Genomic DNA, 115,343 nt, shown 5'->3' on the forward strand with positions numbered 1-115,343 from the left:
CTTGCACTTTTTGCTATTGAAAAACAACTACGGTTCATTTTACCACCAAGTGGTAGCTTAATCAAGCAAATTACTTAACTTCTTTTTAAGAATGTGAAACTATGATAAGTTGCTTCTGCTTTTCTACGACTAACCCGAGTTATTATAAGAAATGCTATAACAGCTTGCAAGCGATTAATGGTTAACATTAATGAAGTAGTATTTAATAGAAATGAAATAAAATTCATGTACTTTGTATTTTTAAAACTAGGGCAAAACATTATGACAGCTAGTATAGAATTCAAGAATAGTACAAATGCGCCGATATCTTTTCTAAGCGAGATTCAAACTATCACATTGAGTGATGGTAGTGGTAATAGGTATAGTCTAGATACATCAGAAGGCGAGCTAAAGTTGAAATATGCACAACATAATCAATTTGAATCAGAGTACAAGGTAAGCGGTTTAGTCGAAGCGTTAGGAAGTTTATTAAGCATGAAAAGTGGTCGTTATGATGATAGTGGCAATGAAGTGACAGTGCTTGCAGAAAAAGTAATAGAAAAGCCAATAGTTGAAGCAATACTTTATGCAAAAGGTGATGATAATAATAGGATATCTGACACTGTGCTTGCTCACACATTTGCCAGAAGAGATGATATCTCTAGCTATTTAAAGTCAGCACTAGAGGAAAAAGCCAACAAATCTGAGCTAGATAAAAAAGCTGATGCAAATAGTGTGTATAGCATGAAGGAAATAGATGGAAAGTTAGAAGCCAAAGTAGGTACTTGCAATGTGTATTTCAAGGAAGATATAGAAAAAAAATTGGGGACTAAAGCTAATATTGATAATGTTTATAATAAGGAGGAAGTAGATAATCAATTATTAATGAAAGCTAATACTTTTGAAGTATATAAAAAGCCAGAAGCAAATGAAAAATTTTTTCCTCTTGCAGAACATAGAGCACTAGCAAAGGATATACTCAATAAACGCATTGATGGAGGATCAATATTAGTTGAAACACTGGGAAAGTTTCTTGATGAGGAATATCCGTGGTATGGTTATGATAGAAATCAAACAGCAAGGGATTTCTTGGCCGATAAAGGCAAATTTGCCAAGATTGATGATCCGAATATAAAAACACCAGATCTTACAAATGAAATACTTAGTGTAAAAGAAGAAGAGGAAGAAAGGTCCACTCCGGTAGAAAAATTAGTAGGATATCTTGATCAAGTTTGTGATAAGGAAAAAACATATGACTCTGAAGTGGAAAGGAATTTTTTGGAAGAGTTAGTAATACAAAGTCCAAAAGATACAGATAAAGTTCGAGAGCCGGAGGATAGAAATGTAATCGAATTAGCACCTGATTTGATAGATCAAAAATTAATTTCTGATGAAGTAAATCGACTAAAAAGAGTGATTTTAGATTCAGTAGATAACCTCAATAATGTTAAGGTTGCAATGCAGAAATGTCTTGAGGATAATATGGATTATCAAGGGTTAATAGCTGGTGATCTGGCTTTGCAAACAACTGTGTTTGCTGGTGAAAATAAAATAGAATCAGTAAATAAAACTATAGATTATCATGACATAATTGATAGAATACCCAATGCAATCGAGGATACCAAAACCGTTCAAGGCAATGTAGAAGATTATTCTGCTCAGGATGAAATAGATCTATCAGATAATACCACTATAACTACCAAGGTACTTGCCGATAAAAATCAGGTATCTGTTAATGAATCTGGAAATGCTAGCGTGAAAGTATTAGAGATACCAGATGTAAAGGAAAGTACAATAGAAAAAGGTAAAGAATCGATTTTTAAGGAAAAATCGGAAATATTTTCTGGCTCTAGCAATCATGATATGAAAAGAAAAGAAGATGGAAATTTTACAGAGGATTTCACAAATATGGTTATCTCGGACAATCTGATATCTGATACAGGAGCGAGAGAAGCAGTTTCACAACAGACTCTTAATACTCTAGATGACTATAATATTCTACCTTCACCTGATTTGTGTTGACTTAAAGATTTCTGGCTTGGCTATAACCTTCTACTGGCAGCCGGAAGACATACAAGCTCCTATAACATGAGTAGATCTACTTCTTACTGTGTCATGTGCTCGTTGTATCCGTTCAGCGGAGTGGTCGAGAATGCTTAAACAAGCAAAATCATTAGAATGAAACTGGCTAAATACGGTATAATATGGTTGATTTTTTAATACTTTATACAGTCCAAAGCAAAAAATGGATCTTTTGCTTAACTCTCAACTGTTTTCTACCGCTCCGCTGAACAGACATCACACAGGTATGAATGCAGATTTAAAATATTACAAAAAACCTCACAGCCACATGTAACTGCACAGAACACCATCGGAAGAACTAAGGTGAAGCAACAAAACTGCAAACTTTCCACATACTCCCCATGGCAATCCAAAGAACAAGCCCCCAAGCGAGAGGTAGGCTCTAATTACTTTACATCAACTTTCTTGATGTGTTTCTCCGACTTAGGTATGGTTACATGCAATACTCCATATGAAAAATTAGCAGATACTTTATCTTGCTCTACATTTACTGGAAGTTGAATAGACCTATAGAAAGAGCCATAGTATCTTTCTCGATGATAAAACTGCTTATCTTTTGACTCATTATCACACGTCTTTTCACCCTTCACTACTAAGTTATCGCCAGACATGCTGATATCTATGTTTTCTTTGGAAATACCTGGTAGCTCTAGCGAGAGACAATAGCTTTCTTTTGTTTCATAAAAGTCGCAAGCTGGTAATAGACTACTACCCCTTCTAGAAAGCTCTGAGCCCCACCCTGTGAAGAAGCTATCAAATATTTCATCAACAGCTCTTTGCAATCCTCTTACACTAAAATTATCACGATTATTGTTTTTATTTGAATGAACTATATTACTCATGTTGCACCTCCTTTTATTATACAAGCCCTATATAGTCATTCCACTTACTAATTTCAACTCTAAATTTAGAATTAGAACTTTTATTAGATGTGAAAAGTTGTTCCAATTGACTATAACTTGATTGTGATAGAAAATCTTATTTAGATTGCCGTGGGTAGTAATGAATCTCAATTGAATACTTTCTACCTAGCAATTTCTTCCCTAGAATCAAAAATCTTTCTTAACTCTTCACGTTCTGCCCATGAAACTTTCTTGTTATCAGACTCGCTTACTACTTCATGATGTATTAATCCACCGGATCTAGCGAAAACACCTTGTTCTATGGCTTGAATAACTGATAAACCTCCTAAGAACCTGTTTAAAATCTTCGTAATAGGAGAGAAACGAAGGAGAGAACAATCATCTGTAGGCTAGTATTAAGTTTACGCTCGCAATTTTTCCACAATCGTCTAAATTTTTCTAACCAAGCAAAAGAGCGTTCGACAACCCATCTCTTTGGCAGCACAACAAAAGAATGTAACTCACTGCGCTTTATAACCTCAACCGTTGCACCGATAATATCTTTTATTTGAGTTGCAAATTTTTCTCCCGTGTAACCTGCATCAACAAGTACATTTTTAACCTCAGAGAGATTTTCTCGTGCACTTTCAACCATTTTCATAGCACTGCTACGATCAGTCGTATCTACTGTTGTTACATAAACTGCATGTGGTAAACCCTGCGTATCAACTGCAATATGGCGTTTTATGCCTGAAATCTTTTTACCAGCATCATAGCCTTTACTTTCAGCGGTATCTGTATTTTTAACACTTTGAGCATCAATTATACAGAAACTGGTTTTCTCTTTTCGACCATTGTTGATACGGACCTCTCCAACTAATTTTTTTTAAAGACCAATTCTAGCAAACTTGATTCTTCTCCATTCTTTTTATTCCAAGTTTGAAAATAGTAATATATGTTTTCCCACTTTGGAAAGTTCTTTGGCAACATTCTCCACTGACAGCCACTTTTTAGGACGTATAGCACTCCACAAAACACATCATATAAGTCAACCTTTCTTGGTTTTGTTCTTTTTCTACTATTTTCTAAAATTGTTCTGATTTTTTCAAATTGCTTTCGACTTATATCACTTGGATAACTTTTTTGCATAGATATACCTCTTTCTTAAATCTATTCCTACTTTACCTCATCTTTCCAAGATTCTTAACAGGTTCTAAGAAGCAATTTTTCCCACTTCTTCTTCACAATTCTTTGACTTTTTCCACTTGTCTTGATCCTTTACTTCTACCTTTATTAGACCTTGCATATCAGGATATAATCTAACTTCTAATTCTCCTAAACTAGTATGGAAAGCTAATACTACATTTCTACCATCTGCAAGGTCTGTATAATTTCTCACTTCTTCCTACACTGCTACCTCCCCCCAGCACGAAAATTCTTAACCCCAGCTTCTCTACTTCACACTTGTTCATAACCTCTGCAGGTTGAATAACACTACCCTGTGGATACTTCACGTATAAAGACACATTATCCATTTCCACTTCTAACTCTTTCTTAATCCTTCCACCCGCATTTAAAATGCTCTCATGCGCTATACTTTCCATTTGCTCCTTAGTTTCTTTACAAAGGTTAGAGATGTACTCATCAAAACGCTCAGCAGAATTATCTATAAACCCCTCAGTAGAGAGTGCTATCCTATCGTAACGGAAAAGACGTCTCTTGACTTTGCCACCTCTTAGGAGCAAATTGCTAACAATGTTTTGTATATTCTTATGTTTTCTTCTTTTGTTTCTTCATTCTCATCGTCACCATAGCCTAGATACTCTGAAGCGCTAAACCTGCACGCAACACCACCAGAAGCTGTGGTCGTAGTGGACTGAAGGACTCCTATTATTTCTTCAAATACTAAATCTACCACTCTTTCTCTCTTGTCATTATAACGTGAATTTAATCTTATTCCCTTTTACAAGTATCGATCAACTAGACATTTAATGCGCTCCAAGGAACTTCTTGTCCAATCTACATTTGATTCGTTCAAAGTCTTTTGAAACTCTTTGCTGCTCTCTTTCTGTATATCCTGCATTTCTTTGTGAAACTCATCAAACAGCCTCCTCTCGTCTTCAGTAGTTAGCATTGGCACCTCTACGAAGCAATATCCTTGCTCTAAAAGGAAAGGGAAAGAGTCATCTAAGCCACGATCACCTTCCTTATGCTCTAAAACCGAGCATGTCGAAGTATGGTTCTGCTTTAAAATTGTTCCATCAGTCATATCGTATAACAACCACTGCACTAGCTATTTAATAAAGCATTATACCACAGCATATAAGTTAACAAATTATACCTCATACTTTGCTAATGTAAATTGCCTCTGATATATAGGAGACAGCAAAGTTGCCCATACAAATCAGAGTGAAGAAAAAGGCTATCCGCTCTCTCTGCCTACATCACCCTCTAGTAGAGATATATCTAATTAAAGTTGAAACTTCTAGACAGATCAAGATTATGAAGCACTTTAAGAGAAATATTTACATGCAAGAAAAAATGTCATACAATTCAGCATGCTTACATGAAATGGGGGTATGTAATCTATGAATGAACAAGAAAAAGGATTTATAAATTCAGTTCCGGAAAGTGATCCAGATTATGCTGCAAAGCGCTTTCAGATTAAGGAATGGTATAAACCATTTGGGACAAAGATTCTGACGAGTTCGGGTCTCTCTTATGTTGCTCACAAGCTAAATAATTTCTCAGATGAAAAGTATTGGACAAAGAGAGAATATGGAGGCCCCATTCTTAATAGGGCATCTGTTTTAAAAGAATTGCTTTGTATAAAAAAACCAGACGATGAGGATCTATTAGATGACTACGATAGATATATAGTTGCTTGTTGGCTTTGCTCAGAGGAAATTATACGTAGCACTTTTCCATCACTAGATGAATATAAGAGTGATTCAGAGTCAGAGGAGGAGTTTGTGATAAACACACTTAGTGATTATTCTAGACTCGTGGAGTTTTGGTCACATTATGTTTATGTTGTAAATGAGGATGGTAAATACAAAATCAATCCTAATATAGAAGTTCTGGATAACCTAAAAGAATTAATAGAAAAATATAATAAGAATTATCATAAAAACTTAAGCTATGGAAGCCAAGTTGATTTATGGAAGTACGGTTTTGAGTGCGCGAAAGAAGAAGGATGTATAGAAGCTCTTGAGTTCTTTTGTAATAAGTTAGAAGAAATAAAAGAAAGCGAACTTGATCAAATCTTAATTGACACAGCGCTTTATGCTACTTCATCCAGTAGTTTCAGCCTCAAGCATAGCAATGCTAATGTCATAGATTTTTGTCTTGCTAGTCTAGGTGCTGATAAGTATAAGATGCTCTTGCAGAGAGATTTTGAGGTTCGTGGCTGTTATTCTATAGTATATCAGTTAAAGGCAAGTTATTTATTTGGACATGTGAGGGAATTAATTGATCATTTGAAGACAAAAAATATTTCACTGACTAGCTTTATTTATGGTGTGGTAGGACAGACCGGAGCTGCACCCAACAAAGGGTTGATGGAAGTAGGGAAAGATTTCTTAGTTTGGTTATGGGAGGAGCCAAGGTTTGCAGAGCATAAGAAGTGTTATCTTAGTGATTTAGATGGTGGTGATCCTGGGTCAATTCGTGTATTATTGGATCTTACTATGGTTGGTGCATTTCAACTTTTGGAGAAGATATTGGATTCTGCAAGTGAAGTAGGGTGTAAAGGGAAGATAGCTGAATCATTCCGTAATTCAAGCAAAGCGTGTTGTGCTTTGTATATTCAAGGTGGAAAAGAACTGTTGAGTAAGGTTCTTGGTGATACTAAGTACAGTAGCAATTTTGTAAGAGCTATAGAGGAGATTTTAGAGAACAATCCTTCCTACAAAGAGAAATGGAATGAAGCATCTAAGCTACACAAGGAATTTAAGATAAGGGAATCGATGATGAAAATTTCTGAATTATTGTCAGATGATGGTTTGCGTGATGATATAAAGTCTAAAATAAATCAGTTTCAGCAGTATGGTCGTGCTAAGCCTAGAGCTAGGTCCAAGTCACTTTCTGAAATTGTAGCTCCTATTAGAGAAGACCGACCTGGAACCAGAGCTTATGATGATTGTGCATTACCTTCCTTGAGTATTGAGCGGTCTCCTGTCCAAAAACCTAGATCCAGAGCTATCGGGGATTATGGTGGGTGTATACAATCGTCTCTAAGTGGCGTGAGTCATCTTACCAAGAAAGATGGAACTGAGATTATTAGTAAGGCTGCTGGTGATTTTGTACCATCATCTTTGAGTGATATACAGTCTACTCGCTCTATTGAGAAAGAAGTATCTAAATAGGATCTGATATGAAAAAAGAATTAATACAGTATCTGTTCGATGCAAGCAGTGGTGATGAAAGTTTTCAAGAAAGATTTCATTCGTTCTTAGATCAAATACCAAAACCGAGTGGGGCTTCTGCTGCGCCAGAAAAGGAAGGGTTTTTTATAAATTTCTTTGGTGGTATGTTTGCTAGTTTAAGAAGTACAGAACTTGCTGAAAAGCTTGGACTAAAAGATTTATACTTTTGCTTAGTCGAAAAAAAGTTACATATCATTGCAGAGACTGGAAAAGAAAAGAAAAAACATCTGTTTATTTTTTCAGAAAGTAAAGATGGAAAGTCTAATGGTGAATTGGAAGCAGAAATAAAGAATATAGGTAAGGGTTTAAGTGCAACTAAGGTTTTAATAGGTAGAGAGATACTTGAAGAAGAAGGTCAAAAATGGAAGTTTAAAGTTTTAGTAGCAAATCAAAAAGGAAATGATCCTGAAATTAACGGAAGTTTTAAAAAAGTGGATTGCAAAGCAGATAAAAATTTAGAAGAAAGTGTAGTTGAGTTGGCCAAAGAAGACAATAATGAAAATATTGATGGTGCAAAAAAAGCTGTTGGAAAGACAATTCAAGAAGCTGAAAAACTTTACTCTGATCTCAAGGGAAAAAATCTTGTACAAAATATTGGTAAAGAAGCAGCACAGCATGGGTTTATCAGTGGTATGTTGATGAACTTTCGTTATCGCTATAACTTGAGGCTATACTTGGAACTATTAACAGGAAGAGGTTATAGCGACATTGTGTTGCTTGTGAGAGGAGAAGGTCGCTCTTGGAAGGCTATTCCGGTAATAATGGAATTAAAAGCAAAGGGTAGTGTAGAAAATGCATTAGTAGAAGCAGAGAGTTACGCTAAGGGATTACGTCGTAATAAAATCCGCATATTAACAAATGCTGGTAGGGCTATTTGTATAGGTGTTAATCTTAATGAGCAAGAAGATACATATATAATTTCTGATGCACCATTTAAGATAGAAAGAAATAAAGAACCTGTTATGCAGTCCTTACTTGATATAGTTTGTGGTTATGGGACTGATAAGGATAAGAAAAGTAAGGTAAAAAGTCTGTTAGGAGAATTATACTATACATTTCCTCCAGAGCAATATACACAAGATTATTTAAGTCGTTTTTTACTTGGGCAATTGCTTTTATTAAAAAAGCCTCAGAAAGCAAAAGATATTGATATGTACTTATTCAACCACTCAGGAAAAGATATATTAGGAGGGAATATAAAGAACAATCTTACTACATATATGGTTGTTGTTAAGGGAATAAAAAATCAAAATAGGGTGGTGATTTTTCATATGCAGGAAGCTGGTAGTAAGAAATTTGAGTATAACAAATATTCATTTTATGAAGAAGTATTAGATGAAATTGGCTTAAAAGTAGTTAATAATCCGGATTTAATTGAGGTATATGTAAACGGCTACAAAAAAACTGGACCTAGCCAATCAGCACTTTCACCTGGCTCTTTTTATCTAGATCAGGATTTAGTAGAAATTAAAAATAAAAAACGTTTCGACTACTTTAGAGACTCGTCTTCTATAGGAAGGGAAATGCGGTCTAAGACCGAACAAAATAAGTTCATAGGAAAAGTGGAAAAAATTCTACTTTGGATAAAAGGAACTCTACGTAAGAAACTGATTGAAAAATTTAAAGAAGCAATAGATTATCAACAGGAAGAGTTAAGAAAAAGATTTGAAGAAGAAGAGAAAAAGTTAAGGAGGGGTGTGAATAAATTCGAGCTAGGTGAGTATAAGAACTTTTTTGATATGATTAAAGAATTAATGTGTGATAGAGATGGGAAACCAAAGAAAGCCTTTGTGTCAATGATTAGTAATGAAAACAGGTTAAAGGCTTTTTTAGATGGGCTGTTTACTGGGTTAAGTGATTTAGATAGAGATAGGATAATTGCTGTACTTACAGAGTTTCAAGTGGGAGAAGGGCTGAGAGCTGATATGATGATGCAAGTTGTAGATATCAACAATCCTAATAAAAAGAAAAAAGTAGAAGAGCTAAAACAATCTGTATCTATGGGGTTTGAAGTGAAGTATTCAACGACAAAGAAGGAAGCTGATAGAAAGCTGCAGAATGCGGATGGTCAGATAGAAGGGTATGCAAGATGTAAAAATATCAAATCAATAACAGAGGGTGATGATGTGGCATTTATTGGTGTCTCTTTCAATCAAGGCGCTGGTAGTAAAGATGAGTTGATACTATTAAGTGAAAATCTCATTGTTGCTGGTGTTCCACATAGCTCAACAGATGTAAGCCTTAGAAGTCAGATGTCTGAATTATCATTACCATCAGCATCAATGCAAAATCCCCAGCCAAGTACATCTAAGAGAGAAAGGAGTTACCATCGAGGGTAAGGGGTGTTGAAAGTGTACACCGTAACTGTGATAAAATGATGGAGATGTACTTCTTTGGCCATAAGCTGCTGTAGATTCGCAATGATTTTGAAAATTGTGTTGATGGTAAGCCCATGAAATGGAAGGTATCTAAGATGTTTTTAGTGGAAGTATCACACCAATCAACGTCACAAAAAATTTGTTTATTGACTATTTCCAGGGTTGTGAAAATAGTACATACGTTTGTGAGAACAAGCTGAGTAAAATAGGGTTGTGAAAATAAAAACATAAAGTTATTGAAACAAAGTTAGGCACATTGTTTCGTATATAGATGTGGATAAAATTGGCTAATATGAATGGTTTTAGCTTATAGCAAAATCGATATATAAAAAAGTTCGAATGTATCACTTGGTAGTCCAATCCATCCCAAAACAAACTCTTCTCACGACCCTTGGTTTTGAATGCTGGAAATGGTTGTGTTATTTGAGTTAGTGGTAATTAATGTTAAAGAGTGAAAATTAGTTTATTTGGAAATAAAAGGAAAATTCATTGCAATTCTATATTTAAAATAGAATAAAGCTCTTTTTGCATCGTGTATTAATAAAAAAATATATTTTTTTTGCGTATCCTTTCGTTTTAATTAATATGAAGTGATATGACACCTAATGTAGAGTTTAAAGATAATCACGGCACATCAATATCAAATTTGGAAAATGTTAAAATTATAACCTTGAGCGATGAGAAAGGTAATAAGTATACTTTAGATGCAAGCAATGGTAGTCTGGAATTAAAATATAAACAAGATGGTCAAGGTGAAATAAGCTATAAAGTAGGAGGTTTAGCGGCAGCTTTTAAAAGTCTACTTGATATGAAAAGTACTAACAATGATGAACATACAGTACTTGAAGAGAAGTTAGCAGAAAAGTCCATAGTGGAGGCGATATTTTATGCAAAAGATTTTGATAAGGGTGATAGAATCTCTAACTTGATACTAGATAGTACATTTTCTAGGCGAGATGTTCTGCTTGCTTACCTAAATAAAAAGGCTGATGTTGAAAATGTATATACTAAGGAAGAAGTAGATGAAGGATTAAATAAAAAGGTTGATGTTGAAAATGTATATACTAAGGAAGAAGTAGATGAAGGATTAAATAAAAAGGTTGATGTTGAAAATGTATATACTAAGGAAGATACAGATAGAGGATTTATTTCTCGTGACAGTGACGGAATCAATAGATTAGCAAGGGAATTATTTTATAAACATGATCCCAATGCAACTTCAATTTTAGTTAATACATTAGGGAAGCTTCTTGATGAAAAATATGAAATATATGGTGATAATAAAACAGCAAAAGATTTTTTGGCAGAAAAGGGTAATTTTGCTAAAGCTGATGGCTCTAATATAAAAATTTTAGAATTCACGAAAAAAATACTTGATGCAACAGAGGATATAGGAGATGGGAAAAAGAAATCAATTTTAGTGGAGAAATTAGGCAGATTTCTTGATCAAACTGCTGATAACGAAAATGCTTATGATGGTAAGATAGCAAAAGCTTTTTTAGGAGACAAGGGGGTGCAGGGATCAAAAGGTGCAGATGGTCCTCAAGGTCCGGCAGGTAGAGATGGAAAAAGCCCATCAATTGAGGAAGTCGCTGTACAGCTACTTACTGATGAAAATAAAGATATATTGGGAAAAACAGTACTTGATATAACTGATAGCACTGGTCAAAATCTTGCTACTCATGTTGCTAATAAAATAAATCTTAATTCGCAGGATTTTATAAATAAAGCTGATCCAATAAAACTCGCTGAGTTGTTTTTTAATAAAAGTAACTTAGATCAACTTGCAGCCAAAAAGATTGCCGAAGATAAAGTTAGCTCGTATAAGATTTCTGAACTAGTATTTAACGATGCTAAGAATGCACTAGCAGAGAATTATCAGTGGGATCAAAAGAGCTTTATTGAAGATATAATAAAAAATGTCGGCACTTCTAGGTTAGCTGAGTTGTTATTTAATGCTGGCAGTATAGAGAAAGGTGAAGCAAAAAGAATTACTGAAGGGAAGGTTAGCCCTGAAAAATTAGCTGAATATTTGTTTAATGCAAGTGGCTTAGGCGATAATATAGATGAGTCGAAGACGTTAGTCAATAACGTAACTCAGCACCTTTTGAATACCAAGGTAGATGAAATAGGGAAAGCGGTTGTGAAGGATAATGAAAATAGAGAGATCTTAGCAGGTAGTCGTATTTTGCAGGAAGGAGTGGCAGAAAAATTAATTAGTAGCAACACAAATAAATTGGGACAAGCTATTCTGAATGTGAAAAACAAATTTGGTAATGACGCAAAACCTGTGCTGGAAACTCATCTTGCCAATAACAGCAGCTTTCAGGAAGCTGTGGCAGGAAATCAAGATTTAAGGACTGCAGTAACAGCTAATTTTGGGAGCAATAGAGATTTTTGCAATATTGTAACAAGAGATCTTAGTAGAGATGAAGAAAGTCTGTTAATTGATAGGCTGCCTTTTTATGAAATTCCAGATGATCCAAATGCTCCGCTTTCTTGGAATTAGTAATGTAATTTTTGCTAGACCAACCGATTCCAAGAAAAATTGTTCTCACGCTTGCTGGTTTTGGGTGCTGGAAATGGTTATATTGTTTAGGTTTTTAACAGTATATATTGCTAAATTAGTAGCAATATATTAAAGACTTTCATCAAAAATTATTCCATAAAAAATTTCTAAATAGGGGTTGATAAGTTTTAAAAATGGAGTATTGTACTGAGTAGGAAAATAGTTTTTTTTATATAGTTTATGAAAGATCAAACGAGCCTTACAACGGATTTTACGCATGCTATAGAAAATGACGACTTTAAACGGTTGGAGGAATATATTGATCAACATATTGATAAATATAATGTTAATCGTGAACTTTTAGATAAGTTGCCTTTGCTGTCCTGGGCTGCCTGTAAAAATAGTGTAAATGTAGCTCAACTTCTTCTTAGTATTGGTGCTGATATTGACATTAGATGTGACCAAAATTGGACACCTCTACACTATGCTGTTAGTGCAGGTCAATACGATATGGTTAGATTTCTTGTTGATCAAGGTGCCAGCATTTTAGCTAAGGATAATAATGTTAAGACACCTTTACGCATAGTAAATGAGCTTGGTAACACAGAAGTAGCAAACTTTTTGAGAGCAAAGTTAGATAAATATTTATTTTCTGCTATAGAAAGAAAAGATATTAGAAAGGTTAGTGATTTTCTTGATGGAGGTGCTAATATTGAGGCTAAAGGTATAAACAATCAAACGCCTTTGTGTGTAGCTTCTTGTAAGGGTAATTTGTATGTCCTTAAACTTCTTCTCAGTAGAAATGCTAAGGTTAACGTTCAAGATGATAGTAGAAAAACACCTTTACATTATGCTGCTAGGGAAGGTCATTCAGATGTAGCTGAACTTCTTCTTGGCCGTGGTACTATGATTGATGCTGAAGACTGTTTTGGTATGGCTCCTCTACACTATGCTGCTTACCACAATAGAAAAAATATGGTTAGCTTTCTTATAAAACAAGATGCCAAAATTGAGGCCGTGGATAAAGAAGCTAAAACACCTTTACATTATGCTGCTGGGAAAGGTCATTTAGATGCAGCTAAACTTCTTCTTGACCATGATTCTATAATTAATGCTAAAGACCGTTTGGGTATAGCTCCTCTACACTATGCTGCTTACTACAATAGAGAGGGTATGGTTAGCTTTCTTATAAGCCAAGGTGCTAAAGTTGAGGCCATGGATGAAAAAGCTAGAACACCTTTACATTATGCTGCTAGGGAAGGTCATTTAGATGTAGCTAAACTTCTTCTTGAATGTGATGCTATAATTGATGCTAAGGACTGTTATGATCGGGATCCTTTATATTATGCTGATTCGTATAATAAATTAGATGTAGTTAGACTGCTTGAAGGTAGGAATGGTGTGAACACTTGTAACCCTCTTACTAATTTTTTAAGTGCATGTATCCATTCCCCTATTGCTCGTTACTTCGGAAGTGTTTGCGTAGAAGGAGCGCCAATTTTATACAGAAGGCAACGTGCCTCTGCAATTGATCACAATGCTTTGGAAGGTAGTTTACGACTCTTCAGTATCTGTAAAGGAGGAAGAGAAGGTATAGATAAAACACGTTTCAATAAAGAGATTAGTTATCTACATGAAAATGCTTATTTGTATGATGTTTTACTGTTACAAGATGAGGAAAATCAAAACACACTTTTGCATGTGGTTATTAAAGAAAATCAGGTTGATCTTGTAAAAGAACTTTTGTGTATTCTTAAGGAGCCATATCGTTCGAATAAGGTGTATAAGTGCAAGTATTTTGAAGATAAGCAAGAAAATGAAAAGCCGCTTTCTAAAGTTATTAATTCTAAGGATAAAGACGGAAAAGATGCAATTACTCTGGCTATTGAAGGTAATGACCCAGAATGTATTTCGGCTCTTTTCAAGTATTTAACTTATGAAAATATTAACAGAAGGAAAGATGTTAAAAGCGATTACACACCTCTACATGAAGCTGTGCGTTCTAGAAGTAGTAACGCAATTAGTGCGCTTCTAAAATCAGAGCATGTAAACGTTGAGCTCATAGATGGAAGATCTTACAGAGCATGGAAATATGTTAATAATGAAGAAACAAAACAATTGTTTATTAGGTATTATAGTGATAAAATTAATGATTTGCGTAAAGAATTAGCACATTGCAATGAAAAATTAGCGCAAGTCGAGTATTTCCTGTGCAGAACAAAACTTGCTTTTGTATGCTCTGCAGCTTTTGGCTCTTGTCTTAATATGTATAAAAATTTTCATGATGCAAGAAGTGGAGATATGCCAGGTGTTACCATTCATCCTCTCTTGTTGTTATTTTCTAGTGCTACAGGTCTAATAGTGTTGTGTAATCATTTTATCGATTTAACACTTTCAAAGTATAAAGAAGAAAGTGTTAGCTTGCAAAAAAAATTGGACAGTTTTAGAGAAGCAAGAGATAAGTTGGAAAATAAATTACTTCATTTTCAAGAAGGTACATCTCAGGGTATTAGGACGAATTCAATTTCTACGCAACTATCTGATTATGATGACGTACCTGGAACATTAGAATCACCTACCTCTATAAAGAGCTTTGAAAGCTCAGCAAAGGTATCCGTTTATAACCTGCCTAAGGAATTTAAGTAGCCTAATTTAGTAAGTACATAGAAGTAATCATATTAAAGAAGATATTGGTTTTTGAAGTAAGAGGAGAAAGCTCACAATCTTTGCTCATGTGTCTAAATTGGAGAACCAAGAGAAAGTTTGTTCCACAATAGAGATGTTCAAAAAAGTGTGTCAAATCAAAAAGAAAGTAATAAATTGATATAAAAAGGTGAAATAGAAAACCACTTATTGGCTGAAAGTGAAGAAAATAATAGAAAAAATGGGAGAAATGCAAAGGCTTTACGTACAAGTGCAGATTCATTTGAACTTTTAACACCAAGAGATAGAGAAGGAACCCCAAATAGTCAAAAAAAGGCAAATAAATTTACATCCAGGGCTTGAAACGAAGATTTTAAGCACATTTGCAAGACCAATCGATTTCCAAAAAAATCTTCTCATGCTAGCTGGTTTTTATTGCTGAAAGTGGTTGTATTATTTAGGTTCTTAGTAATATTTAATATTAAATTAATAGTAATTCATTAAAAATTTTCATCAAAAATTATTTCAAAAAAATTTTAAATTAGGGGTTGACAAGTTTTAAAAGTGGAGTACTATTCCTGAAATACATTAGATTACTAATTTTTTATGGTATGTAAGTGTGTGATGGCTAAGGTAATTTTACTTTTGTGAGCGGGCTATGTTATGTGAGGGCATTCCAGAATTCTTGTTTGAGGGAAGATGGTCCTTTCTGTGTTGCTTGAGGAAAGAAAAAAGCTCAGGGTAAGAGTGGCTTGTTATAGTGTGATTGCTTAGTTAAGTTAGGTAAGTTTTTATAAATGTGGAGGGACAAATGACTTTAAACAATGATGATTTATTAGTTAGTGCTGCAGGAGCAGGACGCCTTAGTGACGTTAGAGAACTTCTTGAGAAAGGGGCTAATATTGAAGCTAGAGATAGTGATGGTTACACATCTTTGCATAGGGCTGCTGAAGGAGGTCATTTAGAGATAATTAGATTTCTTATAGATAAGGGGGCTAACATTGGAGCTAAAAATAAGGATGGTGGAAAACCTTTAGATGTAGCAAATACCTCTCGTCAGTCAGAAGTAGTAAACTTTTTAGGACCAAAGCAAAGTGAGTATGATAGACTTTTATTTGCTGCTGTAGAAAGTGGGAATGTTAGAGGTTGTCCGGAAACTAGTAAATTCAAGCATATTCCCTCTTTAACATAACCCTACTCATAGCTAGGTATATGAAATTCTCAGTGGATGTTGTGAGTAAATCATACTCCTTCGATAGCCTTCTATTCCTATTAACCCAAGCAAAAGTCCTTTCTACAACCCATCTTCTTGGCTGTACTTTAAACCCTTGTTCTCTTGTTGGTAGTAGCTCAGGTGGCGTATCTTTGTGCACCCAAAATCTACATGGAGGCCTTTTAACAATTTCAATATCTATGTCATATTCTTCCTTTATGTGATTCTTTAAATTTCTTCCTTGGTATCCCATGTCAGCCCACATTTTTTTAACTTTAGTATATTTTGTTCTCATATTGTTTAATGCTATTTTAATACCATCTCTATCATTTTCGTTAGCAGCGCCTACGTAACAACCTAGTATAAAACCCTGAGTGTCTGTAATTATATGCCTTTTTCTACTCTTTACTTTTTTACTTCCATCATAGCCTTTGATCCCCCCTTTTCTGTAGTCTTTACAGATTGACTATCTACTATACAGGCACTCGGCTGCTCATTCCTTCCTATTTTTCTTCTACTATATTTTGTAATTTCATAATTCATTTTCTCAAAAATTCCCTGCTTCTTCCATTGCCTGAACTGCTCATACACAGTCTTCCATAGCGGAAAATCATTTGGTAAATACCGCCATTGACACCCTGTACGCAATACATAGAAAATTGCTTCTAATATTTCTCTTTTGCTATACTTTGGCGGCCTTCCTCCTTTCTTGTATGATACTCTGAAGTGTTTTTCTATTCTTGCCCATTCCCTTTCGCTTAGATCTGTTGGATACTTTTTTCTCATCTTTACCCCGTACTAAAATTTCAGATATTATAGCCTTTTACTTGTTTCCGGACAACCTCTTAGTGAAGTTACAAATCTTCTCAATATTGGAGCTAGTATTGAAGTTAAAGGTGTGGAAAATGCGGAGTTTAGGTTAGCCCGTTATGTAAAAAGAATTATGGAGATGAGTAATTACCATAATGTTCATTCGGAAAAAAAATCTGAGCTTGAAAGGATAAAAGGAGAATTACCAGAGTCAGTAAAGAATGCAGTATTTTCATCGGAGGTATGTATTAAAAGTGTTTACTATAGTAATGAGTATTTATATCCTGCTAGTGATTATCTTAGCCATGATAGGGATAGAAGGAGAGTATTTACTTGGAGGCCAGGGGGCAAAGATAGTTCATGTCAATGGAAATTTGAACCTGAAGGTAACAACATATATATAAAAAGCACTTATTTTAATGAGTATTTATATCCTGCTAGTGATTATCTTAGCCATGATAGGGATAGAAGGAGAGTATTTACTTGGAGGCCAGGGGCAAAGATAGTCCATGTCAATGGAAAATTGAGGATTGTGGATCTACTCGCAAGAAGCGTGATGTACAATATAGTATTACAAAAGAAGCTAAGTGTGATCTATCTTATGATAATGCATCAGACAATTCATCGCAAAGTGACGAAATAGGCTATAACAAAATAGGAGCTACAAGCGGAGCAAGTAAGCCGTCTTCATGGATAGATGCTGTTAAAGGTGTTTTTCAGTTTATCTCTTCCCCTTTAAGGGCTGCGTTGCCTTCATTTTCAGAAAATAGCTCTAGCCGTTCTGGTACAGCAGGAAGTAGCTCCAATCATTCTGATACAGTAAGAAACCCAAATATCCAATATACTAGCCAATTTAGTCGTGAAGTTTGTGCGAGTAATAATGCTAGCTTGATGTTTTTCTTGTTACAAGCTTTTCTAGATAAAAAGTGTCCTCTTCCTAAGTTTTCTGATGTTAATCCTGTAAAGGCTCTTTTTTACACATCGGATATTATAAAGTCGTTCAAGGAAGTATTAGAGAAGCAAGCTGAATCGAAAGGTGGTATAAAAATGCACCGCTTAGATATTAATTTTGAGAAATTATTTGAGAAGATTAATGAAAAAATTAGGAGTGGTGAATTTAATGAAATTTCAGGGATTTTAAAATCATACGCAGAGGAAGCATTGCCTGGTAGAGAACCCGGAGATCCCGGTAGATTAAGTCCGAAAAAGTTTGATAAGTTTATGGCTGAATTTAATAGAAGAATAGACCCAGTAATAAATCAATTAATGCAACAAATGTTAAGCAGATTAGAAGTGAGTGACGTAAAAGAACAACAAATAAGCTTGGAGCCTAAAAGTTACCTAAATAATACTTCTGTTCAATGTCATTTAACTCAAGCTAGAGGTCAAGGTAAAGTATTAATTCCTTAATTTTTGAATTTCATCTATCGAAAGGCCGGTAATTTGAGCGATAACATCAATAGAGACACCGGCCTTAAGTGAGTTCTTTGCCACTTCGATTTTCTCTGCTTTTCTGCCTTTTTCATGTCCGATTTGGATGCCTTCTTCTTTACCTTCTTCTCTACCTTTTTCAGTAGCATCATCAAGTTTTTGAGCGAGGACAGCCTGTTCATCAAGAATACGTTTTATTTCCTGTTCATAGGCAATAAATTCTTTTTCTGACCAGTTGAATCTATTTAGCTCTTCATAGGCCTTTTTAATTATTACATCACTACCTATTATTTTTTCCAGCTCTTCTTCACTAGTCTCATCTGCATATCGAAAAAAATAAACCCATTTTTCAACTATATTTTCCAACTGATCTTCCTTATTCTTTGGAAATTTTGGCAACTCAATAAATATAAAATAGAAATCTTTTAGATCATGCTCATTAGTGTCTTCATCTCGAATAGTATGCTTTGATTTGTACTCAGATTTATTAGGAAACAGTACACAATCTGCTATAGCAATGAAGATAATTTCCTTAAGGTTATGATACTGGTCACCTTTATCAGCTTGCCTTGAGTAAGCTTTAGCAGCATAGTATTGGGCACGTTTTTCAAAGCCTTTAGTTTTAGCGACCTGCATTTCGCAAATGTATTGAGCACCTGTAGAATCTCTACAGAGAACATCAACAATACTTTGCTTTTTAGCGGCGATATCGGGGTCTTGAATAGTACTTAAAAACTCTATATCCTTTATTTCATTTTTACCAGTAAAGCCAAGAATATCATTGAGGAAGTGAATAAGGATATCTCTATTTTTTTCAGTACCGAAGATACGCTTAAACGATACATCATTTTTGGGATCAAGAAACTTAGAAAAAGTCATAAGAAAGAACCTTAAAAAGCATTAATAATTATACATAATTCTGAAGAAATGTTCAAGTTTTTTATTTTTTTAAGTTTTGAATGCGTTGATGAAAAAAATGTCTCCCATAGATGGCTTTAGAATGCTACTACGCACCTTAGACGTCCTTTGTACATCTTTTATTAACCCTTCTATAAAGCGCCTTAAAAGGCCGGCAAATGGATGCTATGAGTTTGGAGCTGTAGGAGACATCAAAGATACCCTTTTTGGTGTATAAAAATACGAATCTACGACAACATCGTTTAAAGAAATTAGCAGCTATTAATATCTTCTACCTTTTCATAAAAAAATAAACAAAAAAAAATTGAAAATTTGATTTGACTTCACCCAAAAGCTATGGCTTTATGCCAATACTGCTAAGAAAATAACAGTAAACATTTAAAAATAATTTATTATTAGTGAAGGGTATATTATATGAACAATAAGAATAAAAGTAAAGATCGTAAAAAAGAAATAGAGTTCCGAATTGACCTTACCCAGAAAAAGTGGAGAGAAAGAAAGGAGTTTTTTCGGGTAAAATAAAATTTTGGAGGATTAGAAATGGCAAGAGAATATACGGCAGAATTCAAATTGGAAGCTGTTAAACTGGCAAATGAACAAAGAAAGACAGGTCAAACAATTACAAAAATAGCAAAGGATTTAGGAATAAAGGGTGGTTTATTAGGAAAATGGATAAAGAAACACAACGAAAAAAAGTCGGCAGCAGATGCATTTCCAGGTAGAGGTAACATGGCTCCTTACGACAAAGAGAGGTTTGATTTACAAAGAGAGTTAGCAAGAGTAACAAGGGAAAGAGACATTTAAAAAAAAGCCCTGGCCAGTCAAAAAGAGTAAAATATTTTTTTATATAGTAACTGCTATAAAGTACAGGAATTATGTAGGATTTTCTGCTAGTGGCTACTATAAGTGGACCACAAGAAAAATAAGCAGTAGAGAATCAGCAAATAAAGAGCTACTCGCAGCTATTCAAAAAATATATCAAGTTTCTAAATGTAGATATGGAGCTCCTAAAATTCATGCTGAATTGAAGGCTTTGGGTAAAAGTTGCAACTTAAAAACAGTGCAAAGTATTATGCAGAAAAATGGTATTCAGGCTATATTGAGAAGAAAATTTAAAATTAAGAAACAACAAACGGACAGTAGCTCCCAATATATTAGACCAAAACTTTATTGTCGATCAACCAAATAAAGTATGGGATTACTTATATAAAAACCAAAGAAGGATGGCTATATTTGGCAACAATAATCGATCTATATTCACGCATGGTAGTTAATGAGCAGTTCAATAAATAAACAATTGGTTATGGACTCTTTATTAATGGCCGTTAACAAGCGTAAACCTGCCAAAAATCTACTATTACATAGTGATCAAGGTTCACAATATACTTCGCAAGGTTATCAATATCTCTTATCCATAAAAAACATAGATGAGTCATAAAGGTTGTTGTTACGACAATTCTGTTGTGGAAAGCTTCTTTAGCTCATTGAAAAGAGAAATACTTATTGATACTTCACAACACTCTGCTCAACAAACTAGAACTGCAATATTTGAATACATAGAAATTTTTTATAACAAACAACGTCACTATTAACTATTGCATTCCTGAGCATTTTGATTCATCATTCTCTTTGTGAAAAACATTCCAAACTTTCTCTCCACTTTTTCTGGGTAAGGTCAAAAAAAACGCCGATATTTTAGTACATAGTAAATAGCCAACCACCACGGGGCTTCTTTTGCCTTTTTTTTATTTGGTAAATTTCTTAATGTTTATGGCTAAACGACAATCGTCATCCCGCTACTTGTTAGCGGGATCTATGCTTTGAGATACTGCGAATGAATCGCGGTATGACGGTTAAGTAAGGGATCTATGCTAAGAGATGCCAAAGACCTTCATGAAACTTTGCCCATTTGGCTTCTCTAAAGATTTCGTTTACAGAATCTAGTAACTCAGCTATGCAGAATGAAAAAAGTTTGTATGGTATATAAATAGTGTGTTTTTTTTGTAATTATTTTCTATAATACGCAAACCTTTGGTTCAGTAAATGCTACCATAGGCATTAAAAGTTAATTAACAAACTGCAATGTATAATGAAATAAAGACACTTGCAAGATTTTGATCTTGCAAATCATAAACTTATCATAAAGTTTAATAGTGTCTGTTACTGCTTTTAGGTGTGAGGCTAGAGGGTTATTAGCAGTAACAGACACTATTAAACTTATTATAGAATTTACTTAAAGTAAATACTTAATTTAAGATATTATAATATTTTTACTTACAATAGATTTATGTAAATGCTTTTTTCCTCAAATTAGTATTGTACTATTATACTTGTTGAATGCTAAAAAATTATTAACCATCACTAATCTCTATTTGCATAGTAAGTTTATATATACTATTATACAGTATATCACTTAGTTTTATAGCAAACAAACAAAAGATATGGTGAAGTTATTTGCACTATTGATAATATTTTACTCAAATATATCTGTTGCCTCTGCTCCTACTTCCTGGCAATTTGGATTTCCTGCTCCTGCGACTGAAGTAATGGAGGCTGTAGTTAGGTCACATTCGTTTGTGATGCTTGTGATGGTTACAATAATGCTTTTTGTGTGGGCGCTGCTTGCTTATATAGCGTTTCGCTTTCGTAAAAGCAAAGTAACAAACATAAGTAAAACTACCCATAGTGTTCCTTTAGAAATTATTTGGTTTGTTATACCAACTATCATTGTTGGAATATTAGCCTTTGAAAACGCTAAATTACTGAAGCTACAGGAAGAAATACCGAAAGCTGACATAACACTAAAAGTTATTGGCCATCAATGGTATTGGAGCTACCAATATCCAGAATATCAAGGTGTGTCATTTGATAGTTATATTAAGGGAAAAGAAGACTTTATCGAAGGAGATTTAAAGCTATTCTCTGTTGATAACAACATCATTTTACCCGTTAATACTAACGTTCGTTTACAAGTTACAGCAGGAGATGTGATACACAGTTGGGGAGTACCGGCTTTTGGTGTAAAAATTGATGCGATACCAGGTAGGCTGAATGAGGCGTGGTTTAATATCAAAAAGCCTGGTGTTTATTATGGGCAGTGCTACGAATTGTGTGGTCAAGGCCATGGATTTATGCCAATTGTTGTTGAAGCAGTAAGCAAAGAAGATTTTAATAAGTGGATTGAAAATAGAAAATTAGTGAGTTAAATTTGGAGTATAGATATGAGTGACGTACCAAAGGGCATAAAGCGTTGGTTGTTTTCCACCAATCATAAAGATATAGGGACACTGTACATTATTTTTTCCATATTAGCTGGAATTATTGGTGGATTATTATCGGTGATTATTCGCACTCAGCTAATGCACATTAATATACTTAACAATAACTATCAATTATATAACGTAATGGTTACAGGGCATGCGTTGATAATGGTGTTTTTCATGATAATGCCAGCCCTCATGGGAGGATTTGGTAACTGGTTTGTACCTCTCATGATTGGCGCACCAGATATGGCATTTCCTCGTATGAATAATTTAAGTTTTTGGTTATTAGTGTCATCTTTTATTTTGCTCATTCTCTCAGTGTTTATTGGTGAAGGTCCAGGTACAGGTTGGACTTTATATCCACCTTTATCACAGGTAATGTCCCATCCAAGTGCAGGAGTTGACATTGCTATACTTGCACTTCATGTTGCTGGTATGTCGTCAATTGTTGGGGCGATCAACTTTATAGTTACTATATTTAACATGCGTGCGAAAGGCATGTCGTTGACTAAGATGCCACTATTTGTTTGGTCTGTCTTGCTAACAGCATTTATGTTGATTGTTGCCTTACCGGTGCTTGCCGGTGCTATAACTATGCTTCTTACTGATCGCAATATTGGTACTTCCTTTTTTGATCCTGCAGGTGGTGGTGACCCTGTGTTATTTCAACATTTATTTTGGTTTTTTGGTCATCCAGAAGTTTACGTAATTATTTTTCCTGCATTTGGCATCATAAGTCAGGTTGTATCAACTTTTTCTCACAGACCTGTATTTGGTTACATAGGGATGGTTTATGCAATGATAGGTATAGCAGTATTTGGCTTTATGGTTTGGGCTCATCATATGTTCACTGTTGGGCTTAGTGCTGACGCTGCTGCATTTTTTAGCACTACCACAATTTTTATCGGTGTTATAACTGGTGTAAAAGTCTTTAGTTGGATTGCAACTATGTGGGGCGGAGCAATTGAGTTTAAGACCCCTATGCTATTTGCACTAGGTTTTATTTTTATGTTTGTTGGCGGTGGCATAACGGGAATAATTCTTTCTCATGGTGGAATAGATAAGCTCCTGCACGACACCTATTATGTTGTTGCTCACTTCCATTATGTCATGTCACTTGCTGCATTATTTGGAGCTTTTGCTGGCTTTTATTATTGGATTGGTAAAATGTCGGGTAAACAATATAATGAGCGCTTAGGTCAAATCCACTTTTGGCTTACTTTTATTAGCACCAATATCACTTTTTTACCTCAACATTTCTTAGGATTAGCTGGTATGCCAAGGCGTATACCTGATTATCCTGATGCGTTTATCCCTTGGAATTATATATCCTCAATTGGTTCGTATATGTCCTTTGTTTCAGTTATGTTTTTTGTGTTTATAGTTATACATCTCTTTAAATGGGGCAAGAAAGCTGGAGATAATCCTTGGGAAGGTGACACCTTGGAATGGACGGTATCTTCACCACCGCCTTTTCATACTTTCGAAAAGCCACCAGTGGTAAAATAGAATGTACACAAGTGTTTTGCTAAATGTTGAATCAACAATACTGGATTTTTGGCGTTTGCTGAAGCCAAGGATAATGTATCTTGTGGTATTTACTGCAGTTGCTGGTATGGTTACTGCACCAGGTAGTATGCACCCTTTTCTAGCACTAATATCTCTTATATGTGTTGCTCTTGGCTCAGGATCTGCAGGTGCTATAAATATGTGGTATGACAAAGACATAGATCTGCTCATGGAAAGGACAAAAAACCGCCCTATACCTTCAGGTAGAGTTTCTGCAGAAAGCGCGCTTGAATTTGGTATAACTCTTGGAATATTGTCAGTATTTATCATGGCAATAGCAGTAAACTATATTTCTGCTGCTTTACTTGCAATCAGCATATTGTTTTACGTTTTTGTATATACGATCTGGCTCAAAAGACGCACTCCGCAGAATATCGTTATCGGTGGTGCAGCAGGTGCTTTCCCTCCAATGATTGGCTGGGCAGCTGTGACTAATTCTGTCAGTTGGGAAAGTTTCATTTTATTTTTAGTAATTTTTATGTGGACTCCACCACACTTTTGGGCCCTATCTTTAAATAAGTCTGAAGACTATGCAAAGGCATCGATTCCAATGTTCAATATTGTTTATGGTCCGGAAAAAACAAGAAAATATATATTAATTTATAGTGTTTTGCTGGTGCTAACTAGCTTGCTTCCGGCTCTATTTTTGAAAAAGGCTTTACTTTATCTAAGCATGGCAACCTTTGAAGGTTGCGTTTTTATTTGGTACGCTGTATCTGTTATGAAGTTCAAGAATCACAGCTCACAGAAAAAAATGTTTTCTTATTCAATTTCTTATCTATTTTCCCTATTCGCCAGTATTATTTTTTGTTCTATTGATTTATTTTAGTTATGAAAGAACGGCAGAAGCATAAAAACTATTTTTTACTTTTCCTTTTGGTAATGCTCGTTGTCACACTTTTTTTTGTTTCTATAATAAAATTTAAAGGTGCAGCTTAAACTACCTTTAGAAATTGTGCTTTCATAAAAGCAACTATATACTTTGTTAACCGATATAAACAAAGATGAGTAAAAAAGAAGTGATAATATATACGGATGGGGCGTGTTCTGGTAATCCTGGAGCGGGAGGATGGGCAGCTATCATATTATTTCAAGATTACAGAAAAGACATTTATGGTAGAGAAGAAAATACCACAAACAATAAAATGGAGTTAACAGCGGTGATCAATGGGCTGAAAGTATTGAAATTTTCTTGTAATATTAATTTATATACGGATAGTCTTTATGTTAAGCATGGCATAACAGAATGGATAAATAAGTGGAAAATGAATGGCTGGAAAACAAGTAATAAAAAATCAGTAAAAAATATGGAATTGTGGAAAGAGCTAGACAACGTTGCTTCACAACACGAAATTGATTGGAAGTGGGTTAAAGCACACAGTGGCGATAAGTATAATGAGGAGGCTGATAGTTTAGCAAGAAAAGCAATAATCGATGCTTAAAAAAATTACTATATTATTTTCCGTAGCTTTATTATTCATATTGTGCTTCTTTATTTTTTTTAAGCCTTTAGAAATCAATATTAATTATATTGATTTTTATGTTAAACATAAAATATCAAAAATATTTGTTGGCTCAAGCGTTAATATGGAGAATACCTCAGTTGTTTGGCAGAAAGATGGCAAAGATCCGTATTTAGTCATTACGGATTTGGCAATAGCAAACCCTAATTTTACTATAAAAGTTCCTGAGCTTTTTGTACATTTTAAGTTAAGTTCCTTATTTAAAGCTAGCACAAATCTCTCTCAGGTTTCAGCTGATAATGTGCATGTATGTATCAAGAGAGAAGAAACTAATGTTAATCCGCAAAACTCATTAGACCTTTTGGATAATCATTATTTAAGTAGTAACCGCCTTCCTTCGGTGTCATTCCAGCGCGTGACGCTGGAATCTAGAAAAAAAGAAACAAGTAGTCAAGCTACTTGGATGACAAGGACGAGTGCTGGGATGACAGGGAAGAATTTCAAGATGACAGAAAGTAGTGCAAAAAATCTATTAAAAACAATAAGGGAATTTTTTTTTGACTTAAATGCGGATTCAAAAATTGAATTTACTAACATCGCTATTGATAAAAGCACAGAAGATGAATTTTTTATTGATAAATTATATATAGGGAAGGGGGAAGATTTTAATGTTTTAGATATTCATGTGAATACAAAAGATGGAAAGGGATTTTTGGATGATTTATCAATTACGATAAAAAATCGCAACAATTTGCTAAATGTGTACGGGACATTTTATGATCTAAAATTGGGACTATTGAGCAAGTTTTCTACATTAGTTAAAAGCTACAATTTGGACAAAAATATAGGATTCAAAGGAAGCTTCTCAGTGAAAATTAATAAAAAGGATGAAATTGTAGATGGAAATATATACGTATTAAATACAGAAAATTATTTGAACAAAAATTTGGCCTTAACTAATGTAAATATAAATTTAACATATAGTAATGGAATTATTAGTGTAAAAAACTTCCATTTTAAGTTAAATGACACGTATCTCTCTTTAATAGGCAAAATGAACTTTGGTACAAGTCATGCTTTGCTTAGAATTAATATTAGTAAGTTTGCTGCAAAGGATTTATGTACTTATATACCAGATAGTGTAGTAAATAGTAAATTTAAAAGCTGGTATTGTGATAATATTGATGGGGATGTTTTAAATACCATTGTAAGTTTCAATGGCAAAATTAACAATTTGGTTGATGACGATCTGTCAGACATTGTAATTGTTGCTGATATAGAAAACGGTAGCGTAAAATTTGATGAAGATTTTGAGCAAGTAAAGGAATTAAAGGGTGATTTGATCATCAAGAATAACGATCTTGAAATTACTGTAAATAGCGCTAAGTTTCAGAATTTCACTGTTAATGGTGGTGATATTGAAATGAAATCTCTAAATAAGGAAGATTCAGTTCTAACCATTAATGGCAAAGCTGTAAGTGATGCTTATGGTTTATATGAGCCTATAAGATTTAAGCTGGATGATGTGGTGAAGGTTGAAAGGGATAAAGTAAGTGGAATGGCAAAATCCGTATTTAATTTTCGCATTTTTAATCTAAATGCTGATGACAAAAAAGTAGACTTCTCAGCAAATTTTCATTCTGAAATTGACAATTTGGCCGTCTATAATGCAAGTCTTGGTAAATATGATATTAAGCTTAGTTTTGGCAGTGACTTTATAGATTTAAATGGTAGTGGTATGGTGAATAACACACAGCTATTATTTGACCTGAAAAGTAGCAATAGGAATGAAAGTTTCGCCTGGAATTTGACCGGAGATTTACCCGCTCAAATATTTAATTTTGATAGTGGCTATGTCAGTGCAAATTTAGAGTCAGTGATAAATCAAGATAAGACGGGGTATGTTAATGGTGATATAGATTTATCAGAATTTGAATCACATTCAAGCTACTTAGGGTGGAAAAATCGCTTTGAAGATCACAATAAAATTTTGTTTTCTACAAGGTTAAAAGGAGCAGGTGAATTGTTAGTAGATAAATTAGACATTGTAGGAAATGACCTAGATATAAAATTCAGCGGAAGAGTAGAAAATGGAAATTTATATTTAAATTCTAGTAGCTTTAAATTGCCTGATAATGATTTTAGTATAGAAATTGAATCAGGTAAGGAGAAAAATGCCATAACTATTTATGGTGAGGAAATTAACTTAAGTGATATTTTAGGCTTGCTTGGCAAAAACAGTAATGGATTAAATAAAGATATAGAGATTAGTATGAATGTTGACAATGTAATTATGAAAGAAGGCATCGTTATCAAAAATGCTAAGCTGAATGTAACCTGTACTAAAGGTAATTGCAATGGAAGTCAATTTACAGGGCAGTTTCTGGAAAATAGCAGCAACATACTAGCAGAATACAGTGGAATAGGGCTCGAAATATATGCGGATAATTCAGGTATGCTTTTGCGTTCCTTAGGCATTAGTAAATCAATTAAAAACGGCAAATTGTCTTTTTATCTCTCTCCTCAGAGAGAAAGTGGAGAACATTATGGTACGTTATCCATTAGCAATTTCTACATCAAAGATGCTCCACTACTTACTACTTTATTGTCGATGTCTTCATTGCCTGGCATTGTAAATGCCATAAAAAATGAAGGTGTATACTTTTACAAATGTAATGCACCTTTTTCATACAAAGATGGCACTATTGAAATTGAAGAATCTTGGCTTGAAGGGGCGGAGTTAGGTATTAGCACTGGTGGTAAGCTCGATATTAGAAATTATAAATTCCAGGTTGCAGGACAAGTAATACCAGCATATTCAATTAATAAATCTTTGTTAAAAATTCCTATAATTGGAAAACTTTTTACTGGTGGGAAAAGTAGGGGAATCGTTTCAATAGACTATAAAGCAAGTGGTGATGACAAAAACAATAACGTATCTGTTGATCTTATCTCTTCGCTAACTCCAAACCTATTAAAGAGGTTATTGGGAGTGTTTGATCGCATTATGACAAAAACTAACGAAAGTGGCTTAAAAGGTGGTGTGAAAAAGAAATTTGGTTCGATATGACCAAAAGGGAAGTTATTTAACAAAATTATGGACAAAAATGCAAGAATTTCAGAATGATCTACCTGGTTTTTTATTTAGTTGTTTAAGTAATACCACTCCCTTTAACCTCTCTATATTTGCTGAACAACTAAAAAGGGTAGGGGGGTGGTTGTAAATTGTATCTGTTCAGCAGAGTGGCAAAATAAGGTAGACGAGAAAAGACAACTATAGGAACAAATGGGTGTCATGCCAGTGCGTGACACTGGTTTCCATCCAAAAGGGTGTCATTCCAGTGTCAGCTACTTTCATGACATCGTTTACTATGTGCCATATTGTAATGTTCGTACAGTTGTGGAATGAATCGCGGTATGACGTGTTGCTTGGGTCAGCTATAGTATAAATATACTAGGGGTTATAGTTTTCTTATGCTGCCTTTTTGTTATTAGACAACCACAATATAAAGGAGTGAAACGGATGCAAACAGTAGTGCATTTCTGCACCAAACGTATTACCTTTAACGAATAGTAAAATGTGAGATTTTTTGGAACTACCGTGGAGCAATTGCTCCACGGTTTCATTCTACTTAGAATCCACCCATGCCACTCATTTCTCCTGCACCCATAGGAGATGAAGCATTTTCTTTGCTTGGTACATCAACTATCATAGATTCAGTAGTTATCAGCACACTCGCAACAGATACCGCTGTTTCAAAAGCAATACGCACCACTTTTGCTGGATCAATCACACCAGCTGTAAACGCATTAGCATAATTCATAGCCTCAACGTTGTATATAAGCTCTTTATCATTCTGCTTAATCAAATAGTCAATTATAACAGCAGATTCAAGACCAGCATTTTTGACTAACCTTCTAATTGGAGCACTGAGAACTTTCTTGATAATGTTTATGCCTATTTGTTCCTCGTCACTTGCACCTTTTAATTTGTCGAGAACAGATGAAGCATAAAGAAGCGCAACCCCACCACCTGGAACTATACCTTCTTCAATTGCAGCTCTTGTTGCATGCAGCGCATCTTCGACTCTATCTCTACGTTCTTTAACTTCCACTTCAGTTGCTCCACCAACTTTGAGCACAGCAACGCCACCTGATAATTTCGCTAAACGTTCTCTTAGCTTTTCTTTATCATAATCAGAAGTTGAAGTTTCAATTTGAGATTTAATCTGCTCGATTCTAGCTTTCACACTGTCAGAATCGCTATTTTCGCTGACAACTGTGGTATTATCTTTAGTAATTTTAACATTTTTAGCCGTACCAAGATCATCAAGCGTGAGATCTTCCATCTTGATTCCAAGTTCATCTTTTATGACGTACTTAGCACCAGTTAAAGTTGCTATGTCTTCGAGCATCTCCTTTCTTCTGTCACCAAAACCTGGAGCTTTTACTGCAGCAACTTTTAAACCACCACGCAATTTATTGATAACTAAAGTGCTTAATGCTTCACCTTCGATATCCTCTGCAATAATAACCAAAGGTTTACCAGATTTAACAATAGCTTCAAGAATAGGAAGTAAAGGTTGAATAATATTTAATTTTTTCTCTGTAATTAATAGATAAGGATTATCAAGCTCCACGATCATTTTTTCATTATTTGTAATAAAATACGGAGAGAGATAACCGCGATCAAATTGCATGCCAGTAGTCAGCTCAACTTCTAACTCTTTTGAACCTTTACTCTCTTCAACAGTTATTACACCCTCTTTTCCAACTTTTTTCACGGAATCAGCGATACTGTTACCTATATCCTTATCACCATTTGCAGAGATTATTGCAACTTGTGCCACTTCGTCTATTTTCTCTAGAGAAATTGTACGAGACATTGACGCAATTTCCTTTAATATTACATCTTTTGCCTTCTGTATTCCGTTTTTAATACCAACACGATCGTTTCCAGCAGCAATTGATTTTGAAGCTTCCATTATCATGTTGCTAGTTAGTATTGAGCACGTTGTTGTACCATCACCAACTTTGTCGTTACATTGAGAACAACTTTGTGCAAAGATGCTTGCTATCGCAGCGTTTAATGGTTTTTCAGGCTTGATACCCTTCATCACCTTATAACCATCTTTTGTAATTTCTGGTGCTCCATAGGGCTTATTAATCCCTACTGTTTTTCCTCTAGGTCCTGCAGTTATTGCTACCGTTGAATCCACTATTGCTGCAACTTCACGAAAGGCTTCTTGCAACTGCTCACCTGATACTACTACATTAGTCATTTTTATCACCTCTTGTTAATAAAAAATTTAGAAAACTATAATAAAATCATTTACAATGCGCTATGTTGCGCTTTGTTTCAGTTTAGTAAAATAAAGACCGCTACTTAATGACAGCAAGTATATCGGACTCTTTCATCACGATAAGCTTCTCATTATTATGTTCTATTTCTGTACCAGCCCATTGGCGATAGAACACTTTATCACCAGCTTTCACAGTTAAAGTTACGCGTTCGCCACTTGAATTGCGTGAACCTTCACCAATTGCTATAACTTCACCTTTAGTAGGTTTCTTTTCAGCACTTGATGGAAGCACAATTCCACCTTGCTTTTCTTCGCTAATAGGCTTGATCAGCACGCTATCATCTAATACATTTAAACTTATACTTGACATTTGTTTTTCCTCATCAACAAATTAACTTATAAGTTTATATATATATACTCGTAAGTTAGATTTCAAGGGCTGGAGCTTGTAAAATATGCACGCCAAAAGCAGTTTCTAAAAGAGCCTAATGTTATATAATAAAATTTAGATTTATTTATAGAGATTTCATGAGTTATATACCATTTTTAAGTCGTGGTGTGATAGTGCTATATGGGCCTGACACTAGAGATTTTCTGCAGGGTATTATAACCAATGATATTAATAAGTTGGATAGCCAAAAAGCCATTTACTCTTTATTGCTTAGCCCTCAGGGAAAATATCTATATGATTTTTTTCTTATTGAATATGGTAAATACACCCTCTTAGAGTGCGAAAACATGCACTTGCAGCAAATAATCGAGAAACTGGATTTGCTTAAAACTTACTTGAGAGTGAAGATTAAAGACGTTAGCGCACTATATAAGGTTGGAGTTTTGTTTAATACTAAGTTGGCGGAGTGTAGTGGTAAGTCACAAGTTATTTTTCAAGATCCAAGGCACAAGCTGCTAGGAATGAGGATCATACATAAAGATGAAATAAAAGAGCCGGTTGGGGATTTTACTCAGTATGAAAAAGTCAGAATTCAAAATCTCGTTCCAGATGGAGCGAAAGATATGGTGCAGAATTCATCGTTTCCGCTGCAATTTTTAATCGATAAAGTAAACGGTATAAGCTTTAATAAGGGGTGTTATATAGGTCAGGAAGTTGTAAATCGAATGAGCAGACAAGAAATATTCAGAAGAAAACTTTACCTTGTTGAGGGGGATAACGCACTTCCAGATATTGGCACTAAAGTGACAAATGAAAACAATGAGGAAATAGGGGAACTGCGCTCTAGTGTAGACAACATTGGATTTGCATTGCTTAATACTGGAAAGAGCCATGCAAATTTATATGCAGATGGAGTTAGGTGCGTTAAGACGTTGAAGTCTTAAGGTAGCGCATATAGAAACGAAAAACTTGCTTGACACCCTTCGCCAGCGCCCTTATCATGGTATTGAAGGTATTCAGTTATCTTCATCTGTGCAGATTAAACAGCAAGAAAACAACGTAGTTGGCGTCTTATTTTTAATTTTTTGCACTATGTGCACCTTATGTCTTCACAACATTTCTGGGTTTTTACCTATATAAGCTGAAACGCGCTTATAAGTCGTTTAAGACAGTATAGTACGCCAATTTGCAGGATTAGAGAGTGACAACTAGCTAACACGGGGTTTCTTTTGCCTTTTTTTCTGCTTAGTAAATTTCTTAAACATTTGCAGCGTAGGTTAGTTGCATTCAAAAGCAGCTAAATTGCAGTGTTTAAGACTTAAAAACGCCAATACTGAAAATAGACAATGACTAGGGTTTCTTTTGCCTTTTTTTTCATTTGGTAAATTTTTTAATGTTTATGGCTAAACGACAACCGTCATCCCGCTGCTTGTTAGCGGGATCTCTTGTTAGCGCCGCGGCGGTATGACGGTTCGTGGCGGCGTGACGATAAGCTCGTCATCCCACTGCTTGTTAGCGGGATCTAGAGATACCGCGAATGAATCGCGGTATGACGGTTCGCGGCGGTATGACGGTTCGCAGTGGCATGACGATAAGCTCGTCATCCCGCTACTTGTTAGCGGCTAAGAGATACCGCGAATGAATCGCGGTATGACGGTTAAGTAGGGTGTCATCCCAGTGTCACGCACTGGGATGACATTATAGGAGCACTGGGATGACACCCTCTTGGATGGAAATCAGTGTCAGATAATTTCATGACACCAGTTGTTGTAAACTCACTTTTTCTCGATTTTTTGGTTTATCTTGTCTACCTATTTTGCCACTCTGCTGAACAGATACACTCAACTTATGGTCAATACATCTTCTATTAAAAATTGTACAAATTCATTGCCATTCCAGTAATTCATAGAGATTTTACCCAAAATAGCTTTAACATTACCCTGCATGATAGCAGAGCCAAGATGAGTATTTGCAGAACGAAATGCAATAGCTCTTACCATAACATTATCATCAGCAATAAAACATTTTATATGGTCAACTCCTATAACTTCAGGCTTTCTTATCTTTGCTCCTTGGATAATAAACCTTGGTTCAGGATTTCCAACTCCAAATGGTCCCAAGCGTTGCAATTGATTCCATAAAGACAAATTTATTGCTTTAGCAGTTACTATACTATCAGCTTTTAAAGTTTTCTCATTTATAGAGTTTGAAAATCTTTCAGTAAAAAAATCATGCAAATCATTTATTTTGTCTTCTTTAATTGAAAATCCTGCCGCCATACTATGGCCACCACCTTCAATAATCAAATTTATAAACTTTGCGGAAAGGACTGCAGCACCGATATCAACTCCCAAAATTGATCTACAGCTTGCTTTTCCTATTCCATTATTTAAAGATATCACTACTGTTGGCAAGTGAAACTGCTCCTTTAGCCTTGATGCAATTATACCAATTATTCCCTGGTGCCAATTGCCACTTATCATTATAAAATTCGCACCTGATTGGGCAGAATTTTCCGCTTGTGCTGTAGCTTCCAAGAGAGCCTCATTTTCTAACACTTTTCTTGCATTATTCAAATCTATTAATTTTAGCGCGATTGAATGTGCCTCTTCATCATCATCGGTGGAAAGCAACCTTGCACCAAGCGATGCTTCTCCAATTCTTCCTCCAGCATTTATGCATGGCCCAATACTAAACCCTAATCGAGAAACACTTGGTTTTTCAAGGATTCCCAAAGCATCAAATAAAACACGCAAGCCAACGTTTTTTCTTGTTGACATAACTTTTAATCCTTGTGAGACAAGTGCTCTATTGAGGCCTGTGATCTGCATAACATCACAGACAGTTCCCAGGGCAACCAAATCCAACAGATCAAATAAATCTGGTTCTTTTTTGTTGGTAAAAAATCCTTGCTCACGTAGGCTTTTATTAAGAGCAACAATTAGCAGAAATGACACTCCAACTGCTGCTAGGTTATTATAAGGAGAGCTCTCATCAAGGCGGTTTGGATTCACAACTGCTACGGCGCTTGGTAATTTTTCCGTACCAAGGTGATGGTCAACAACTATAATATCAAGACCAAAAGCCTTTGCATCTTCTATTGGTTGATATGCAAGCGTACCACAATCAACGGAAATACATAAATCAATTCCATTCTTTTTAAGTTGTAATAAAGCATCTGTGTTTAATCCATAACCCTCATCAACACGATCTGGAATGTAGATTATAGAGTGTATATCGATTGCTCTCAGGTACCTGTTAATCAATGCTGACGACGTTGCACCATCAACATCATAGTCACCAAATATTGCAAGGTTTTCATCATTTTTTATTGCCCGTATTATACGAGAAACAGCTTTATCCATATCAAGAAGGTGAAAGGGATCTGGTAATAGCGATCTGATTAGTGGATATAAGAAGTCGCTTGCATTTTCTATGTTAACACCACGAGTAACCAATATTCTTGCTAATATTTCTGGTAACTCAAATCTCTGTGTAAGAGTTAAGATTTGCCTTTGATCTGCTTCTTGCAACTTCCACAATGCATTTGTTATGCTGCGCTTTTCAATTTCAAGTAGCATATTCTTTCTTTGTAAATAAAACTACTTTACCAGAATTTTTAAGCTTGTTCTATAATTGTATTAGACTTCTGCATAACCTAAACTAAGTAGAAAAAAGGTATCATCTAAGTAGCTGACACTGGTCTCCATCCAAGAGGGCAGTAGCCCCTTCGGTGTCATTCCAGCGCGTGACCAGGTCTTTTTAGCTATCATAGGATGACAGAAGCAGACACTCCACTTTGTCGTTCCAGTGCCTCCTTTTTTTGTCATTCCAGTGCCTTGACTATTTGGATCCAGGAAAAAGAATGGTGTCATCCCAGTGCCCCTATGATGTCATCCAAGTAGCCTCCCTCTCCTGTCATCCCAGTGCTCCTTTTTTTGTCATCCGAGTAGCTGACACTGGGATCCAGGAATTTTATTAAGTTGGTAAGCATAAAAGTGTTATGTAAAATACAACGTTCTTGATGGGATTGCGTGAAATGCTGGATCCCAGTGTCTGGGCACTGGGATGACAAAGGAGGACAGTGTCAGCTACTCGGATGACAAAAAAAGGAGCACTGGGATGACATCATCCTTTTTTTGGGGTTCCAGCGTCACGCGCTACCTTCCGTATAAATATTAAAAAATTTACCAAATGAAAAAAAAGGCAAAAGAAGCCCCGTGGTTGGCTAATTACTTACATTATACTTTCAAGTATGGCGTTTTTTTATTCTAAACGCTTAATAACCGCGATTTAGTTGCTTTTAAGCCGCAACTAATCTAAATTATAAACATTAAGAAATTTACTAAACAGAAAAAAAGGCAAAAGAAACCCTAGGGTAGCTAGTTATTCACTATCCATTTTTTAAATCGGCGTTTTTTGATGTTTTAAATGCTTTATAAGCGCATTTCAGCTTATATTAGGTAAAAACCTAGAAATTTTATAAAGACATAAGGTGCACATAGTGCAAAAAATTAAACATGGGACGCCAGATACGTGAGTTTTTTTGTCATTTAATCTGTACAGAGAAGATAAATAAATAGCTTCAGTTTCATGATAAGGGCGCTGGGGGAATTTGTCAAGGAAGTTTTTTTTGTTTCTATGGGTCAGTTGGTACGCGCTTTGCCTTTTAACAGATGTAAAAGCACAATTATTACGAACAACATTCCACCAACAACTGATATAGCGCCACCTATAATGAAGCACGTGCGTGCTAACATTGACGAAATGCTTGGCAGATCTGCAACCTTCCTTAAAGCACCATATCCACCAAGCCACACAAGGCCAGTGATATGGAGAAAATGCCCTATACTGTAGGCATAAATCTGTAATCTTACCATGGAACTTTTTATCTCTTTAAAGTTTAATTTAGGTAACATCCAGTAGACAAAATTCATAAAAGCTATAGTGATCCCAACTACAGAACCGTGATAATGAGCGGGAATGGTGACATTTCCTTCAATAGTCAACACTCCGAGCACATCTCCATAAGTGAACAACAAAAATGAATGTAATAAATAGTTGCTTTTATTATTAATAAAAGTTCTGATGTTGCAGCACACTAATATTATCAAAAAGCACGGCAAAACTGCTCCAGCAATCCTCATATGCCAAGTAAAAAACTGTATTAACTTGGCACTATCAACTGGATAAACAAAATATACAAACGGTGCGCCTACAGCTAAAATCGTGTTTATAAATAGTGGTAAAATAGTAATTTTACTGTTTGAAGCTAAACTAATATCATTGGAACTTAGCATTATTAAATAGACTAAAAACATTCCTTGAGTAAAAGCAAACTGCAATAAATGTCCGCCTCCCCAAAAGAGATATTCGTAAAATAAATTATTATCTGAGTGATATAGACCTGGAGGCATATTATTATATGCTAAAACAAAGCAAAGAAATGACGATACAAGTATAATAACTAGCCCAATTTGCCCAACAGAGAGAAATGAAACCTCTTTTTTTGATGTGTATGCTAGCATTGTATTTACTAATATACTGGCAATAAATAAACTGAGTCCAAGTAAAAATAATTTGTTTTGTAATACGGGAATATAGTTACTTTTGATAACTTCAGTGTTTGGAACGAATGCGGATATAAACATGAGCAGCATCGAAAGGGTTGATAGAACCCATGAAAAGTTAAACCAACTATTGGTATTTTGTAGGTTTATGATAAAGAGCAGAGATATTATAGAGCACATCCACACTAAAATTGACAAGTTCACGTGTATTACCAGCGCATTATCAAAAATATATTGTGCAGAAGGAACAAGAGAGGAGATAAAAGGCAATCGTAGAAAAATAACAATTATTGACAGTAACCCAGAGCAAGCAAGAGCACATACTGCCAAGAACATCCATTTTCTACAGAGTGGAGCGTTGTCTTGTATATTAAGCACAATCTTTTTTCTCAATTTTGTTCAATACAATATATAACACTGCAATAATACCTAAAACATAGCAATAGTATACGTGTGGCACGACTGCCAAAGGTGAAACTCCAGCAATAGTGCTAGCCAAAAGCAATTGAGCGCCATACGGTATTAATCCTTGAAATACACAAGAAAATATGCCTAGCCATGCTGCACTATAGTGAGGCGGTATTTCATATTTCTTAGCAATATCTCTAGCAATTTCACCACTAAAAATTATAGCGATGGTGTTATTTGCAAGTAAAATATCAAATATGCTGACTATTTTTGCAATAAATAATTGCGCAGTTTTTTGTCCACCACGTTGTATCATAACCCAAGATGAAAGTTTATCTGCAAACTCCTTAGAATTTTTACCTACCAGTCCTGAAAGCCCGCCAACCATCAATGACAGTAGCATAATTTCATGCATACTCATAAACCCCTTAGTGATGTTTTGGCTTAAAAACAATAAACCATAATTGTTGTTATTTATAAATCCAATGATTCCAGCAAAAGTTATGCTTAAAACCAATGCCGTAAATACATTTATTCCAAAGTTTGCAAGCAATATAAGTATTATGTAAGGAGTCACAAGCAATAAAGAATACTCCTTAACTGAAATAGCAGCACTATTGCTTGAGCTATAAAATAATATAATTATTGTGAATATAGAAGCAATTAGTGCCACTTTTGCATTCAGTTTTAATTTTTTCTTTATATCAGCCTTTTGAGACATCACAGATGCAATTGTAGTATCAGAGATAATAGATAAATTGTCGCCAAACATTGCTCCTCCTACAACGGTTGCAACTCCTAAGGAAGGAGAAATCCCAGCTTGTGTCAGTTCAACTGCAATAGGAGCAATTGTTGCAATGGTGCCCATTGATGTACCAATAGCAGTGGAGATGAAAGCTGCTACAAAAAATAATCCTATGAGTAAAAATTGTGTTGGTATAAATGAAAGAGCCAAATTAACTGTGGCATCAGCACTACCGATTGCTTTAGTTACTTCACTGAATGCACCTGCAAGTAAGAAAATGATACACATAGTGATAATATTACGATCTCTTACCCCATCTAGAAAGGCATACATTTTTTCTTCAGTATTGCCCTTGTATAAAACCCAACCCAGAGCTATGGCAGGAACAATGGCTACCAGTGGAGATAACTGATAAAAAGCATTTGACACGCCAAGAATAGTAAAATATATACCACTTCCTACAAAAAGAAATAGGAACAGTAAAATAGGCAAAAAATTTGTAAGATAAAACATACCTCTACTCCAGCTCTGATAAATGCAAATCAACTATGATATAATTTATATTATTATAAACCACAGTTAGCACCTTGACCAATGTTTTTCTAGAAAGCAATCTACCAGAAAAGGTTTCCATGAAAAGGACTATTATAATATATCATCTACTTGAATTAAACTGGGAGATAGAATAAGTAAAAAATATGAATGACATAACAACAAAGCAAGTCATATCCTTATGGGATGCACAAGTTGGTGGATTTTTGCCGGATAAAAGAGAAATGGAGATTGATAATATTTTTTTAATCTAATGCTTCAATGTTTCCGACATAGGAAAAGTATCATCTTTACTTTCTATAGAGGAAGGCACACTATTTTGATTATCATCACCATTAATTGGAGTAGTAGGGTGCATTAAAGCAACTTTCATAACTTCATCAATATTCTTAGCAAAAACTACGTTGATCCCTTCTTTGATGCTTGCCGGAATTTCTTGCATATCTTTCTCATTTTCACTTGGTATAATCACAGTTTTGATTGATCCTCTGAGCGCTGCAAGCAATTTTTCTCTCAAGCCCCCGATAGCTAAAACTCTACCACGCAATGTCACTTCGCCTGTCATAGCAACATTTTTGTTAACTGGTATATTTGTCATAAGAGAAACAATAGACGTACATACCGCGCCGCCAGCAGAAGGGCCATCTTTTGGTACAGCACCCTCAGGTACATGCAAATGTATATCATTATTTTGGAATTTTTCGGGCTTTATACCAAAAAACAAACAATTTGATCGAATATAACTATACGCAGCTTTTATAGATTCTTGCATAACCTCTCCAAGCTTTCCTGTGTATTTTATTTCTCCCTTGCCCGGAATTAGGACTGATTCTATCATCAAAATATCACCACCTGTTTCAGTATAGGCGAGCCCAGTTACTATTCCTACTAAACTCTCATTTTCCGCAATGCCAAAGGTATATTTACGTACCCCTAAATAATCTTGTAAATTGTCAACCCCTACGGATATTTTCTTATTTTTATCAGTCAATATTTCTTTAACTGCCTTTCTCATGAGCTTTGCAAGCTCCCTTTCCATACTCCGCACACCACTTTCACGTGTATATAAACGTATCAACTCGTATAACGCCTCATTAGTTATGTCCCATTCCTTCTGATACAAACCATGCTCCTTCTTTAACTTCGGAATAAGGTGGTGTGTAGCAATACTGATTTTTTCATCTTCAGTATACCCGGACAATTGTATAATTTCCATCCTATCACGCAAAGGATGTGGTAAATTTAAGCTGTTTGCCGTAGCTACAAACGTTACACTTGAAAGATCAAACTCAACTTCCAAGTAATGATCCGTAAAGTGTTTATTGTGCTCAGTATCTAAAACCTCAAGTAATGCAGACGCAGGATCGCCACGCGAATCAGAACCCATCTTATCTATTTCATCAAGCAGAAAAAGCGGGTTGCATGAATTAGCTTTTTTCATGTGTTGAATGATTTTACCAGGCATTGAGCCAATATAAGTTTTCCTATGCCCTCGTATCTCAGACTCATCACGCACACCACCAAGAGCTATGCGAACAAAATCTCTTCCTACTGCTCTTGCCATAGACTTAGCTAAAGAAGTTTTACCAACACCTGGCGGTCCAACTAAGCAAAGTATAGGACCTTTTATCTCTTTTACTCTTTTTAATACCGCTAAAAATTCTATTATTCTATCTTTTACTTTCTCTATGCCATAATGATTTTCATCTAAGATTTTCTTAGCTGCATTTAAGTTAATTTTTGCATCTTTGTACTTTCCCCATGGCAACTCAAGCAACCAATGCAAGTAACTAGATATAACTGTAGCTTCAGGAGAAATGGGATTCATTTTCTTGTATCTCTTCAAATCAGTTATAGCTTTCTCTCTTGCTTCCTGAGAAAGCTTTGTTTCATTTATCTTTTTTTCAAATTCATTGAGTATATTCCCTTCATCACCATTCTCAAATTCGCCTAATTCTTTCTGTATAGCTTTCAATTGCTCGTTAAGGTAGTAAACTTTCTGAGTGCTTTCAACTTGCGATTTAATTGTCTTATATAAACGGTTTTGTGCGTTCAAAATACTCATTTCTCTCTCAATAAAAGCAAAAGCTTTTTTTAAACGCTCTTCTGGGTCATAAGCCTCAAGTATACTTTGTTTATCTGATACTTTTATATTTAAATGTGAAGCTACCGTGTCTACAAGTTGATCAACTTCTTTGATTTGATCAATGGAGTTAATGGCAACCTCGGGTTGATTTTTCTTGTTTAGCTTACACCAGCTATCGAACGCGTCTACAACAGACCGCCTTAAAGCTTCTAAATCAATATTGTCTTCATCTTCTTTATAATAATTGTCTAACTCTACCCTGGCTTGTAATAAAGTATGAGAGCTAATATATTCTACAACTCTTCCCCTTCTTATCCCCCGGATTATAACTTTTACTGCATTGTCAGGTAATTTTATTAACGGTTGTACAATGCTTGCTAACACACCTACTTCATAAAGATCTTCAGGCTCTGGATTATCAACAGAGCCATCTTTCTGTGCTACAAGAAAAATCTCATTTTGGTGATTACTACTACTTATTGCATACTCTAGTGCATTAACAGATTTTTCTCTGCCTATGAATAAAGGCACCATTATATTTGGAAAAATTACTACATCTCTTAAAGGTAATACTGGCAATGCAGTAAAACTAGAGCTTACAGCACGTTCAATGTTCATAATATATGCCTCAAATTAATCATTAACCGTTATAACATTGCCATTGTTATTATGATTAACCGTTGCTTTTCCTAATTCTACCATTTTCTTAGTGATTACTATAGTGCTACCTTCAAAGCCTCCGTTTCCAGATGTATACATAATGTCAAGCAAAAGTGACTCCAAGATAGCACGTAACATTCTTGCACCTGTTTTGTAGCTTATAGCCTTTTTAGCAATAGCTGATATTGCTTCATCTGAAAACTCAAGGTTTACTTTGCTAAACGCAAGCAATGCTTTGTACTGTTTTATTAGTGCATTCCTTGGCCCTGTCAACACATGTATTAAATCTTCATGATCCAGCTCATCTAAAACAGCAGTTATTGGAACCCGCCCTACAAATTCGGGTATTAAACCGAATTTGATTAAATCTTCAGGTTGAACATCATGTAAAGCATTCTTTTTCTTTTGCTCTTTAGACTGACTTATATCTGCTCCAAAGCCAACTGACGTTCCCTTTTTTCTCGCTTCAATAATTTTATCGAGGCCTTCAAAAGCTCCTCCACAAATAAACAGTATGTTACTAGTATCCACTTGTATAAACTCTTGTTGTGGGTGTTTTCGCCCTCCTTGTGGCGGAACATAAGCAACTGTACCCTCCATAATCTTAAGCAGAGCTTGCTGGACCCCTTCACCTGAAACGTCACGGGTTATTGAAGTGCTTTCAGATTTTCTTGTAATCTTGTCTATTTCATCTATAAACACTATACCACGCTGTGCTTTTACAACGTCATAATTTGCAGCTTGTAATAAACGCGACAACACGCTTTCTACATCATCACCCACATAACCTGCCTCAGTTAAAGTTGTTGCATCAGCCATAGCAAATGGCACATCTGAAACTTTAGCAAGTGTTTTGGCTAGCAAAGTCTTACCAGAACCAGTGGGACCAATAAGCATTATATTTGACTTCTCGATTTCAATATCACTTATAGCATGAAATTGTACCATGGATTGACAATGGTTATACATAGCTACAGATAAAACGTGTTGCGCGTGTTCTTGACCTACAACATGCTTGCTGAGAAAGTTTTTTATATCCTCAGGTTTCTTTAGTAATAGCTTCATATCAGATATACGATCTGAATTAAAAGATCTATCTTTCTTTTGACTTATTGCTTTATGGGATAATTCTATGCACTCATTACAAATAAACAGCTTTAAACCATCCGAAGAGTTAGTAATCAATTTATCTACTTCATCTTGCGCCTTGTTGCAAAAAGAACAGTAGTGTAAATCATTATTGTTATCCATTAACCCACCTTTTGTTTAACTTTAATATTTTCAATTTCAATATCTGTACGCTCAGCTATCACCCTGTCAATTAAGCCAATTTTCCTTGCTTCTTCAGGATCCATGAATTTATCTCTTTCCATCATTCCTTCAATTTTCTTCAGTGAATTTCCAGTATGTTTTTCATAAATTTGATTTAGTTTTTTCTTAACCCGCAAAATTTCATTAGCATGTATTTCTATATCAGTTGCTTGACCATGATAACCACCAGATGGCTGATGTATCATAATTCTTGAATGAGGTAGAGAGTAGCGCTTACCTTTTGTACCAGCTGCAAGCAATAAAGAACCCATAGACGCAGCTTGACCTATACATAAAGTTGAAACGTCTGGGTTTATATACTGCATTGTATCGTAGATCGACAAACCAGCAGTTACAACACCACCTGGTGAGTTGATGTACATACAAATGTCTTTATCGGGATTTTCCGATTCTAAAAATAAAAGCTGTGCTACTATTACACTGGCCATATTGTCTTCAATAGGACCTGTTACAAAAATTATTCTTTCTTTCACTAGTCTTGAATATATGTCATAAGCGCGCTCACCGCGACTAGTTTGTTCAACTACAATTGGTATAAGAGTCATACCTTTTCCTATTAAATATTATCAAATAATTCCTTTAATTCTTTCACAGAAACAATCTGCTCTTCTTTACTAACTTTTTCTATTATATAATCTGTCACTTTATACTCAAGCGCTTGCCCTCTAACTAATTCTTGAAATTGTTTATTTGATTCAAAATGCTTAAGTACTCTGTCAAATTGCACATCTTTACTGACATATTGATTTACAATAACACTCAAAACATCATTTTGAGTTAATGATATTTTATGTTCTGCACTAAATTTCATAAATAACATAGCAAGCTTTACACGTTTTTCAGCTTCTTTACGAGAATCATTTTGAGCACCCAATTCTCCTTCCATTCTTTGTTGCTCCTGTTTTACTATGTCTGTGGGTAAATCAAAACTATAATTAGCATCCAAATAATCAAACAGCTCCTTTTTAATTAAGAGATTTCTCATTTCGGTGCACTGATCACCAATCATTTTTTTTGCATGATTTATTAGCAAAGAATAATCTTTAAACCCAATACTCTTAGCTATTTCATCATCATTTTCAAAATCTTTGGCAATTTGAATCTCATTAACTCGCACAGAAAAATCAGCTTCCTGTCCTGCAAGGGAAATGGCTTGGTAATTTTCAGGAAATTTCAACTTAAAGTTCTTTGTTTCTCCCTTTTTCATACCAGTTAATTGATCTTCAAAACCATTAATAAATGTGCCAGACCCTAAATTAACGGCAAAATCTTTGCTACTTCCACCTTGAAAGAGCTTATTCCTAATCCGCCCTTCAAAATCAATTATCAATTTATCCCCATCTTTCGCTTGATAAGAAGCATCATCAACAGAGGCAAAATTGGGGAACTTTGTTTTGATAGAATCAATAAATTCTTTTATATCTTCCTCTTCAATCTTTGCTTCAATTTTCTTTAAGTTTATTTTGTCAAGATCTATCATCGGTACTTCAGGCATCGACTCAAAAGATAGCTTGTATACAAAATTGCCCTCCTCATTTTCTTTGCCCAGATCTGGTAATGATATAACATCAACCTTAGGATAAATGTGAGACTTGACTTCAATTTTTTTCATCAAATCACTTGAGCAATAATCAATTGTATTATTTATCACATATTCCAAAGCCTCGTTTTTATAATTTGCAACAACAAGGTCATAGGGCATCTTTCCAGCCCTAAATCCAGGTGATTTTGCATTTTCTGCTATCTCTTGCAACCTGGAATTTACCTTTTGTTTTATATAATCACTACCAACTGTGATTTCATACTCATACTTTAGTTTATCTATACTAAGCTCTTTGTAGGTATATACGCTACTTACTTCGACTGTATTTTGAGGTATATTATTAGACATCATAATTCATTTATTAACATTTTAATTCATATCTTAATAGAGTCATTTTACCAGAATTTAAGTTAAACACAATCCTTAAGAACAGGTTTTTACACAAACAAAAGTGTATTTAGTGATTATAAATTTTCCCTTAAAACCTAAGTTACATGACTTTAAAGTGCGGATAGAGGGACTTGAACCCCCACGAGCAAGCTCACCAGGACCTAAACCTGGCACGTCTACCAATTCCGCCATACCCGCAAGAAATTTTCAGTACCCTATTATAGGTATTCCATTAAAAATATTCAAGGTTTAAAGTCTTACTTAATTTATGGTATTTACACAATCAAAAAAGCTTATTAACATTTCTTAATGAAAGCTCTAAACCCTGAAAATCAATAATGAGATTAATAACAAGCTTCTTACTCGCAATTTTTTTGATTACACAAAGTGGTTGCACAACCCTTATAATAGGTGGTGTGGTGGCTACAGCAATAACAATGCAGGACAAATCCTTGGGAAATATCATTGATGATACGACTATGGTCATCAGAATTAATAAGGGGCTCTTAAAACATGGGCTATTTTCATCCATAAAGGTTAAAGTAAGTGAAGGAAGAGTATTGCTCATTGGAAGTGTTGACACTCCTGAAAAACAACTTACAGCAGAAAAAATAGCTTGGCAGCAAAAAGAAATTAAAGAAGTGATAAATGAAATAAGAGTAATACCAATTCAAATGGCTTCCATGCTAGACACTACTGTAGATGGCATGATAACAGCGGAAATAAGAACAAGACTTCTGGGGAAAAGAAATATTAAATCAATTAATTATAGCGTTAATACGGTTGATAGAGTTGTTTATTTGATGGGTATAGCCCAAAATAAAGCGGAATTAAAAGCTGTAATAGCAATTGCAAGAAAAGTAAAGGGAGTAAAACAAGTTGTAAGTTATGTACGATACAGGTACAGTAAGTTACGCCATTAGGCAAAAATCGCTTTCAAATTATAACATTTGTATAGTTGTGACAATAGGTAGAGAACATAAATGAAAATTGCCTTTCAGATGGATGAAAATATAAATTTTGAAACTGATACTACATTTGCGCTAATAAAAGAAGCACAAAGGAGGGGGTATGAAATTTTTGTTTATACTCCTGATAATTTAGCACTAAAGCTAAACTATCCAATTGCTTTTGCTCAGAAAGTCAGCGTTGATGATTTTAGTTTTATCTCCAAAAAAGATGTAGCTATCAACTTGAATGAAATGAACATCATATTTATCAGACAGGATCCACCTTTTGATATGCGTTACATTACAACAACATATATCTTAGAAAAAACTAGCGCATTGGTAATTAACAATCCAACAGAAATAAGAAATTGTCCTGAAAAATTGATAACTTCATTATTTCCAGAACTAATTCCGCCAACTTTGATTACTGAAAATATATCAATGATTAGAGATTTCTACTACAACTATCAAGATATTATTCTGAAGCCATTGTATAGTTATGGAGGAAACGATGTGATAAGAATACAAGATGAGAATAGTATTCAAGTAGTAGTGGATCTCATGATAGCAAAATACGAATGCCCTGTGATTGCACAATCATTTTGTAAAAACATAGATAAAGATAAAAGAATATTGCTACTTTATGGCCAACCAATTGGTGTAATGAAACGAATTCCAAAAATCAGTGGAGAGATCAGAACAAACATGCGACTTGGAGCAAGTTTTGAGCCCGCTCAAATGAACGATAGAAACAATGAAATATGTAACAAAATTGGTCCTGAATTAAAGAAAAGAGGGCTAATATTTGTTGGTATTGATATTATAGATGACTTCCTGCTCGAAATTAACACAACTTCACCCACGGGAGTAGTTTATATCAATAAATTGTATAATATATCGCTAGAAAAGGATCTTTGGGACGTGTTTGAAGAAAAAGCAAGCAGCCATCAACTAAACCTGTGAACAATCACCTTAACAAACTCAGTAGTCCCATTCTTTATCCCTGTTTTTTCTGTACTATTGGTCATATCACGCAATTTTTGAGAATTATTTAATAGATCAAATAGTACCTCTGTTAGATTTTTTTTTGCTTCACTATTCTGCTTAACTATTATAGCTGCTCTCGAGTCTTCAATATATTTTGCGTTATAAAATTGGTGATTATCTTTTGAGTAAGGGTAAGGAATATATATAGCAGAACGCCTAGCAAGAGTGATCTCTGCTATTGAAGTTGCTCCTGCTCTGCTAATTACCAAGTGAGCATTGGCCAGTCTATTCTCCATATCATCAAAAAATTCACTCAATTCACAATCGATCTTTTCACTTTTGTATAGACTTTTGACCTTGTTTACATTTTTCTTCGTACATTGCTGCGTCACTCTAATTTTCTTTTTCATTTTAATAGGTAAATCACAAATTACGCTGCTTACTACATCATCAAAAAAATTTGCACCTTGGCTGCCTGCTATGACCAATATATTTAGGATTTTCTCAGTGCTAGAATGGCTCTGTGCTTTTATATCAACAAAATTTCCTGTAAAAATACATTTATTGCCCTCTGCATATTTAGTCTCCGGAAAGCTGGTTGCAATTAATTTTGCACTCTTGAAAAAGAATCTATTTACTCTCCCTAAAACTGTGTTTTGTTCATGTAAAATTATAGGTATAGAAAGAACTCTTGCTGCAAGAAGAGTTGGAAAAGAAGCATAGCTACCAAAACCAATGACCGATTTTGGTTTTAATTTTCTTACTTGATACAGTGCTAACATAGAGCTGTATATCAAGAAAAGGAAAAACTTAAATTTGTTGCTGCTTGGTCTACGTAATGGTAAGGTGTAGCTTTCTATGTCGGTATTTTTATTTGTTTTTTTATCAGTGAATAATATGCAATTGTATCCTTGTGTCTTTAGTGCTTTTGCTAAAGCTATGGCCGGAAAGATATGCCCACCTGTGCCACCTGTTGCTAAAATAATATCCATCTGTAAATAATAAATCCTAGATTGTTAACTGTTATTTAACAATTTGCACGTAGAATTTTATTAAGCGTTATGATAGTTGAGTTAAAAATGCCTAAAAGTAATAGTAAAAAAGAACCTAATGAGAAAAATAAACCTCAAGAACAAAGAGAAGGCAGAAGCGGAGGTTTTTTAGAACTGCTAAAAAATATAATAAAAATTCTTTTCAATTCGGTCGTTGACCTACCTGAGCACGAGCAGCATAATAAAATGAAAAGCACTAATCTACAACAAGGTTTGGATACTAAAGGAAAAGGCCCAGAAGATCTTCATCCAAAGGCAAAGCTTGAAGTTAAAGAAGCAGCTAAGGGATTGAAAGAAGAGTTACAGAATTCTGATGCTGGTGGTAATCAATCTATTGAAACTAAAGTGCCTAATCAAACTACTACTCAAGACATTGACAACTCTAAAACGATGGAACGTTAGTTCAACTATTTAACATCTGCAGCAAGCACTGATTCATGTATCATCTCTGAAATGGTTGGGTGAGGAAAAATCGTAGATTTTATGTCGAAGTCTGTTCCTTCTAGTTGCTTTGCAAGAGCAAAATTGCTAATTAACTCCGTTACTTCTGCACCTATCATGTGGCTACCCAGAATTTCTCCGGTTTTTTTATCTATAATCGTTTTCACTAACCCTTCAGTTTCACTGAGTGCAACAGATTTACCATTAAAGTTAGAGTGAAATTTTCCTATTTTTATATCATACCCACCTTTTATTGCCTGTTCCTCAGTAAGGCCGATGCTCGCTATTTGTGGATGAGAATAAGTGCAATTTGGTATGCATTCTTTTTTTAACGCATGAGCATTTTTACCAGCAATCTTTTCAATGCAGATCACGGCTTCATGGCTCGCTTTATGTGCTAAACATGGTGGGCCAGCTACATCACCTATTGCATACACATTTGATTCACTAGTTTCATACCATTCATTCGTTTCAATAAAGCCAGAAGGGCTTAATTTAATTTTTGTATTTTCTAAACCTATATTTTCAATATTTGCTTGAATTCCAACCGCAACAATCACCCTCTCAAATTCTTTGCTCTCACCACTACTTAGTAGCACTTGAGCAGAGTCTTTACTTTTAGTAAGAGCTTTTACGCTACTGCTTGTATATATTTCTATCCCCTGTTTTGTGAATATTTCTTGTGCTAAATCTGAAATGTCCTTATCCTCCAGCGGCAAAATAGTGCTCTTTATCTCTATGATTGTTACATCAACACCCAAAGTACTATAAAAACTTGCAAATTCTATTCCAATTGCACCAGACCCTATAATTAGTAGCGATTTTGGTAATCTCTCTGGAGTCATAGCGTGCTGCGCATTCCATATTAAATCTCCATCTGCCTCTATTCCAGGCAGATTCCGTGCCCTCACGCCTGTTGCTAAAATGATATGCTTGGAAACAATTTCTTGTTCTTCCTTATCGCTAACGACTTTTATAGTACCATTGCCTGCAAGTTTACCAAAACCTTGATGAACTTTGATATTATTTTTTTTCATCAAATATGCAACACCGCTTGACAATTTATCAACAACGTTTCTTGAGTATTTCACTATTGATTGTATATCAAAATTCGCTCCCTTTACTTCTATACCAAACTCTTTTGATCTTTTTATTAGCCTATAAACCTCAGATGCTCTAAGCAGTGATTTTGTTGGTATACATCCCCAGTTTAAGCATATACCGCCTAAATTTTTTTCTTTTTCCACAATTGCAGTTTTAAACCCAAGCTGTGCCGCCCTAATTGCCGCTATATAACCACCAGGACCGCTACCTATAACCGTAATATCATACTCATTCATCAGTTTTCTTCGTATTCAAAAAGATTATATATAACAGATGGAACCCATACAATCAATGGTCTGTCATCTACCGTCTTAAGAGTCAAGATAAAAGTTGTTATTTTTTATCATGGCATTTAAACAAACGATAATTTTTCTCATGACAGCAACTAATGCAACCTTAGCAGCTTTGCCAGAATCAACCAAACGCTGATAAAACGCTTTCATTTTTCTGTTGTGGCGCATAGCAACAAGAGCTGACATGTATAGTGCTTTCCTTGCATAAAACCTGCCTCCTTTGATTTGAGCTTTGCCAACTTTTCTTCCACTTTCACTAGTTTTAGGTGCAACTCCAACTAAGCATGCAATTTCTCTATTCTCTAATCTACCAAGCTCAGGCACCTCTGTCAGTAGAACGCTCGCCGTCTTTGATCCAATACCTTTATAGCTGATTAAAAGCTCATTTTTTCCTTTCAATTCAGCTATTGCGTCTTCTATGTCTTGCCTAATTTCTTTCAATTGTTTTTCAGCAAACCCTATCTGTCTTTCTATGTATTCTCTAGCTTTTCCCGTCGCACTTTGCAGGCGACACTTGTTTGCATGAATTGCATCATTTAAATTACGCTCAACTGCCCCCAGCTCCTTTAATTCCTCTTGCTTTTGTGAAATTATACATCCTTTTACTTCACCGTCTTTACTGACAAATTCAGCGTATTTTTCCAGTAATTTAGCATCTAACTTGTCAGTTTTTGCAAAATGATTGCAAGCTTTGGCAAATGCATATACCCGATTCGGGTGAGCTTTATGGACAGTTATCTTGCAACAATTTTATAATGAGCTTTTCATAGCCACCAGCTTACACATAACTTGATGGGTAAATCGACTATATTTGTTTCTATAAACTTAGATATAGCATCACTCACGTTTGCTATGCGCTTATGCTTGCCATTAATTGAGATGTCCAATGCTTCCTTGGAAACATCTACTCCCATGAAAATTATTCTAGCCATTTTTGTACCTATAAATATAATCAAACAATAATGCAAAATGCTGTATACAGGATTGTAATTCGATCTTTTAGATCCACCTACCGTTCGTACTACATTTTGCTTTAAGCCTTACTATTACCCACAAATAAAAACATAGTATTGTATTTACTCAAATAATTTAATTTTATTAACCTGAAAGCTTATTAGATTAAAATTATTAAACTAAGAGTTATAATTTTAGCAACTAAAAGCTGTAAATTGCACCATATAAACAGTTATTTCAAGCAAAAGTTATGCCATTAAGAGCTATGCAACAAACATTTATATTTGTGGGTAATAGTAAGATCTAAATCCGATAGAGCATTGTTGGCACACCATCAAAAGTCGCCTCAGACCTCTAATGCATCAATGTACAAACTTACACCTTTTAGTTGGTAATACCATTTTAGACGTTTATCATTCGTTTTAGAAAATACTATAGGAGGTTGTCCGGAAACTAGTAAATTCAAGCATATTCCCTCTTTAACATAACCCTACTCATAGCTAGGTATATGAAATTCTCAGTGGATGTTGTGAGTAAATCATACTCCTTCGATAGCCTTCTATTCCTATTAACCCAAGCAAAAGTCCTTTCTACAACCCATCTTCTTGGCTGTACTTTAAACCCTTGTTCTCTTGTTGGTAGTAGCTCAGGTGGCGTATCTTTGTGCACCCAAAATCTACATGGAGGCCTTTTAACAATTTCAATATCTATGTCATATTCTTCCTTTATGTGATTCTTTAAATTTCTTCCTTGGTATCCCATGTCAGCCCACATTTTTTTAACTTTAGTATATTTTGTTCTCATATTGTTTAATGCTATTTTAATACCATCTCTATCATTTTCGTTAGCAGCGCCTACGTAACAACCTAGTATAAAACCCTGAGTGTCTGTAATTATATGCCTTTTTCTACTCTTTACTTTTTTACTTCCATCATAGCCTTTGATCCCCCCTTTTCTGTAGTCTTTACAGATTGACTATCTACTATACAGGCACTCGGCTGCTCATTCCTTCCTATTTTTCTTCTACTATATTTTGTAATTTCATAATTCATTTTCTCAAAAATTCCCTGCTTCTTCCATTGCCTGAACTGCTCATACACAGTCTTCCATAGCGGAAAATCATTTGGTAAATACCGCCATTGACACCCTGTACGCAATACATAGAAAATTGCTTCTAATATTTCTCTTTTGCTATACTTTGGCGGCCTTCCTCCTTTCTTGTATGATACTCTGAAGTGTTTTTCTATTCTTGCCCATTCCCTTTCGCTTAGATCTGTTGGATACTTTTTTCTCATCTTTACCCCGTACTAAAATTTCAGATATTATAGCCTTTTACTTGTTTCCGGACAACCTCTAGTAGCGGAATGACGAATTTTTGTTTTTCAAATTGTCAGTAAATCTAAGTCAGTTTAGCTATATAAAACATAGTATAAAAAGAGCTATTTTAGCAAAATTTTAAACAAATAAAGTTAATTACTTCACAATTGATACCTTACGAGAAAAGCACATTTGATACAGATTTAAAATACAAGTTAACGAATTATTATGATTTTTACCAAGATAATAATATAGTAAGGTTTGGTAGTGAGGTATCAAAATGGAAAAATACACCAACGCATGGTTTAATAAGAAAGATAATCATGATTGTGCAAATGATGGCACTTGCGGGCAATCTATAAAGGATTTTAGGATTGGTAATTCTGATATTTCTTTTTTTGATAGTAACAAAAACTTAATTGCCAAAGTACCTAAACTACCAAAGTATTCTAGGGATAAATATGGGCATCAATTGTATAAGGAAGCTGAGTCAAAGCAGTTCAATTATTTTTTCACAAATATACATGATGTTTTGTCTAACAGCTTTACCGTTAAATACGGGTATATAAATTGTACTATAAAATACGACAACTTATCTGAGCAGGAACAAAACCAAATAGAAACAGACATTAAAACTGCCTATGAAGCATTTAAAGAAAAGTTTTGCTTGAAAAATAGTAATGCAAGTTACAATATAACGGTTCACATTTTTAATAATAGAAGCGATTATACAAAGTATAACAATCTTCTCGGCTTAGATGAAGATGGTGGTCCAGGATATATTACACGAGGAGTAACAGATTGTCAGAATATTCTGACATATAAGCAAAGTGCCATGGATTTTGTTCTAGGTCATGAGCTAGGCCACATATTTCAATTGTGTTTTTCACCATCGGCAACAGTCCAAACTTTGAGTATTCTGAATACTGAACTCATAGCAAATGTTGTTGGACGAGAAGTAGAAGAAAAAAATTATAAAGCTATTTGCAAGCAGATGGGTGTAGATGAATATAAATACGATGGATGGAGTTTTATTTTTAAATACATAGGTACAACTGGTAGTGTATACCGCCTAAACCTTTCAGAAGAAGAGAAATTTCAAATTATACAACGTGTCAAGAGTTCTGGACTAGATGAATATGAAGACCATGGATGGATGTTTAAATTTAAATATAAAGATACAACTGGTAGTATATACCTCAAGGACCTTTCAGAAGCAGAGAAATTTCAAATTATACAACGTGTCAAGAATTCTGGACTAGATGAATATGAAGATCGTGAATCAATGTTTAGTTTTAAATACAAAGGCACCACTTATAGAGCAGAACACAGAGATTATCTTTCAGCAGAAGAAGAAAAACTTCAATTTATCAAAGACATTAAGAACTCTCATGAATCGCTCGTTAGTGAATGTGATGGATTGGGGAATGAGAATACAACTTTAGTGATTTACGTTGATGAAAATAAGGAGATAAGTCAAATGTATTTTCATAATCTAGACAAGAATATATTCAAATGGTTAGATAAGACACTTATAAGCAGAAGTAAACCTGAAGAAGATGTGGATGACACAGCAGGAAAAGAGCCTGAACCAGAATCAGCCGAAGAGGATACTCAGCAACCCAGTAATTTCTTATCCAATATTTTTTCAACAATTAAATCCATTATTGATTCTATCTCATCACTCTTTTCATGGTTATTTGGGTCGAAAGAGAAAGAGTCTAATCAACAATCTGATGATAATCCTTCTTTGTTTAAGCTCGATGCTAATGAGTTAGATCACGAAGTTAAGCCTGATGCCAATGAGTTAGGTCACGATGTTAGAGATCACTTATCAGACAATTATAACCATTACAACTCATCTGATGGGCTAATGTAATATAGCTAATTTACAGTATCTGTTCAGATGCATGGCTAATGTACAAATATTGAAACAAAAATTCCAGTGCCCCTGTGATGTCATTCCAGTGCTTGACACTGGAATCCAGCTTTTAATCGAAAATGTTGTATAGTACACAATCAAATTTTCTGGATCCCAGTGGGCTTTGTTGCATCGCTCAAGTGAAAAGAACTGGCAGTTACTGACAAAATTCATTATAAATAGCCATTTAACTGTTGAAGAAAAAATATGCCACAAAAAATGAGAGTCAGTAACTGCCATGAATATAACAAATTTCTCCAAGAAAGAGGAAGCATTTTTTGTTATATCAATGACGCCATAGAAAATTGGTACGAGAATTGTCCAAAAATGCAGGGCGGCAACTATATTTATAGTGATAAAGTTGTGATTTTGGTGCATATAATCGTCAGTTTCTTTAGAATTGGTTTAAGACAAACAGTCGGGTTTATAAAAGGGTATTTGCAACAAATAGGAAGAGATTTGGCAGTTATCAGCTATTCACAAGCATCAAGAAGGTTTGAGAAACTTAATATTAAGATAAATGATTGCAGAAAATAATATGGAAGATATCGAAATTGCTATAGACAGTACAGGAATTAGTATATACAACAACACACAGCAAGGAAAATAGCACTGACAGAAAATATCGTGGCTATGAGCAAACGAGAAAATTGCACGTAATGTTGAATATAAACAACAAAAAAGCCATAGCTGTAAAATACAGTAACGGTGTCTACTCTGATCACTATGGAGCTTGTGATTTGCTAAAAGAAGTTGATTTTCAGCATGCCATAAAAGCACTATATGCAGATAGAGCATGTGATAGGCACAAGTTTTATAAGTTGTGTAACGAATATGATATAAAGACAAAAATTCCACCAATAAACAATGCGGCAGAACATCCAGAAATAGATTATATGTCTGACAGGAATGCTGCTATTAGGTTAATAAAATTATACGGTGAAGATGGCATGAAAGAATGGAAAAAAGAAGTAAATTATGGGAAAAGATCTTATATTGAAGGGTTTTTCTCAAGATTAAAGCAAATATTCGGATTTAGTTTTAGGAATAAATCTGAGATAAATCGAGAAAAAGAACTAAATGCTATTTGCTTAATAAATTCACTGATATTGGTATGGCTAAATTTGAGATAGTTACATGAATTTACCATAAATCACCATCTCATAAAGTGTGATGCAACAAAGCCATCCCAGTGTCAAGCACTGGGATGACACCCTCCTTATGGGCCAAAATCACAATGTTCGTACAGTTGTGGATTCATTCGCGGTATCTCGGCATAGATTCCGCTAACAAGTAGCGGAATGACGAATTTGTCGTTTTTCAGATTGTCGTAAGTCAGTTTAGCTATAGCATAATGCTATATTAATAAATAATCTATATAATACTATTAAATATAATAATTAAAATCTAAATTACTTTCTCTATAAAAGGAGAAATTTACCTTAATGAAAATATATATATATTTAATATTATTTTTATTTTTTTCTTGCGCTCAACTATATGCTGACGAGGAAATTGCAAAATTTGATTTACTTATTGGCGAGATAAATGAAGCAAGCTTCACTCTTAAAGGTGCAATAAAGGTTACAGTAGAACCAGGCTGGCACATATATTATAAAGATCCTGGAGATTTTGGCCTTCCCACGTCTATTAGTTACAAAGGTAATGCATCAGATATAAATATTCACTGGCCTATTCCAAAGGAACATAAAGATAAAGTAGGGAGAGAGACGTTTGTAAGTAACGTATATGAGGATATGGTATTATTTCCCTTTAAGATGAATATATTTTTAAATCAAGGGTATATTGACCTTAACTTCCATATAAATTATGCGATATGTAAAGATAGGTGCATCCCTAAAAATGTTGAGATAAAAATCAGGCAACCATTAAAGGATTTTATAGATTCTGATATCAATAAACTTATAAATGAGTGGTATGAAAAATAGAGTTCTCATGGGGTAGGTGTCATTCCAGCGCGTGACACTGGAATCTCATTTACTTTTTTGTTCACTATGTGAGGAACTTGGGCCTACAAGTATATAAACATAATGGTTTCGCATAAAAAATTTAGATCCCAGATACTGTCTCTGCTGTCAAACAAATTATCCAACAAAATTACAATTAAATGGTTGATTATTTTTAAGAATACCAAAAAAGACATGCATTAATTTTCGCATTAACGCAAGAACTATGACTTTTGGACATTTGCCTTTACTTGCTAGACGCTGACAAAACTTTTGAAAATGATTATTATGGTTTTTGACTACTATAGCTGGCATATAAAGAGCTTTTCGAATACGCTCAGATCCTATTTTGCATATGCAACTTCTCTTACTTACTGACGATCCCGATTGATAATGTCCTGGATTTAGACCAGCAAAAGCTGTAAATTGTTTAGCATTGTCAAAGTTATCAACTGATGGCATTTCTGCGACAACAGCAACAGCAGTAAGATATCCTATACCTTTTATAGTCTTAAGGTTTTCCACCATATTTTTTAGATGTGGATAGTTATTTATATGCTCATTAATTTCTTTTTCGAGAACAATAATTTGCTCCTCTATTGCCAAAATTACTTTAGATATAGCTTCTTTGCAACTGGAATGCATATTTTTGTTTTCCAAGCGATTTGTCTGTTGCACCTTATCATCTTTTAGCGATTGCATGCAACGGTAAAGCTCCCTCAAATGCCTCATTTCAGGTGCAATGGGCTTCCAAAGAGCAGGTTTGTTGGCGATACAAAATCTAGCTATCATAGCTGCATCTGATTTATCTGTCTTATTTCTGAGCAGCTCACTTTTGCCAAAAGCTTTCTGGGTTTACTATACTGACATTATGTCCTAAATCGTGCATAAAAGTAGCCAAATCTTCTCCATACCAACTAGTTGCTTCAAGACATAAATGAGTAAGATTTGCTCCATGGCCATTGCACCAAACTACAAGTTTTGCAAAACCATCTTGATTATTTTGAAAGACTTTGTGTCGTTTTTTACTGTCCACTAACAAACAAACATCAAATTTCTTTTTTGAAATATCCACACCCAAAATAGCATTTACTTGCATAAAATTGCCTCCAAGACTATAAATAAACTGAGAGTTTAGACTAACCTTGTAATACGGGATATAATTCCAAAAGATACTGTTCAGTCTTTAACTCTATGGGAGGGAAGCAAAATCTGGCTTAATGGCATTAGTGTCGCATCAGCTTCACCCTCCCTGTGAGGTATTTTAGCTCTAATGCCTCACATCATAAAGATACAAGTGTCACGCACTAACTGTACGAACATTGAGATATAAGAGTAATTTGTACCAAGAAAAAAGATGTCATCCCAGTGCCCAGACACTGGGATGGCTTTGTTGCATCGCTCTTCGGATAGTAGGTAACGCACAATAAATTTATGAAGCTATCTCAAATTTAGCCATGCCTATTTCAGTAAATTTGTTAAGCAAATAACATTTGAGTAGCAGTTCCCTCTCACGATTCATTTCAGATTTGTTCCTAAAACTAAATCCAAATGTCTTTTTTAATCGCGAGAAAAAACCTTCTATATAAGATCTTTTTCCATAACTCATCTCTTTTTTCCACTTCTTTATACTATCTTCATCATATGACTTTATGAGCTTGACTGCAGAATTTCTCTCAGCCATATAGTCTAACTTTGGATGCTCTGCTGCGTTGTTTTTCGGAGGAATTTTCGTTTTTATACCATATTGATTACACAGCTTATAGAGCTTTTCTCTGTCATATGCCCTATCTGCATATAGTACTTTTATGACATACTGAAAATCGACTTCTTTTAGCAAATCACAAGCTCCATAGTGATCAGAGTAGACACCGTTACTGTATTTTACAGCTATGGCTTTTTTGCTGTTTGTATTCAACATTACATGCAATTTTCTTGTCTGTTCATAGCTGCGATACTTTCTATCTTCGCTATTTTCTTTGCTATGACCAGGAGTGTTGTTGTATATACTAATTCCTGTACTGTCTATAGCAATTTCGATATCTTCCATATTATTTTTATCAATTCTGCAATCATTGATCTTAATATTGAGTTTCTTAAACCTTCTTGATGATTGTGAATAGCTGATAACTTGCAAATTTTTCCCAATTTGCTCAAGGTATCCTGCTATAAACCCAACTGTTTGCCTCAGGCCTATTCTAAATAAACAAGTTATTATGTGCACCAAAATTACAACTTTATCGCTATAAATATTGTTGCCACCTGGTATTTTTGGACCATTCTCGTACCACTTTTCTATGGCTTCGTTGATATAATGAAAAATATTTCCTCTTTTTTCTAGAAATTTGTTATATTCGCTATGGTTACTGACCCTCATTTTTTGTGGCATATTTTTTCTTTCAAGGTTAAATGGCTATTTTATAATGAATTTTGTCAGTAGCCACCAGATTTTTTCAGTTGCTATGCAACAAAGCTCACTGGGATCCAGATTGGACACTAAGTTGATGAGTATAAAAGTAGCTAACCTTATGTTAAAACACAATATTTTTGGTGAGGGGTTGCATTAAAAGCTGGATTCCAGTGTCAAGCACTGGAATGACATCGTCTTAACATTGTACCATATTACAATGTTCGTACAGTTATGTGTCACGCTACTTGGATGACAAGAAAAGGTTTCTAGAATGACGGAAACGAAGTCATACATAGAAAATAGGTTAGGTATTTTCAATTTTTGTTGTATACTCAAATAAAAATCTCACTTTTACAGATGGATACAGTAAAGTTTGTTTTATTACTGCCAACAATATTACTCATGCTAGTTGCTGGTGTTTACCTATCGATTAAACTAAAATGGCTACAGGTATTTAGATTACCATACGCCCTTTCACTCCTTGGAGCTAAAAAAGGAGAAAATAAATTTTCTTCTATAGCCGCTCTGTTTACAATTTTAGGGGGAAATTTAGGAGTAGGAAATATTTCAGGAACTGCTGTTGCTCTAAAAACCGGAGGACCGGGCTCTATTTTATGGATGGCAATAATTATTGTTATCACTTCTGTGATAAAATATGTCACTTGTTATCTAAGTATAAAAACCAGAAAGGAAAAGAACGAACGGTTTATAGGTGGCCCTGTAGCCTACATGACTGATGCGTTTAACTCTAGGAAGGCCACAATTGTCTTTCTAGTTATCATGATGATGGTTTCAATAACAGTTGGTAACCTTGTTCAGGTAAATTCTCTATCAATACCACTTAATATGATAGATGTGCCTGTAGTTGTTGGTGGCATTGTAATGGCCATAATATTTTTTGTTGTTGCAGCTCTCAGCTTAAAAAAAATTAAAATTTTTATATCGGCTATGATACCGATAATGACGGTAAGTTACCTCACACTTTGCGGTATCATATTATTTAAATTTAGTGAAAATATTCTTCCTTCTCTAAAACTAATAACAAGCAGTTTTTTTACAACTAGTAGCTTTAACTCTGGTTTATCTCTAGGTTTGATTTTAGAAATGTTGACTATTATTCAAGTTGGAACTTTGCGAGGTATTTTTGCAACAGATATAGGGCTTGGCCTCGAAGGAATCGTACATTCTTCAATTGTTCCTAAGAAAAATAATAATAAATTTATTATTGAACAGAGCCTAATCACAATAATATCGCCTTTTATAGTTGCATTCATAGTGTTTATTACAACAATGGTACTGCTTGTCACAGATTCTTGGGTCACTGATTTAGAGAGTACTAACATGTGCATATTTGCTTTTAGAAAAGCTATGAATTGGCCCTATATTGACTATTTAATTATGGCCATAATGTTTTGTTTTGCCTTTACTACTATTTTTACTTGGTTTTTTTGCTCAAAACAGACAATACGCTATGTGTCTATGGATAATAAATACACTAAAATCTGGATTGTAATTTTTACCATGATCATTCCGCTTGGTGCGATAGGTAAAGTCCGGTTGCTATGGGATGTTGCTGATATCTCGATTGCTGCTTTGTTGTTTATCAACATACTCGCTATACTCAAGCTAACCTCTCAAGATCCAGAAGTGTTTACTATGAGTAGCAGATATTTGAAGTTGCAAAAACAGAGCTATAGCTAAAGCAATTTAGGCTATGCAGCTGTTGTGATATAAGAGTGATTTCCGCCAAGAAGGATGTCATCCCAGTGCCCAGACACTGGGATCCAGGAATCTTGATTGGCACTAAGTTAGTGAGCATAAAAGTAGCTAATCTTATGTTAAAACACAACATTTTTGATGGGGTTCGTGAAAGGCTGGATTCCAGACTGGAATGACAACTTAAATCGTTTGATGTTACCATAAAATAGCTTGTGTCATCACATTAGTAACACAACCTTCCTTAATAAAAATTCAACCAATGCTTGTGATAATGATATTAGCTAGTATTAGCTAGAACTAAAGGCAGAGGGTTATTAGTGAGGGATATATGGGCACTAACGATACACAACAAGAACACATTTATAATGAGCGCATTCAAGAAATTTTTCCTTTATTTGATAAAATAAAAAAGGAAGACGACCCAATTTATAATGCTAGAGTTGATTTTAACACAGTAAAGTTTTTAACAAAACACGCCAACTGGAATTGGGACGAAGAAGAAAACAAAGATAAAGCATATGGAGTTATTCTTCAGAAATGCGACAAGACAAAGAAAGCTGGACAAGACCTTGAAAGTGAAGTTAAAGAAAGGTTGAAAGAGTATGTTGATGATGTTGCAGGAGTTTCAATATACGGTAATCACGCAAGTATTACGCTGGGAAATAACAAAAAAGAGTTTAAAATCAGCGAATTTTTAAACAGTGATTTTTGTGAGAAGAATGAAATCTCGGGATTTTCAACATTGCATAGTGATGGAAAGAGCGGAATGCATGGTTTTGTTGCCGAGGAAGAAGGGAAAAAAATAAGACATTATGTCGTAACTGATGGTTCATATGAAATGACTTTAAAGTGGTATGCGGAGGGGAAGGAATGTAAGATCAAAATTAAGATTGATGCTAACGGTGTAGACCTTGTTAAAGGTGATGATTTTTCTCTAGAACGGTTAGAAGTAAACAGAGATGTAAAAATAGGTGGTTTATTCTTGCATGAAATACAATTCAGGGAGAAAGGACAAGGAAAAGCGAATGAGATGCAACATAATAAAGACAGTAACGAGCTATCATCTGAAACTACAACAAGAATTGATGTTAATAGAGGTGTTAGCGTTCAAGCTACTGATATAACTCAAAAAAAAGAAGACCACCATTCACATTTTGGACTACAATCTAACAGCAGAAGGCAGTCTTACGATAGCGGAATTGGAAAAGATTTTGACGATAAAATTAATTCTCAGGAGGCTAAAGAAAAGCGTGAGCTTAGACAAGCAGCACGAGAAGCAAATTCGGGAGGTCAAGTTTATAACCTACAATCGCTTTTTGAGGAGAATCCTCAGAACAAAAAAACTCCTCCGCCACTTCCACCTAGAACTAGTTCACTACCACCTAAAAAAGGTGTTTTCGATGAGCAAGGGGGAGCCAAATCTGGAAGCCAAAAACCAGATGACTTGCGCGAAAATGAGCAAACACCTAATAATCAGCAAAAAGGTACAACTTCTGATTCTTCAGATAGTTCTACTTTCACCAAGTCTGTAAGCCACAATCAAGATAATAGGCAAGAAGATGAACGGTATGACAATCCTACATTTGGACATGCTGTACCTGGAAGCCAAAAACCAGATAGAAGTGAGCAAACACCTAATGATCAGCAACAACCTAAAACCCAGCAACAAGAAGGAAATAGCAAAGGCGATCTGTTACAAGACATCAGAAATTTCAAGAAAAACAACTTACGGCACATTGATGTTGATGATAGAAAAGCATCAATTGCAGGAAGTAGAAAAAATAACCCATCACCGTTAGAGACATTAAAGGACATAATTCCTTATTCATCTTCTCCAGATAACAGTGATAACCAAGATGCTAGTGATGCTAAGTGGAAAGAAAATGAACAGCCGCTCTCTGCTACAGCACTCAATAATAAAAGTGACTCGGGCTATTCATCTCCAACTCATGACAATAATGAACAATCTCAAGTAAATCCTGAACAGTTAAAGAAGAGCTTAGAGAACATTGAACAAAGTGATCAAACTCCACCTGAAAATCTTCTTAAAGAAATCAGAGATAGATCACAGCAGGATAATAGAGGATTAAGGCAAGTTGATCCTACTGATAAACTGTCACAAGATAAAGAAGATGGATTGCAAAAAGACGATTTAGCAGATGTAAAAATAGTGGAAGGTCCAACTATTAGTGTCTCTGCTTCAACACCAAATAGTATAAGTGATTCAGGCTATATATCTCCAACTAATAGTGATAGTAAATCTCAAACAGATTTAAAACAGGTAGGAAGGAAATTAGAAGAACATATTAGACAAAGTAATCTAACTCTATTTGAAGAACTTAAAAATACATTAGGTCAAGAAAATCTCGGGTTAAAACCAGCTGATCAGAGTCAGATTAGCGAAGAAACTAAAAAACGCTTGAGAGAAGTTGGGTTGCTAAAAGACAGCTCAACAGACATAAAAGCAAACGATTCGGGCTATTCATCTCCAACTCATGACAATAATGAACAATCTCAAGTAAATCCTGAACAGTTAAAGAAGAGCTTAGAAAACATTGAACCAAAAGAAATCGGAGATACGAGTGAGTTAAAAGGAGCATTGGGAAACCCGGATAAAGGGTTAAGAGAACCGGCACAACAGGCTACTAAAGAAAATATTCCTAAAGATTCATTCTCAGAAAACATTTTAGAAAAGATAGGAGAAGGTAAACAATATGACCCTATACGTAAGTGGTTAGAAAAAACAGTGGCAGAACGAGAAAATAATGACACTAATCCAACTGTAGATAAAAATAGCGAACTATATAAATTACTAGAGAAAGATGAAGCACAACTGAAAGCTGGAGTAATAGAAGAAGAAAGAGGAGATACTTTAACAGAACACACTGATGGTTATGATCGCAATAGAATTGCATTAGCTAACAGAAATAAAAGACCACTAGATTGGGTTAAACAGGTTGCTGAGTCACAACAAAAAAAAGATACTAATAAAGGTATTTCAATATAAATTGAAGTTAAAATAATTGCTTAGCAAACAATAGGTTTCATGTAATGGTAACCCTATAACGGAAGAGTAGGAGCCGCGTAAGAACAATACGAACACTCCAGCTAGGCCTTGTATATTGCATCCCCCCGCCCTATTTTTCCACTCTTCTGATGCTAAATAATACTTAATTTCTTGTTCACTGAGACGTTTAAATTTCACTATTGTAACCACAGTCCTGATATGTTGTTTAGATTGATCGGGAGTTAATAGACATACACTGGTGTATACTCTATGCCTTCTTCCTGATAACAAGCGGATACATTTTTCTGCTTGCTCAACGTTTTCAGCTTTGAGCAATATCCTTCTACCACAAGCAACAACTGTATCAACACCAAGCACAAAATAATTTGGATTTAAACTTTGTATTTTCTCAGCTTTACTTTTTGCCATACGGATTGAGTAATCCTTCGGAAGTTCCTTTTTTAAAGGGGCTTCATCTATATCTGCTGGCAAAATTAAACCTGGCTCAATGTTTATTTGTTTTAGTAAAGCTATACGCCTTTTCGATGATGAAGCAAGAATAAGATTATTTAGAGATCGTTCTGTCACTTGTACCTTTAAGCCTTCTAATGATCCTACCCTTTCTCGCATTCCTATCGTAAATGCTCATCTCAACTAACACCCTATCCCCTATAATGATGCGTATTTTACTTCTTCTCACTTTCCCTGATACATGACAGATAATCTCATGTTCATTGTCCAGTTTCACTCTAAATTCTGCTGCAGGTAGTAAAGCAGTTACTGCCCCTTCCACTTCAAAAATTGTTTTCGATTTCTCGTCTTTTATCATATGTTATATTATAATTTAATAATCTTTTTTAGTCTACTATAGATTTTAAATTATTATCAACACAAAAGACCTTTTGCGCCCCACTTAAGTTGCAACTTAACCCCAACCATCCTCACAATGATACCCTACCTACGTTTCTACTCTCTGCCACCTTCTCAATAGAACTTATAGGACTTATGTTGAAAGATAAATCATTATCACAATTTTCTTCATCGCTATCAAGTCCACTATCAACGCTTAAAGATCTGAGTAATGTTGTCTTCTCTCTCAGTGGAACATAAGACTCATTATCAACGCTTGAAGATTTGGATAACCTTTTCTTCTGTCGTGGGGCATTACCAGACTCATTAGAAATTTCTCCCGTTAATTGATTGTTGAAGCTCCTTTGTTCATCAGCACGAATTTTTTCTTCCAGTCCATCAAGCATTCCTACCAATTCATCACCCCATTCATTTTCTTCTTCTAATAATTGTTTACACTTTTCTTTCTCACGCTCTAGCTCGTTTCTTAACTCTTCGACTTTATCTTCATCTTTAGTGAGTTCAAGTGTAAGCACCTTATCTCCTGGAAATTCCTCGTACTCGTTTTCTAGTTCTTCAATGTTGAGTTTTAGTCTCTCTTCTCCAAGTGTATCTTGTAAATCGCTATCCTGCCTATCTGATTCTTTAATCTTTTGCTCAATTTCTACTTGTACCTTATATTCCTGATCTAATTCTCTTAGCTGATCTTTCAAGCGCTCTTTCTGCTGGCGTCGTTCAATCATTATCTGTTCCGCATCTTCTCGTGCTTGATTTAGCTCTTTTTCCAAATTCTTCTTTCCTGCATTAACAATTTTCAGCTCTTCCTTTAGCTTTCTTTTTTCTTCATATACACCTTTAAGTTCTTGTGCTTTCCCTTGTAGCTCTTTTAACACACCTGCTAATTCTTCATTTTTTTGTGCCAGTTCAGTTTGCAATTCCGTGTTTTTTTGCTCCTCTTTTTCAAACCTGTCTTGTAAATTGCTATTCTGCTTCTCTAACTTTACAATTGTTTGATTAGCTTCTGCTTGGGTTGTTTCTAGTTTCTCCTGTAGTCGCTGATTTTCTTGTATTAATTCATGGTGCTTTTTATTTATCACTTGCAACCCTGCTTCTATTTTTTGCTTCAATTCAACAGCTTCTTTTTTCAAATTTGACATTTCTTGCTTCAATTCAACGTTTTTTTCGGACAGCATCTGATTATTTAAAATCAATTCATCCATTTGTTGTGAAGCAAATTCTGTCTGAGTTCCAGTGTGCTGTAAATTGACTTCCGTTTTAGTTTCAATTTGTTGTGAAGCAACTTCTGTTTGAGTTTCAGTGTGTTGTAAATTGACTTCCGTTTGAGTTGATGCATTGCTATTAATAGAAGGAGGAAGGCTATTGTCAGCATCAACTTTAGGGTCTAATTCCCCCTCTGGTTCCTCGCGATAGGCCGCTATAGACTCATTTTGAAAATTATTATTAGCAGTAGGTACAACATCAGCAGCCTTACCTTTTTCTAGTACAGCATCATATAAGGAGAGACCTTGAATATATAATTCATCGTTTTGCTTTATTAATTCTAAGATCTCATCCGATAGCACAAAATCTTCATCATTAAATTTTAGTACTTCAGTTATGCCATCGCTACTCACATTCATAATCATGGTACACATTTCGGATCCATCCTTTACAGGCCAAGTGCTTTTCATTTCATAATATGCGCCCTCTTTAAATTTATAATATCTTTCCTTACCTTTCCGATGAGCGTGTATTTCATGTTTTTTATTGCAATAGATATTCAGCTCTTTAATATCTTTCTCTTGCTGTAAAATGTTACTAATCCTGGTTGGCTCACTTCTATTGTAATTAATAGAGTTGATATTCAAAACTCTATAAGCGTTATCAGTTTCTGTGTAATAAGCTTGAAGCTCTACGCCTTTCCTTCCAAGATATTTACTTGCAGCTTTTTTTCCCTGCTCTGCCAACTTTATGCATTTATCTATATCTTTCTTAAAGCTCTTATTAGCAGACTCTGTTACTGCTTTATCTATGTACGTTTTTTTAAAATCTCTATCATTTATTAGATCATAAAAACTCCACTCATCTCTATAAGCCTTCTGTATAGCAGTGAAGTCACTTTCTTCTTTCAAAAGCATTAAGAAGCTTACCTTGTCTCCTAGGTCTTTTAGTTTAAAGCCTGTTATTATCTTCTCTAATTGAGAAAATTTTTCAGCAGGATTATTTAAATTTTTTAACTCTTTGTATAATTTATTATTTTCTGCAATTGAGCGGCAGAACTTTATTATAGCAGAGTCCTTAGTGAAAGAATTGTCTTTTTCCATTTTATTGATACAGTCCTTGAGGGATGTAAAATGCGATTCAAGCCATGACGAATATAGATCGTATTCATAAAATGCCAACAAGCAATGTATTGCATTCCAAGCACATGATGCTACCCTTATAACTGATTCAACATCATAATTCTCTGACTGATTACTTGTTTTTCCTGCCTCTGCTGTTTTTTCTTCCTTAGCCAAACTTCCAGTCATAATACGCCTCCTTAACTATATTTATATTATACCAATTAACATATATTAAAAGAAATCAAACTGTATAACCTCGTCCTACACTAACTTTTATGATTACTTAATTGTGTAAAAATAACTGCAAGTGTTAAACTTGAGCTTTTATTTTTCATTATACATTTCTTACTACATGTTTATACTGCTGTCTTGCATAATAGACTATTCGAAGTTACACAAGTATTTTTTTTATTAGATAAGAGTTAGTAAGAGCCTGTTCATAATTTTTTCAGAAGTAAGGCAGTGAAAGCCAGAACTACCATTTGTAGGCTAGTATTGAGTTTTCGCTCACAATTTTTCCACAATCTTCTACATTTTTCTAACCAAGCAAAAGATCGCTCCACAACCCATCTTTTGGGCAATACAACAAAGGAACGTAATTCATTTCTTTTGATCACTTCAACGGTTGCACCAATAATCGTTTTTATTTGAGTTACAAAATTCTCTCCAGTATAGCCTGCATCAACCAGTACATTTTTAACTCCCGAGAGGTTTTCTTTTGCATTTTCGACCATTCTCACAGCACTGCTACGGTCAGTTATCTCTGCTGTTGTTGTATAAATTGCATGCTTGCGTATCTACTGCAATACGGCCCTGAAATCTTCTTGCCTGCATCATAGCTTCAGCAGTATCTGCATTTTTTATACTCTGTGCATCAATTATGCAGAAGCTTTTCCGACCATTGTTTTGTCGCAATTATTTTTTTTTAATACCAGCTCCAGAACACTTTCTTTATTTACATCTGGTTTTTCACTCCACTTCTTAAAATAGTCGTAACAATTGCGCCATTTTGGGAACTCTTTTGATACCATTCTCCACTGGCAACCACTTTTTAACACGTATAACACTCCACAAAATATATCATGTAAATCAAGTGTTCTTGGTTTTGTCTTCTTTCTGCAAGATTCCAGATCTGCTACAATAATCTCAAACTTTTCTCGACTTATGTCACTTGGTTATAAACTTCGCATATCCTACTTTATATACTTTATCCTCTCACTTTATCTCTTTTTTGAGATTACGTACAGGCTCTAAGATACAAAGACGTTTTCAGAAATCTTTAAGCTTAATAACATCCTCTCTCTTTGGACTAGTTGAGATTAGATGAATTGGTACACCTATTAATTTTTCTAACCCTTCTATATATTTTATTAAATTGATAGGCAATGTTTCAATCGACCTTTTACCTTGAGTGTTTTCTTTCCAGCCAGGAAACTCTTTATATATTGGCTCTAATTCCCCTTGTATTGAATGCGATGCGGGTAAATAATCATACATTTTTCCGCTATACTTGTAACCAGTGCATATTTTAATTGTATCAAAAGAATTAAGCACATCTAATTTGGTTAATACAATGCTTGAAACTCCAGAGAGTTGTACGGCCTGGCGCACTAAAACTGCATCGAACCATCCGCAACGCCTTCTTCTATTGCTCACTGTTCCAAGTTCCTTACCTATAGTAAACAAGCTATCTCCTACTTCATTTTTCTGCTCAGTAGGAAATGGGCCATTGCCCACTCTTGTTGTATAAGCTTTTACCACACCAATAATGTAAGCATTGGAGGATAACCCTGAGCCTGTTATTGCTTGCGATGCTACAGTATTACTTGAAGTAACAAAAGGGTAAGTTCCGTGGTCGATATCTAAAAATGCGCCTTGGGCACCTTCAAATATTATTTTCTTACCTTCTTTCATCAAGTCATTTAATATCTTCCACACAGGTTTTTTATATGAAAGAATTTTTTCTGAAATCTCTTGAATTTCCTTTAATATTTCTTCTTTTTTAACCACCTGGTAGTTAAGGCCTTTCCTGATAGCATTGTGGTAATTCAAAAGAGTATCCACTCTTTTATTGAGCTCATCTGCGTTTTCTAAGTCACAAAGGCGTATAGCTCTCCTTCCAACTTTATCTTCATAACATGGCCCTATCCCTTTGTTTGTTGTACCAATTTTGTGATTTCCATTTAAATCTTCAAATAGCTTTTCCTTGTCCTTATGTATGCTAAGTATTAATGGACAGCTCTCGGATACCATCAAGTTGTTATAGTTTACGTCTACTCCTTTAACTTTCAATGACTCTATTTCTGAGATTAGAGCGTGTGGATCAAGAGCAACGCCATTTCCTATGATAGATATTTTGCCTGGCCTCAAAACAGCAGAGGGCAGTAAATTTAATTTATAAACCTCATCATCTACTACTATAGTGTGCCCTGCATTATTTCCTCCCTGAAATCTCACAACTACATCTGCATTCTCAGAAAGATAATCTACTATTTTACCCTTGCCTTCGTCACCCCATTGCAGACCAACAATTACAATGTTATTCATCATTATTTTCTAGATTAATACATAAATATTAATGCAGTACGCTACAAATGGAAAGAGAAATCTACGCCTTTCCTACACCCCTTAAATAAAGAAATATACTGTCGATTTTCTTAATATATTACCAAATTATTCATCATTATATGATATAACTTACAGCATATTTACAGTAAGGTGTTATTTATGAAAGAGACAAAAGGAAAAAATAATAAGAGTCCAGTAGTTAGATTAAAGGCCACAGCTAAAGAGTTCAATTTTAGTAAATTAAGAGCAGATCAAGATAATAAATTAGCGAATTCCGGTGAAACAATGTTCTTAGATTTTCAAAGGATGAATTTTATTATTAACGGAAAAGAAATAGATAAAAATCTTATTATTGCATTTAAGGAAGGAGCTAAGCACCGCAAAAGCGAACTTTTTAATAGTGATGATATATATAATGACGAAATATTTAACAAAAAAGGAACAAGAGAAATAGATACGGATCATGGCAAAGCTTTTGTTGCTTCAGTACTCGAAGATATTGAGAAAGAGCTTGTAAGTAATGCATTGGGTGAGCTATGGAAAAATCACTGTGAAAATTCCAAAACTGCCAATCATCAAAAAACCGATTCATATAAGAAAGAATTTGAAGAATTTTACAATGCTGGCCAAAGGTATATCCATCTATTACCAACAGAGAAAGATGAAAACAAGGATTACCGTTCCTTTGCAAAAGAAGTTTTCAAAAAAATGTTCAGATACGCTGGGGCAGAAGTTCCAAGTGATGCTATTTTAGAAGAGCTAGTTACCAATTGTAATCAAGCAGGGTATGAGGCTGCTCCATTTATACAAACCCAACTTGCACTTGGACAGTCGTTCATAGTAGAAAATCCTAAAAAAGTAATAAATATTGATTGTGCTAACCAAAATAATGTGAGAATTAGATCTGATATGAGGCTACCAATACTCTCTGTTAAAAATCAAGTTATGCATGGCGATAAGATATGTAATCTGTCTAGTTCATTGGAATTTACAATTGAATCTCACAATGGTGAAGACTTTGTAACATACAGAGATGGTAAATTGTCACTTACTATTCCTAAAGAGTTAAAAAATTATAAAGATAATGGCAAGAGCTTGTTTGACATTATTAAAGAATATTTTCAGAAATTCTGTGCAAAATTAGGATTTAAACCTGAGACAAAAATACAAATAGAGCATGGCTTCGGTGCTCAAAGTAACTATTTAGATGGTACAATATCAACCACAGGATCAGATGCAAATGAAGAATTTATCAATCTTTTAAGCGAAAATCTCAGAGAGAGGTTATTGGGGTCAGGAGTTGCTCTAGAAGATGAAGATGTTGATGATGTTGTTGAAGTCAGAGTATCTACCGTTATAGATTTATTGAGTGATTATGCTAAATTGGAAGATAATAAAGAACACAGAGAGTTATTAATAAGTAAAGTAGCAGATAATTTAGGACTTTCCACTCAAGATAAAACAGCACCAGAAGTATTGATGGAATTAGGCTCTTTACCTTCTTTGACAAAAGGTCAGGTTAATCATAATCAAGTGCAGTCTGTTGTAAATACTTTTATTAAGTTAATTATTGAAGGGAAAAGCGAAGTATACAAAAAAGGAGGTGCGATTAATGCAATTGATGCAATTCATAAGGAGATAGATAAGGCAATTGTTGAGCAAGAAAAAAAAGCAACCAACAAACAAGATATAGAAAATGATAAATGGACAGATAGAATCAAAAAACAGAATTATTCTGCGGAATCACATGAACATTTACCTTAAAGATATTAGTAGGCTCTTTAAATATTTTAGAGTTCATGGTTACAACGGTTGCTATTTTACAGTGCATCTCACAACACTTTCTTCAAAAATATACATGTTAACATACCCTGGACGTACAAGATCACACTTATACCCAAGCTTTTCATAAAATACTTTCGCTTTTTGAAAATTCATGGTTGCAACGGTTGCTATTTTACAGTGCATCTCACGACCATAATCATGAACTTCTTCCATTAGCTGCTTTCCCATACCTTTTCTTCTATAATCAGAGTGCACCCAAAGCAAGTCAGTGTAAATTGAACCATAGATAACAAAACCGCTACAACCTACAATAATTTGTTCAGTATCATCGCGAATAAAAAAAGCAAATGGGTTACACGTACCTTTATCAACGGTTTCTTCATTAATCTTTTTGAGTAGGAATTCAATGTCTTTGCTACTTGGTGATGTGGTGTGTTCTATTTTCATCTCTCGGCCTAATACCGCATACTGATTTCTCTCTTTATCTTATATAAATTAATTAAGTAAAGTGAATACAGTATCCACACTACTAAAAAAAATGTGGCACAAAACATAAACATTGCAACCAGTGGCAACAGCAGGGAACTTTCTATTGCTATTCCACCTTTTCTCAAAATGCTTGCTGGCTGATGGAGAGTGGACCATAAATTCACGGAAAATTTTACTATAGGAATATTTATAGCACTAAAGATGGCAAATACTGCTGCTGATTTTTCTGCCCTCGCTTCATTATCAAAAGCGCTCCACAATGAAAGGTAGCCAACATATAGGAAAAATAAAATCAGCATTGAAGTAAGCCTTGCATCCCATACCCACCAAGTGCCCCAGGTTCCTTTTCCCCAGATGCTGCCTGTGATTAAGCATATTGCCGAAAAGACTGTCCCTGCAGGAGCAGCAGCATGTGCCAAGACACTAGCAATGCTATTGTTCCATACCAATGAAATGAAACCAAGTGATGCAATTAATCCATATATTCCAAGAGCAAGCCATGCAGAAGGCACATGAATGTACATGATTCGTACAATTTCTCCTTGTTTATAATCTTCTGGAGAGAAGAATAACGCCAAAGACATTCCAATTAAAAAACATGCGAAACAAATAACCCCAAGCCAAGGTAGAGCTTTCTTAGAAAAATAAGAGAAATTTGTAGGCTTTAATAAAAACATTCGTTTTGAGAATAATTGTGTTAAGAATTTACCAATTAGTTTGAGTTTTATCAACAGGATAGTTTTTCTATATTTACGTAGGTCAACAAATTAGCATAATTTCAGTAGCAGATTGCTAGCTATTATTTTTAGTATATGACCCTTAAAAAGCTTAATCTACACTTAGTATCAGATTCAAGTGGTGAAACTGTTATATCAGTTGCAAAATCAGCTCTGAAACACTTTCGTTCTGTAGAAACGATCGAATATGTTTGGTCTTTTGTAAAAGGAGAAGAGCAGATTGACAAAATTCTGGAGGAAATTAATAGGAAAAGTGATGAGCATAATTTTGTTATATGCACTATTACTGATGATGAGCTAAGAAAATATCTAAAAGATAACTGTATAAAGTTGAAAATTCCCTATAGAGCAATATTATCACATATTATTAGAGAAATTTCGTCTTATCTTGAAATTGAAAAAGACGAAAAGCTTGACTTGCATACTGAGATAAATAACGAATATTTTCAGCGCATTGAGGCAATAAACTACACTATTAATCATGATGATGGACAAAATATTCAAGATATTGATAAAGCAGATATAATTTTGGTTGGAGTTTCACGTACATCAAAATCTCCCACCAGTACGTATTTAGCTTACCGAGGCTATAAAGTTGCAAATATTCCTTTTGTTAGTGGAGTACCCTTTTATGTTGACTTGGCAAAATTAAAAAATAAACTAACGATAGGGGTAACAATAGACGTAAGTAGGCTAATAGAAATACGCAAAAATAGACTTACTTCAATTAACAACGAAGATAATAATATATATGCTAACCCTGAGAAAGTAGAAAAGGAAATTAAAGAAGCAGAGGAGCTCTTTAAACAGAATAACTGGCCAATTATCGATGTCACGCAAAAGTCGATCGAAGAAGTATCAGCAACAATTATACAATATTTTAATAAAATGTTATCAATTGACTAACTCTTGATAAGTGATTATAATGTAAAGTAATTTAATTCTTACTATAGATATGAAAGTCAAAGGGTCGCTAAAATCTCATCGTAACAGAGATAAAAATTGTAAAGTTGTGAAAAGGGGTGGTAAGATTTACATTATAAATAAGGTAAAGCCAAGGTGTAAAGCGCGTCAAGGTTCTTAGCTTTTTGTTCACCTTTTCATGTTATATATTTTTTATATGTGAAAGTACGGTGCTTATATCTAAAAAGAAGCAAAAGTTACTGTGTTTAAGCGCAGCCTTACTCATTTCTTCCCTTACATTATATTTCAGCATTAGCACAATTACAGGTAAACGTGGCTTATTGACGTTAATCGATTTAAAAAAAGAAATCGAGTACAATAAACTTTTGCTAAAGGATGTCTCTTCTGAAAAGGAAAAGTTGGACAACAAAGTATTTGGCTTATATGAAAAAAGCTTAGATTTAGATCTGCTTGATGAGCAAGCAAAAAATGCTTTAGGTTATGTGAACCCTAATGAACTTATGGTTGTTCTTGACGTGGAATAGCAGTAGTGACCTTACCCAGAAAAAGTGGAGAGAAAGAAAAGAGTTTTTTTGGGTAAAATAAAATTTTGGAGGATTAGAAATGGTAAGAGAATATACGGCAGAATTCAAATTGGAAGCTGTTAAACTGGCAAATGAACAAAGAAAGGCAGGTCAAACAATTACAAAAATAGCAAGAGATTTAGGAATAAAGGGTGGTTTATTAGGAAAATGGATGAAGAAATATAACGAAAAAAAGTCAGCGGCAAATGCATTTCCAGGTAGAGGTAACATGGCTCCTTACGACAAAGAGAGGTTTGATTTACAAAGCAAGAGTAACAAGGGAAAGAGACATTTAAAAAAAAGCCCTGGCCAGTCAAAAAGAGTAAAATATTTTTTTATATAGTAACTGCTATAAAGTACAGGAATTATGTAGGATTTTCTGCTAGTGGCTACTATAAGTGGACCACAAGAAAAATAAGCAGTAGAGAATCAGCAAATAAAGAGCTACTCGAAGCTATTCAAAAAATATATCAAGTTTCTAAATGTAGATATGGAGCTCCTAAAATTCATGCTGAATTGAAGGCTTTGGGTAAAAGTTGCAATTTGAAAACGGTGCAAAGTATTATGCAGAAAAATGACATCAGGGCTATACTGAGAAGAAAGTTTAAAATTAAAAAACAACAAACAGATAATAGAGCTGTAGCTCCCAATATACTAGATCAAAACTTTATTGTTGATCAACCAAATAAAGTATGGGATTACTTACATCAAAACCAAGGAGGGATGGCTATATTTGGCAGCAATAATTCTCACGTATGGTAGTTAATGAGTAGTGCAATAAATAAACAATTGGTTATGAACTCTTTATTAATGGCCATTAATAGGCGTAAACCTGTTAAAAATCTACTGCTGCACAGTGACCAAGGTTCACAATATACTGCGCAAGGGTATCAATATCTCTTAGCTGTAAAGAATATAGATGAGTAATAAAGGCTGTTGTTACGACAATTCTGTTGCAGAAAGCTTCTTTAGCTCATTGAAAAGAGAAATACTTATTGATACTTCACAACACTCTGCTCAACAAACTAGAACTGCAATATTTGAATACATAGAAATTTTTTATAACAAACAACGTCACTATTAACTATTGCATTCCAGAACAATTTGATGCATCATTCTTTTTGTAAAAAACATTCCACACTTTCTTTCCACTTTTTCTGGGTAAGGTCAAAGGATCTTATGTCTTAAACCTTATCACCAGGCTTAACAAATAGGTGGCCCAATACTATTAACTTTATGGGTTTATCTTCGTTATTTGCTACTATCCAAACCCCATCGCTCTCATGATCAACAATTTCTATTGGTGCAAATACTACATAATTATTGTCATCAACAATCTTTATTCCAAGAGCACCCTCGTCACTTAAGCTCAGGGCTGAAGAAGGAACTTTATATGCAAATCTTTCGCCTGAAGGTAGCCTTACGTTGGCAGTTAGTCCCTGCAAGGATATCATTTTATTATTAGTTACCTTTACTTCTACCCTATAAGACCCAGTTTTAGGCTCAGCAATTTTACTAATAAAACTTACTTCACCTGCCAATTCTTTTCCGTCCAGCAAATTAATTTGAGCTGTGCTGCCTAGCTCTATTTTATTTACTTCATTTTCCGAAACGTATAACACTACAAGAATTTGATCGAAATTAACCACGTCAGCTATTTTTTGCCCAGCATTAACAAAATCCCCTTCGTTTGCATTGATTTTATCAATATAACCATCTATAGGAGATGTGACTGCAGTATTTTCTAAATCCAATTCTAGCCTTTTTAGGTCAGCTTTTGCACTTTGTAACGCAGTAAAAGCTGCTTCTACTTGTATTTGTGCCCCATAGCCTTTTTTATTCAGTTTGTGAGAGGAATCATACTCAATTTCACGCTGCTTTAATAAAGCTTTGGCTTTCTGAGCTTGCTCAATCCTGTCATAATCTTCTATCTTTAACACTACATCATCTCTTTTTACCTTTTCACCATCAGGTAAATAAATAGCAATAATCTTACCACTTATTTTTGAGACAAGGCTAGCTCTATGTAAGGGATTTACTGTACCAGAAAAATTTAAATATATAGTGCGGTTTTGCGGCGCACATTCTTGAGTTTTTACTGAAAAGCTACTAGTTGCATTATCGCTATGAACCGCCTGATCTTTTTTTAAAAATGCACTACTGATAAAAAACAGTAGAATAAAAGCAATACTGGAAATGATGATTACTTTATTTCTCATCTTTAAACAATAGAATTTGTTGACCAATCTTGTTAGAAACAACTGCATAAATTTTCGAATCAGAAATGTAAGTATAATACATGTACCATTGTCACTCCATAAATAGTTTTATATGAGAACAAACACAAGATTTTCCTATAATAAGTAAGTTTTTTATTGCTAAAATGCAATTTTTAATCGAATAAAATTGCAAACAAAGTTGTGCATAAGACTGGATTTAAAAAAATCTCGAAAAACATACTAAAACTTTTAAATAATAACTTTATATCTAGTGGCTTTGCCTTCTCCAAGACGCTGTAAGTATTTCATCCCTAGCAGTTTCTTTGTAATTGCCTCTACTGTTCTTGGAGGAAATCCTAGAGCTTCTATAGCATCTTTTCTACTAAATTCTTTATCTGCAAGGCTAAGTGCCCATTCCCAGAAGAATAATTGTTTTCTTGATAATAAATATTCAGTATTCTCCCTCTCAAGAATATAATGCGCCTCATTTGCTTGCGTTTTGAGCACATTAAGAAAAAATATTAACCATGGGGAAATATCTTCTTTGCTACTTTTCCAGCTACTTTGTGTTTTATTAAGCGCTAAATAGTAATCAAGTTTGTTAGTTTCAATTATCTTTTCATGTGATACAATAGATACAAAATCATAACCCTGCTGCAACAGCATTAAATTAGTCATCAATCTACTAGTTCTGCCATTCCCATCTTGAAAAGGGTGTATTGCCAGATACTCAAAAACAAAGTTAGCAATAATAATAAGAGGATGCTTAAATTTATTATTTAAGGACCAGTGATACCAATCAATAAGCTCTTGTACTTCCTTTCTAACAAGGTAAGGTGGTGTGGGATCAAAAATTATACCAACAACTTTTCCATTCTGATCTTTTGCCTCAACTCTATTAGAACTTGCTTTGTATTTTCCTCTATGATACAAATCTTTTTCACTATAAAGTAGCATCTGGTTGTTAATGTGCAATATTGATGACTCACTAATTGGAATATCCGTATAATCATGAAATATTAGTTTAAGCATTTCTAAGTAGCCAGCAATTTCTTGCTCATCTCTATTTTTAAATTTTTTGACACGTAGGTTTTTATATAGATCCTCAACTTCTTTATCGGTTAGACGATTTCCTTCAATACGGTTAGAAGCGCCAGAAGATGTAACAATAACTGAATGAGTTAATCTTTCAATTGTTTGTGGTAGTAGTTTTTTCGTTATCTGCCAGCTATTTTTAACACTATCAACTGCAGTAATTAACTCGTACACTTGCTCAATTACAGGCCCTTCTAGGTTGAGACGCGTACTAAGACGAAAATTCTTCCAGTTCATATTCTTCTCACATGCATATTATGTGAGATAATGTGAGATAATGTGATAAAAGTCAATAGTAAACTTTATATGCACAGCAGAGCTAACTACAAAAATTATACATTTTCAAGTGATCCTAACCATATCAAAAACTACAGGGCAAAGCTGTTAGAGGAAGGCTTAATTAGTTAAAAATTTCAATCTTATGTAAAATATTGTCTTATTTTGTAATTTTCTTGTTGACTAACGAGACGATATCTACTTTTCAATAAACTCCATTTGCATTTCTTGTATACTGCTTTCTATTTGCTTTATTTGTTCTATCAACCTTTCCTCTAAGTCAAGATTACCGCTCAGCCTCGCTTCGGTTCTTTCTTTTCGTAATGCATTTAACTCTTTTAGTAACACTATATTATTCCACACAATTTCTGCAGATTTTCTCTCGTTCAGTTGGCTATTTAGTACACTAGTTTTTTCAAATACATACTTTATAACGTTAAACTGTTTCAATTCTTGTAACAAAGCCTCTTTATCGAGTTTGCTTTTGTTACTTATTACATCAATTATACGCTGTTGTAATCTTTTCATCTCATTAGTAAATTCAAAATGAGAAAATTGCTCAAAAAATATAGGACGGTTCAAGATTTCAGGAAATTCTACGGCTATACGCAAAATTACGGCCTGATTTTGCTCTGCTTCAATTAGCTCTGGAGACTTGTTATGAAGATACTCACCTTTTGTTGCTCTAGTTTTACTATTAAAAATCTGTTTTTTGAAGCTACTTCTTAGTTCACTAGCCTTATTGTAAAAATAATCTCTGTAATACCTTCTAATACTGCTGTTGCTAATAGCATTTACATATTCCATGAACTTGTGCTCAAGAATTGAATATTTTTCCGGAGCAAGTTTTTCATAATTTTGCAAATTGCTATCGATTATGTGATGCCATAAATATTCAGAATGCAGTTTTGTTGAATGGTCAAGAGCAGTCAACACGTCTTCTTTCTTGTATGCCAGTTCGTTACATATATCGTATGGATCTTTATTACTTGGCAAAGTCACAAACTTTAACGTGTATCCAGGCTCTAATATTGGCAGAGCAAGTTCTGCAACTCGAGTAGCAGCATGACGTCCAGCACTATCGCCATCCATACAGATGGAGATTTCTTTAGCAAATCTCCATAGATTTTTTATCTGTTCTGCAGAAATTGCGGTACCAAGCGGAGCAACTGCATTACTAATTCCTGCTTGATGTAGCGCTATAGCGTCCATATATCCTTCAACAACGAGTATGTGCTGTTTTTTACGTATTTCGCTTAAAGCAAAGTTTAATCCGTATAAATTCTCCCTCTTCTTGAAGAGCTGACTCTCTGGACTGTTTAAATATTTCGGCTGTTGCTCAGAACTTAGCGCACGTCCGCCAAAACCAATAACTCTCCCTGCAATGCTCTGTATAGGAAATATCAGCCGGTCATAAAAATAATCATGAAAATTTTTGTTTACTAATCCAATATCAATTAAAATTTTGTCTTCAATACCTGAAGAGTTTAAATACTCTTTCAAACCAGAGCTTGGTGCATAACCTATCTTAAATTTATCTATGATTTTAGGTAAAATCTTACGCTGCTTTAAATAATCTACAACACCTTGATTTTTTTGTGCAAACCAATTTGCAGCTAAATCAAGCGCTAAAAATAGTTTATTGTCCTCTTTTGTAATACTAAGATTTTTGGGCAGTTCAACACCTGTAACCGATGCTAATTTTTCCAATGCTTCTTTAAAGCTTAATCCTTCAGTTTGTGAAATAAATTCAAATGCATCACCACTAGCTAAGCAACCAAAACAGTAATATAACCCCTTAGTATTGCTCACCGAAAAAGATGGGGTTTTTTCGTTATGAAATGGACAGAGCCCAACAAAACTATCTCCTCTTTTTATTAGCCTGACTTTTTTACCTACTATGTCAGATAATAATAATTTTGATTTTATAATATCTATATGATCCATCTTGTTAAATTAGTAGTAGGATAAAAATTATATAGAATTTATATACATCTGACTCGAAATTTATTTCTATAACTAAAGCAATTTAGATTTACCGACAATGTAGCTATACAAATTCAAGAGCAATCCTGTCATCCAGGTAGCCCACAGAAACAAAAAACTTCCTTGACAAACCTCGCCAGCGCCCTTATCATGAAACTGAAGCTATTTATTTATCTTCTCTGTACAGATTAAATGACAAAAAAACTCAACGTATCTGGCGTCTCATGTTTAATTTTTTGCACTATGTGCACCTTATGTCTTTATCAAATTTCCGGGTTTTGACCTACACAAGCTGAAATACGCTTATAAAGCATTTAAAACATTAAAAAACGCCAACTTAAAAAATGGATAGTGAATAACTAGCTACCCTAGGGTTTCTTTTGCCTTTTTTTCTGTTTAGTAAATTTCTTAACGTTTATAATTTAGATTAGTTGCGGCTTAAAAGCAGCTAAATCGCGGTTATTAAGTGTTTAGAATAAAAAAACGCCATACTTGAAAGTATAATGTAAGTAATTAGCCAACCACGGGGCTTCTTTTGCCTTTTTTTTCGTTTGGTAAATTTCTTAATATTTATACAGAAGGTGTCATTCCAGTGCTTGACACTGGAATCCAGTTCTTATTATACAGCTATCTGGTGTACTTATTTAAAATTAAGTTTTCTGGATCTCAGTGCCAAAGCACTGGGATGACACCCTTCCTGGCGGAGATTATTCTCAAATCACAATGTTCGTACAGTTGTGGAATGAATTGCGGTATGACGTAGGAAAACCTTAGCTATAGCTTTAGAACTCCCAAAAGGTCAGAAGCATTGAATGACTTGACAGAAAGTTCAAACCCATATAAAATGTCCTTATTTCTTATATGTTAGGTATAGTATCAATTGCCTCAGATCATGCTGGTTATGAATTAAAATCAGAAATAAAACCTTACCTGGAAGCCCTAGGTTACAGAGTAGTAGATCAAGGCTGCACTGCTAAGCAAAAGTGTGTAGATTACCCAAACTATGCTGTTAAAGTTGTAGAAGATATAACAAGCAAAAAAGCAAATTATGGGATATTAATTTGTGGTACAGGTTTGGGCATGAGTACTGTGGCAAATCGTTTTGAAGGAATCTACGCTGCTTTATGTAACAGTGTTGAGATCGCAAAATTAGCTCGCGAGCATGGCAACGCAAATGTACTGTGTCTTGGTGCAGGATTTACTGCGAGTGGATTAGCAAAAGACATAGTCAAACAATTCCTCGAAACAGAATTTTCAAAAGAAAGCAGACATAAAAAACGCCTTGATAAACTCAGCAATATAACCTCTAAGAAAAAAAAAACAAAAACTTATAACGAAGATGAAATATCAAAATTCGCTAAAATGGCAGGCCAGTGGTGGGATGAGAACGGCAAATTCAAACCATTGCACATGATGAATCCTGTTAGAGTATCTTACATTATTGAGAAAATAAAAGAGTTAAAAAAATGCAATTTGAAAGAATTATCATTGCTTGATGTTGGATGCGGTGGTGGCATTTTGTCAGAGTCAATGGCACGCGTTGGCATTAACGTTGTGGGAATAGATGTATGTGAAGAAAACATAAAAGTAGCGCATTCACATGCAAAAAAAGTAGGGTTAAATATAGAATATATACACACCAGCATTGAAGAGCTAAGCAATGACAAGAAGTACGACGTGGTTCTGTTGATGGAAGTAGTTGAACATGTGGATAATTTAGAGCTTTTCATGAAAAAAGCGATAGAACTGCTAAAACCGAATGGGCTGATATTTATATCCACAATAAATAGAACTATCAAATCCTTCTGCCTTGCAATAATTGGTGCAGAGTACATATTAAATTGGCTGCCAAAAGGTACACATAACTGGAATAAATTTCTCAAGCCGTCAGAAATTGCAAATCACTTAAGAGAAAATAATGTAACGCTGCAAAACATGGCTGGCATGGAGTACAACGTAATAAAGCGTGAGTGGAATCTAACTAAAGGCGTGGATGTTAATTATATACTCTGCGGTTTGTTAGATTTAACTCTATAAAAGCACCATTTTCACTTCCAATACTTTGAAGGATCTTGGCCAGCTTTTATACAGTAGCCTTTATTAGTTAGCGCCCAACCGGAACGACAAGCATAACCTGTACCTACACGTTCATATCCAGGAGCAGCAACACACTTTCCATTCTCCAAGGTTTGACCTTTAAAAAGACAACAAACTTCTTTTTCTGTTACCTTTGTTACAATTTGAGGAGCACCAAAAAACACAGCAACAAACATACCCAGTGCGAAAAGTGCAGGCCAAGGCATTCTGCCAAGTATTGCAAGTAAGCTTGAACCAATTATTACCACTGTAATCATTGGTCCACCTATTCCATGAACGTAACCTATTACATTACACATTACATCTGTTGCTCCATCAGTGTGTGCATCAAATGCATAGAAAACTATAAATAGAATTACAAGAAAATTTCTCATTGTTCTTTCAATAATCATGCCTGATTGTTTCTTATTTTAATAAAATTTCAGTAAATAGCTTTTTTCAAAAATTATGCTTAACCCAATCAATATTTATTTATTACTGCCTTTTTAATACTATAATTAACTCAGTTGATTTTTATCAAAATGCTAAACCATGGAACAATTCGAGAACTTTTACATCACCACGCCAGTATATTACGTAAACGATAAGCCGCATATTGGTCATGCATACACTTCTCTCTTGTGTGACGTGGTGGCAAGGTTCATGAAACTAGCTGGGAAAAATGTCAAATTTACCACTGGTACAGATGAACATGGACAAAAAATAGAAAAAGCAGCTAAAGCAAAGGAAATGCAGCCAAAAGAATTTACAGATGAAGTGAGCGTTTCATTTAAAGAATTGGCTAAGTTCATGAATTTTGAGTATGACGATTTTATTCGCACTACGGAGGAACGTCACAAAAAAGCAGTTATAGCTTTATGGAATAGACTTGAAGAGAGAGGGCAAATATATTTGGATTCCTATTCGGGTTGGTATTCAGTTCGTGATGAAGCATTTTATCAGGAGTCAGAGCTGATAGATGGCAAAGCACCAACAGGTGCTGAGGTCCAGTGGATAAAAGAAGAGAGTTATTTTTTTCGCTTATCAAACTGGCAAGAAAAACTACTGGAACTCTATAAAAATCAGCCAAGTTTTATCTTTCCTGAGAGCAGAAGAAATGAAGTGATATCGTTTGTAAGATCAGGGCTCATTGACCTCTCAATCTCTCGCACTAGTTTTAACTGGGGAATAAAAGTACCAGGTAATGACAAACACGTAATCTATGTCTGGATAGATGCATTAACCAATTATCTTACATCAATAGGTTTCCCTAGTACTGAAGGTGAGGAATATAAGAGGTTTTGGGCAGAACCAGAAACACAGATTCCAGTGTCAAGCACTGGAATGACACCAAACCAAGGGAAAACGCAGATTCCAGTGTCAAGCGCTGCAAACCTAGCTGACAACTCTTTCAACGTTCATGTAATCGGTAAAGACATATTGCGCTTTCATGCTGTATATTGGCCAGCGATTCTCCTTGCAGCAGACCTGCCACTGCCAAAACAAATTGCAGTTCATGGTTGGTGGTTGAACGAGGGAGAGAAAATATCCAAGTCCCTTGGTAATGTCATAGATCCAATTGGCCTCGCTCAAGAGTTTGGTGTTGATCAGCTACGCTATTTTCTCCTTCGGGAAGCAAGCTTCGGCCAAGATGGCAACTTTAGTAAGAAAAATATGATCAGCCGGATAAATTCAGAACTGGCAAACAACATAGGCAATTTAGTACAAAGAACAATTTCATTTTTACACAAGCAATGTTCTGGAATTGTACCAACAATCGATCAAAGCCTACTTAAAGGTGAAGAAAGTCTTCCAGGTTGCAAAGCTATACTCGATCAAGTGATGAATCACCTATCAAAGTATGAATTTAACCATATCATACTTCTAATCATCAACATCTCTTCTGAAGCAAATGCCTACATAGACAAAAGTGCACCCTGGACACTAAGCAAAACTGACAGAGAGCGCATGAATTTAGTAATTTACAAGTTACTGGAATATATCAGGATAATAGGCATTTTATTGCAGCCAATTGTCCCGAGGTCAGCGGAAATGATACTTGATCAACTGCAAATCCCGAAAGAGCAACAAGATTTAAAATCTCTGTGCAACGCATGCGTAAGCTTAGGCATTACGCTGCCTAAACCTACGCCGGTTTTTTTGAGGGTTGATGCTAAAGAGGAGAAATAGTGTAAAAACTATTTCTCCTGGATGGGATTATCTTTAGTTAACAACGGTGCACACCGCTGTCTACATATTCAAGTTAGGTGGCAAGTGCCTTAGTTACTTTAGCAAAATATGGTTTAGTAACATCAGCATCTATCACTACTACTTCAGTCATTGCCGACTTAACCTTTCCTAGGCTCCATGCAAACCAGCCTTGACCATTTTCTTCTTTAGTTGGCTGACTTTCTGGGCTAGAAATCTCAGTACCTTTTTCATCACCAGATTCTGCATCATAAAATACATCCTGATCCTCAGAAAGACTCATTAAATAACTTTTAGCAGCATCAACATTTAAATGATCAGGTTGCTTAGGAACGTTATCAATATTTAAATAATCCAAACTATTAGCTCGTTGCTTTTGCTCACTGGAAAGAACCTCAAGATTTAAATAATCCAAACGAGTTAGTTCTTGCATGCTAGGTTTAGATCCATCTTCACGCTTAAACTGCTCTTCCGGACTAGAAACCTTAGTACCATAAATCCTACTGTACAAGCTGCTTCCAACGCTGTTAAGTGCTCCTCTTACAGATGCAATTGACGCATCATAAGTATTTTTCAAGCCACCTCCAATACCACTAAGTGTTCCTTTTGTAGACTCAGTTGATGGCACATAATTATCGTAAGCATATTTGCCAGAATACAAGACACCATTAACTGCTTCTTTTGCAAACCAAACAGCGCTATTAACTGTTCCTTTTGCAAGCTGAACAGTGCCATCAGCAATTGCCACTTTTAATTTGTCTTCTTCTATCTTTTTATTTTTTTCAGCTAGTTGAGTTTTTTGCTCAGAACTTTTCTGCTTTTGAGTGCGTACTTGATCTTTTAACTTAGAATTTTCTTCCTCTTTAGCTTTTACTTCCGCTTCTTTTTTAGCTAGTTGAGTTTTTTGCCCAGAAATTGTTTGCTCTTGAGCTTTCATTTTATTTTTTAACTCAGAATTTGTTTTGTTCTCACTAATTGCTTTATACGAAAGTGCAATAGCTACAGCAGAAAATACAGCACCACCAATAATAAATGGAAGGCCAACACTTAATGCTGCAACTGGAGCTAAGAAACCAATATAAGGAGCTGCAGCAAACACTCCCGATGCTAACAAAGTTGCAGTAGCCAGAGCACCAGCTATATAATAGGGTACATTGTTTTTATTCATCATCTCACGTATTATAAAATATAATACCATTATAAAAGGATTTTTAAGAAGTTGTCAAGCTATCTTTACATAAAAAAAATAATTGATAAACTTGGGAACAAGAAGATTGCTGCCAAGCTATGAACTATGCCTTTCCGTGTAATCTTTAAATGCACCTCTGTTAGAGTCAAAATATAGCTTCACACTGCCAATTGGTCCATTTCTCTGCTTTGCAATAATGAGCTCTGCAATGTTTCTAATTTTTTCCATTTTCTCTTGCCATTCCCGATGTTTATTGTTTCCTTCATTTGGCTGTTTTCTTAGTTCATAATACTCTTCTCTATAGAGAAACATTACTATATCTGCGTCTTGCTCTATGCTCCCTGAATCACGTAAATCAGAAAGTTGTGGTTTTTTATCATCCCTCTGCTCAACAGAACGAGAGAGCTGAGATAGTGCAACAATGGGAATATTTAGCTCCTTTGCAATTGCTTTCAAACCCTGCGTCACTTCCGAGATTTCTTGCACTCTATTTTCATTACTCCTTTTTGTTGTTCCTCTGATTAGCTGCAAATAATCAATGAATACCACTTCTACATTATATAATTGATACAGCAAGCGTATTCTGGTGCGAAGGGCACTAATTGATAGCGCAGGGGTGTCATCTATGATGAAAGGCAGTTCAGATAATTCTGTACTAGTATTGATAAATTCATGCAATTCAAAATCACTAATTCTCCCGGTTAATGCCTTATAATAACTAATTCCTGAATCTATAGTGATCAGCCTTGCAGTTAATTGCTCTGCTGACATTTCAAGTGAGAAAAACGCTACATGGTGTTGTTTATCTGCTCTTTTTTGCAACATCTTACAAGCATTAAGTGCGATGTTTAGCGCCAATGCTGTTTTACCCATAGAAGGCCTTGCAGCTAGGATTAATAGGTCAGATTTCTGCAAACCACCAAGAAGTTGATTTAGATCTTGAAGTCCGGTTGTAACGCCTAGCGCTTCTGGATTATTTTTCAGTGTGCTGATCTTCTCAACTACATCTTTAATTGAACTTGCAAGTTTTATATATGTTTTCTCACCTTGTTTTTTTACTGCCAAATTGAACAATTTTGTCATTGCTTGTTCAATTTGCGCCTGTGCAGGATTTTCAATATCGTAGTTGTAGCTATCACCAACTATTTCTTGCCCGAGCTTGATTAAACATCTCCTTAAGTAAGTATCACGGATTATTCTAGTCAAACTATAAATATCAAGTGCAATACTTGCCTTCGCTGCAAGCTTTGCTAAGTACTCTACCCCGCCACACTCGGTAAACGCTTGGTCGTTCTCAAAAAACATTTTGAGGCTCAGTTCATTGGCAACTATACCGTGTTTCCTGGTTTTAGATATTTGCGTAAAAATACTTTGATGCAGTGGATCATAGAAATTTTCTGCTGTAATTGTGTCTTCAACTGCATCACAGATTCTATTATCACGAATCATTGCACCAATAAGCATCTGTTCAGCTTCTAAATTATGCGGTAATTTACATATTTCCTTATCTACACTTCTTGAACTGAGGAGATTGGCTAATTCATTCATTTTAAGTTTTGAGAGTAACTGTTGATTATTGTAGAATATTTAGTCCTCATTTGAAAGATGTAAAGGCAAAAAAATTTGACTAATTCCGTGTTGCCTATAGCATTAAAACTTAATGCCCCTGTGGTGGAATGGTAGACACGGCAGACTCAAAATCTGTTGCTTGCAAAAGCATGCTGGTTCAAGTCCGGCCAGGGGCACGTTAAATATTGGAAAGTGTATATATGTTACATAAATTTTTTGATCGTTTATTCTCTATTTTTTCTTCTATAAATGTTATTCAAAAGGTAAAGAAAGACGAAAATGGAATATGTTATGTAACGGGCCTCAGGCGCTATATATCAGTATTGCTTGATTTAATTATTATCGTTTTGTTCTTGCAGTTTTGCAGCCAAGCCTTAAATCAGCTCTTTATGAACTCAGAGGATAGCAAAATATTAAGTCAAATTGCTGCAAAATCCCCAATGCAAGCACCACTGTCTGCGGAAGAAAAGACAACGCAGAGTAGACTTATAAAATTACTAATCCTAAATCAAATAGTCCAGTTTATTATGCTCTTTTGCTATGTAATATATATGTGGGTAAGGTTTGCTGCTACACCTGGAAAACTATTACTTGGGCTTAGAGTTGTGGATGCACAAACTTTCGAAAAGATAACTTTAAGACAAGCAACAAAGAGATTTTTTTCCTTTATATTGTCAGTTGCACCATTATTCTTGGGCTTTTTATGGTCAAATTTCAACAAACGCTGTCAAACTTGGCACGATAAGATCGCAGGCACAGTGGTTGTCACGGGTAAAAGCCTTAGAAGGCAGAGCTAAAAACTACTTGACACCCTTCGCCAGCCCCTTTATCATGATACTGAAGGTATTCAGTTATCTTCATCTGTGCAGATTAAACAGCAAGAAAACAACGTAGTTGCGTCTTATTTTTAATTTTTTGCACTATGTGCACCTTATGTCTTCACAACATTTCTGGGTTTTTACCTATATAAGCTGAAACGCGCTTATAAGTCGTTTAAGACAGTATAGTACGCCAATTTGCAGGATTAGAGAGTGACAACTAGCTAACGCGGGGTTTCTTTTGCCTTTTTTTCTGCTTAGTAAATTTCTTAAACATTTAAACTAAGGTGAGTTGCGTTTAAAAGCAGCTAAATTGCAGTGTTTAAGATTTAAAAAACGCCAAATACTGAAAATAGACAATGACTAGGGCTTCTTTTGCCTTTTTTTTCATTTGGTAAATTTCTTAATGTTTGTAGCTAAACGACAACCGTCATCCCTGTAAAGATCAAGTATCCCGCTACTTGTTAGCGGGATCTCTTGTTAGCGGATGAGATACCGCGAATGAATCGCGGTATGACGGTCTGCGGCGGTATGATGTAGAGCTCGCGTCAGCTACTTTCATGACACCATTTGCTGTCTTTAAAAATGAATGTTCTTACAATTGTGCGTCATGCGCTTTATTAAATATTTTACTTAAAAATCTAATTTCTTATTATACAAGAGATAAGCAATTCATTGATGATGAAAAATTACAAAAAGGGGCATAGAAAGCGCCTAAGAGAGAAAATTATTTTAGATAATGGACAATCATTACTTGATTATGAAGTTTTAGAGCACATTTTATATTCAGCATATAGTAGAATTGATGTAAAACCGGTGGCAAAGAGTTTGATAGAAAGTTTTGGCAGCTTAAATAAAGTTTTTAATGCTGACCTGGAAGCGCTGCAAAACGTTGATGATGTCAGCAATGCAGCGATATCTGCCATCTTTTGTGTAAAACAAGCCTTTGTTCGTTCTGCAAGAGAAGAAATAAAAAACCTGCCTGTAATCGATAACTGGGAAAAATTGCTTGATTATTTAAGAATAAGTATAGGAAGCCTCAATAAGGAAAATTTTCGTGTCATCTATATGAATAAAAAGTATCGTCTAATAGCGGAAGACCTGCAAAATATTGGTACAGTAGATCAAACTCCTCTTTATGTCAGAGAGATCATCAAGCGCGCACTTTTGATTGGTTCAACATCCATTGTAATATCTCACAATCATCCAAGCGGAGATACACAACCTTCAAATAGCGATATATCTCTCACTAGACAACTAGCAGAAGCTTGCCAAAGTATAGGAATAGAATTAATAGACCACATTATTATTACATTCAGTAGCTATTTTAGTTTCAAGGAAAATAGGTTGTTGTGAAAGCCTTTATAGCTACAGTAACTTAGATTTACCGACAATCGTCATTCCGCTACGTGTTAGCGGCTAAGAGATACCGCGAATGAATCGCGGTATGACGTAGATTGCTGTCATCCCGCTGCTTGTTAGCGGCTGAGATACCGCCGCGGTATAGTAACTCGTCATCCCGCTACGTGTTAGCGGGATCTATCCGCGGTGGTATGACGGTAAGTTTTATTGTGGTATGATGGTGTAGTATAATGTTGGTAAACCTCAGTTACTTTAGCTATAAACGATTAAGATGAAGTTATCATATATCTATATACTTACAAATAAAGCTAATAGCACATTATATATTGGTGTAACTGCAAATTTGATCAAGAGGATTTGGGAACGCAAAAACAAAATTGTTTCAGGTTTTACATCAAGATATAATGTAAATAAACTTGTATATTTTGAAGAGTTTGAAGATATAAGTTTAGCTATTGCAAGAGAAAGGCGCCTGAAAGAATGGCCAAGGCAGTGGAAAATTAATTTGATCAATCAAAAGAATCCTAGCTGGATTGACTTATATTACTTAGCTTTAAGATAGCTATGCTGAGATCCCGCTACTTGTTAGTGGCTGAGATACCGCGGCGGTATGACGGTTTGCGGTGGTATGACAGTTAAGTAATTCGTCATCCCGCTACTTGTTAGCGGGATCTATCCGCAGCGGTATGACGTAGGACTGCTGTCATTCCGCTACGTGTTAGCGGCTGAGATACCGCGAATGAATCGCGGTATGACGTAGCAGCTATTTCTTGCAATCAAGTTTCGTTAAAAGTCAGATTGAATGGTTAAATCTTCCACCCAAATAACCACGCACTCTACTTGCTTGTTTGGATATATTTCTTGTACTAAGGTTTTATAGATTAACATCTGTTTTTTTATTTCATTTAATAAGGAAACAGAAACGTTACGGTGTGATTTGTAGTCAATTATGATTGCTTTATCTTGCGTTATGCATAGCCTATCTAGTCGTACTAATGCTGGTTCGCCATCGATTATTCCACTCAGTGTAATCTCTGATTTGCCTCCTAAGTCAAACAAATAGCCATATTTTTCATTAAAGGCCAATATTTTACTGTAAATTTCATCCTTATCTTCACTGATGTTGATGTTATCAAGGTATTTTCTGACCCAATTTTTTCTCCTTTCTTTTTCTATCTTGGGCATATACTGCAATATGCTGTGAATTATTAGGCCTCTTGCATAACCATCTGTCATCCAAGTAGCTGACACTGGGATCCATTCTGCTCCTTCTTTTTCACTGGATTCCAGCGTCACGCGCTGGAATGACATTGATAGGTTTGGCGGAAGGGAAATGACCGGAACGTCAAAATAATCACGTTTTTTATAAATGTAAGGGTAGTTTGCATTCACGCATAATACTTCAACTTTTTCTTTAAATATTGGCTGTAAATCCCTTTGTTTCTTTTCATATGGCTCTCCGTACTTAGTGATTAGATCATACCAAGAGCCCTTTTGCACTGGCTCTTTACTTAAGATGTATAACTCATCTTCAGCACGCGTGAGTGCTACGTATAATAAACGCAAATATTCATTATAATCCTCTAGTTTTTTCTCTCTTTTTACTTGATCGCAATAAGCGTTGTTGTTTTTTCCACACCAAAATGGCACTTCTGTTCCATCAAAGATAATGCTTTCACTGTTTCTTGGCACTGTGTTTGTATCAACCAAAAATACTATGGGAGCTTGCAGACCTTTTGATTTGTGAATTGTCATTATTCGCACAGCATTGCGTTCTGATTGCATATCATTCTTAATCTCCGGATTATTCTTCTTGATCCACTGAACAAGTGCTTGAAGAGATGGATTTTCAAATTGCAACACAAGGTTCATAAATTCGTCTAGAACCTCGAAGCACTCAAGACCTAGCCTTGCAGCAAATTTCTTCTTACCTGTACGCAATATATGTGTAAATAGTGTAAGAGGAGACTCTATGCGAGATAAGTTAATGAGATAGTTTAATTCACTATAGATAACCACAGAATAATCGTGAATTCTTTCCCATAGTGAATGCTCTTTACGGTCGTATGCAATGTTAAATAAATCATCCTCGGTAAAATTGAATAACGGTGATTTTAAAGCATTTGCAAGAGCTAGATCATTTGCCTGGAGGAGTAAAAATTCGGCCAAAGCTATTAAGTCCTGCACGGCTATATAGTCCATAATTCTAAAATAATCTCGGCCTACAACTGGCACATTTGCTTTTTTAAGTTCGCTTATTATGTAATCAACTAACACGTTTCGTTGTCGCACCAAAATCATAATGTCTCTTGGCTCTATATGGCGATCTTTAGCGACTAAAATTCGCCCTTCATTTAACCAATTGTGAATTCTGTTGGCTATTGTTTGAGCAAGTAATCGGTCTGCTATTATATAATTTTCCCTGCATGTCAGAGGAATTTGTAAAGCTTGCTGTTCTTTCTCTTTGCGCCTTGGTAACACTGGCCAAATTTCAATATATCCTTGGTCATTTTCTCTATGTGGAACATGTTTTATTTCATTATCATTAAAAGATATTTCTGCGCGGAAGTTATTAAATATTCTATCTACAAGCATCAAAACTTCTGGAGTTGAACGAAATGACTTTTCAAGTTGGCATGATATCCAATCTCTACCACCAGTTTTCGTATGAAAGTATTGTTGCATATAGTTGAATAGATGGGGATTTGCTCCTTGAAATCTGTATATGGATTGTTTTACGTCACCAACTACAAATAAGGTTCGCTTTTCATCATTACCGGCAAAAAATTCATCGCAGAGATTTGTTATAATTTTCCACTGGCTGATGCTATTGTCTTGTGCCTCGTCAACAAGGATGTGATCTATTTTTTGATCCAAGTTAAACAATATCCAATCTTTATAGTTTGGATTGCTGAGAAGATTTGTTGCTAAGTCAATTATATCATTGTAGTCAAGCAGTGCATTTTTTGATTTTTCACTATTATACAAATCAACATATACTTTAAATACACCAAGTAAGCTACTGGTTCTCTTGAATATTTGATAAGAGTTCATGTCTCTTATATGGGTAAATACTACATTCTGAACGCTCTCTATTATTTGCTCTGCATCTTTGAATTTCTCCAAAATACTTTTTGTTGCAATGGATGATATGCTCTTTTTTTCGTGCGATTCTGATTTTAGAAATACCTTGGCTAGGTTTTCTATTTTGGTGTCATTCCACTTTATTCCGGTGTCATCCGAGTAGCTGACACTGGTTCTTTTTTTCTGGATCCCAGCTGGGATGACAGTAGAATAAAGTATTTCACTATAACTCTGATCTCTTTTACTGCCTTCACTTAATATCTCGGCTAGTCTTTCCACGTGCTCGATTGTTTCACTCTGTAAGTCATGAATTTCATCTGGGGCGCTCAATTTATCTTTGATATATTTCGAATCATTTGCTGATATCGATCTTTTTATACATAAAGTATAAAGCAAATCGCGTAGTTTATTTTCATCAATTTCAGTTGCAATAAGGTTGATATCATCCTGCACGGTTTCGTTATGAAGCACTTTATTGAATATGATGGAATGTAATTCTTTGCATTCGCTCAGCGTGCAATTTGGAGCAATGCCAGCTTCTATAGGAAAGCTGGAGATTAATTTGTAACAGAAAGCGTGTATGGTTTGTATAGTTAGACCAAGATTTTCCAGTTCAGAGAAAAGCCTTCTTGCTCTTGTTAAGTGACGATCAAGTGCTTCATTTTTTCTGGATCCCTCCGTTATCCCAGCACTCTCCTTTGTCATCCCAGTGCTTGACACTGGGATCCATTCTTCCTTTTTTCTGGATTCCAGCGTCACGCGCTGGAATGACACCGATTCCTCACTTAAATGCAAGAGGTCTAGTTGTTCCAGATCCATTATTAATTCACTCTCTGAGCATATTGCCCACTTACTGAGTATGCTGTGAATGCGATTCTCCATTTCGTTTGCTGCAGCATTGGTGAATGTTAAGCAAAGAATATTTCTTTTGTTTTCTAATAAAAGTCTCAATACTCTGTCTATTAAGATTTTTGTTTTGCCTGTACCAGCGGACGCATTTACCCACACAGAGAAATTAGGATTTATGGCATTTGATCTCATCAGAAGTGCGAGAACCTTATAAAAGTTGACTAGAATAGCATTATACATATAATGTAAAAATAGTGTTAGTGAAGATATATAATGAAAAGTTTTTGTGTAAAGGCGCCTGCAAAAATCAATCTTTTTTTGCATGTTGTAGACAAAAAAGAAACAGGGTATCACTTGATTGAAGGTTTATTTGTCTTTGCTAATCTCTCTAATTTTTTGGAAATAAAAGTAGGTGAGAAGGATTCTAGATACGATAACTCTACAGTTGAATTTATAAACTCCGAGTCTAGAATAAATAACCAGTATAACACTGTAATGAAAGCGGTTAATCTGCTGCTTAGGCATGCTCCTGTACGCACTAAAGTCACTGTAAAGGTTGTAAAAAACATACCAATTGCTGCAGGACTTGGTAGCGGATCCTCAGATGCTGGAGCTGTGGTACGTACGCTAGGGAAGCTGTGGGAGATTGATAGGACGATTTTAAATGAAATAGCCTTAAACGTTGGTGCTGATGTTCCCGCAAGCGTAGATAGCAAGCCAGTTTTTGTTAGAGGTATTGGCGAAGAATTATGCCACATTAAAAAATTCTCTTTACCTACAAATGTGGTGCTTGTGAAACCGAAAAAAAGGTTTTTGAGTACACCAGAGGTATTTTCCAAACATGAAGGAAAATTTTCTGAGCCAATTAAATGGAGCGATGACGCTGAAAAGGATTTGTTGAAGTTTCTTAAAGAGACGAGAAACGATCTTCAAGAAATAGCAATAAGCTTTGTACCTGAAATTAAGGATGTGATATCAACACTTGAGTCACAAGAAGGCTCTATACTTTCTCGCATGTCAGGCAGTGGTGTATCATGCTTTGGAATATTCGATAGTGAGGAAAATGCAAAAGCTGCTGCAGTTAATATCGGAAAAAAGCAACCAGAATGGTGGGTATGTGACACTCAATTAATAGTTTGACTTATGGATGTAACTCCCTTAATTTCCGAGAATAAAAATCTTATAAATGGTTACAGGGAAGGAAAATTTTTGGTAAACAATCAAGAATATTATGGCTCAATTATAATTTTTCCTGAAAAGGTGATAAAATTGAAAGAAAGTGATATAAACAGCAAGGAGTATTTTGAATCTTTTTTAACAGAGGAAATAGAAATTTTGTTAATAGGTACTGGTAAAACACGCAATATACTAAGTTCTTCAGTGAAGTCCTATCTTATGGAACAAAAAGGTTTAAATTTTGAATTTATGACAACAGGTTCTGCATGCAGAACCCATAATATTCTGATATCCGAAGATAGATTTGTTGTCAGTTATCTAATAGCCATATAGCATGTTTGAAATGTTTACCCAGGATTTTTTCATCAACAGTCTAGTTGCAGTAGTCGTAATTAGCCTAGTAACAGGCGCTTTAGGATCGTTTATGATATGGCAAAGGTTATCTTATCTTGGTGATAGTTTGTCCCATTCTTCATTGCTCGGTGTTGCACTTGCTTTAATTTTTAAGATTAGCCCATCGCTTAGCATAATGCTCATTGCAATTACATTTGCTATACTACTTTCTCTTAATTTTAACAGATTATATTCTGCTGATACGATATTGAACATTGTTACCAATGTAGTTTTATCATCGAGTTTAATACTTATGTCTTTTCTTCCATCTGGCAATAATAGTATTATTAGCTCACTGTTTGGTGATATATTAACGCTCGATCAAAGTGATATAGTATTGATTTTTTTAACCTCTGCAGTAGTTACTTTGATATTAATATTTAGATGGCGTTATTGGTTAATGATTTCAATTAATCAAGATTTAGCAGTAGTTGAAAAAATTAATGTTACCTTTGTTAGACTAGAATTTTTAATCACTCTTGCTATATTTATAGCAATTGCTGCCCAACTAATAGGAATATTACTCATTGCTGCATTTTTGCTAATACCAGCAGCATCTGCAAGGCTCATTTCGAAAACTCCAATGCAGATGATTATTGTTGCAACAGTTTTTTCTGTGATCTCTGGGATATCAGGTCTCATGTTATCTGCAAGTTTTGATTTGTTAACTGGACCTGCAATTATACTTGTTGCAGCGGTATATTTAATTATCGCTTGTTTTATAAGGCTAGTATTAAGCAGGTTGGCTTAATTTTGATCTCGAATGTTAATAATTTTGTAATATACTCATTATAAAACATCACTATCTTAGCACAAAATAGTTTTTGCTATACTATTATTTATATGCTAATGATAAGTTGTTAATTTTATGGAGTAAGCAATATGAGCGAAGAAGGATTTTTTTCCAAATATATATCTTAACCTGTGAAAAAATTTTATAATTATATTACAGGAAAAACAGAAGAGTCAGATGATGTAGCAGGTGATGTGCATAATATTGCACAAGGAGACTCAGAGTCTTTGGATACTCATGTACAGTCAAATGAGAATGATATCATATAGATAGCATGAGGGTCACACCATCCAAAGTTAAAAAATTCCTAGAGAAACCTGATGCTTTACGTGGTGTGTTAATTCATGGAAGTGATAACAGTAGGGTTGATTTTTATGTACAAGAAATAATTGCTAATTTGGGTGAGTATTCAGTTCAGGTGATGGATTTTGCAATAGTGCATAAGTCACCCAGTTTACTGTTTTCTGAATTGGCAAACGTTTCGATGTTTACCAGCAAAAAATTAATTAAGCTGATAAATGTGAGTGGAGGTATATCCAAGGAGTTAAAAAATGTATTGGATTATAACGCAAGTGGTCATTATGTAATGATGGTAGCAAATGATCTTCCATATAATTCTGCGACTAAAAGTTATATGGAGAGTTCAAAAATTTTTGGTGTGATTGCTTGCTATAAGGACAGCAACAGCAATCTTTATGACATTATATCAAGTTACTTAAAACAAAATGATATAAAATGCACAAATGAGATAATCTACCATTTGCAATCTTACTTTAATCATAGCAAGCTGCCTATATGTTCAGAACTTGAGAAGTTAGTTTTATACTTAGGGGAGAGAAAAGACCTAAAACTTACTGATATAGAATTATGCTTTTCAACTTCCGGCAACGACTATGCTACACTTGATGATCTATGCTCTGCCATAGCAAGTAAAGATATGTCGCGTTTCATTAGAATTTCTGATGCATTGATATCGCAAGAAAATTTTTCACCGATAGCACTAATTCGCATTATATCAAATTATTTCCTACGCCTTGAAAACGTTTTGCTGTCAGTGCAAGGTGGAATGAGTGAGCAGGCTGCGATTGATCAGCTAAGCCCTCCATTGTTTTTTAAACAATTGCAGAGTTTTAAATCTCATTTGAAAAGTTTGCAACTTTCAGAACTTAAGAAGATCTTGGAAAAATTGATAAGCTTAGAAGTTACCTGTAAAAAAACTGATTTAGATAATAAAATGATTTTTCAACATGCACTGACGGGTAGCTGACTACTCGGATCCAGCCTTTCTTATAATTTCATCAAAATGTTGTATTTTAACATAAAATAGCTGCTTTTATGCCTACCAAAATTCATTCTTTAGTGTGTGTCTCACAAGTATTCTTTGCTAATAGGATATTTTCGAATATAATTGAATATAACTAGATAAAAATACAGATATGTTTGACATTTCAAAAATTGTAATAACACCTGAAATGTTAAAATTAGTTGCTGAAATTGATGAATTTAAAGGAGCATGGCAATTGTTTGGTAATTTAGCTCCAGAACGTTTACAAATGCTCAAGAAAATTGCAACAATTGAAAGTATTGGTTCTTCTACTCGTATTGAAGGGGCAAGATTATCAGACCGTGAAGTTGAGCAATTACTATCCAAACTTGATACACGCTCATTTCGTTCTCTAGATGAACGAGAAATAGCCGGATATGCGTATGTGTGTGAAGAAGTATTTCAAAACTTTAACAAGATGCCATTTACAGAAAACACTATAAAACAGTTTCACATCTGGCTTTTACAATTTTCATATAAAGATCAAAGGCACATGGGAGAATATAAAAAATTCCCCAATCATGTTGAAGCGTTTGATGAATCTGGAAAAAGCTTGGGCATAGTTTTTGAAACAGCCTCTCCATTTGAGACAGCAACACAAATGCAAGAACTTATTTATTGGACTAGCCAGCAATTAGAGGTGAAATCGTTACACCCTCTATTAATTATTGGCATTTTTATAGTTACTTTTTTAGCTATTCATCCCTTCCAGGATGGAAATGGCAGATTATCACGCATTCTCACAACTTTCTTGTTACTAAAGTTAGGGTATATCTATGTACCTTACAGTTCCCTTGAAAGTATAATTGAAAGTAATAAGGAGAGTTACTACTTAGCTTTGCGTCGTACTCAACAATCCTTGAAGACGAGCAGCTATGATTTTAATCCATGGCTTATATTCTTTTTAAGGTCACTACAAAAGCAAAAATTTCATCTTGAACAAAAGGTGTCACATGAAAAAGTGTTAAATCTCTATTTACCACCACTTTCTGCTAAAGTATTAGCACTACTCAGCAAACATGGACGTCTTACAATTAAGGATTTGGAAAATATTACTAAAGCAAACTGCAATACCTTAAAGAAGCACGTATCTAATCTCGTAAAGAGTAATCACATCACTCAGCATGGAAAAGGCAAAGCAACCTGGTATGTAATATAGAGCTCAATAGGATATGTATTCATTTTGAATTGTTAAATTATTCAGCTATAGAATATAGATCACAGCTGTACAAACATTGTAGTTTGAGCCCACTAGATCCCAGTGCCCTATTCTTGTCATCCCAGTGCCTTCTCCTGTCATCCCAGTGCCCAGACACTGGGATCCAGAAAAGTTTGCTTGTAAGCAAGCAAATTAGCATAGAAAGTGGTTACAACGTTTTCGATGAGATTGCAGAAAGGCTAGATTCCAGACTGGAATGACATCGTTCACTATGTACCATATTGCAATAGTTGTGGTCAAGGCACTGGGATCTGAAATTGCAGTGTTCGTACAGCTATAGAATATAGATCAGAAGTGACAGAGCTTAAAAAAAGGCCTAACATTCTTAATAAACGTAAAAAGCTTTATGAAAATCAGAGTTGGAGTAATAGGCTGCTTAGGCAGAATGGGCAAAAAAATACTCAATGAATTAATTACAAATACCAAAGTGGAAATAGCAGGTGCTGTTGCCCGTTCAGGCAGTAAGTACATAGATTCAGATATTGGACCAATTATAGCCAATCTAGGAATTAAAGTTACAAGTTCTATTAGTGGCATATTTGAGTCATCTGACGTTGTAATAGATTTTACAACTAAAGAATGTATGTTAGACTGCCTTAAAGCAGCTGTAAAATTTAAAACACCGCTGGTTAGTGGCACAACTGGAATAGAAGGTGTCGATTTGAAAGAATATGCTGCTGAAGTTCCAATATTATGGTCAGCAAATATGAGTGTTGGGGTTAATGTGTTGCTGAAATTGGTAAAAAAAGCTGCTGAGCTTTTAGGTAATGAATATGACGTTGAGATTTGGGAAATGCATCATAACTTAAAAAAGGATTCACCATCTGGAACAGCTATAGAACTTGGCAAAACAATTGCTAACGCTTCAAAAGTGGATTTTCAGTCCAATCAATATTTACATAGTGGTTCAAACATAAGGAAAAAGGGGGGAATAGGTTTTGCAGTATCTCGTGGAGGTGGAGTAATAGGAGATCACAGCGTGATGTTTGTTAATTCTGATGAACGGATAGAACTAAACCACAAAGCAATTGATTGCACAACATTTGCTAGAGGAGCTGTTCAAGCAGCAGTATGGCTATACGAAAATAAAAGAGAAATTCCGGGGCTCTATTCAATGCAGGATGTGATATGAGCAATACACGTGCCTCTGTTAAAGATTTAAATCTCTGGTACGGCTCTAAGCAAGTTTTATTCGATATAAATTTGAATATTTATAAAAGAAAAGTTACTACTTTTATCGGACCATCCGGGTGCGGTAAATCAACATTTTTGCGTTGTTTTAATCGTATGAATGACTATGTACCAGGTTGCAAAACTGTTGGTGAATTAGATATCGATGGGCTGGGTGATATATATTCACGCGATATGGATGTTGTACTACTTAGAGCAAAAGTTGGTATGGTATTTCAAAAGCCAAATCCTTTTCCAAAATCAATATATGATAATGTTGCTTGTGGGCCAAAATTGCATGGTATGGCGAAGGATAAGCAAAAATTGAATGAGATGGTGGAAAATAGTTTAACCAAGGTTGGTTTATGGGAAGAATTGAAGGACAGATTGCAAGATAGCGCACTCAATTTATCCGGTGGCCAACAACAGAGGCTATGCATCGCTCGCGCAATTGCAGTGAAGCCAACTATTTTATTAATGGATGAACCGTGCTCTGCTCTTGATCCAATGGCAACCAATGCAATCGAAAATCTTATACAAGAGCTGAAATTAAGATTTACTATAATTATGGTGACTCATTCAATGAAGCAAGCTAAAAAGTTATCTGATAGTGTAATTTTCTTTCATAATGGCAGAATTGTTGAGGCTGGAAGCACTCAAGAAATATTCGAAAATGCTCAATCTCCCTTAACAAAGGAGTATATCCTGGATCATTAAATTTCTGACCTTACCCAGAAAAAGTGGAGAGAAAGAAAAGAGTTTTTTTGGGTAAAATAAAATTTTGGAGGATTAGAAATGGTAAGAGAATATACGGCAGAATTCAAATTGGAAGCTGTTAAACTGGCAAATGAACAAAGAAAGGCAGGTCAAACAATTACAAAAATAGCAAGAGATTTAGGAATAAAGGGTGGTTTATTAGGAAAATGGATGAAGAAATATAACGAAAAAAAGTCAGCGGCAAATGCATTTCCAGGTAGAGGTAACATGGCTCCTTACGACAAAGAGAGGTTTGATTTACAAAGCAAGAGTAACAAGGGAAAGAGACATTTAAAAAAAAGCCCTGGCCAGTCAAAAAGAGTAAAATATTTTTTTATATAGTAACTGCTATAAAGTACAGGAATTATGTAGGATTTTCTGCTAGTGGCTACTATAAGTGGACCACAAGAAAAATAAGCAGTAGAGAATCAGCAAATAAAGAGCTACTCGAAGCTATTCAAAAAATATATCAAGTTTCTAAATGTAGATATGGAGCTCCTAAAATTCATGCTGAATTGAAGGCTTTGGGTAAAAGTTGCAATTTGAAAACGGTGCAAAGTATTATGCAGAAAAATGACATCAGGGCTATACTGAGAAGAAAGTTTAAAATTAAAAAACAACAAACAGATAATAGAGCTGTAGCTCCCAATATACTAGATCAAAACTTTATTGTTGATCAACCAAATAAAGTATGGGATTACTTACATCAAAACCAAGGAGGGATGGCTATATTTGGCAGCAATAATTCTCACGTATGGTAGTTAATGAGTAGTGCAATAAATAAACAATTGGTTATGAACTCTTTATTAATGGCCATTAATAGGCGTAAACCTGTTAAAAATCTACTGCTGCACAGTGACCAAGGTTCACAATATACTGCGCAAGGGTATCAATATCTCTTAGCTGTAAAGAATATAGATGAGTAATAAAGGCTGTTGTTACGACAATTCTGTTGCAGAAAGCTTCTTTAGCTCATTGAAAAGAGAAATACTTATTGATACTTCACAACACTCTGCTCAACAAACTAGAACTGCAATATTTGAATACATAGAAATTTTTTATAACAAACAACGTCACTATTAACTATTGCATTCCAGAACAATTTGATGCATCATTCTTTTTGTAAAAAACATTCCACACTTTCTCTCCACTTTTTCTGGGTAAGGTCACTTTTCCACTGATCATATTTAATCGCCATAACTTTACTCCTACTTTAACAATATTTTAATTATCATATATTATGGCAAGAAAGTCAACCCTACCTAATTTTGCTTAGTAAGCACACTAACTATGAAACAATCTATATTACCATCAAAAACAGAATTTATATTGCCCACTTCATGTCCGGTTCTTAAATCCTTCACCATTTGATATGGATGCATAACGTACGATCTGATCTGATTGCCCCAGCCTATATCGCATTTTTTACCATATTCTTCAGCCATTTTCTGTTCTTTTTTTTCCAGTTCAATTTGGTATAAACGTCCTTTAAGTAATTTTAACGCCTCATCTTTATTTCTGTGTTGAGAACGACCATTTTGGCATTGAACTACAACACCAGTTGGAATATGCGTAATGCGTACCGCACTTTCAGTCTTGTTCACATGCTGACCGCCTGCTCCGGAAGCACGATAGGTGTCGATCTTTAGATCCTTTTCATCCACAGCAATATCAATTGAATCTTCTATCACTGGAGTTACTCCTACACTTGCAAAACTGGTATGACGTTTACCATTTGCATCAAATGGCGATATTCTAACCAGCCTGTGAATTCCACTTTCACTTTTTGCCCACCCATAAGCTTTTTCTCCAACGATTTTTATCATTGCAGACTTTATACCAACTGACTCTCCTTCTAATTTTTCTACAACTTCAACTTTAAAGTTGTGATAAATTTCTGCCCACCTTATATACATGCGCATCAGCATTTCAGCCCAATCATTGCTCTCGGTTCCGCCAGCTCCTGAGTGGATTTCTAAAAAGCAGTTATTATTATCTGCTTCACCAGTAAATAAGGACTCTGTTTCTTTATACTTGATTAATTTCTCTAGCTTAGCTAATTCATTTTCAACTTCAGAGAAAAATTCTTCATCATTTTCATCAATAGCAGACTTCATTAAGCTGATGGCATCGTTGTAATCGCTTTCCAGCTTTAAAAACGACTCTACGTCATCCTTAATTTTAGAACGTTCTTTTAAAACTTCTTGTGCTTTTTGGTTATCTTGCCATAGGTCATCATTCGACGCTTGGGAGTCAAGCTCTTCAAGACGCAACTTTAATTTTTCTATGTCAAAGACACCTCCTGATAAGAGAAATACTTTTATTTAAGCTTTGAAAGTGTTCAAGAATTTCTGGATAAGTTTTCATTATACTTTAGATTTTAATATATTTACTATCAATAACAATAACAGTAAACAAAATAGAAATTTAACCATATGATAGTTAATTTAAATAATTTCATTATACTTTAATGTTTAAGGAAATCAAGCGCGTATATTTATTAAAAAACAAGGTAAAGTAATGAATATTGAAATAAGTTCCCATTATGGTTTAGACAAAAAGGCTATTGATGACTTAATAGAGTCACTTGATAACGAGGAGCTAGAGAATGTTCGTAATATTGTAAAAACGATAGACAGTGTTCAGTTAGCTTATTTTTTATCTACTTCGATCAGTGATCACAGGGAGAAATTAGTTAATATCCTCGATCAACATTTGTTAAGTGATGCCCTAGTGCATGTAGTGCCAGATTTACAAATAGAGATCATAGAAACATTGGGAATAGAAAATACAGCAAAGTTACTAATGCTCCTTGATGTAGAAGATATAGTAACCATAGTGAAAGATTTAGATAGAAAGTCTGTAGAAAATATACTTTACTATTTGCCCAGCAAAACTCAGAAATCGGTAGAGGAGTTGCTATCATATCCAGAAGAAAGTGCAGGAAGGTTAATACATAAAGATATGGTTATAGCTCCATATTATTGGACAATAAATCAACTGACAGAATTTGTGTGCAACTATAAAAAAATACCAGAAAAATTTCACCAGATATTCATTATCAACTCAAAATTAGAGCCTATAGGCAGTGTTAATTTAAATAAGGTAATATCTCACTCAGGAGACACAATAATAAAAGAGATAATGGATCATGACATAAAAATCATTAAAACTGGAATAGACCAAGAGGAAGTAGCAAGAATATTTAAAGATTACTCTCTATTATCGGCTCCGGTAGTAAATAAGAATGGTAAAATTATTGGTGTGATCTTAATTGAAGATGTGATAAAAGTTGTTCAACAAGAAACAGAAGAGGATGTACTCAAAATAAGCGGTGTATCTTCTAAAGCCGATATAAATGCCCCTATACATAAAACTATAATTAAAAGGCTACCTTGGTTACTGTTTAACCTCTTAGCTGCAACAATGTGTTCCATAGTAGTTGGCTTTTTCGATGATGTAATAAAAAGTTTTATAGTACTACCAATAATCATGCCGATAATTGCATCAATGAGCGGAAATGCAGGATCCCAAACAGTAACGCTAACCATCCGGGCAATCGCAACAAAATATCTAACTGAGCAAAATGCAAAAAGAATACTGATGAAAGAATTTTTAATAGGTCTTATAAACGGGGTGATCTTATCTACTATTTCATTAGTAGTGTTAGCAATAAGGTTTCACAACTTCAAAGTGGAGATGATTTTTGTGGTCTCCATGATTATGATGTCAATTATTGCAACGTTCATCGGAACTTTCATTCCTATAATGCTTCATCGCTTAAAGTCTGACCCTGCCGTTTCTTCTTCAATCCTAACATCGGCAACAACTGATATTCTCTCAGCTTTTATATTTCTTGGTTTAGCTACGATCTTTTTATTAAATAGCTAATACTATCTATAGCTATACCGCCGCGAACCGTCATGCCGCGATTCATTCGCGGTATCTCTTAGCATAGATCCCGCTAACAAGTAGCGGGATGACGAGAAAGGGGCTACTTGGATGACATTCTTCTTGGTGTGCCCAAATCACAATGTTCGTACATCTGTGGATTTATTCGCGGTATAGATATCGCTAACGAGTAGCGGAATGACGGTTTTTCAAATTGTCGTAAGTCAGTTTAGCTATAATATCAAGTTTCACCAACTATTTCTCTCTATTAAATAAGAATAAATTACCTATACAAAAATAGATTGGCAATATTTCAAGTCTGCCAAGCAGCATTAAAAACGATAGAAATAATTTTACTTCATTACTGAAAGAAGAATAGTTACCTGAAGGACCTATTAAGTTGCTGAACCCTGGACCAGAGTTTGTAAGCGTTGCAGAGACTGAACTGACGCTAGTTATAAAGTCTGCATTGCTTAAGTAAGACATCACTATTGATGAAATGGTAAACGTTAACATGAAAATTGCAAAAAATATAAAGACAGAGTGAACTTCATCATTCTCCAGGGTTTTTCCATTGAATTTTACTCCATTGTCTGCATCAGGGTTTAATAAAAGGTAAAAGTAATTTCTTATAGACCTTAAAAGAACAATCAAGCGGAAGATTTTGACACCACCACTTGAAGAACCACTACATCCACCAACAAAGGTGAGAAAAAAAGCTAAGACTGAAATGAAACTCCAATCTATATGATTACAGATTGCATAACCAGTTGACGTAATCAAGGAAGTGATGGTAAATGTGCTGCATCTAAATGATAATGACACTCCTAAATCAACATTTTTATACAACCAAAAACAAGCAAATAAAGATGAAACAATAGCTATCTTAAAAAAGTAAGAGACCTGCTCATCATAGCAAATGTCTAACCGTCTTATGATTTTTAAATAGCTAAGAAAAGGCAGAGAACCCAAAATCATAAAAACGATCGTTATGGCTTCTAGTATGGGATTATTATAGTGCCCTATAGAATCATTATAGTTAGCAAATCCACCAGTTGATACAGCAGACATTCCGTGACATATTGCATCAAATAGTGGCATACCAGCTAGATAATAGGAAAATATACATAACAAAATTAAGCCATAATATATTGCCGTAACATGAATCACTACGCTTCGCGTATTCGGCAACTTCCTTTTGGTAGCATCTGAATATTCATAATAAAGTAAATTATTTAGGCTGAGAACCTTAAACATAGGAAAAACTGCAATTCCTAAAGTGATTACACCAAAACCCCCCATGCCATGTAGCATTGCTCTCCACAGCAGTATTCCCGGAGATTGCTTTTCAATATCATTAAATATAGTTGCTCCTGTGGTTGTGATGCCAGATATCGTTTCAAACAATGCATCAACATAGCTCAGATTATCAAAATAGAAAGGAATAGCTGCAAACAGAGACAAGGCAATCCAGGTGCAACTAGTAATCGCAAAAATTGCCGGCATGCCATACAATCTACTTAATTTACCGAGTAAAATAAAAATTGCGCCAGATGTGCAGGTAATTATGAATCCAGCGAGAAAATTTTTCCATTCGTAGCTGAGATACTTATTGGTAATAGCAGGAATAAGCATTGCTAAGCTAAACAGCAATAGGAATATTCCCACAATAAATACAATTGAACGCAAATTTTGTAAACGTTGATGATTTTTCATAGAATTACTTCCTCGCTATACAAAGCCATAAAAGCTACTCTAACGTCAAGCATTTTGTTGGCCTTTATTAACAGTTATTAACAATATACTTGATTTACTTGTAAATATGTGTGATAATTAAATTTTTATTAGAGGTAAGATATGGTTGAATTAACTGATGCACAAGAAGAAATTCTAGGTTCATTAAGACAGGCAGTCAGGAATGACAATTTTCAAGAAGTCCAGAACGTACTCGACAATAAGGAACATAAGGAACATAATGATATACAAGCAGTTTTGAGCCACGAGGGGACTCTGACTAGTGACAAAGGTACCATTTAAATGATGTTATTGACTGTTCTAATGCTAGCGTTAGCACTAAAGTAAAGATCATTGAACTAATTTGGCAGAAAGCTGATCAAAAAACTCATGATTTTTTGTGTGATTACAAGGTAATAGAATTTTTTGAAGGTCAACCATATTTTGCGGATACAATAGATGATCTTAAACGCTTTCAAGGAAAAATTGACTATAATAGCACAGAATATTTTGCTCTTGCACGAGTTATTCAAGAAATAGAAAAGCACGAGAGGGTAAAGGATCTTGATTCCAACTTACAAGAAGCAATAGAAAACCTTGATATTGATCAAGTTAAAGCAGCATTAGAGAATTGTGGTGAAGATGTAGAAAGGGTTTTAGAGCGAGAGGTATATTGGAGTAGTGGAAGAGTAGATGCCCTTTTAGTTTATCCTCTGAAAGTTGAATATAGTGAAGAATTGAACCAAGAAGATGTGGAAAAGATAAAAGAAAGCTTTAAATTAATGTTTGATGCTGCTTCTCCAGGGCTCCTTGGGTTCGAGCCCAATGGAAATAACTATGTAATGGATAAACTTACATGTGCACAAAAACGTTTTGCTAAAATACCTGGAGTAGGTGAGCAATGCTTTCAAGATTTGATTCAAGAATTTGAGGAAAAACTTAGTAAAAATGAACTAGATAATGCCAAGATTAATGATCAGATAGCATGGGATAAAGAGTATGCGACTCGATTTTCACAAGAAATCAATCAGGATCCGTCTGAGAATGATGATCTTAACTTTATAGATGACACTGATCTAGATCAAAACACCGTAAACTCTGCACCAACTGCAGACAACAAAACCCCAGAAAAGAACGAAACAACCTTCTGGAGTGAACACAAAGGGAAAATTGCTCTGGGCGTTGTTGGACTGTGCGCAGTTGGTGCTGTTGCAGCCTATGTGCTAGCGTATCCTGTAGTTGCACTGGCTTTAACAGTTTTGGCAGCAGTTATATTAATGGGTGCTGGTATTGCTAAGGTTTTAGAAGATCCAAGTGTAGAAAGAACGTTTACAGAAGTACAACGTTAATAATGTCATCCCAGCGCGCCGCGCTGGGACAAAGAATATAAAAGACCGTCACGTTATATCATAAACTTTTGCTGAAGCTTTTTTCATGTCTTCACTTGAAAGTGGGATTAGACCAAGCCTAGATAGGTACCCACCTTCAATACCGATTGAATCTATAATTTCTTTTACGAATTCTCTTAATCCATCAACAGTATCCAAGTGTTCCCTCTTTATGTAAAGGTATAGAGGTCTTGCTAATATATATTTTCCCGATGATATATTTTCGTAAGTTGGCTCAATTCCTGCAATTGTGCTCCCTTGTATTTTATCTTGATTCCTCATTAAAAAGCTGAAACTAAATATCCCTAAGGCGTTCTTGTTACTTTTCAATTTTTGTATTATTATATTTTCATTAATTCCAACTTCTATATACCTTCCGTCATCCCTTATATTACCACATGCTTTCTTTCTTTCTTCCTGATCTTTATAATTCTCTTTGAAAATTCTCGAGTTCATGCATGAATATTGATCAAGCATAATAGAATTAACCAAAGTTTCGTATGTACCTGTATTTTGATGTGGACCATAAATTTCAATTTCTGTTTTTGGTAAGGCTTGATTGACATTAGACCAAAACTTCTTATTATTTTTTACTAATTTATCATTTTCTTGAGAATATGCAGATAAAGTTTCAAATAAGTCCTTTTTTGTGAAATCAAATCTATGGCTTTGATTTGAATTTGCAATGACAACTCCATCATAGCCAATGATGATTTCTATCACTTCATTAATTTTATTCCTTTTACATAGTTCTCTTTCTACTTCCTTCATAGGGCGAGATGAAGTGGTGATGTCTGGAGTGTCTTCCCCTATTCCTGAGCAAAACATTTTGAATCCTGATCCACTTCCTATCGATTCCACAACTGGAGTCTTAAAGGAGAATACACGGTTGAACTCTTCGGCTATAAACGAGATAAAAGGAAAAACAGTTGAAGATCCAACAATTCTGATGTATTTCCTGGCATCAGCATTTGATAGCGGCGTGAATAATACGAATACAAAAATCAGGAGAAAGTTTCTAAGCATTATTTTTAGTTAAGAACATAAATCTAATTATTGTAATAAAAAATCAAACTGAAAAGCTTTAATTGCATGACAAAAGCTACAGTTTACATTTAAATTTTATTTTATATTATTGTAAGTATTACACAACTTTAAGGGGCAATTATGGCAGTTATGCCAGATAAATGGATAAGAGAAAAAGCTGAAAACTTTAGAATGATAGAGCCTTTTGTGAATCACAAAAGCAGTAAGGGGGTCATATCTTTCGGACTATCGTCTTATGGTTACGATGCAAGAGTGGATAATAAATTTAAAATTTTTACTAACGTTAATTCAGCCATCGTGGACCCTAAAAATTTCTCTGAGAATAGTTTCATAGATAAGGAAACAGACGTATGCATAATTCCACCAAATAGCTTTGTGCTTGCAAGTACAGTGGAATATTTTCGTATACCAAGGAATGTACTGGTCATTTGTGTTGGTAAATCAACTTACGCAAGGTGTGGAATTATAGTAAACGTTACTCCCTTAGAACCTGGGTGGGAAGGTCATGTCACACTCGAATTCTCAAACACCACTCCACTTCCTGCAAAAATTTACGCTAATGAAGGCGCATGCCAATTCGTATTTTTAAGCGGCGAAAGTGAGTGTGAAAAATCATATGATGATATGAAAGGAAAATATATGAATCAGTATGGTATCACTTTGCCGCTGGTGAAGTGATTTACTGCGTATTATATAACATTTATTCTTATTTCGGATGCATCTTTAACTTCTATTTGATATTTTTTTCGCATTTCTTTTTTCTGATCATAGTCTATAGATGTATTTGTTAAATTGGAGGATGGTAACTCCGCGTATTTAAGATTTTCTATAATACCTTTTATATCATTTGGTATTCCCGGAAATTCTTCATCTAATCTCTTTTTAACCTCTTGCTTTACTTCTTCTAAAAATTCAACGTAAATTTTGTTGACATCACTAGCTTTTTCATCATCGCCCCAATACTCTCTTATAACTTCTTTATTGCTTTCAGATTGTTTTTTGAAAAGCTCGTTAACTATTACTGGAGCTTTATATACTGCTGCCTGTTTAGTTCTATCACTACCTAAAGGTGTTGCAACAAGGTGGTGTAAATGATCTAATGTTTCTATAATTTTATTAAAACTACCAACAAAACATGCCTCCTGATTACCATTGTAGGTTGTTTGAATATCGAGTAAATGTCTTATTAACGTAGCTTTTCTTTCTTCATCACTTATAATCGAGCTATCTTCAAGGGCCGTCATTATTAAATTAATGGCTTGCCTTAGCGTCAAGTTATAACGCGTATCGTTGTTCTGCCTTATACGTTCTAAACATTTAATAACTAACCTTCTCTTTTCTTCCTTAATTTCATCGATAATTTCTCTACTAGAAAAATCTATTCCATATACTCTTAAAGAAGAATTACTACTCTTTGCTTCTGCTATTGCTTCAACCAAAACTTTTGTAAATTCTGTTGAATTAGACTGGTTTAATCTCGCTTGTATTCCTTGATTTTGCATGATTTTCTCAGCAATCTCCTTAGAAGCTACATCAATAGGAAAATCTTTTGTTTCTTTAACATATGTTAAAAGAGCTTCATCAAAGCTTTCAGAAGGTGTGCCATACTTTGCAATTAAATTATCAATAGCTGACTGAATATGTTCATTAACTTGTGTGTCATGAGTGCTTTGACCTCCAACCAATACATGAAGATTGCGAACCATTAGTTGCCCGATCTCACGAACAGTATTTATTAACTCTCTTATTTCTGAGTAATTTACAAGAGCAAAACACAATAATAATGGAGAAATAAGAATGACAAATAATAAGAATGGTAAAAGAACTATAATACCAAAAATTGTATTTATTACTTTTTTTGCTATAGCTAACGGCCTTGGATCTGCCTCATTAGGCTGTAATCTTAATAAGGAAGATATTAGCCATAAAACGATTGCTATAGGTAGTATGATAAAAAGTGCTGTACATGAAAAAGCAAGGATAATAAAACAACATATTATTTTATTGAACGTACGTTTTATTTTGTTTGGATGATTTACAATATTATCTGCTCTTCTACCCACTTCATGCAGTCTATTTTCTAATTCCGCTTCAATATTCCGATTACCAAACATATTTTCCTTACTTAAATCCGTATATATTAACATTAGATAATTTACAGCATAAAGTCAAGAATCTTATTTAGCATAGCAAAAATTTACTTCCGCACTTTTTCATTGTTGCTTACAATAATTATAGCTACACCATGTGCTTTTCTTAATTAAAAACTTCAATTATCCATTATAACTGACTGAGTTTCTTGTTACTTTAGTTGTCATTTCAATCTCATACTCTGTCATCCCAGTGCGTGACACTTGGATCTTTTCTCAACAATTTCAAAAAAATCTATCAAAAAGGAGGATTACCATGTCTACAATAATTTTATCATCAATTTTTGGTCAAGCAGGCAGCATTTTTGGGCCAATTGGCCAGATTATCGGCTCAGAACTCGGTGCTTTTCTTGGTGCACAGCTAGATGGGGCAATGTTCGGCCTTGATGCCGAGCAAAAAGTAACGCATGGGGCGAGACTAAAGAATCTGCAGGTTCAAACCTCAACCTACGGCAGAACGATCCCAATTATCTATGGCACTGCTCGTGTTGCAGGGAACATTATTTGGTCACAGCCAATAAAAGAAGAGGCGATAACCACCAAAAGCAAAATTGGAAGAGGTATGAATGTTGAGTATAATTACTATGCAACGCTTGCAATTGCGATCTGCAAGGGGAAAGTAGAAAAATTAAACAGAATCTGGGCAGATACAACATCACTTAGCTTTGATGAAATAGATTATACTTTTTACCACGGTACAGAAAACCAAAATCCTGATCCATTCATATCGTCTATTGAAGGAGAAAAAAACGTGCCAGCTTATAGAGGAATATCTTACATAGTCATCAAGAATTTTCCTTTAGCAGACTATAATAACCGCGTTCCGGTATTCACATTTGAAGTGCAGACTATATTAAAGCCTAGCGGATTTTCAGTAGTAGAAAATATTCAGAATATCAATATAATACCAGGCTCAGGAGAGTTTGTATATGATACAAAAATACAGAAGAAAATCGCGCAAGAGAAAATAAGCAGCAACCAGTATATCCCATATGGGCTGGCACAGAGGGTAAATCATAATAATCACACTAAAGAGAGCGACGCAATACTTTCTTTGAATCAGTTGCAGGAGGATTTGCCAAATATTGAGTGGGTATCGGTAGTAGTCAATTGGTTTGTGAATGATCTGAACATTAAAGATTGTAAAATATACCCTGCAGTTGAATTTCAAGATGATTCCGCAATATTACCTGATGATTGGCAAGTAGGAAGTAGTACCAGAGATGATGCTCAGCTAATTTCAAAAGATGCGAGTGGAAACCCAAGATATGGTGGCACAGTTAGTGATTCAGCGCTAATAAGATATATAGAAGAGCTACACAGCAGAGGCTACAAGGTAATACTCTATCCGATGCCCTTACTTGACACAGAAAATAAAGAGTGGCGAGGAAAATTGAGCGGGACTCCTCAAGATATAAGTGATTTTTTTGAGAATCAATATAACAAATTTATAGAGCATTATGCAAGCATTGCCAAACAAACTAAAGTGGAAGGGTTTATCATTGGTTCTGAATTTGTTGAACTTACCAAAATCAGGGATGAACAAGGGAATTACCCTGCCGTTATAGAGCTAGTTAAGCTTGCAAAGCAGGTGAAACTTGCGCTTGGGGAAGAAGTCATAGTAACTTATGCTGCGGATTGGAGCGAATACCACTCATATGATGGTTGGTATAATATGGATGAACTGTGGTCTTCAGAGTACATCGACGTTGTTGGCATAGATGCTTATTTTCCACTGACTGATGGGCCAGAGCCTCCTTTTGGTTATTCCGCGGAAGATGTAATGGGTGGTTGGAGCAGTGGAGTGGGGTATGATTATTTCTATGATTACTCAAAGAGTGAACCTGAAAGAGTAAAGTATAACGACAGCAGGTATGCGTGGAAAAATATAGAGAAATGGTGGAGTGAAACTCACATAAATCCAGGTGGTAGTAAAACGAAATGGCAACCAAAAATGAAAAAAATATGGTTTACTGAGTATGGATTTCCCAGTATGAACGGCTGCACTAATGAGCCAAATGTGTTTGTTGATAAAGGCAGCATAGAGAGCAAATATCCACGATATTCAAACGGAGAGGTGAGCTTTCTTTCGCAAAAAATTGCAATTGAAGGAACGCTAAAGAAGTGGCAAAGCTCGGAAATGGTAGAAAAAATGTTTCTCTGGGCATGGGATGCAAGGCCATTTCCTTATTTCCCCAATTTGTGTGATATGTGGACTGACTGCCATAATTGGCAGACAGGACATTGGATTCAGGGAAAGCTTTCACAGCTTAATATTTCCGATGTTTTATCGGATCTATTACAAAAAGCAGGTTTAAAAAGCGATCAGTTCGATACGAGTAATGTTAAAGGATTATTGTCTGGATATGTAATAAATGACCAGCAATCGGTACGTTCAATTATTAAAATGCTGCAAAGTTGCTATTTTTTTGATGTGGTTGAACAGGACTCTAAACTGAAATTTGTCCAAAAGGGCAGGGGAGTTACAACTGTAATGCCAATTGGTGAAATGGTTTTCAATAACAGTTCAAAGTCGATGCAACTTGTTAATATTAGTCAACTGGATTTAAACAATAAAGTTAACATCGTTTACTTTAACCGCAATTTTGGCTATCCAATTGATGTTAAATATGCTGAGTTGCCAAAGCAAGGCACTGCTATAACAGTTGAAATACCACTCATTATGGAGGAGGGAGAGGCGCAAAATATAGCTGAGGTTTTACTTTATTCTTCGTGGCAAGAGAGAAATATATACAATTTCAAGCTGTCGATAAAATATGCGTGGCTTGTGCCAAGTGATGTAATAACGATTTTAGACGGTGAGAAAAAGCATACGGTGAGAATTATAAAAACGAAATTTGAAAGCATGTCCATTCAAGTAATTGGCGTTGGTTATGATCGCTCTATATATAAGCTCTCTTTTCCTTCAACAAGGTCACTTATGCTGAAGGAATACCCTCCCTCTCACGTTAGCAAAACCATCATAGAAATGATAGATTTACCGCATGTTAAAGATAATACCACAAGCTTTACTTTAATTAGCGAGGAAAAGAATTGGAAAGGAGCAACACTCTTTATTTCGTACAACGATAAGGATTATAAGCCTATCGCAAGCACAAACAAGCAGTCTACTTACGGATATGTAATGGAATCTACCGACGAGGGGCTTATAGTAGTGTTACGTTTTGGTGTATTGAGTTCTTCATATAACCATTATTTAAGTGATGGTGTCATTCCAGCGCTTGACCATATTTCTCCTGGATCCCAGTGTCTGGGCACTGGGATGACAGAAGAGGGTTTTACAAGCACTAATGTTAGTACTATAAATGTAAGCAATTTAGCACTGGTTGGAAAAGAGATAGTAAAATTTCAGAGTGCCGAACTTATAGATAAAAATAAATATAAGCTTAGCAACCTAATTAGAGGGCAAGAGGGCACCAAAGAGTATCAGCACACCGCAGGTGAAAAATTTACTCTGCTTGATGATTCAGTAATATCTTTCGAAGTGCAAAGGGGAAAAAAGTTTTACCTAAAAGCAGTGACTTACGGTGACTCGCTGGAAAATACGGAAGTGAAAGTGATAAATTCATTTAGTAATTGAAATTTAATAAAGTAAGTGCTAGAATTAATATACAGGTATTAATGGTAGAGATATAACATGTCAAAGGAAATGGTCAATGCGTTGAAAGCTGAAGTGAAGAAGCTCAAATGTGCTGATTTCAAAGCTAACACTTGGGACGAAGTAATTTCTGGTGAGGGAACATATAAGGATCTTAATAGAACACACGGCCTTGCTATTAACGGACAAAAAATAACTAACGAATTTATTAACAATCTGTATTCAAAACATAAAAATCTAATTCTACGGGATGAAAACGGAAAAGGGAATTATCGTCCATTTCTCAGACAAATTTTTACAGAAATGTTTAAACACGTTGGTGCAACAATTCCCAATAACTCTATTATTGAGGAGTTAATAAATAACTATTATCAGGGCGGATATACTCATTTTCTTCCTAATGATATGAGTCAAGCTCTTGGATCTTTTCATTTGTCAACGCAAAGCAACTGTATGACAAGAGAGTATATTATGGATTGTCGTGAACCCAATTGTATAAAGCTTAGTTTTAGCATGAAATATACAAAAATGCTTAACTATGATGATTGTACATATATCGAAACACCAGGTTTTTGCAGTTCAGCGGAGTTTAAACTGAAATGTGAAGATAAAAATGTAACATATGAAGATGGTAAAGTACTTCTTACCATTCCTAAAGAGCTAAAAAACTACAAAGTAAGTGGTAAGAATTTGTTTGATGTTATTGTTGAATATTTTCAGAAGCTTTGCGAAAAATTGGGCTTTAAATTTGAGACAAAAGTGGAACATAGCCTTGGTGAACCACTAAAGGTAGTAAGTGAGGCAAATGCATCTTCTGTTGAAGACTTAAAGCTTAAAGTGAATAATCAAAGGTAAGATATTGAAATTCGTGCTTTTCATGATTTTAGCTTAAGATTTCAGTGTCAAAGCACATAACTGTACGAACATTGTGATTTGAATCCACTAGGAGGGTGTCATCTAAGTAGCCTCCTTCTCCTGTCATCCCAGTGCCATGACTACTTGGATCCAGAAACTTAATTGCAAGTAAGTAAACTGCTTTGATGAAATTGTATAATGGAAACTAGATCCAAGTAGTCATGGCACTGCCCTACTGGATAGAGCCTTCACAGGCTTTTTCTTGAATAGCTACTCTTAATTTCAGTAGTTAATTTAATATACTAATGAAAAAAATACATTATAATTAAGTATATTTAATCCAGTAAATCATTAAGTGAAAACAGCTCTTTCGCAAAATATCATCTCTCTTATTATGATATTGTCTGTAGCAATTGTCGATATGGCAACTGACCTATACTCAGTTGCACTACCAAGCATTGCCAATTATTTTAAAGTAGAAGGCAGTGTAGTGCAGCTTACAATTAGCTTAAATCTAGTTGGATTTGCGGTATCTGGCTTAATTTATGGTCCATTATCGGACCATTATGGTAGGCGTCCAATGATGCTGATTGGTATGACAATTTTTACTTTGGCAAGTGTCATGTGTTATATAGCCGACAGTATTATGCTCTTGATACTAATTCGCTTCATACAAGGGGCAGGAGCTGGTGTTGCAGGTGTTGTTGGGTATGCAGCAATAAGGGATATGTACTCGGGTAGTGAATACTCGAGAGTAATTTCAAAATTAAATATGGTTGTGGCACTCTCACCTGGAATAGCTCCAGTGGTGGGCAGTTATATAATTTCACATGGGTATCATTGGAAATTTTTGTTTTTTATTATGTCACTCGCGGCAATTGCTATACTTATTTTTATCTACTTTAAGTTACAAGAAACACTCACTGTAAATAAAAATGAAACCAGTATAACTAACATAACTACTAATATCTTCAAGCAATATATATCAATATTTAGAAATTATCGTTTCCTTGGGTTTTCAGCCATTCATGGATTAACTTTCATGTGGCTTTGGGCATACATTGCTAACTACCCGTTCATATTTGAATCGATGGGCATTGAAGTACAGTATTTTGGCTACCTCATATCGATCATAGTCATATTTTACATAATTGGAACTTTAATTAATAGAAGGTATGTACCAAAAGTAGGGGTTAGCAAAATGCTAATAATAGGTTTGGTGTTACCGATAATATCCGATAGTTTATTGGTATATTTTTATTTCGCGGACAAGTTGAATATATTCATTCTTCAAACTGCTTGGATTCCAGCCAATATCGGACTTGCATTAATAATAAGCAATAACGTAACTTCTGCTTTAGAAACGATCAAAGGTATAGGGCTTGGTAGTGCAGTTCTCTCATTCTGCAATATGATGTTTGGGGCTATTGGAATATATATAGTAGGAAAATTTTTTCGCTATGGTATTTTACCAAATTTACTATTAACAATAGCATGCTCTACAATTGCAATTCTTATGTACAGCCGGCTCAAATATACTGAAAAACACGTGGAATAACCATTATCTGCGTAACCCAGAGCTCATGAATTATTAATGACTTTATCATGATAATATAATTTTACAGGGGGTGAGAGCTCATAGATTATTAACGACTTTATCATAACAATATAGTTTTACAGGAGGTATGGGATGAGCAATTCAAACAGAGATATAAATGCTGAATTACTTGAGGCTGTTAAAAACGGTGAAATTGATAAGGTAAAAAGTCTAATAAGTGAAGGAGCAAATGTTCATGCACAAGATGAATTTGGCAATGCTCCTTTACATTGGGCTGCTGGAAATGACAATACAGATGCAATAAATGCCTTATTAGCAGCAGGGGCTCATGTTAATAAGGAAAATGGTTGGGGACATACTCCTTTATATTTAGCTGCTACCTATAGCTGTAAAGAGGCAGTTGAAGTCCTATTGAGAGCAAATGCAGATGTTAATAAGGAGGGAAAGCTTTTTGGATATACTCCTTTACATTCAGCTGCTAAAAAAGATAGTAAAGAGGTAGTAGAAGTTTTACTAAATAATGGGGCAAATGTTAACGCAGTAAATCGAAATGGAGACACTCCTCTCAATTTAGCCACTAACGAAGAAATACGCACTCTATTAATAGATACTGCTTTACTTGAGGCTGCTAAAAGTGGTGATATTAATGA

The 115,343-nt window shown here is 34.9% G+C and carries 109 protein-coding genes, 2 tRNA genes and 3 pseudogenes (2 of these 114 running past the window's edge); 66 read left to right on the forward strand and 48 right to left on the reverse strand.

The annotated features are described in order from the left end of the window. Positions 1-38, reverse strand: partial view of an MFS transporter gene (locus AAGD76_RS00825; RefSeq protein ID WP_341820202.1) — the beginning only. It extends 1,300 nt beyond the left edge of the window; the window shows 38 of its 1,338 coding nt (coding positions 1-38); the start codon lies at positions 36-38; its stop codon lies beyond the left edge, outside the window. Between the two features lie 139 nt (positions 39-177). Here AAGD76_RS00825 and AAGD76_RS00830 point away from each other — a divergent pair, with 139 nt between their 5' ends. Continuing rightward, on the forward strand, positions 178-2,001 hold the full coding sequence (locus AAGD76_RS00830) for a hypothetical protein (RefSeq protein ID WP_341820203.1): 1,824 nt from the start codon (positions 178-180) through the stop codon (positions 1,999-2,001). Between the two features lie 446 nt (positions 2,002-2,447). On the opposite strand, the gene AAGD76_RS00835 is transcribed toward AAGD76_RS00830, so the two are convergent. From AAGD76_RS00835 to AAGD76_RS00860, 6 genes are all read right to left on the reverse strand, one after another. After that, on the reverse strand, positions 2,448-2,903 hold the full coding sequence (locus AAGD76_RS00835) for an Hsp20/alpha crystallin family protein (RefSeq protein WP_341820204.1): 456 nt from the start codon (positions 2,901-2,903) through the stop codon (positions 2,448-2,450). A gap of 358 nt (positions 2,904-3,261) precedes the next feature. Next, positions 3,262-4,052, reverse strand: a protein-coding gene (locus AAGD76_RS00840; protein WP_410529794.1) for an IS5 family transposase whose coding sequence is annotated in 2 segments (ribosomal slippage) — positions 3,262-3,780 and positions 3,783-4,052 — 789 coding nt in all. Because the reading frame shifts where the segments join, the coding sequence is not laid out codon by codon here. Between the two features lie 64 nt (positions 4,053-4,116). Beyond that, positions 4,117-4,302 (reverse strand): hypothetical protein, encoded by a 186-nt coding sequence (locus tag AAGD76_RS00845; RefSeq protein WP_341820206.1) that lies wholly within the window; start codon positions 4,300-4,302, stop codon positions 4,117-4,119. Continuing rightward, positions 4,271-4,648 carry a hypothetical protein gene (locus AAGD76_RS00850; protein ID WP_341820207.1) on the reverse strand — a complete coding sequence of 126 codons (378 nt, stop codon included), beginning with the start codon at positions 4,646-4,648 and terminating at the stop codon, positions 4,271-4,273. Before AAGD76_RS00850 ends, AAGD76_RS00845 begins: the two co-directional genes overlap by 32 nt. Next, the gene (locus AAGD76_RS00855) at positions 4,639-4,821 is read right to left on the reverse strand and encodes a hypothetical protein (RefSeq protein ID WP_341820208.1); all 183 of its coding nucleotides are present in this window, start codon (positions 4,819-4,821) and stop codon (positions 4,639-4,641) included. Before AAGD76_RS00855 ends, AAGD76_RS00850 begins: the two co-directional genes overlap by 10 nt. A 45-nt stretch (positions 4,822-4,866) precedes the next feature. Next, positions 4,867-5,172 (reverse strand): hypothetical protein, encoded by a 306-nt coding sequence (locus tag AAGD76_RS00860; protein ID WP_341820209.1) that lies wholly within the window; start codon positions 5,170-5,172, stop codon positions 4,867-4,869. 319 nt (positions 5,173-5,491) lie between these two features. On the opposite strand from AAGD76_RS00860, the gene AAGD76_RS00865 reads away from it, so the two are divergent. The 6 genes and pseudogenes from AAGD76_RS00865 (at position 5,492) to AAGD76_RS00890 (ending at position 16,052) form a co-directional block, all read left to right on the forward strand. Then, entirely contained in the window at positions 5,492-7,270 is a 1,779-nt protein-coding gene (locus AAGD76_RS00865; protein WP_341820210.1) for a hypothetical protein, read from the forward strand. Between the two features lie 8 nt (positions 7,271-7,278). After that, the gene (locus tag AAGD76_RS00870) at positions 7,279-9,669 is read left to right on the forward strand and encodes a hypothetical protein (RefSeq protein WP_341820211.1); all 2,391 of its coding nucleotides are present in this window, start codon (positions 7,279-7,281) and stop codon (positions 9,667-9,669) included. Between the two features lie 634 nt (positions 9,670-10,303). Then, positions 10,304-12,217, forward strand: a complete 1,914-nt coding sequence (locus AAGD76_RS00875; protein ID WP_341820212.1) for a hypothetical protein — start codon at positions 10,304-10,306, stop codon at positions 12,215-12,217. Between the two features lie 240 nt (positions 12,218-12,457). After that, positions 12,458-14,863, forward strand: coding sequence for an ankyrin repeat domain-containing protein (locus tag AAGD76_RS00880; RefSeq protein WP_341820213.1), 2,406 nt, complete (start codon positions 12,458-12,460; stop codon positions 14,861-14,863). A 183-nt stretch (positions 14,864-15,046) separates the two neighbouring features. Then, positions 15,047-15,266 (forward strand): annotated as a pseudogene (locus AAGD76_RS00885) (transposase); the annotation flags it as partial. Between the two features lie 405 nt (positions 15,267-15,671). Continuing rightward, on the forward strand, positions 15,672-16,052 hold the full coding sequence (locus AAGD76_RS00890; protein ID WP_341820214.1) for an ankyrin repeat domain-containing protein: 381 nt from the start codon (positions 15,672-15,674) through the stop codon (positions 16,050-16,052). Here AAGD76_RS00890 and AAGD76_RS00895 read toward each other — a convergent pair. Beyond that, positions 16,027-16,859, reverse strand: a protein-coding gene (locus AAGD76_RS00895; RefSeq protein ID WP_341820157.1) for an IS5-like element ISWpi1 family transposase whose coding sequence is annotated in 2 segments (ribosomal slippage) — positions 16,027-16,490 and positions 16,490-16,859 — 834 coding nt in all. Because the reading frame shifts where the segments join, the coding sequence is not laid out codon by codon here. The two genes, AAGD76_RS00890 and AAGD76_RS00895, sit on opposite strands and share 26 nt — an antisense overlap. 163 nt (positions 16,860-17,022) lie before the next feature. Here AAGD76_RS00895 and AAGD76_RS00900 point away from each other — a divergent pair. Both AAGD76_RS00900 and AAGD76_RS00905 read left to right on the forward strand, forming a co-directional pair. Then, a complete protein-coding gene (locus AAGD76_RS00900; protein WP_341820216.1) occupies positions 17,023-17,526 on the forward strand; it encodes a hypothetical protein in 504 nt (167 codons plus the stop codon). Next, positions 17,454-18,293 carry a hypothetical protein gene (locus AAGD76_RS00905; RefSeq protein ID WP_265017885.1) on the forward strand — a complete coding sequence of 280 codons (840 nt, stop codon included), beginning with the start codon at positions 17,454-17,456 and terminating at the stop codon, positions 18,291-18,293. The genes AAGD76_RS00900 and AAGD76_RS00905 overlap by 73 nt, the downstream gene beginning before the upstream one ends. On the opposite strand, the gene AAGD76_RS00910 is transcribed toward AAGD76_RS00905, so the two are convergent. After that, positions 18,282-19,193: an Rpn family recombination-promoting nuclease/putative transposase gene (locus AAGD76_RS00910; RefSeq protein WP_015589128.1), complete on the reverse strand. Its 912-nt coding sequence runs from the start codon at positions 19,191-19,193 to the stop codon at positions 18,282-18,284. The two genes, AAGD76_RS00905 and AAGD76_RS00910, sit on opposite strands and share 12 nt — an antisense overlap. Positions 19,194-19,772: 579 nt before the next feature. Here AAGD76_RS00910 and AAGD76_RS00915 point away from each other — a divergent pair. From AAGD76_RS00915 to AAGD76_RS00955, 10 genes are all read left to right on the forward strand, one after another. Continuing rightward, positions 19,773-20,036: a transposase gene (locus AAGD76_RS00915; protein WP_341820137.1), complete on the forward strand. Its 264-nt coding sequence runs from the start codon at positions 19,773-19,775 to the stop codon at positions 20,034-20,036. Positions 20,037-20,205: 169 nt separating this feature from the next. Further along, positions 20,206-20,421, forward strand: coding sequence for an IS3 family transposase (locus AAGD76_RS06395; protein WP_353286574.1), 216 nt, complete (start codon positions 20,206-20,208; stop codon positions 20,419-20,421). A gap of 84 nt (positions 20,422-20,505) precedes the next feature. Then, positions 20,506-20,670, forward strand: a complete 165-nt coding sequence (locus AAGD76_RS00920; RefSeq protein WP_156768661.1) for a DDE-type integrase/transposase/recombinase — start codon at positions 20,506-20,508, stop codon at positions 20,668-20,670. Next, positions 20,660-20,824 carry an IS3 family transposase gene (locus tag AAGD76_RS00925; protein ID WP_080717614.1) on the forward strand — a complete coding sequence of 55 codons (165 nt, stop codon included), beginning with the start codon at positions 20,660-20,662 and terminating at the stop codon, positions 20,822-20,824. Before AAGD76_RS00920 ends, AAGD76_RS00925 begins: the two co-directional genes overlap by 11 nt. An 849-nt stretch (positions 20,825-21,673) precedes the next feature. Continuing rightward, positions 21,674-22,438, forward strand: a complete 765-nt coding sequence (gene coxB / locus AAGD76_RS00930) for a cytochrome c oxidase subunit II (RefSeq protein ID WP_010962498.1) — start codon at positions 21,674-21,676, stop codon at positions 22,436-22,438. Positions 22,439-22,453: 15 nt separating this feature from the next. Continuing rightward, positions 22,454-24,004 (forward strand): cytochrome c oxidase subunit I, encoded by a 1,551-nt coding sequence (gene ctaD, locus AAGD76_RS00935; protein ID WP_341820218.1) that lies wholly within the window; start codon positions 22,454-22,456, stop codon positions 24,002-24,004. A 1-nt stretch (position 24,005) separates the two neighbouring features. Beyond that, entirely contained in the window at positions 24,006-24,893 is an 888-nt protein-coding gene (locus AAGD76_RS00940) for a heme o synthase (protein ID WP_264373930.1), read from the forward strand. Between the two features lie 175 nt (positions 24,894-25,068). Next, the gene (gene rnhA, locus AAGD76_RS00945) at positions 25,069-25,506 is read left to right on the forward strand and encodes a ribonuclease HI (protein ID WP_010082655.1); all 438 of its coding nucleotides are present in this window, start codon (positions 25,069-25,071) and stop codon (positions 25,504-25,506) included. Beyond that, the gene (locus AAGD76_RS00950; protein WP_341820220.1) at positions 25,499-28,597 is read left to right on the forward strand and encodes an AsmA-like C-terminal domain-containing protein; all 3,099 of its coding nucleotides are present in this window, start codon (positions 25,499-25,501) and stop codon (positions 28,595-28,597) included. Before rnhA ends, AAGD76_RS00950 begins: the two co-directional genes overlap by 8 nt. A gap of 216 nt (positions 28,598-28,813) precedes the next feature. Continuing rightward, on the forward strand, positions 28,814-28,936 hold the full coding sequence (locus AAGD76_RS00955) for a hypothetical protein (RefSeq protein ID WP_255703183.1): 123 nt from the start codon (positions 28,814-28,816) through the stop codon (positions 28,934-28,936). Positions 28,937-29,159: 223 nt separating this feature from the next. Here the strand turns inward: AAGD76_RS00955 and groL are convergent, their stop codons facing one another. Together groL and AAGD76_RS00965 are read right to left on the reverse strand one after the other, a co-directional pair. Next, the gene (groL, locus tag AAGD76_RS00960; protein WP_010962503.1) at positions 29,160-30,809 is read right to left on the reverse strand and encodes a chaperonin GroEL; all 1,650 of its coding nucleotides are present in this window, start codon (positions 30,807-30,809) and stop codon (positions 29,160-29,162) included. A gap of 100 nt (positions 30,810-30,909) precedes the next feature. Then, on the reverse strand, positions 30,910-31,191 hold the full coding sequence (locus AAGD76_RS00965) for a co-chaperone GroES (protein WP_173862895.1): 282 nt from the start codon (positions 31,189-31,191) through the stop codon (positions 30,910-30,912). 167 nt (positions 31,192-31,358) lie between these two features. Here AAGD76_RS00965 and AAGD76_RS00970 point away from each other — a divergent pair, with 167 nt between their 5' ends. After that, entirely contained in the window at positions 31,359-32,165 is an 807-nt protein-coding gene (locus AAGD76_RS00970) for a YgfZ/GcvT domain-containing protein (protein ID WP_015589111.1), read from the forward strand. Positions 32,166-33,062: 897 nt separating this feature from the next. On the opposite strand, the gene recJ is transcribed toward AAGD76_RS00970, so the two are convergent. From recJ to AAGD76_RS01020, 10 genes are all read right to left on the reverse strand, one after another. After that, positions 33,063-34,802, reverse strand: a complete 1,740-nt coding sequence (recJ, locus tag AAGD76_RS00975) for a single-stranded-DNA-specific exonuclease RecJ (RefSeq protein WP_341820221.1) — start codon at positions 34,800-34,802, stop codon at positions 33,063-33,065. A 60-nt stretch (positions 34,803-34,862) separates the two neighbouring features. After that, on the reverse strand, positions 34,863-35,096 hold the full coding sequence (locus AAGD76_RS00980; protein ID WP_010962507.1) for a hypothetical protein: 234 nt from the start codon (positions 35,094-35,096) through the stop codon (positions 34,863-34,865). Beyond that, on the reverse strand, positions 35,093-35,296 hold the full coding sequence (locus AAGD76_RS00985; RefSeq protein ID WP_010962508.1) for a hypothetical protein: 204 nt from the start codon (positions 35,294-35,296) through the stop codon (positions 35,093-35,095). The genes AAGD76_RS00980 and AAGD76_RS00985 overlap by 4 nt, the downstream gene beginning before the upstream one ends. A gap of 571 nt (positions 35,297-35,867) precedes the next feature. Then, positions 35,868-37,127, reverse strand: coding sequence for a cbb3-type cytochrome c oxidase subunit I (locus AAGD76_RS00990; RefSeq protein ID WP_341820548.1), 1,260 nt, complete (start codon positions 37,125-37,127; stop codon positions 35,868-35,870). Between the two features lie 34 nt (positions 37,128-37,161). Further along, a complete protein-coding gene (locus tag AAGD76_RS00995) occupies positions 37,162-38,457 on the reverse strand; it encodes a Na+/H+ antiporter NhaC family protein (protein ID WP_341820222.1) in 1,296 nt (431 codons plus the stop codon). A gap of 289 nt (positions 38,458-38,746) precedes the next feature. Continuing rightward, a complete protein-coding gene (gene lon, locus AAGD76_RS01000) occupies positions 38,747-41,200 on the reverse strand; it encodes an endopeptidase La (protein WP_341820223.1) in 2,454 nt (817 codons plus the stop codon). A 15-nt stretch (positions 41,201-41,215) separates the two neighbouring features. Continuing rightward, a complete protein-coding gene (gene clpX / locus AAGD76_RS01005) occupies positions 41,216-42,493 on the reverse strand; it encodes an ATP-dependent Clp protease ATP-binding subunit ClpX (protein ID WP_341820225.1) in 1,278 nt (425 codons plus the stop codon). Beyond that, complete coding sequence (clpP, locus tag AAGD76_RS01010) at positions 42,493-43,119, reverse strand: ATP-dependent Clp endopeptidase proteolytic subunit ClpP (protein WP_006280254.1); 627 nt, start codon at positions 43,117-43,119, stop codon at positions 42,493-42,495. The genes clpX and clpP overlap by 1 nt, the downstream gene beginning before the upstream one ends. An 11-nt stretch (positions 43,120-43,130) precedes the next feature. Beyond that, positions 43,131-44,465 carry a trigger factor gene (gene tig / locus AAGD76_RS01015; RefSeq protein WP_155968869.1) on the reverse strand — a complete coding sequence of 445 codons (1,335 nt, stop codon included), beginning with the start codon at positions 44,463-44,465 and terminating at the stop codon, positions 43,131-43,133. Between the two features lie 158 nt (positions 44,466-44,623). Next, positions 44,624-44,705 (reverse strand) — tRNA-Leu (locus AAGD76_RS01020). A 140-nt stretch (positions 44,706-44,845) separates the two neighbouring features. Here AAGD76_RS01020 and AAGD76_RS01025 point away from each other — a divergent pair. Both AAGD76_RS01025 and gshB read left to right on the forward strand, forming a co-directional pair. Then, a complete protein-coding gene (locus AAGD76_RS01025; protein ID WP_209472974.1) occupies positions 44,846-45,430 on the forward strand; it encodes a BON domain-containing protein in 585 nt (194 codons plus the stop codon). 60 nt (positions 45,431-45,490) lie between these two features. Then, complete coding sequence (gshB, locus tag AAGD76_RS01030) at positions 45,491-46,420, forward strand: glutathione synthase (protein WP_038198626.1); 930 nt, start codon at positions 45,491-45,493, stop codon at positions 46,418-46,420. Here the strand turns inward: gshB and murG are convergent. After that, on the reverse strand, positions 46,405-47,436 hold the full coding sequence (murG, locus tag AAGD76_RS01035) for an undecaprenyldiphospho-muramoylpentapeptide beta-N-acetylglucosaminyltransferase (protein WP_007549072.1): 1,032 nt from the start codon (positions 47,434-47,436) through the stop codon (positions 46,405-46,407). The genes gshB and murG overlap by 16 nt on opposite strands. 69 nt (positions 47,437-47,505) lie before the next feature. Here murG and AAGD76_RS01040 point away from each other — a divergent pair, with 69 nt between their 5' ends. Next, entirely contained in the window at positions 47,506-47,898 is a 393-nt protein-coding gene (locus AAGD76_RS01040; protein ID WP_006279962.1) for a hypothetical protein, read from the forward strand. 5 nt (positions 47,899-47,903) lie between these two features. Here AAGD76_RS01040 and lpdA read toward each other — a convergent pair whose 3' ends face one another. The 4 genes from lpdA to AAGD76_RS01060 all read right to left on the reverse strand — a co-directional run bounded on the left by lpdA (position 47,904) and on the right by AAGD76_RS01060 (position 51,583). Then, positions 47,904-49,277 (reverse strand): dihydrolipoyl dehydrogenase, encoded by a 1,374-nt coding sequence (gene lpdA, locus AAGD76_RS01045; RefSeq protein ID WP_151807945.1) that lies wholly within the window; start codon positions 49,275-49,277, stop codon positions 47,904-47,906. 75 nt (positions 49,278-49,352) lie between these two features. Continuing rightward, positions 49,353-49,775, reverse strand: a complete 423-nt coding sequence (locus tag AAGD76_RS01050) for an IS110 family transposase (RefSeq protein WP_049973639.1) — start codon at positions 49,773-49,775, stop codon at positions 49,353-49,355. A 323-nt stretch (positions 49,776-50,098) separates the two neighbouring features. Further along, the gene (locus AAGD76_RS01055) at positions 50,099-50,266 is read right to left on the reverse strand and encodes a hypothetical protein (protein ID WP_155968863.1); all 168 of its coding nucleotides are present in this window, start codon (positions 50,264-50,266) and stop codon (positions 50,099-50,101) included. 484 nt (positions 50,267-50,750) lie between these two features. Next, a protein-coding gene (locus AAGD76_RS01060; RefSeq protein ID WP_341820157.1) for an IS5-like element ISWpi1 family transposase occupies positions 50,751-51,583 on the reverse strand; the annotation gives its coding sequence in 2 pieces (ribosomal slippage) (positions 50,751-51,214 and positions 51,214-51,583; 834 coding nt in all). A 302-nt stretch (positions 51,584-51,885) separates the two neighbouring features. Here AAGD76_RS01060 and AAGD76_RS01065 point away from each other — a divergent pair. The 4 genes from AAGD76_RS01065 (at position 51,886) to AAGD76_RS01080 (ending at position 55,475) form a co-directional block, all read left to right on the forward strand. Next, positions 51,886-53,484, forward strand: coding sequence for a hypothetical protein (locus tag AAGD76_RS01065; RefSeq protein ID WP_341820228.1), 1,599 nt, complete (start codon positions 51,886-51,888; stop codon positions 53,482-53,484). A 249-nt stretch (positions 53,485-53,733) separates the two neighbouring features. Next, positions 53,734-54,063 (forward strand): transposase, encoded by a 330-nt coding sequence (locus AAGD76_RS01070; RefSeq protein ID WP_341820230.1) that lies wholly within the window; start codon positions 53,734-53,736, stop codon positions 54,061-54,063. Positions 54,064-54,185: 122 nt separating this feature from the next. Further along, on the forward strand, positions 54,186-54,659 hold the full coding sequence (locus tag AAGD76_RS01075; RefSeq protein ID WP_250296353.1) for a transposase: 474 nt from the start codon (positions 54,186-54,188) through the stop codon (positions 54,657-54,659). Between the two features lie 312 nt (positions 54,660-54,971). Next, positions 54,972-55,475 (forward strand): protein-disulfide reductase DsbD domain-containing protein, encoded by a 504-nt coding sequence (locus AAGD76_RS01080; RefSeq protein ID WP_015589109.1) that lies wholly within the window; start codon positions 54,972-54,974, stop codon positions 55,473-55,475. A gap of 156 nt (positions 55,476-55,631) precedes the next feature. Here AAGD76_RS01080 and AAGD76_RS01085 read toward each other — a convergent pair whose 3' ends face one another. The 4 genes and pseudogenes from AAGD76_RS01085 to AAGD76_RS01100 all read right to left on the reverse strand — a co-directional run bounded on the left by AAGD76_RS01085 (position 55,632) and on the right by AAGD76_RS01100 (position 57,882). Then, positions 55,632-56,225, reverse strand: coding sequence for a transposase (locus AAGD76_RS01085; protein ID WP_341820549.1), 594 nt, complete (start codon positions 56,223-56,225; stop codon positions 55,632-55,634). After that, positions 56,208-56,592: pseudogene (locus AAGD76_RS01090) on the reverse strand (IS110 family transposase); the annotation flags it as partial. The gene AAGD76_RS01085 and the pseudogene AAGD76_RS01090, both read right to left, overlap by 18 nt. A 179-nt stretch (positions 56,593-56,771) precedes the next feature. Next, positions 56,772-56,918 (reverse strand): hypothetical protein, encoded by a 147-nt coding sequence (locus AAGD76_RS01095; protein WP_190321476.1) that lies wholly within the window; start codon positions 56,916-56,918, stop codon positions 56,772-56,774. Between the two features lie 7 nt (positions 56,919-56,925). Beyond that, entirely contained in the window at positions 56,926-57,882 is a 957-nt protein-coding gene (locus tag AAGD76_RS01100) for an IS5 family transposase (RefSeq protein ID WP_341820232.1), read from the reverse strand. A 378-nt stretch (positions 57,883-58,260) separates the two neighbouring features. Between AAGD76_RS01100 and AAGD76_RS01105 the strand changes: the two genes are divergently transcribed. The 3 genes from AAGD76_RS01105 (at position 58,261) to AAGD76_RS01115 (ending at position 62,629) form a co-directional block, all read left to right on the forward strand. Beyond that, the gene (locus AAGD76_RS01105) at positions 58,261-59,604 is read left to right on the forward strand and encodes an alanine:cation symporter family protein (RefSeq protein ID WP_038198671.1); all 1,344 of its coding nucleotides are present in this window, start codon (positions 58,261-58,263) and stop codon (positions 59,602-59,604) included. Between the two features lie 35 nt (positions 59,605-59,639). Next, complete coding sequence (locus AAGD76_RS01110; protein ID WP_153296804.1) at positions 59,640-59,798, forward strand: hypothetical protein; 159 nt, start codon at positions 59,640-59,642, stop codon at positions 59,796-59,798. Positions 59,799-59,950: 152 nt separating this feature from the next. Continuing rightward, positions 59,951-62,629, forward strand: a complete 2,679-nt coding sequence (locus AAGD76_RS01115; protein ID WP_341820234.1) for a hypothetical protein — start codon at positions 59,951-59,953, stop codon at positions 62,627-62,629. On the opposite strand, the gene AAGD76_RS01120 is transcribed toward AAGD76_RS01115, so the two are convergent. From AAGD76_RS01120 to AAGD76_RS01140, 5 genes and pseudogenes are all read right to left on the reverse strand, one after another. After that, on the reverse strand, positions 62,621-63,217 hold the full coding sequence (locus tag AAGD76_RS01120; protein WP_010082554.1) for a Maf family nucleotide pyrophosphatase: 597 nt from the start codon (positions 63,215-63,217) through the stop codon (positions 62,621-62,623). The genes AAGD76_RS01115 and AAGD76_RS01120 overlap by 9 nt on opposite strands. Continuing rightward, positions 63,195-63,458, reverse strand: coding sequence for a translation initiation factor IF-1 (gene infA, locus AAGD76_RS01125; protein ID WP_007550159.1), 264 nt, complete (start codon positions 63,456-63,458; stop codon positions 63,195-63,197). The genes AAGD76_RS01120 and infA overlap by 23 nt, the downstream gene beginning before the upstream one ends. A 112-nt stretch (positions 63,459-63,570) precedes the next feature. Beyond that, on the reverse strand, positions 63,571-66,009 hold the full coding sequence (locus tag AAGD76_RS01130) for a hypothetical protein (RefSeq protein WP_341820236.1): 2,439 nt from the start codon (positions 66,007-66,009) through the stop codon (positions 63,571-63,573). Positions 66,010-66,260: 251 nt separating this feature from the next. Beyond that, positions 66,261-66,989: pseudogene (locus tag AAGD76_RS01135) on the reverse strand (IS5 family transposase). 103 nt (positions 66,990-67,092) lie between these two features. After that, positions 67,093-68,370: an adenylosuccinate synthase gene (locus AAGD76_RS01140; RefSeq protein ID WP_341820550.1), complete on the reverse strand. Its 1,278-nt coding sequence runs from the start codon at positions 68,368-68,370 to the stop codon at positions 67,093-67,095. Between the two features lie 180 nt (positions 68,371-68,550). Here AAGD76_RS01140 and AAGD76_RS01145 point away from each other — a divergent pair, with 180 nt between their 5' ends. Then, entirely contained in the window at positions 68,551-70,155 is a 1,605-nt protein-coding gene (locus AAGD76_RS01145; protein ID WP_174515883.1) for a hypothetical protein, read from the forward strand. A gap of 51 nt (positions 70,156-70,206) precedes the next feature. On the opposite strand, the gene AAGD76_RS01150 is transcribed toward AAGD76_RS01145, so the two are convergent. Together AAGD76_RS01150 and ccmC are read right to left on the reverse strand one after the other, a co-directional pair. Further along, on the reverse strand, positions 70,207-70,623 hold the full coding sequence (locus tag AAGD76_RS01150) for a GNAT family N-acetyltransferase (protein ID WP_083250453.1): 417 nt from the start codon (positions 70,621-70,623) through the stop codon (positions 70,207-70,209). 8 nt (positions 70,624-70,631) lie between these two features. Continuing rightward, positions 70,632-71,342: a heme ABC transporter permease CcmC gene (ccmC, locus tag AAGD76_RS01155; RefSeq protein ID WP_010962525.1), complete on the reverse strand. Its 711-nt coding sequence runs from the start codon at positions 71,340-71,342 to the stop codon at positions 70,632-70,634. 135 nt (positions 71,343-71,477) lie between these two features. Here ccmC and AAGD76_RS01160 point away from each other — a divergent pair, with 135 nt between their 5' ends. The 7 genes from AAGD76_RS01160 (at position 71,478) to AAGD76_RS01190 (ending at position 73,973) form a co-directional block, all read left to right on the forward strand. Then, positions 71,478-72,308, forward strand: a complete 831-nt coding sequence (locus AAGD76_RS01160) for a pyruvate, water dikinase regulatory protein (RefSeq protein ID WP_006280267.1) — start codon at positions 71,478-71,480, stop codon at positions 72,306-72,308. Between the two features lie 49 nt (positions 72,309-72,357). Next, on the forward strand, positions 72,358-72,486 hold the full coding sequence (ykgO, locus tag AAGD76_RS01165) for a type B 50S ribosomal protein L36 (protein WP_006279631.1): 129 nt from the start codon (positions 72,358-72,360) through the stop codon (positions 72,484-72,486). 49 nt (positions 72,487-72,535) lie between these two features. Next, positions 72,536-72,850 carry an FtsB family cell division protein gene (locus tag AAGD76_RS01170; protein ID WP_010962526.1) on the forward strand — a complete coding sequence of 105 codons (315 nt, stop codon included), beginning with the start codon at positions 72,536-72,538 and terminating at the stop codon, positions 72,848-72,850. A 79-nt stretch (positions 72,851-72,929) separates the two neighbouring features. Then, on the forward strand, positions 72,930-73,232 hold the full coding sequence (locus AAGD76_RS01175; RefSeq protein WP_209472831.1) for a transposase: 303 nt from the start codon (positions 72,930-72,932) through the stop codon (positions 73,230-73,232). A gap of 71 nt (positions 73,233-73,303) precedes the next feature. Next, positions 73,304-73,651 carry an IS3 family transposase gene (locus tag AAGD76_RS01180; protein WP_082246251.1) on the forward strand — a complete coding sequence of 116 codons (348 nt, stop codon included), beginning with the start codon at positions 73,304-73,306 and terminating at the stop codon, positions 73,649-73,651. A gap of 3 nt (positions 73,652-73,654) precedes the next feature. Then, positions 73,655-73,816, forward strand: coding sequence for a DDE-type integrase/transposase/recombinase (locus AAGD76_RS01185; RefSeq protein WP_010082071.1), 162 nt, complete (start codon positions 73,655-73,657; stop codon positions 73,814-73,816). Next, entirely contained in the window at positions 73,809-73,973 is a 165-nt protein-coding gene (locus tag AAGD76_RS01190; RefSeq protein WP_010082072.1) for an IS3 family transposase, read from the forward strand. Before AAGD76_RS01185 ends, AAGD76_RS01190 begins: the two co-directional genes overlap by 8 nt. A gap of 100 nt (positions 73,974-74,073) precedes the next feature. Here AAGD76_RS01190 and AAGD76_RS01195 read toward each other — a convergent pair whose 3' ends face one another. The 3 genes from AAGD76_RS01195 to dnaG all read right to left on the reverse strand — a co-directional run bounded on the left by AAGD76_RS01195 (position 74,074) and on the right by dnaG (position 78,426). Beyond that, the gene (locus tag AAGD76_RS01195; protein ID WP_174515936.1) at positions 74,074-75,156 is read right to left on the reverse strand and encodes an efflux RND transporter periplasmic adaptor subunit; all 1,083 of its coding nucleotides are present in this window, start codon (positions 75,154-75,156) and stop codon (positions 74,074-74,076) included. A 201-nt stretch (positions 75,157-75,357) separates the two neighbouring features. Continuing rightward, entirely contained in the window at positions 75,358-76,440 is a 1,083-nt protein-coding gene (locus tag AAGD76_RS01200; RefSeq protein ID WP_174515935.1) for a Fic family protein, read from the reverse strand. Between the two features lie 237 nt (positions 76,441-76,677). Then, a complete protein-coding gene (gene dnaG, locus AAGD76_RS01205; protein ID WP_341820238.1) occupies positions 76,678-78,426 on the reverse strand; it encodes a DNA primase in 1,749 nt (582 codons plus the stop codon). Positions 78,427-79,000: 574 nt separating this feature from the next. Here dnaG and AAGD76_RS01210 point away from each other — a divergent pair. Further along, positions 79,001-79,228: a hypothetical protein gene (locus AAGD76_RS01210; protein WP_233406915.1), complete on the forward strand. Its 228-nt coding sequence runs from the start codon at positions 79,001-79,003 to the stop codon at positions 79,226-79,228. A 98-nt stretch (positions 79,229-79,326) separates the two neighbouring features. Next, positions 79,327-80,502, forward strand: coding sequence for a bifunctional 2-polyprenyl-6-hydroxyphenol methylase/3-demethylubiquinol 3-O-methyltransferase UbiG (ubiG, locus tag AAGD76_RS01215; RefSeq protein WP_264329562.1), 1,176 nt, complete (start codon positions 79,327-79,329; stop codon positions 80,500-80,502). A gap of 11 nt (positions 80,503-80,513) precedes the next feature. Here the strand turns inward: ubiG and AAGD76_RS01220 are convergent, their stop codons facing one another. Beyond that, the gene (locus tag AAGD76_RS01220; RefSeq protein ID WP_341820239.1) at positions 80,514-80,936 is read right to left on the reverse strand and encodes a TrbC/VirB2 family protein; all 423 of its coding nucleotides are present in this window, start codon (positions 80,934-80,936) and stop codon (positions 80,514-80,516) included. Positions 80,937-81,093: 157 nt separating this feature from the next. Between AAGD76_RS01220 and metG the strand changes: the two genes are divergently transcribed. Continuing rightward, positions 81,094-82,731, forward strand: coding sequence for a methionine--tRNA ligase (gene metG, locus AAGD76_RS01225; RefSeq protein WP_264374186.1), 1,638 nt, complete (start codon positions 81,094-81,096; stop codon positions 82,729-82,731). Positions 82,732-82,804: 73 nt separating this feature from the next. Here metG and AAGD76_RS01230 read toward each other — a convergent pair whose 3' ends face one another. Next, the gene (locus AAGD76_RS01230; RefSeq protein ID WP_341820241.1) at positions 82,805-83,947 is read right to left on the reverse strand and encodes a hypothetical protein; all 1,143 of its coding nucleotides are present in this window, start codon (positions 83,945-83,947) and stop codon (positions 82,805-82,807) included. Between the two features lie 87 nt (positions 83,948-84,034). Continuing rightward, positions 84,035-85,486 carry a replicative DNA helicase gene (locus tag AAGD76_RS01235; RefSeq protein WP_141456959.1) on the reverse strand — a complete coding sequence of 484 codons (1,452 nt, stop codon included), beginning with the start codon at positions 85,484-85,486 and terminating at the stop codon, positions 84,035-84,037. 114 nt (positions 85,487-85,600) lie between these two features. Between AAGD76_RS01235 and AAGD76_RS01240 the strand changes: the two genes are divergently transcribed. The 4 genes from AAGD76_RS01240 to AAGD76_RS01255 all read left to right on the forward strand — a co-directional run bounded on the left by AAGD76_RS01240 (position 85,601) and on the right by AAGD76_RS01255 (position 88,249). Beyond that, positions 85,601-85,683, forward strand: a tRNA-Leu gene (locus AAGD76_RS01240). Between the two features lie 24 nt (positions 85,684-85,707). After that, positions 85,708-86,304 (forward strand): RDD family protein, encoded by a 597-nt coding sequence (locus tag AAGD76_RS01245; protein WP_341820244.1) that lies wholly within the window; start codon positions 85,708-85,710, stop codon positions 86,302-86,304. A gap of 702 nt (positions 86,305-87,006) precedes the next feature. After that, on the forward strand, positions 87,007-87,681 hold the full coding sequence (radC, locus tag AAGD76_RS01250) for a RadC family protein (RefSeq protein WP_010962534.1): 675 nt from the start codon (positions 87,007-87,009) through the stop codon (positions 87,679-87,681). Between the two features lie 277 nt (positions 87,682-87,958). Next, on the forward strand, positions 87,959-88,249 hold the full coding sequence (locus AAGD76_RS01255) for a GIY-YIG nuclease family protein (RefSeq protein WP_264705105.1): 291 nt from the start codon (positions 87,959-87,961) through the stop codon (positions 88,247-88,249). A 224-nt stretch (positions 88,250-88,473) separates the two neighbouring features. Here the strand turns inward: AAGD76_RS01255 and AAGD76_RS01260 are convergent, their stop codons facing one another. Continuing rightward, positions 88,474-91,812 (reverse strand): UvrD-helicase domain-containing protein, encoded by a 3,339-nt coding sequence (locus AAGD76_RS01260; protein WP_341820245.1) that lies wholly within the window; start codon positions 91,810-91,812, stop codon positions 88,474-88,476. A gap of 81 nt (positions 91,813-91,893) precedes the next feature. On the opposite strand from AAGD76_RS01260, the gene AAGD76_RS01265 reads away from it, so the two are divergent. From AAGD76_RS01265 to AAGD76_RS01325, 13 genes are all read left to right on the forward strand, one after another. Further along, positions 91,894-92,760: a 4-(cytidine 5'-diphospho)-2-C-methyl-D-erythritol kinase gene (locus tag AAGD76_RS01265; RefSeq protein WP_209472850.1), complete on the forward strand. Its 867-nt coding sequence runs from the start codon at positions 91,894-91,896 to the stop codon at positions 92,758-92,760. Between the two features lie 3 nt (positions 92,761-92,763). Further along, a complete protein-coding gene (locus AAGD76_RS01270; RefSeq protein ID WP_265023265.1) occupies positions 92,764-93,129 on the forward strand; it encodes an Mth938-like domain-containing protein in 366 nt (121 codons plus the stop codon). Position 93,130: 1 nt separating this feature from the next. Further along, positions 93,131-93,940: a metal ABC transporter permease gene (locus tag AAGD76_RS01275; protein ID WP_341820246.1), complete on the forward strand. Its 810-nt coding sequence runs from the start codon at positions 93,131-93,133 to the stop codon at positions 93,938-93,940. Between the two features lie 173 nt (positions 93,941-94,113). Then, the gene (locus tag AAGD76_RS01280) at positions 94,114-94,251 is read left to right on the forward strand and encodes a hypothetical protein (protein WP_341820248.1); all 138 of its coding nucleotides are present in this window, start codon (positions 94,114-94,116) and stop codon (positions 94,249-94,251) included. 5 nt (positions 94,252-94,256) lie between these two features. Then, positions 94,257-95,249 (forward strand): DNA polymerase III subunit delta, encoded by a 993-nt coding sequence (gene holA, locus AAGD76_RS01285; RefSeq protein ID WP_341820249.1) that lies wholly within the window; start codon positions 94,257-94,259, stop codon positions 95,247-95,249. Positions 95,250-95,418: 169 nt separating this feature from the next. After that, the gene (locus AAGD76_RS01290) at positions 95,419-96,465 is read left to right on the forward strand and encodes a Fic family protein (protein WP_010082541.1); all 1,047 of its coding nucleotides are present in this window, start codon (positions 95,419-95,421) and stop codon (positions 96,463-96,465) included. Between the two features lie 83 nt (positions 96,466-96,548). Next, positions 96,549-96,725 carry a hypothetical protein gene (locus AAGD76_RS01295; RefSeq protein WP_341820250.1) on the forward strand — a complete coding sequence of 59 codons (177 nt, stop codon included), beginning with the start codon at positions 96,549-96,551 and terminating at the stop codon, positions 96,723-96,725. Between the two features lie 146 nt (positions 96,726-96,871). Then, a complete protein-coding gene (gene dapB, locus AAGD76_RS01300; protein ID WP_341820251.1) occupies positions 96,872-97,657 on the forward strand; it encodes a 4-hydroxy-tetrahydrodipicolinate reductase in 786 nt (261 codons plus the stop codon). Next, positions 97,654-98,412: a phosphate ABC transporter ATP-binding protein PstB gene (pstB, locus tag AAGD76_RS01305; RefSeq protein WP_341820252.1), complete on the forward strand. Its 759-nt coding sequence runs from the start codon at positions 97,654-97,656 to the stop codon at positions 98,410-98,412. Before dapB ends, pstB begins: the two co-directional genes overlap by 4 nt. Positions 98,413-98,490: 78 nt before the next feature. Then, positions 98,491-98,793 carry a transposase gene (locus AAGD76_RS01310; RefSeq protein WP_209472831.1) on the forward strand — a complete coding sequence of 101 codons (303 nt, stop codon included), beginning with the start codon at positions 98,491-98,493 and terminating at the stop codon, positions 98,791-98,793. A gap of 71 nt (positions 98,794-98,864) precedes the next feature. Then, positions 98,865-99,212: an IS3 family transposase gene (locus tag AAGD76_RS01315; protein WP_082246251.1), complete on the forward strand. Its 348-nt coding sequence runs from the start codon at positions 98,865-98,867 to the stop codon at positions 99,210-99,212. A gap of 3 nt (positions 99,213-99,215) precedes the next feature. After that, a complete protein-coding gene (locus AAGD76_RS01320) occupies positions 99,216-99,377 on the forward strand; it encodes a DDE-type integrase/transposase/recombinase (protein WP_010082071.1) in 162 nt (53 codons plus the stop codon). Then, complete coding sequence (locus tag AAGD76_RS01325) at positions 99,370-99,534, forward strand: IS3 family transposase (protein ID WP_010082072.1); 165 nt, start codon at positions 99,370-99,372, stop codon at positions 99,532-99,534. Before AAGD76_RS01320 ends, AAGD76_RS01325 begins: the two co-directional genes overlap by 8 nt. 179 nt (positions 99,535-99,713) lie before the next feature. On the opposite strand, the gene prfB is transcribed toward AAGD76_RS01325, so the two are convergent. Continuing rightward, positions 99,714-100,818, reverse strand: a protein-coding gene (gene prfB / locus AAGD76_RS01330; protein WP_341820253.1) for a peptide chain release factor 2 whose coding sequence is annotated in 2 segments (ribosomal slippage) — positions 99,714-100,742 and positions 100,744-100,818 — 1,104 coding nt in all. Because the reading frame shifts where the segments join, the coding sequence is not laid out codon by codon here. Between the two features lie 153 nt (positions 100,819-100,971). Here prfB and mgtE point away from each other — a divergent pair. Further along, positions 100,972-102,342: a magnesium transporter gene (mgtE, locus tag AAGD76_RS01335; RefSeq protein WP_006280192.1), complete on the forward strand. Its 1,371-nt coding sequence runs from the start codon at positions 100,972-100,974 to the stop codon at positions 102,340-102,342. Positions 102,343-102,597: 255 nt separating this feature from the next. Here the strand turns inward: mgtE and AAGD76_RS01340 are convergent, their stop codons facing one another. Beyond that, positions 102,598-104,058, reverse strand: coding sequence for a TrkH family potassium uptake protein (locus AAGD76_RS01340; protein WP_341820254.1), 1,461 nt, complete (start codon positions 104,056-104,058; stop codon positions 102,598-102,600). 141 nt (positions 104,059-104,199) lie between these two features. Between AAGD76_RS01340 and AAGD76_RS01345 the strand changes: the two genes are divergently transcribed. Next, on the forward strand, positions 104,200-104,379 hold the full coding sequence (locus AAGD76_RS01345) for a hypothetical protein (RefSeq protein WP_341820255.1): 180 nt from the start codon (positions 104,200-104,202) through the stop codon (positions 104,377-104,379). Positions 104,380-104,474: 95 nt separating this feature from the next. Next, positions 104,475-105,425 (forward strand): hypothetical protein, encoded by a 951-nt coding sequence (locus tag AAGD76_RS01350; RefSeq protein ID WP_341820256.1) that lies wholly within the window; start codon positions 104,475-104,477, stop codon positions 105,423-105,425. Positions 105,426-105,473: 48 nt separating this feature from the next. Here AAGD76_RS01350 and AAGD76_RS01355 read toward each other — a convergent pair whose 3' ends face one another. Next, complete coding sequence (locus AAGD76_RS01355; protein WP_341820258.1) at positions 105,474-106,490, reverse strand: substrate-binding domain-containing protein; 1,017 nt, start codon at positions 106,488-106,490, stop codon at positions 105,474-105,476. Between the two features lie 141 nt (positions 106,491-106,631). Here AAGD76_RS01355 and dcd point away from each other — a divergent pair, with 141 nt between their 5' ends. Continuing rightward, positions 106,632-107,189 carry a dCTP deaminase gene (gene dcd / locus AAGD76_RS01360; RefSeq protein WP_341820259.1) on the forward strand — a complete coding sequence of 186 codons (558 nt, stop codon included), beginning with the start codon at positions 106,632-106,634 and terminating at the stop codon, positions 107,187-107,189. Between the two features lie 11 nt (positions 107,190-107,200). On the opposite strand, the gene AAGD76_RS01365 is transcribed toward dcd, so the two are convergent. Further along, a complete protein-coding gene (locus tag AAGD76_RS01365) occupies positions 107,201-108,625 on the reverse strand; it encodes a hypothetical protein (protein ID WP_341820260.1) in 1,425 nt (474 codons plus the stop codon). Positions 108,626-108,917: 292 nt separating this feature from the next. Between AAGD76_RS01365 and AAGD76_RS01370 the strand changes: the two genes are divergently transcribed. From AAGD76_RS01370 to AAGD76_RS01385, 4 genes are all read left to right on the forward strand, one after another. Further along, positions 108,918-112,262 carry a glycoside hydrolase TIM-barrel-like domain-containing protein gene (locus tag AAGD76_RS01370; protein WP_341820261.1) on the forward strand — a complete coding sequence of 1,115 codons (3,345 nt, stop codon included), beginning with the start codon at positions 108,918-108,920 and terminating at the stop codon, positions 112,260-112,262. 57 nt (positions 112,263-112,319) lie between these two features. Beyond that, entirely contained in the window at positions 112,320-113,135 is an 816-nt protein-coding gene (locus AAGD76_RS01375; protein WP_341820262.1) for a hypothetical protein, read from the forward strand. A gap of 394 nt (positions 113,136-113,529) precedes the next feature. Continuing rightward, positions 113,530-114,693 (forward strand): multidrug effflux MFS transporter, encoded by a 1,164-nt coding sequence (locus AAGD76_RS01380; protein ID WP_341820551.1) that lies wholly within the window; start codon positions 113,530-113,532, stop codon positions 114,691-114,693. Between the two features lie 132 nt (positions 114,694-114,825). Next, positions 114,826-115,343, forward strand: partial view of an ankyrin repeat domain-containing protein gene (locus AAGD76_RS01385; protein ID WP_341820263.1) — the beginning only. The gene runs 1,990 nt beyond the window's last position; only the first 518 of its 2,508 coding nucleotides appear in the window; it begins with the start codon at positions 114,826-114,828; the stop codon falls past the right edge of the window.

The organism is Wolbachia endosymbiont (group A) of Cydia strobilella, from assembly GCF_964026745.1.
Lineage (GTDB): Bacteria > Pseudomonadota > Alphaproteobacteria > Rickettsiales > Anaplasmataceae > Wolbachia > Wolbachia pipientis.

Coding starts and splice junctions, on each gene's coding strand:
- AAGD76_RS00830 (WP_341820203.1), top strand. CDS start 178: ATGGTTAACATTAATGAAGTAGTATTTAATAGAAATGAAATAAAATTC.
- AAGD76_RS00835 (WP_341820204.1), bottom strand. CDS start 2,903: ATGAGTAATATAGTTCATTCAAATAAAAACAATAATCGTGATAATTTT.
- AAGD76_RS00860 (WP_341820209.1), bottom strand. CDS start 5,172: ATGACTGATGGAACAATTTTAAAGCAGAACCATACTTCGACATGCTCG.
- AAGD76_RS00865 (WP_341820210.1), top strand. CDS start 5,492: ATGAATGAACAAGAAAAAGGATTTATAAATTCAGTTCCGGAAAGTGAT.
- AAGD76_RS00870 (WP_341820211.1), top strand. CDS start 7,279: ATGAAAAAAGAATTAATACAGTATCTGTTCGATGCAAGCAGTGGTGAT.
- AAGD76_RS00875 (WP_341820212.1), top strand. CDS start 10,304: ATGACACCTAATGTAGAGTTTAAAGATAATCACGGCACATCAATATCA.
- AAGD76_RS00880 (WP_341820213.1), top strand. CDS start 12,458: ATGAAAGATCAAACGAGCCTTACAACGGATTTTACGCATGCTATAGAA.
- AAGD76_RS00890 (WP_341820214.1), top strand. CDS start 15,672: ATGACTTTAAACAATGATGATTTATTAGTTAGTGCTGCAGGAGCAGGA.
- AAGD76_RS00900 (WP_341820216.1), top strand. CDS start 17,023: ATGAGTAATTACCATAATGTTCATTCGGAAAAAAAATCTGAGCTTGAA.
- AAGD76_RS00910 (WP_015589128.1), bottom strand. CDS start 19,193: ATGACTTTTTCTAAGTTTCTTGATCCCAAAAATGATGTATCGTTTAAG.
- AAGD76_RS00915 (WP_341820137.1), top strand. CDS start 19,773: ATGGCAAGAGAATATACGGCAGAATTCAAATTGGAAGCTGTTAAACTG.
- AAGD76_RS00920 (WP_156768661.1), top strand. CDS start 20,506: ATGAGCAGTTCAATAAATAAACAATTGGTTATGGACTCTTTATTAATG.
- AAGD76_RS00925 (WP_080717614.1), top strand. CDS start 20,660: ATGAGTCATAAAGGTTGTTGTTACGACAATTCTGTTGTGGAAAGCTTC.
- coxB (WP_010962498.1), top strand. CDS start 21,674: ATGGTGAAGTTATTTGCACTATTGATAATATTTTACTCAAATATATCT.
- ctaD (WP_341820218.1), top strand. CDS start 22,454: ATGAGTGACGTACCAAAGGGCATAAAGCGTTGGTTGTTTTCCACCAAT.
- AAGD76_RS00940 (WP_264373930.1), top strand. CDS start 24,006: ATGTACACAAGTGTTTTGCTAAATGTTGAATCAACAATACTGGATTTT.
- rnhA (WP_010082655.1), top strand. CDS start 25,069: ATGAGTAAAAAAGAAGTGATAATATATACGGATGGGGCGTGTTCTGGT.
- AAGD76_RS00950 (WP_341820220.1), top strand. CDS start 25,499: ATGCTTAAAAAAATTACTATATTATTTTCCGTAGCTTTATTATTCATA.
- AAGD76_RS00955 (WP_255703183.1), top strand. CDS start 28,814: ATGGGTGTCATGCCAGTGCGTGACACTGGTTTCCATCCAAAAGGGTGT.
- groL (WP_010962503.1), bottom strand. CDS start 30,809: ATGACTAATGTAGTAGTATCAGGTGAGCAGTTGCAAGAAGCCTTTCGT.
- AAGD76_RS00970 (WP_015589111.1), top strand. CDS start 31,359: ATGAGTTATATACCATTTTTAAGTCGTGGTGTGATAGTGCTATATGGG.
- recJ (WP_341820221.1), bottom strand. CDS start 34,802: ATGCTACTTGAAATTGAAAAGCGCAGCATAACAAATGCATTGTGGAAG.
- AAGD76_RS00980 (WP_010962507.1), bottom strand. CDS start 35,096: ATGACACCATTCTTTTTCCTGGATCCAAATAGTCAAGGCACTGGAATG.
- AAGD76_RS00990 (WP_341820548.1), bottom strand. CDS start 37,127: ATGTTCTTGGCAGTATGTGCTCTTGCTTGCTCTGGGTTACTGTCAATA.
- AAGD76_RS00995 (WP_341820222.1), bottom strand. CDS start 38,457: ATGTTTTATCTTACAAATTTTTTGCCTATTTTACTGTTCCTATTTCTT.
- lon (WP_341820223.1), bottom strand. CDS start 41,200: ATGAACATTGAACGTGCTGTAAGCTCTAGTTTTACTGCATTGCCAGTA.
- clpX (WP_341820225.1), bottom strand. CDS start 42,493: ATGGATAACAATAATGATTTACACTACTGTTCTTTTTGCAACAAGGCG.
- clpP (WP_006280254.1), bottom strand. CDS start 43,119: ATGACTCTTATACCAATTGTAGTTGAACAAACTAGTCGCGGTGAGCGC.
- tig (WP_155968869.1), bottom strand. CDS start 44,465: ATGTCTAATAATATACCTCAAAATACAGTCGAAGTAAGTAGCGTATAT.
- AAGD76_RS01025 (WP_209472974.1), top strand. CDS start 44,846: ATGAGATTAATAACAAGCTTCTTACTCGCAATTTTTTTGATTACACAA.
- gshB (WP_038198626.1), top strand. CDS start 45,491: ATGAAAATTGCCTTTCAGATGGATGAAAATATAAATTTTGAAACTGAT.
- murG (WP_007549072.1), bottom strand. CDS start 47,436: ATGGATATTATTTTAGCAACAGGTGGCACAGGTGGGCATATCTTTCCG.
- AAGD76_RS01040 (WP_006279962.1), top strand. CDS start 47,506: ATGATAGTTGAGTTAAAAATGCCTAAAAGTAATAGTAAAAAAGAACCT.
- lpdA (WP_151807945.1), bottom strand. CDS start 49,277: ATGAATGAGTATGATATTACGGTTATAGGTAGCGGTCCTGGTGGTTAT.
- AAGD76_RS01055 (WP_155968863.1), bottom strand. CDS start 50,266: ATGGCTAGAATAATTTTCATGGGAGTAGATGTTTCCAAGGAAGCATTG.
- AAGD76_RS01065 (WP_341820228.1), top strand. CDS start 51,886: ATGGAAAAATACACCAACGCATGGTTTAATAAGAAAGATAATCATGAT.
- AAGD76_RS01070 (WP_341820230.1), top strand. CDS start 53,734: ATGCCACAAAAAATGAGAGTCAGTAACTGCCATGAATATAACAAATTT.
- AAGD76_RS01075 (WP_250296353.1), top strand. CDS start 54,186: ATGTTGAATATAAACAACAAAAAAGCCATAGCTGTAAAATACAGTAAC.
- AAGD76_RS01080 (WP_015589109.1), top strand. CDS start 54,972: ATGAAAATATATATATATTTAATATTATTTTTATTTTTTTCTTGCGCT.
- AAGD76_RS01085 (WP_341820549.1), bottom strand. CDS start 56,225: ATGAGGCATTTGAGGGAGCTTTACCGTTGCATGCAATCGCTAAAAGAT.
- AAGD76_RS01100 (WP_341820232.1), bottom strand. CDS start 57,882: ATGCCACAAAAAATGAGGGTCAGTAACCATAGCGAATATAACAAATTT.
- AAGD76_RS01105 (WP_038198671.1), top strand. CDS start 58,261: ATGGATACAGTAAAGTTTGTTTTATTACTGCCAACAATATTACTCATG.
- AAGD76_RS01115 (WP_341820234.1), top strand. CDS start 59,951: ATGGGCACTAACGATACACAACAAGAACACATTTATAATGAGCGCATT.
- infA (WP_007550159.1), bottom strand. CDS start 63,458: ATGATAAAAGACGAGAAATCGAAAACAATTTTTGAAGTGGAAGGGGCA.
- AAGD76_RS01130 (WP_341820236.1), bottom strand. CDS start 66,009: ATGACTGGAAGTTTGGCTAAGGAAGAAAAAACAGCAGAGGCAGGAAAA.
- AAGD76_RS01140 (WP_341820550.1), bottom strand. CDS start 68,370: ATGAATAACATTGTAATTGTTGGTCTGCAATGGGGTGACGAAGGCAAG.
- AAGD76_RS01145 (WP_174515883.1), top strand. CDS start 68,551: ATGAAAGAGACAAAAGGAAAAAATAATAAGAGTCCAGTAGTTAGATTA.
- AAGD76_RS01150 (WP_083250453.1), bottom strand. CDS start 70,623: ATGAAAATAGAACACACCACATCACCAAGTAGCAAAGACATTGAATTC.
- ccmC (WP_010962525.1), bottom strand. CDS start 71,342: ATGTTTTTATTAAAGCCTACAAATTTCTCTTATTTTTCTAAGAAAGCT.
- AAGD76_RS01160 (WP_006280267.1), top strand. CDS start 71,478: ATGACCCTTAAAAAGCTTAATCTACACTTAGTATCAGATTCAAGTGGT.
- ykgO (WP_006279631.1), top strand. CDS start 72,358: ATGAAAGTCAAAGGGTCGCTAAAATCTCATCGTAACAGAGATAAAAAT.
- AAGD76_RS01175 (WP_209472831.1), top strand. CDS start 72,930: ATGGTAAGAGAATATACGGCAGAATTCAAATTGGAAGCTGTTAAACTG.
- AAGD76_RS01185 (WP_010082071.1), top strand. CDS start 73,655: ATGAGTAGTGCAATAAATAAACAATTGGTTATGAACTCTTTATTAATG.
- AAGD76_RS01190 (WP_010082072.1), top strand. CDS start 73,809: ATGAGTAATAAAGGCTGTTGTTACGACAATTCTGTTGCAGAAAGCTTC.
- AAGD76_RS01195 (WP_174515936.1), bottom strand. CDS start 75,156: ATGCAGTTGTTTCTAACAAGATTGGTCAACAAATTCTATTGTTTAAAG.
- AAGD76_RS01200 (WP_174515935.1), bottom strand. CDS start 76,440: ATGAACTGGAAGAATTTTCGTCTTAGTACGCGTCTCAACCTAGAAGGG.
- dnaG (WP_341820238.1), bottom strand. CDS start 78,426: ATGGATCATATAGATATTATAAAATCAAAATTATTATTATCTGACATA.
- ubiG (WP_264329562.1), top strand. CDS start 79,327: ATGTTAGGTATAGTATCAATTGCCTCAGATCATGCTGGTTATGAATTA.
- AAGD76_RS01220 (WP_341820239.1), bottom strand. CDS start 80,936: ATGAGAAATTTTCTTGTAATTCTATTTATAGTTTTCTATGCATTTGAT.
- metG (WP_264374186.1), top strand. CDS start 81,094: ATGGAACAATTCGAGAACTTTTACATCACCACGCCAGTATATTACGTA.
- AAGD76_RS01230 (WP_341820241.1), bottom strand. CDS start 83,947: ATGGTATTATATTTTATAATACGTGAGATGATGAATAAAAACAATGTA.
- AAGD76_RS01235 (WP_141456959.1), bottom strand. CDS start 85,486: ATGAATGAATTAGCCAATCTCCTCAGTTCAAGAAGTGTAGATAAGGAA.
- AAGD76_RS01245 (WP_341820244.1), top strand. CDS start 85,708: ATGTTACATAAATTTTTTGATCGTTTATTCTCTATTTTTTCTTCTATA.
- radC (WP_010962534.1), top strand. CDS start 87,007: ATGAAAAATTACAAAAAGGGGCATAGAAAGCGCCTAAGAGAGAAAATT.
- AAGD76_RS01255 (WP_264705105.1), top strand. CDS start 87,959: ATGAAGTTATCATATATCTATATACTTACAAATAAAGCTAATAGCACA.
- AAGD76_RS01260 (WP_341820245.1), bottom strand. CDS start 91,812: ATGAGATCAAATGCCATAAATCCTAATTTCTCTGTGTGGGTAAATGCG.
- AAGD76_RS01265 (WP_209472850.1), top strand. CDS start 91,894: ATGAAAAGTTTTTGTGTAAAGGCGCCTGCAAAAATCAATCTTTTTTTG.
- AAGD76_RS01270 (WP_265023265.1), top strand. CDS start 92,764: ATGGATGTAACTCCCTTAATTTCCGAGAATAAAAATCTTATAAATGGT.
- AAGD76_RS01275 (WP_341820246.1), top strand. CDS start 93,131: ATGTTTGAAATGTTTACCCAGGATTTTTTCATCAACAGTCTAGTTGCA.
- holA (WP_341820249.1), top strand. CDS start 94,257: ATGAGGGTCACACCATCCAAAGTTAAAAAATTCCTAGAGAAACCTGAT.
- AAGD76_RS01290 (WP_010082541.1), top strand. CDS start 95,419: ATGTTTGACATTTCAAAAATTGTAATAACACCTGAAATGTTAAAATTA.
- dapB (WP_341820251.1), top strand. CDS start 96,872: ATGAAAATCAGAGTTGGAGTAATAGGCTGCTTAGGCAGAATGGGCAAA.
- pstB (WP_341820252.1), top strand. CDS start 97,654: ATGAGCAATACACGTGCCTCTGTTAAAGATTTAAATCTCTGGTACGGC.
- AAGD76_RS01310 (WP_209472831.1), top strand. CDS start 98,491: ATGGTAAGAGAATATACGGCAGAATTCAAATTGGAAGCTGTTAAACTG.
- AAGD76_RS01320 (WP_010082071.1), top strand. CDS start 99,216: ATGAGTAGTGCAATAAATAAACAATTGGTTATGAACTCTTTATTAATG.
- AAGD76_RS01325 (WP_010082072.1), top strand. CDS start 99,370: ATGAGTAATAAAGGCTGTTGTTACGACAATTCTGTTGCAGAAAGCTTC.
- mgtE (WP_006280192.1), top strand. CDS start 100,972: ATGAATATTGAAATAAGTTCCCATTATGGTTTAGACAAAAAGGCTATT.
- AAGD76_RS01340 (WP_341820254.1), bottom strand. CDS start 104,058: ATGAAAAATCATCAACGTTTACAAAATTTGCGTTCAATTGTATTTATT.
- AAGD76_RS01345 (WP_341820255.1), top strand. CDS start 104,200: ATGGTTGAATTAACTGATGCACAAGAAGAAATTCTAGGTTCATTAAGA.
- AAGD76_RS01355 (WP_341820258.1), bottom strand. CDS start 106,490: ATGCTTAGAAACTTTCTCCTGATTTTTGTATTCGTATTATTCACGCCG.
- dcd (WP_341820259.1), top strand. CDS start 106,632: ATGGCAGTTATGCCAGATAAATGGATAAGAGAAAAAGCTGAAAACTTT.
- AAGD76_RS01365 (WP_341820260.1), bottom strand. CDS start 108,625: ATGTTTGGTAATCGGAATATTGAAGCGGAATTAGAAAATAGACTGCAT.
- AAGD76_RS01370 (WP_341820261.1), top strand. CDS start 108,918: ATGTCTACAATAATTTTATCATCAATTTTTGGTCAAGCAGGCAGCATT.
- AAGD76_RS01375 (WP_341820262.1), top strand. CDS start 112,320: ATGTCAAAGGAAATGGTCAATGCGTTGAAAGCTGAAGTGAAGAAGCTC.
- AAGD76_RS01380 (WP_341820551.1), top strand. CDS start 113,530: ATGATATTGTCTGTAGCAATTGTCGATATGGCAACTGACCTATACTCA.